General features: G+C 57.1%; 86 protein-coding genes and 5 pseudogenes. 43 read left to right on the top strand and 48 right to left on the bottom strand.

Annotated elements, in window-relative coordinates:
• Positions 1-166: 166 nt before the first annotated feature.
• The 3 genes from ybaK to copA all read right to left on the bottom strand — a co-directional run bounded on the left by ybaK (position 167) and on the right by copA (position 4,261).
• Complete coding sequence (gene ybaK, locus AAE045_RS21240; protein ID WP_455549384.1) at positions 167-646, bottom strand: Cys-tRNA(Pro)/Cys-tRNA(Cys) deacylase YbaK; 480 nt, start codon at positions 644-646, stop codon at positions 167-169.
• Positions 647-855: 209 nt separating this feature from the next.
• Positions 856-1,656 carry a TraB/GumN family protein gene (locus AAE045_RS21235; protein WP_455549383.1) on the bottom strand — a complete coding sequence of 267 codons (801 nt, stop codon included), beginning with the start codon at positions 1,654-1,656 and terminating at the stop codon, positions 856-858.
• A 100-nt stretch (positions 1,657-1,756) separates the two neighbouring features.
• Complete coding sequence (copA, locus tag AAE045_RS21230) at positions 1,757-4,261, bottom strand: copper-exporting P-type ATPase CopA (protein WP_455549392.1); 2,505 nt, start codon at positions 4,259-4,261, stop codon at positions 1,757-1,759.
• Positions 4,262-4,332: 71 nt separating this feature from the next.
• Between copA and cueR the strand changes: the two genes are divergently transcribed.
• On the top strand, positions 4,333-4,743 hold the full coding sequence (gene cueR / locus AAE045_RS21225) for a Cu(I)-responsive transcriptional regulator (protein WP_202302010.1): 411 nt from the start codon (positions 4,333-4,335) through the stop codon (positions 4,741-4,743).
• Here the strand turns inward: cueR and AAE045_RS21220 are convergent.
• On the bottom strand, positions 4,740-5,186 hold the full coding sequence (locus AAE045_RS21220; protein WP_455549382.1) for an NfeD family protein: 447 nt from the start codon (positions 5,184-5,186) through the stop codon (positions 4,740-4,742). The genes cueR and AAE045_RS21220 overlap by 4 nt on opposite strands.
• The gene (locus tag AAE045_RS21215; RefSeq protein ID WP_455549381.1) at positions 5,183-6,097 is read right to left on the bottom strand and encodes an SPFH domain-containing protein; all 915 of its coding nucleotides are present in this window, start codon (positions 6,095-6,097) and stop codon (positions 5,183-5,185) included. The genes AAE045_RS21220 and AAE045_RS21215 overlap by 4 nt, the downstream gene beginning before the upstream one ends.
• 223 nt (positions 6,098-6,320) lie before the next feature.
• Between AAE045_RS21215 and cfa the strand changes: the two genes are divergently transcribed.
• The 5 genes and pseudogenes from cfa to AAE045_RS21190 form a co-directional block, all read left to right on the top strand.
• Complete coding sequence (cfa, locus tag AAE045_RS21210) at positions 6,321-7,472, top strand: cyclopropane fatty acyl phospholipid synthase (RefSeq protein ID WP_455549380.1); 1,152 nt, start codon at positions 6,321-6,323, stop codon at positions 7,470-7,472.
• 534 nt (positions 7,473-8,006) lie between these two features.
• Positions 8,007-8,165 (top strand): hypothetical protein, encoded by a 159-nt coding sequence (locus tag AAE045_RS21205; protein WP_455549379.1) that lies wholly within the window; start codon positions 8,007-8,009, stop codon positions 8,163-8,165.
• A 366-nt stretch (positions 8,166-8,531) separates the two neighbouring features.
• Positions 8,532-9,167, top strand: coding sequence for a CPBP family intramembrane glutamic endopeptidase (locus AAE045_RS21200; RefSeq protein WP_455549378.1), 636 nt, complete (start codon positions 8,532-8,534; stop codon positions 9,165-9,167).
• Positions 9,168-9,171: 4 nt separating this feature from the next.
• On the top strand, positions 9,172-10,425 hold the full coding sequence (locus AAE045_RS21195; RefSeq protein ID WP_455549377.1) for an HlyD family secretion protein: 1,254 nt from the start codon (positions 9,172-9,174) through the stop codon (positions 10,423-10,425).
• A pseudogene (locus AAE045_RS21190) lies at positions 10,425-10,883 on the top strand (cysteine peptidase family C39 domain-containing protein); the annotation flags it as partial. The gene AAE045_RS21195 and the pseudogene AAE045_RS21190, both read left to right, overlap by 1 nt.
• Positions 10,884-11,275: 392 nt before the next feature.
• Here the strand turns inward: AAE045_RS21190 and AAE045_RS21185 are convergent.
• The 3 genes from AAE045_RS21185 to tesA are packed head-to-tail and all read right to left on the bottom strand — an operon-like array spanning position 11,276 to position 13,616.
• Entirely contained in the window at positions 11,276-12,130 is an 855-nt protein-coding gene (locus AAE045_RS21185; protein ID WP_455549376.1) for a co-chaperone YbbN, read from the bottom strand.
• A gap of 57 nt (positions 12,131-12,187) precedes the next feature.
• On the bottom strand, positions 12,188-12,958 hold the full coding sequence (locus AAE045_RS21180) for an SDR family oxidoreductase (RefSeq protein WP_455549375.1): 771 nt from the start codon (positions 12,956-12,958) through the stop codon (positions 12,188-12,190).
• A 28-nt stretch (positions 12,959-12,986) separates the two neighbouring features.
• On the bottom strand, positions 12,987-13,616 hold the full coding sequence (gene tesA / locus AAE045_RS21175; RefSeq protein ID WP_202301998.1) for a multifunctional acyl-CoA thioesterase I/protease I/lysophospholipase L1: 630 nt from the start codon (positions 13,614-13,616) through the stop codon (positions 12,987-12,989).
• Between tesA and ybbA the strand changes: the two genes are divergently transcribed.
• The 4 genes from ybbA to AAE045_RS21155 all read left to right on the top strand — a co-directional run bounded on the left by ybbA (position 13,584) and on the right by AAE045_RS21155 (position 18,861).
• Complete coding sequence (gene ybbA / locus AAE045_RS21170) at positions 13,584-14,270, top strand: putative ABC transporter ATP-binding protein YbbA (protein WP_271131561.1); 687 nt, start codon at positions 13,584-13,586, stop codon at positions 14,268-14,270. The two genes, tesA and ybbA, sit on opposite strands and share 33 nt — an antisense overlap.
• Positions 14,267-16,681 (top strand): putative ABC transporter permease subunit YbbP, encoded by a 2,415-nt coding sequence (ybbP, locus tag AAE045_RS21165; protein WP_455549374.1) that lies wholly within the window; start codon positions 14,267-14,269, stop codon positions 16,679-16,681. The genes ybbA and ybbP overlap by 4 nt, the downstream gene beginning before the upstream one ends.
• 300 nt (positions 16,682-16,981) lie before the next feature.
• The gene (locus AAE045_RS21160) at positions 16,982-18,076 is read left to right on the top strand and encodes a porin (protein ID WP_455549391.1); all 1,095 of its coding nucleotides are present in this window, start codon (positions 16,982-16,984) and stop codon (positions 18,074-18,076) included.
• A gap of 254 nt (positions 18,077-18,330) precedes the next feature.
• Complete coding sequence (locus tag AAE045_RS21155; protein WP_455549373.1) at positions 18,331-18,861, top strand: hypothetical protein; 531 nt, start codon at positions 18,331-18,333, stop codon at positions 18,859-18,861.
• 44 nt (positions 18,862-18,905) lie between these two features.
• Here the strand turns inward: AAE045_RS21155 and AAE045_RS21150 are convergent, their stop codons facing one another.
• The 4 genes from AAE045_RS21150 to AAE045_RS21135 form a co-directional block, all read right to left on the bottom strand.
• On the bottom strand, positions 18,906-19,634 hold the full coding sequence (locus tag AAE045_RS21150; protein WP_455549372.1) for an antibiotic biosynthesis monooxygenase: 729 nt from the start codon (positions 19,632-19,634) through the stop codon (positions 18,906-18,908).
• Positions 19,635-19,738: 104 nt separating this feature from the next.
• Positions 19,739-20,767, bottom strand: a complete 1,029-nt coding sequence (locus AAE045_RS21145; protein WP_455549390.1) for an aldo/keto reductase — start codon at positions 20,765-20,767, stop codon at positions 19,739-19,741.
• A 42-nt stretch (positions 20,768-20,809) separates the two neighbouring features.
• Positions 20,810-21,088, bottom strand: a complete 279-nt coding sequence (locus tag AAE045_RS21140; protein WP_455549371.1) for a YciI family protein — start codon at positions 21,086-21,088, stop codon at positions 20,810-20,812.
• A gap of 27 nt (positions 21,089-21,115) precedes the next feature.
• The gene (locus tag AAE045_RS21135) at positions 21,116-21,676 is read right to left on the bottom strand and encodes an NAD(P)H-dependent oxidoreductase (RefSeq protein WP_455549370.1); all 561 of its coding nucleotides are present in this window, start codon (positions 21,674-21,676) and stop codon (positions 21,116-21,118) included.
• Between the two features lie 140 nt (positions 21,677-21,816).
• Between AAE045_RS21135 and AAE045_RS21130 the strand changes: the two genes are divergently transcribed.
• Positions 21,817-22,716, top strand: coding sequence for a LysR family transcriptional regulator (locus AAE045_RS21130; protein ID WP_455549369.1), 900 nt, complete (start codon positions 21,817-21,819; stop codon positions 22,714-22,716).
• Between the two features lie 78 nt (positions 22,717-22,794).
• Here the strand turns inward: AAE045_RS21130 and mnmH are convergent, their stop codons facing one another.
• The 5 genes from mnmH to ppiB all read right to left on the bottom strand — a co-directional run bounded on the left by mnmH (position 22,795) and on the right by ppiB (position 26,949).
• Positions 22,795-23,892, bottom strand: a complete 1,098-nt coding sequence (mnmH, locus tag AAE045_RS21125; protein WP_455549368.1) for a tRNA 2-selenouridine(34) synthase MnmH — start codon at positions 23,890-23,892, stop codon at positions 22,795-22,797.
• 115 nt (positions 23,893-24,007) lie between these two features.
• Positions 24,008-25,078: a 5-(carboxyamino)imidazole ribonucleotide synthase gene (gene purK, locus AAE045_RS21120; RefSeq protein WP_455549367.1), complete on the bottom strand. Its 1,071-nt coding sequence runs from the start codon at positions 25,076-25,078 to the stop codon at positions 24,008-24,010.
• A complete protein-coding gene (gene purE / locus AAE045_RS21115; RefSeq protein WP_455549366.1) occupies positions 25,075-25,584 on the bottom strand; it encodes a 5-(carboxyamino)imidazole ribonucleotide mutase in 510 nt (169 codons plus the stop codon). The genes purK and purE overlap by 4 nt, the downstream gene beginning before the upstream one ends.
• A 140-nt stretch (positions 25,585-25,724) precedes the next feature.
• Positions 25,725-26,444 carry a UDP-2,3-diacylglucosamine diphosphatase gene (lpxH, locus tag AAE045_RS21110; protein WP_455549365.1) on the bottom strand — a complete coding sequence of 240 codons (720 nt, stop codon included), beginning with the start codon at positions 26,442-26,444 and terminating at the stop codon, positions 25,725-25,727.
• 10 nt (positions 26,445-26,454) lie between these two features.
• Complete coding sequence (ppiB, locus tag AAE045_RS21105) at positions 26,455-26,949, bottom strand: peptidylprolyl isomerase B (RefSeq protein ID WP_455549364.1); 495 nt, start codon at positions 26,947-26,949, stop codon at positions 26,455-26,457.
• A gap of 177 nt (positions 26,950-27,126) precedes the next feature.
• Here ppiB and cysS point away from each other — a divergent pair, with 177 nt between their 5' ends.
• A complete protein-coding gene (cysS, locus tag AAE045_RS21100; RefSeq protein ID WP_455549363.1) occupies positions 27,127-28,515 on the top strand; it encodes a cysteine--tRNA ligase in 1,389 nt (462 codons plus the stop codon).
• Between the two features lie 148 nt (positions 28,516-28,663).
• Here the strand turns inward: cysS and ahpF are convergent, their stop codons facing one another.
• The gene (gene ahpF, locus AAE045_RS21095; protein ID WP_455549389.1) at positions 28,664-30,229 is read right to left on the bottom strand and encodes an alkyl hydroperoxide reductase subunit F; all 1,566 of its coding nucleotides are present in this window, start codon (positions 30,227-30,229) and stop codon (positions 28,664-28,666) included.
• A gap of 113 nt (positions 30,230-30,342) precedes the next feature.
• Positions 30,343-30,906 (bottom strand): alkyl hydroperoxide reductase subunit C, encoded by a 564-nt coding sequence (gene ahpC, locus AAE045_RS21090; protein ID WP_455549362.1) that lies wholly within the window; start codon positions 30,904-30,906, stop codon positions 30,343-30,345.
• A gap of 453 nt (positions 30,907-31,359) precedes the next feature.
• On the opposite strand from ahpC, the gene opgB reads away from it, so the two are divergent.
• The gene (gene opgB, locus AAE045_RS21085) at positions 31,360-33,618 is read left to right on the top strand and encodes a phosphatidylglycerol--membrane-oligosaccharide glycerophosphotransferase (protein ID WP_455549388.1); all 2,259 of its coding nucleotides are present in this window, start codon (positions 31,360-31,362) and stop codon (positions 33,616-33,618) included.
• 80 nt (positions 33,619-33,698) lie between these two features.
• On the opposite strand, the gene AAE045_RS21080 is transcribed toward opgB, so the two are convergent.
• The 5 genes from AAE045_RS21080 to AAE045_RS21060 all read right to left on the bottom strand — a co-directional run bounded on the left by AAE045_RS21080 (position 33,699) and on the right by AAE045_RS21060 (position 40,098).
• Positions 33,699-34,859: a pyridoxal phosphate-dependent aminotransferase gene (locus AAE045_RS21080; RefSeq protein WP_455549361.1), complete on the bottom strand. Its 1,161-nt coding sequence runs from the start codon at positions 34,857-34,859 to the stop codon at positions 33,699-33,701.
• A gap of 135 nt (positions 34,860-34,994) precedes the next feature.
• Positions 34,995-35,357, bottom strand: a complete 363-nt coding sequence (locus tag AAE045_RS21075) for a DUF4156 domain-containing protein (RefSeq protein ID WP_455549360.1) — start codon at positions 35,355-35,357, stop codon at positions 34,995-34,997.
• A 287-nt stretch (positions 35,358-35,644) separates the two neighbouring features.
• Positions 35,645-36,988, bottom strand: a complete 1,344-nt coding sequence (gdhA, locus tag AAE045_RS21070; RefSeq protein ID WP_455549359.1) for an NADP-specific glutamate dehydrogenase — start codon at positions 36,986-36,988, stop codon at positions 35,645-35,647.
• Positions 36,989-37,094: 106 nt separating this feature from the next.
• Entirely contained in the window at positions 37,095-37,769 is a 675-nt protein-coding gene (gene entD, locus AAE045_RS21065; RefSeq protein WP_455549358.1) for an enterobactin synthase subunit EntD, read from the bottom strand.
• A gap of 70 nt (positions 37,770-37,839) precedes the next feature.
• A complete protein-coding gene (locus AAE045_RS21060; RefSeq protein ID WP_455549357.1) occupies positions 37,840-40,098 on the bottom strand; it encodes a TonB-dependent siderophore receptor in 2,259 nt (752 codons plus the stop codon).
• Positions 40,099-40,375: 277 nt separating this feature from the next.
• Here AAE045_RS21060 and fes point away from each other — a divergent pair, with 277 nt between their 5' ends.
• The 4 genes from fes to AAE045_RS21040 all read left to right on the top strand — a co-directional run bounded on the left by fes (position 40,376) and on the right by AAE045_RS21040 (position 46,363).
• Positions 40,376-41,590, top strand: coding sequence for an enterochelin esterase (gene fes / locus AAE045_RS21055; RefSeq protein WP_455549356.1), 1,215 nt, complete (start codon positions 40,376-40,378; stop codon positions 41,588-41,590).
• A 15-nt stretch (positions 41,591-41,605) separates the two neighbouring features.
• Entirely contained in the window at positions 41,606-41,824 is a 219-nt protein-coding gene (locus AAE045_RS21050) for an MbtH family protein (protein ID WP_455549355.1), read from the top strand.
• 11 nt (positions 41,825-41,835) lie between these two features.
• Positions 41,836-45,741: an amino acid adenylation domain-containing protein gene (locus AAE045_RS21045; RefSeq protein WP_455549387.1), complete on the top strand. Its 3,906-nt coding sequence runs from the start codon at positions 41,836-41,838 to the stop codon at positions 45,739-45,741.
• Between the two features lie 256 nt (positions 45,742-45,997).
• Positions 45,998-46,363, top strand: coding sequence for a DUF1870 family protein (locus AAE045_RS21040; RefSeq protein WP_455427277.1), 366 nt, complete (start codon positions 45,998-46,000; stop codon positions 46,361-46,363).
• A gap of 116 nt (positions 46,364-46,479) precedes the next feature.
• On the opposite strand, the gene AAE045_RS21035 is transcribed toward AAE045_RS21040, so the two are convergent.
• Entirely contained in the window at positions 46,480-48,018 is a 1,539-nt protein-coding gene (locus AAE045_RS21035; protein ID WP_455549354.1) for a YadA C-terminal domain-containing protein, read from the bottom strand.
• 105 nt (positions 48,019-48,123) lie between these two features.
• On the bottom strand, positions 48,124-48,336 hold the full coding sequence (locus AAE045_RS21030) for a hypothetical protein (protein WP_202306812.1): 213 nt from the start codon (positions 48,334-48,336) through the stop codon (positions 48,124-48,126).
• Between the two features lie 450 nt (positions 48,337-48,786).
• Here AAE045_RS21030 and AAE045_RS21025 point away from each other — a divergent pair, with 450 nt between their 5' ends.
• Positions 48,787-49,152 carry a hypothetical protein gene (locus AAE045_RS21025; RefSeq protein WP_202306810.1) on the top strand — a complete coding sequence of 122 codons (366 nt, stop codon included), beginning with the start codon at positions 48,787-48,789 and terminating at the stop codon, positions 49,150-49,152.
• Positions 49,153-49,189: 37 nt separating this feature from the next.
• On the opposite strand, the gene fepC is transcribed toward AAE045_RS21025, so the two are convergent.
• From fepC to fepD, 3 genes are read right to left on the bottom strand one after another with little or no spacing between them, the layout of a single operon-like run.
• Positions 49,190-49,990, bottom strand: coding sequence for an iron-enterobactin ABC transporter ATP-binding protein (gene fepC, locus AAE045_RS21020; RefSeq protein WP_202306808.1), 801 nt, complete (start codon positions 49,988-49,990; stop codon positions 49,190-49,192).
• Positions 49,987-50,949 (bottom strand): iron-enterobactin ABC transporter permease, encoded by a 963-nt coding sequence (gene fepG / locus AAE045_RS21015; RefSeq protein WP_237391355.1) that lies wholly within the window; start codon positions 50,947-50,949, stop codon positions 49,987-49,989. Before fepG ends, fepC begins: the two co-directional genes overlap by 4 nt.
• Positions 50,950-50,975: 26 nt before the next feature.
• The gene (gene fepD / locus AAE045_RS21010) at positions 50,976-51,983 is read right to left on the bottom strand and encodes a Fe(3+)-siderophore ABC transporter permease (protein WP_455549353.1); all 1,008 of its coding nucleotides are present in this window, start codon (positions 51,981-51,983) and stop codon (positions 50,976-50,978) included.
• A 126-nt stretch (positions 51,984-52,109) separates the two neighbouring features.
• On the opposite strand from fepD, the gene entS reads away from it, so the two are divergent.
• Positions 52,110-53,351, top strand: coding sequence for an enterobactin transporter EntS (gene entS, locus AAE045_RS21005; RefSeq protein ID WP_455549352.1), 1,242 nt, complete (start codon positions 52,110-52,112; stop codon positions 53,349-53,351).
• A gap of 84 nt (positions 53,352-53,435) precedes the next feature.
• Here entS and fepB read toward each other — a convergent pair whose 3' ends face one another.
• On the bottom strand, positions 53,436-54,380 hold the full coding sequence (gene fepB / locus AAE045_RS21000; RefSeq protein ID WP_455549351.1) for a Fe2+-enterobactin ABC transporter substrate-binding protein: 945 nt from the start codon (positions 54,378-54,380) through the stop codon (positions 53,436-53,438).
• Between the two features lie 213 nt (positions 54,381-54,593).
• Between fepB and entC the strand changes: the two genes are divergently transcribed.
• The 15 genes from entC (at position 54,594) to AAE045_RS20925 (ending at position 66,740) form a co-directional block, all read left to right on the top strand.
• Complete coding sequence (gene entC, locus AAE045_RS20995) at positions 54,594-55,775, top strand: isochorismate synthase EntC (protein ID WP_455549350.1); 1,182 nt, start codon at positions 54,594-54,596, stop codon at positions 55,773-55,775.
• Positions 55,776-57,392 carry a (2,3-dihydroxybenzoyl)adenylate synthase gene (locus AAE045_RS20990; protein WP_455549349.1) on the top strand — a complete coding sequence of 539 codons (1,617 nt, stop codon included), beginning with the start codon at positions 55,776-55,778 and terminating at the stop codon, positions 57,390-57,392.
• A 14-nt stretch (positions 57,393-57,406) separates the two neighbouring features.
• A complete protein-coding gene (locus AAE045_RS20985; RefSeq protein ID WP_455549348.1) occupies positions 57,407-58,267 on the top strand; it encodes an isochorismatase family protein in 861 nt (286 codons plus the stop codon).
• A 2-nt stretch (positions 58,268-58,269) separates the two neighbouring features.
• Positions 58,270-59,016 carry a 2,3-dihydro-2,3-dihydroxybenzoate dehydrogenase gene (gene dhbA / locus AAE045_RS20980; RefSeq protein WP_202306820.1) on the top strand — a complete coding sequence of 249 codons (747 nt, stop codon included), beginning with the start codon at positions 58,270-58,272 and terminating at the stop codon, positions 59,014-59,016.
• 1 nt (position 59,017) lies between these two features.
• Positions 59,018-59,434: a hotdog fold thioesterase gene (locus AAE045_RS20975; protein ID WP_202306786.1), complete on the top strand. Its 417-nt coding sequence runs from the start codon at positions 59,018-59,020 to the stop codon at positions 59,432-59,434.
• Positions 59,435-59,660: 226 nt separating this feature from the next.
• Positions 59,661-61,766, top strand: coding sequence for a pyruvate/proton symporter CstA (gene cstA, locus AAE045_RS20970; RefSeq protein ID WP_455549347.1), 2,106 nt, complete (start codon positions 59,661-59,663; stop codon positions 61,764-61,766).
• 118 nt (positions 61,767-61,884) lie between these two features.
• Positions 61,885-62,082 (top strand): YbdD/YjiX family protein, encoded by a 198-nt coding sequence (locus tag AAE045_RS20965; protein WP_202306761.1) that lies wholly within the window; start codon positions 61,885-61,887, stop codon positions 62,080-62,082.
• A gap of 156 nt (positions 62,083-62,238) precedes the next feature.
• Entirely contained in the window at positions 62,239-62,340 is a 102-nt protein-coding gene (gene ivbL, locus AAE045_RS20960) for an ilvB operon leader peptide IvbL (RefSeq protein ID WP_455549386.1), read from the top strand.
• Between the two features lie 111 nt (positions 62,341-62,451).
• Entirely contained in the window at positions 62,452-64,137 is a 1,686-nt protein-coding gene (ilvB, locus tag AAE045_RS20955) for an acetolactate synthase large subunit (RefSeq protein ID WP_455549346.1), read from the top strand.
• Positions 64,138-64,140: 3 nt separating this feature from the next.
• Entirely contained in the window at positions 64,141-64,422 is a 282-nt protein-coding gene (ilvN, locus tag AAE045_RS20950; RefSeq protein WP_202306755.1) for an acetolactate synthase small subunit, read from the top strand.
• A gap of 252 nt (positions 64,423-64,674) precedes the next feature.
• On the top strand, positions 64,675-64,899 hold the full coding sequence (locus tag AAE045_RS20945; RefSeq protein WP_455549345.1) for an antitoxin: 225 nt from the start codon (positions 64,675-64,677) through the stop codon (positions 64,897-64,899).
• Between the two features lie 38 nt (positions 64,900-64,937).
• Positions 64,938-65,213, top strand: a complete 276-nt coding sequence (locus AAE045_RS20940; RefSeq protein WP_455549344.1) for a PIN domain-containing protein — start codon at positions 64,938-64,940, stop codon at positions 65,211-65,213.
• 210 nt (positions 65,214-65,423) lie between these two features.
• Complete coding sequence (locus AAE045_RS20935; RefSeq protein WP_455427292.1) at positions 65,424-65,852, top strand: OsmC family protein; 429 nt, start codon at positions 65,424-65,426, stop codon at positions 65,850-65,852.
• 257 nt (positions 65,853-66,109) lie between these two features.
• Positions 66,110-66,442, top strand: coding sequence for a type II toxin-antitoxin system RelE/ParE family toxin (locus tag AAE045_RS20930; protein WP_455549343.1), 333 nt, complete (start codon positions 66,110-66,112; stop codon positions 66,440-66,442).
• Entirely contained in the window at positions 66,432-66,740 is a 309-nt protein-coding gene (locus tag AAE045_RS20925) for a helix-turn-helix domain-containing transcriptional regulator (protein ID WP_455549342.1), read from the top strand. Before AAE045_RS20930 ends, AAE045_RS20925 begins: the two co-directional genes overlap by 11 nt.
• 58 nt (positions 66,741-66,798) lie before the next feature.
• On the opposite strand, the gene lldD is transcribed toward AAE045_RS20925, so the two are convergent.
• From lldD to AAE045_RS20890, 7 genes and pseudogenes are all read right to left on the bottom strand, one after another.
• Entirely contained in the window at positions 66,799-67,983 is a 1,185-nt protein-coding gene (gene lldD / locus AAE045_RS20920; protein WP_455549341.1) for an FMN-dependent L-lactate dehydrogenase LldD, read from the bottom strand.
• Complete coding sequence (lldR, locus tag AAE045_RS20915) at positions 67,980-68,765, bottom strand: transcriptional regulator LldR (RefSeq protein WP_455549340.1); 786 nt, start codon at positions 68,763-68,765, stop codon at positions 67,980-67,982. Before lldR ends, lldD begins: the two co-directional genes overlap by 4 nt.
• On the bottom strand, positions 68,762-70,420 hold the full coding sequence (gene lldP, locus AAE045_RS20910) for an L-lactate permease (protein WP_455549339.1): 1,659 nt from the start codon (positions 70,418-70,420) through the stop codon (positions 68,762-68,764). Before lldP ends, lldR begins: the two co-directional genes overlap by 4 nt.
• A gap of 283 nt (positions 70,421-70,703) precedes the next feature.
• Positions 70,704-72,056: pseudogene (locus AAE045_RS20905) on the bottom strand (PepSY-associated TM helix domain-containing protein); the annotation flags it as partial.
• A gap of 42 nt (positions 72,057-72,098) precedes the next feature.
• Complete coding sequence (locus AAE045_RS20900; protein WP_455549338.1) at positions 72,099-72,650, bottom strand: DUF2946 domain-containing protein; 552 nt, start codon at positions 72,648-72,650, stop codon at positions 72,099-72,101.
• Positions 72,592-73,923, bottom strand: coding sequence for a Fic family protein (locus tag AAE045_RS20895; RefSeq protein WP_455549337.1), 1,332 nt, complete (start codon positions 73,921-73,923; stop codon positions 72,592-72,594). Before AAE045_RS20895 ends, AAE045_RS20900 begins: the two co-directional genes overlap by 59 nt.
• Before the next feature lie 102 nt (positions 73,924-74,025).
• Positions 74,026-74,433, bottom strand: a complete 408-nt coding sequence (locus AAE045_RS20890; protein WP_455549336.1) for a (R)-mandelonitrile lyase — start codon at positions 74,431-74,433, stop codon at positions 74,026-74,028.
• A gap of 229 nt (positions 74,434-74,662) precedes the next feature.
• Here AAE045_RS20890 and AAE045_RS20885 point away from each other — a divergent pair, with 229 nt between their 5' ends.
• Positions 74,663-75,556: a LysR family transcriptional regulator gene (locus AAE045_RS20885; protein ID WP_455549335.1), complete on the top strand. Its 894-nt coding sequence runs from the start codon at positions 74,663-74,665 to the stop codon at positions 75,554-75,556.
• Positions 75,557-75,592: 36 nt separating this feature from the next.
• On the opposite strand, the gene AAE045_RS20880 is transcribed toward AAE045_RS20885, so the two are convergent.
• Complete coding sequence (locus AAE045_RS20880; RefSeq protein ID WP_455549334.1) at positions 75,593-76,582, bottom strand: aldo/keto reductase; 990 nt, start codon at positions 76,580-76,582, stop codon at positions 75,593-75,595.
• A gap of 259 nt (positions 76,583-76,841) precedes the next feature.
• Here AAE045_RS20880 and AAE045_RS20875 point away from each other — a divergent pair, with 259 nt between their 5' ends.
• Positions 76,842-77,723 (top strand): Rpn family recombination-promoting nuclease/putative transposase, encoded by an 882-nt coding sequence (locus tag AAE045_RS20875; protein WP_455549333.1) that lies wholly within the window; start codon positions 76,842-76,844, stop codon positions 77,721-77,723.
• Positions 77,724-77,768: 45 nt separating this feature from the next.
• On the opposite strand, the gene fdnI is transcribed toward AAE045_RS20875, so the two are convergent.
• The 5 genes from fdnI to AAE045_RS20850 all read right to left on the bottom strand — a co-directional run bounded on the left by fdnI (position 77,769) and on the right by AAE045_RS20850 (position 84,029).
• Positions 77,769-78,425 carry a formate dehydrogenase-N subunit gamma gene (fdnI, locus tag AAE045_RS20870; protein WP_455549332.1) on the bottom strand — a complete coding sequence of 219 codons (657 nt, stop codon included), beginning with the start codon at positions 78,423-78,425 and terminating at the stop codon, positions 77,769-77,771.
• The gene (fdxH, locus tag AAE045_RS20865) at positions 78,418-79,302 is read right to left on the bottom strand and encodes a formate dehydrogenase subunit beta (protein WP_202306708.1); all 885 of its coding nucleotides are present in this window, start codon (positions 79,300-79,302) and stop codon (positions 78,418-78,420) included. Before fdxH ends, fdnI begins: the two co-directional genes overlap by 8 nt.
• Positions 79,303-79,313: 11 nt before the next feature.
• The gene (gene fdnG, locus AAE045_RS20860) at positions 79,314-82,361 is read right to left on the bottom strand and encodes a formate dehydrogenase-N subunit alpha (protein WP_455549331.1); all 3,048 of its coding nucleotides are present in this window, start codon (positions 82,359-82,361) and stop codon (positions 79,314-79,316) included.
• A 209-nt stretch (positions 82,362-82,570) separates the two neighbouring features.
• Positions 82,571-83,689, bottom strand: coding sequence for a YbdK family carboxylate-amine ligase (locus AAE045_RS20855; protein WP_455549330.1), 1,119 nt, complete (start codon positions 83,687-83,689; stop codon positions 82,571-82,573).
• A gap of 88 nt (positions 83,690-83,777) precedes the next feature.
• Positions 83,778-84,029 carry a DUF1158 domain-containing protein gene (locus AAE045_RS20850; protein ID WP_455427310.1) on the bottom strand — a complete coding sequence of 84 codons (252 nt, stop codon included), beginning with the start codon at positions 84,027-84,029 and terminating at the stop codon, positions 83,778-83,780.
• A gap of 312 nt (positions 84,030-84,341) precedes the next feature.
• Here AAE045_RS20850 and AAE045_RS20845 point away from each other — a divergent pair, with 312 nt between their 5' ends.
• Positions 84,342-93,989 carry an autotransporter-associated beta strand repeat-containing protein gene (locus tag AAE045_RS20845; protein ID WP_455549329.1) on the top strand — a complete coding sequence of 3,216 codons (9,648 nt, stop codon included), beginning with the start codon at positions 84,342-84,344 and terminating at the stop codon, positions 93,987-93,989.
• Between the two features lie 62 nt (positions 93,990-94,051).
• Here AAE045_RS20845 and AAE045_RS20840 read toward each other — a convergent pair.
• Positions 94,052-94,165, bottom strand: a pseudogene (locus AAE045_RS20840) (LysR family transcriptional regulator); the annotation flags it as partial.
• On the opposite strand from AAE045_RS20840, the pseudogene AAE045_RS20835 reads away from it, so the two are divergent.
• Together AAE045_RS20835 and AAE045_RS20830 are read left to right on the top strand one after the other, a co-directional pair.
• Positions 94,139-94,537, top strand: a pseudogene (locus AAE045_RS20835) (amino acid kinase family protein); the annotation flags it as partial. The pseudogenes AAE045_RS20840 and AAE045_RS20835 overlap by 27 nt on opposite strands.
• Positions 94,524-95,912, top strand: a complete 1,389-nt coding sequence (locus tag AAE045_RS20830) for an amidohydrolase family protein (protein ID WP_455549328.1) — start codon at positions 94,524-94,526, stop codon at positions 95,910-95,912. The pseudogene AAE045_RS20835 and the gene AAE045_RS20830, both read left to right, overlap by 14 nt.
• Positions 95,913-95,975: 63 nt before the next feature.
• Here AAE045_RS20830 and AAE045_RS20825 read toward each other — a convergent pair.
• Positions 95,976-96,965: pseudogene (locus tag AAE045_RS20825) on the bottom strand (LacI family DNA-binding transcriptional regulator); the annotation flags it as partial.
• Positions 96,966-97,295: 330 nt separating this feature from the next.
• Between AAE045_RS20825 and AAE045_RS20820 the strand changes: the two are divergent.
• Both AAE045_RS20820 and AAE045_RS20815 read left to right on the top strand, forming a co-directional pair.
• The gene (locus AAE045_RS20820; RefSeq protein WP_455549327.1) at positions 97,296-98,528 is read left to right on the top strand and encodes an oligosaccharide MFS transporter; all 1,233 of its coding nucleotides are present in this window, start codon (positions 97,296-97,298) and stop codon (positions 98,526-98,528) included.
• Positions 98,529-98,538: 10 nt separating this feature from the next.
• Positions 98,539-100,596 carry a beta-galactosidase gene (locus AAE045_RS20815; RefSeq protein WP_455549326.1) on the top strand — a complete coding sequence of 686 codons (2,058 nt, stop codon included), beginning with the start codon at positions 98,539-98,541 and terminating at the stop codon, positions 100,594-100,596.
• Positions 100,597-100,644: 48 nt separating this feature from the next.
• Here AAE045_RS20815 and AAE045_RS20810 read toward each other — a convergent pair whose 3' ends face one another.
• From AAE045_RS20810 to AAE045_RS20800, 3 genes are all read right to left on the bottom strand, one after another.
• On the bottom strand, positions 100,645-100,929 hold the full coding sequence (locus AAE045_RS20810) for a hypothetical protein (protein WP_455549325.1): 285 nt from the start codon (positions 100,927-100,929) through the stop codon (positions 100,645-100,647).
• A gap of 443 nt (positions 100,930-101,372) precedes the next feature.
• Complete coding sequence (gene yahO, locus AAE045_RS20805; RefSeq protein WP_455427324.1) at positions 101,373-101,651, bottom strand: YdgH/BhsA/McbA family protein; 279 nt, start codon at positions 101,649-101,651, stop codon at positions 101,373-101,375.
• A 174-nt stretch (positions 101,652-101,825) separates the two neighbouring features.
• On the bottom strand, positions 101,826-103,130 hold the full coding sequence (locus AAE045_RS20800) for a serine hydrolase domain-containing protein (RefSeq protein WP_455549385.1): 1,305 nt from the start codon (positions 103,128-103,130) through the stop codon (positions 101,826-101,828).
• A gap of 473 nt (positions 103,131-103,603) precedes the next feature.
• On the opposite strand from AAE045_RS20800, the gene AAE045_RS20795 reads away from it, so the two are divergent.
• Positions 103,604-106,207, top strand: a complete 2,604-nt coding sequence (locus AAE045_RS20795; RefSeq protein ID WP_455549324.1) for a bifunctional diguanylate cyclase/phosphodiesterase — start codon at positions 103,604-103,606, stop codon at positions 106,205-106,207.
• The gene (locus tag AAE045_RS20790; RefSeq protein ID WP_455549323.1) at positions 106,207-108,756 is read left to right on the top strand and encodes a bifunctional diguanylate cyclase/phosphodiesterase; all 2,550 of its coding nucleotides are present in this window, start codon (positions 106,207-106,209) and stop codon (positions 108,754-108,756) included. The genes AAE045_RS20795 and AAE045_RS20790 overlap by 1 nt, the downstream gene beginning before the upstream one ends.
• The last annotated feature ends 152 nt before the right edge of the window (positions 108,757-108,908 follow it).

Below are 108,908 nucleotides of genomic sequence, written 5' to 3'. Positions count from 1 at the left end.
TAGGCTGAATGTGTTACCTGTGTGGCCGGTCTGATCTGTAACCTATGTGACCGGTCGTACAGCCAGCGCCATCCACCGTAATTTGTCGGATGACGCTTCGCTTATCCGACCTACGAAACGGATGTTGTAGGGTGGATAAGCGTCAGCGTCATCCACCGCCAGGGTTTTAATCCCGACGGGCGATATCCGCAAAGGTCGCGCCCAGCGTCGTGGCCAGATCGCTGGCGGCGAGTTCGATATCCAGCCCGCGCCTGCCGCCGGAAATATAGATCGTCGCAAACTCCTTCGCGGGTGCGTCGATCACCGTAGGCAGGCGCTTTTTTTGTCCTAAAGGACTGATCCCGCCGACCAGGTAACCGGTCACGCGCTGGGCAACCATCGGGTCGGCCATATCAACCTTCTTCGCGCCCAGCGCTTTGGCAACCTTTTTTAAATCCAGCTGCCCGGAAACGGGCGTCACCGCCACCGCCAGCTGTTTCATATCACCGTTAACGGCCACCAGCAGCGTTTTATAGACCTGCGCGGCATTCAGGCCAAGCTTGCGGACCACCTCGTCGCCAAAATTCGTTTCACTGGGATCGTGATCGTAGCTGTGGAGACGGAAAGGGATTTTATTCTTCTCAAGGAGCTTAACGGCGGGAGTCATGTCATGTTTCCTGCAAAAGTTGTCTCAAAAACGCACAGAGTTGTAATACAGGTGATATCTTTTATTGATAGTCTGTTGCTGCTTAATAGTGATAGCGTTCATCGCCACATTGAGCGACAATTCAGTCTTCGGTCGTTAAATCGGCTGAAATAACAACAATAATAAACTTATTCCTCTTTGACGGGCCAATAGCAATATTGGCCATTTTTTTACTTATTTTTCAACAGCTCAGGTAAGTTTCCTTCCCCGTAAAGATGCAGCGCACCCACCGCCACCACGTAGCGACCGGCGGGCAGCTGGTGCAGAAAATCCAGCCACTGGCGGTTACGCCGATGCATCAGAACATCGTATAGTTCGTCGCCAAATGTATTCGGCAGGTGAATGTTTTCCTGCTGGGGAGGGGATTCCAGCCACCAGCCGATCATCATCTGCAGCAGGCGCGCGTTGGTGTGCCAGTGGGTCAGCGTGTCGCTCAGCAGCGGCATGCCGCCGTCCGGCAGCTGCATGAGGATATCCATCTGGCTTTGTGCGCCTTCCAGCTCTACCACCGGCACCGACATTGCTTTTGCGGCTTCGAGCAGCTGAAAATCGATGCCAAAGTCCGGGCGCAGCCCCAGGCGCTGGGCCTGATGGGCCTGAAGCACCAGCGCAACCTGCCAGGCGGGCTGGGTGTCTATCGCGCTGATAGAAACCCCCATCTCGTTTGCCAGGCTGACAACCTGCTGCCAGTCAGCGGGCGACAGGCGCTCTTCAAGGGGGATTTCTTCGATATCGTGGGAGAAAGGCGAGCCGCCCTCGGTTATGTCGGCTTCGACAATCAGCGCGTCAGCGTCACGGAGCTTTGCGATCAGGCGTTCCGACAGCGGTGCCATATCGCTTGTGCCCATATGAATACTGCCCACAAGGTGAAGATGACGATTGCCCGGCAGAACGATATCAAGTGCGGGCCAGGGATAGCGGGTGGCAGAAAGGCTTGAAAAGAATGCGCTAATTCGCGATAGCAGACCCATAGAGCAGATTCCCTGGCTAAAAAGTCATGCTACCGCTGCGGGGGGAAAGGTGCAAATTTACCCGGCCCGTAGGCCGGATAAGCGAAGCGTCATCCGGCAATTAATCCTTCGGCTTAAACCGCAATAACCGATTCGCGTTGCTCACCACGGTAATGGACGAGAGCGCCATTGCCGCGCCGGCCACCACCGGATTCAGCAGCGTGCCGGTTAGCGGGTAAAGCACCCCTGCGGCAATGGGGATACCCAGCGTGTTATAGACGAAGGCCCCCATCAGGTTCTGCTTCATGTTGCGCAGGGTTGCTTTGGAAATCGCCAGCGCGTCGGCCACCCCGACCAGGCTGTGGCGCATCAGCGTAATGGCTGCGGTTTCGATAGCCACATCGCTGCCGCCGCCCATGGCAATGCCAACTTCGGCCTGGGCCAGGGCTGGCGCGTCGTTAATACCGTCGCCAACCATCGCCACCTGACGACCCTCCTGCTGGAGCTTTTTAATCGCTTCGGCTTTACCATCCGGCAGGACTCCGGCAATGACTTCGTCGATGCCCGCTTCTTTGGCGATGGCGTTGGCCGTGGTCTGGTTATCGCCGGTCAGCATCACCAGGCGGTAGCCGTTGCGGTGCAGGCGCTGAAGGGCGCTCACGCTGTCAGCGCGCAGCGGATCGCGAATGGCAAACAGGGCGGCAAATTTTCCATCGACGGCCAGCAGAACCGGCGTAGCGCCTTTGCTGGCCTGCGCTTCTATTTCTTCCGCCCAGGCTGCGGTATCGATCTTCTGTTCGTCAAGCAGCGCCTTGTTGCCCAGCAGCAGGCTATGGCCTTCCGCTTCGCCGCTGACGCCCAGCCCGCGCAGGGTGCGGAAGCCGTTAACCTGGGGTAACGCTGCCGATTCTGCCTTGTCCAGGATCGCACGGGCCAGCGGGTGGCTAGAACCTTGTTCCAGCGCGGCGGCCAGGCGAACGGCTTCGCTTTCGGGCATTTCGTCACCGGTCAGCACCGCCACAACCTGTGGCTTGCCCTCGGTCAGCGTACCCGTCTTATCAAAGACGATGGTGTCCAGGGTGCTGGCCCGCTGAAGCGCATCGGCATCACGCACCAGCACGCCAAATTCGGCGGCGCGGCCTACGCCGGAAATGATCGACATTGGCGTTGCCAGCCCCAGCGCACAGGGACAGGCGATAATCAGCACGGTAGTGGCGATAACCAGCGTATAAACAATCTGCGGCGCGGGGCCGACGAAGTACCAGACGGCGGCGCTGAGCAGGGCAATCAGCACCACTACGGGCACAAATACGGCGGAGATTTTATCCGCCAGCTGGCCAATTTCCGGCTTGCTGCTTTGCGCCTGGCGCACCATGCGGATAATACGGGACAGCGTGGTATGGCTGCCGGTTGCCGTGGCGCGGAACAGCACGCTGCCGTCCTGCACGACCGTCCCGGCATGAATGCTGTCACCGTCCGCTTTCTGCTGCGGAACCGGCTCGCCGGTCAGCATCGCTTCGTCAAACCAGGCTTCGCCCTGGCTGATTTCGCCGTCCACTGGCACACGGTCGCCGGTGGTCAGGCGCAGCGTCATTCCCGCCGTAACCTCAGCAAGAGGCAGAGATTTCTCGCCTTCTTCCGTCACCACCCGGGCGGTTGGCGGCGTTAAATCCAGCAGACGTTCCAGCGCCTTCGAAGAGCGCTGGCGGGCGCGCTGTTCAAGCATATGGCCGAGGTTTATCAGGCCGATGATCATCGCGCTGGCCTCGTAATAGAGATGGCGCGCCTCCATCGGGAAGTGCTGCGGCCAGATATTGACGGTTATTGAGTAAAGCCATGCGGCCCCGGTGCCCAGCGCCACGAGCGTGTCCATGGTGGCAGCACGGTTCATCAGGCTGCGCCAGGCGCTGCGGTAGAAATGCCCCCCGGCGACAACCATTACCACCAGGGTAATGACGCCAATGGTCATCCAGATGGAGCGGTTATCCTCGGTGAGCATCATGTTGTCGCCGAGCATTCCCCAGATCATCACGGGGATGCCCACCGCCAGCGCAAGAATAGCCTGCCAGCGGAAGCGCTTCGTGGCGGCATTGGCCGTTTCCTGCTGCCGTTCGCGGCGCTCGGCGTCGTCTTCAATCGCTTCGGCACCGTAACCGGCGCTCTCCACGGCCTGAATTAAGGATTCGGCAGAGGCAGTGCCCATAATCAGGGCGCTGCGCTCGGCAAGGTTTACCCGTGCCTGGCTGACCCCCGGAACCTTCTGCAAAGCAGTCTGAACGCGGGAGACGCAGCTGGCGCAGCTCATGCCGTTGATCAACAGCTGCTGGCTGTCATCATCGGCTTCTGCCGGAAGCGTAGGGGAGACCGCTGTCAGTGCTTCCGACGGGGTTGATGACTCATCTGTCAGCGGCTCAGCCTTTGGGTGGCTTGCAACCTCAGCTTCGTATCCCGCCTGCTTCACGGTTTCAACCAGAGCTTCCGGCGTTGCGCTGCCGGTTACGCGGGCGTGGGTTTGCGTAACCTCCGCCTGCTCCACGTCGGGACGCTGCTCGAGGCTCTCCTTCACGCGTTTGACACAGTGGCCGCAGGTCAGGCCATCCAGGGTTAGATCGATAACTTGAGACATCATCAGACTCCTTATTTTTGCGAGTATGGTAAGCTTAAACCTTCCAGTCAGGGGAAGGTCAAGGGGGAATAATGAATATCAGCGACGTGGCGAAAAAGACCGGGCTGACCAGCAAGGCGATTCGTTTTTATGAGGAGAAAGGGCTGGTGACGCCGCCGTTCCGTGCCGAAAATGGCTACCGGACCTACACGCAGAAGCATATTGATGAACTGACGCTGTTACGCCAGTCCCGCCAGGTGGGATTTAATCTTGAGGAGTGCCGCGAGCTGGTGAATCTGTTTAACGATCCTGCGCGGCACAGTTCCGACGTGAAGGCCAGAACGCTGCAAAAGGTGGCGGAGATTGAAAATCATATCGGTGAACTACAGGCGATGCGCCAGCAGCTGCTGACGCTGGCGGAGGCCTGTCCCGGCGATGACGGCGCCGACTGCCCGATTATCGACAACCTGTCCGGCTGCTGCCATCGCCAGAAGGCGGATTAACGCGGCTCTACCTTTAGGGTAATACCCTCGACGGCGACCACCACTACCTCGCTGCCCGCGGGCAAATCGCTGTCTGCCATCACGGGCCAGGAGCTGTCGGCGACGCGGATATGCCCCCGACCGTTGACCAGCGCCGTTTCCAGGCGCAGATGACGGCCAACCAGCTGGTGCCCGCGCTGGTTCAGCACTTCACCCGGCTCCTGCTGCCTGCGCGTAGCGAGCCAGCGCCACCAGAGGAAGGCGGCGACCAGCGTCAGCACGGCAAAGCACACGCCCTGCCACTCCCAGCCTAGCGGCACGACCCATACCAGCAGGCCTGTCACCACCGCCGCCACGCCGCTCCACAGCAGATAACCGCTGGCACCCAGCATTTCGGCTGCCAGCAGCAGGCCGCCGAGCGTCAGCCAGAAGATATGCGCGTGGGCAAACAGCAGGGCGATCATTTTTTACGCTCGTTACCGCTTTGCGCGATAAGTTCGCTGATCCCGGCAATGGAGCCCATCAGGCTGGTGGAATCCAGCGGCATCAGCACCACTTTGCTGTTGTTCGCCGAGCCAATCTGCTGAAGCGCGTCGGTATATTTCTGCGCGACGAAGTAGTTCACCGCCTGGATATCCCCTTTAGCAATGGCCTCTGACACCATCTGCGTGGCGCGGGCCTCCGCTTCGGCGCTACGCTCACGGGCCTCTGCCTGCAAGAAGGCGGACTGGCGCTCGCCTTCGGCCTTCAGGATCTTCGACTGCTTCTCACCCTCCGCCTTGACGATCTGCGCCTGGCGGATCCCTTCCGCCTCCAGAATATAGGCGCGCTTGGTTCGCTCGGCCTTCATCTGCGCGTTCATCGCATCGATAAGCTCAGTCGGCGGACGCACGTCGCGGATCTCAACGCGGGTGATCTTAATCCCCCACGGGTTGGTCGCTTCATCGACGATGTGCAGCAGGCGGGTATTGATGTTGTCGCGCTGGGAGAGCATCTCATCTAACTCCATCGAACCCAGCACGGTACGGATGTTGGTCATGGTCAGGTTAATAATCGCCAGCTCGAGGTTGCTCACCTCGTAGGCCGCGCGCGGCGCGTCAACAACCTGAATAAAGCAGACGGCGTCGATAGCCACGTTGGCGTTATCTTTAGAGATGACTTCCTGGGATGGGATATCTAACACCTGCTCCATCATATTGATTTTGCGGCCCACGCGGTCCATAAACGGCACCACCAGGCTCAGGCCCGGCATCAGCGTTTTCGTATAGCGGCCAAAGCGCTCAACCGTCCACTGGTAGCCCTGAGGCACGATTTTTACCCCGGCACCCACGATAATCAGCGCGACGAGAATAAGTACTGGAATGACGATTAACATTAAAAACCTCCTGGTTGTTTTCACTCTAGTTTACCCGCAGACGGATAAACATTCAGTGACTTCCGCCCCGCCGGACGGAATAGTTTCAGGCGGCAGGCCAGCTGCGGGGGATTATGCCAATCAGGCATAGTAATTATGATTTAAGTTCATTTTATCAATGAGCAAAGCAGGATTAAGCTGTTCTCATTCGGGCGTTCTGCCCATTAATCTTTCTGAGGTTGGAATGAGAAGCGCCACAGTCGATGGGCAACAGGAAAACAAATCCCGCTGGAATACCATCATTGAAGAATTGCTCGACCACGCAGGCATCAAAATTAACGGCGGTAACGCCATTGATATCCAGGTTAATAACCCGCAGTTTTATAAACGTGTTTTACAGGAAGGCTCCCTGGGGCTGGGCGAAAGCTATATGGACGGCTGGTGGGACTGCCAGCGGCTGGATATTTTAATGTGCCGGATCCTGCGCTGCGGCCTCGATAAAAAAGTGCCGAAATCTTTTGCGGATATCCTCCGCGTTGCCAGCGCCCGCCTGTTTAACCTGCAGTCCCGCAAGCGCGCGTGGATTGTCGGCAAAGAGCATTATGACATCGGCAACGACCTGTTTGCGGCGATGCTCGACCCTTATATGCAGTACTCCTGCGCCTACTGGAAGGAAGCGACCGATCTGGTTACCGCCCAGCGCAACAAGCTTAAAATGATCTGCGAAAAGCTCCAGCTGAAGCCGGGAATGAAGCTGCTGGATATCGGCTGCGGATGGGGCGGGCTGGCGCAGTATGCGGCTCAGGAATACGGCGTGTCGGTGGTCGGGGTGACTATTTCTGCCGAACAGCAAAAAATGGCGCTGGACCGCTGCAAAGGGCTGGACGTGGATATTCTTCTGCAGGACTACCGTGATTTAAAAAGCCAGTTCGACCGCATTGTTTCGGTGGGCATGTTTGAACACGTGGGGCCAAAAAACTACGCGACTTATTTTGACGTGGCGGCGCGAAACATTAAGCCGGACGGTTTATTCCTGCTGCATACCATCGGCTCGAACGAAACGGATTTAAACGTCGATCCGTGGATCAATAAATATATCTTCCCGAACGGCTGCCTGCCGTCGGTGCAGCATATTGCCGAAAGCAGCGAGCCGCATTTTATTATGGAAGACTGGCACAACATCGGCGCGGACTACGATAAAACGCTGATGGCCTGGTATGAAAACTTCCAGCAGAGCTGGCCGCAGATTGGGCAGAATTATGACGAGCGCTTTAAACGGATGTTTACCTATTATCTGAACGTCTGCGCCGGAGCGTTCCGGGCACGCAATATTCAGCTGTGGCAGGTGTTGTTAAGCCCGCACGGGGTGGACGGCGGAATACGGGCGTATCGATAATAAATAGTTATGGCATAGGTTGAATTTTTTCTGCCTGTAAAACGTCTGATGAATATCATCAGACGTTTTGTGTTTCAGAGCGTAATGAGTTAATGGACGTGCCCTGGACCATGTTTTTACAAACGCAGTCTTTAGCTGAAATAGCTGCATGGTTAATTCTCAACTAATACTTGTTATATAATTGAATATAGGTTCAACGTGGTAATGAAATCTGGGTTTACTCTTTTTGTATATTACGATGTTGGCAGCAGGGACTTTTGAGTATGCCGACTGATTACGCTCATTATCAATTGATTAAATAAAATTAAACACACGCGTAACAACGCTCCTGATGATGCAACAAGGATGACTCTACCGCATCAGTAAAGTACGGCTAAAATACATCACAAGGCCTGAAATATTGGCTTTTTATGCAAACACTCCCACCGACCTTTGCAAGTATACAATTAGTTACAAATACTCACTTTAACTTAAAGAAATGTAAGGGTAATACTTAAATAGCACTTATTGCACAATTCAATATAGAAGGATTTTATGAATAACATTAAAGAACTTAGTCTTGATGAAATTGCGATGGTCAGCGGCGGCATCACTGCTGCATTGCCATCTACGTCCGGCTCTGCGTCAAATAATAAGGGGGGAGGTTGGCATGATACTAATCCGGGTGGGATGGTAGGTGAGTGCCGCTGGTAATTTAAGTATTAAGTTTCACTAAAGTGCGTGAGAAGCTAAAGGAGTTTTTTAAATGAACGTATTAAGAAATAGACACCTTATCGCTTTTATAGTTTCAATAGTGATCACGCGCTTTATAGTTGATTTTTCATCACTGATAATACTATCTGAAGGCAGGCACATACCAGATGCCTTGGTTGCATTTTTTTGCTTTCTAGGAATTTATAATTCCGCGCTGGTGTTGTTTACTATTTTATTACCTAAGCACAAACCATCTATATAGCTGATTTGTTCCGCCTGGTTACATTATGTTAATTCATGCATATTGCTCTGTGACTGCTTGGTTCCAGTAACCGTAACGTTCAAATGATGATGGCAAGGGATATAATGCGGCGCTTCAACGTCATTTTTTTTGATAAAATAAAACAAAAACACTTCTTTTTTTTGTTTGTGTTCATATTGCATGTGTCTATTTTATTTGCACCAGGGACTTCCATTCCAGTGATTGGGATGAAGAAGACAATACAATCAATTTTTACCATTGAATTTATTGTCGGGATTATCGTGTTTTTTCTCTTCTTTTTCAAAGAAGAGTTGATTTCAATTGAAAAAATAAAAGCGGCTTCTGTAGCTCTTTTTATCTTACTGCTCATTCAATTTGCATATTATTCCCTTGGTACTCATAATGCAGGTTTAATGACAATTACCAAAAATAATATTTCAACCATCCTAATGCTGGTGCTAGTCGCTCCGTTTTATGAAGAGGTATTTTACAGAGGGTGTCTGCTGGATTTTTTGAAGCCATTAACCTCAGGACTTATCTTCCCTATAATGGCAACATCTGTAACCTTTAGTTTAATTCACACGCAGTATAGTTCACTGACAGATCATTTTGTTCTTTTTTTTATTTCTGTCATTTTATGTGCGGTTAGAATAATGACAAAAAGTTTACTTCTGCCTTATGTATTGCATATGTTAATGAATTTATTCGTTTTTTCGATAAGCGTTCAGGGTTTCTATTAGCAAAATGACTTTATTCAGAAAGGAATTTTTAGATCATCAAAATGACACTGAATATGGTGACATTATTATCCCTGCATCCTTTGGTCTGTTAGTCAGCGCAGTTGCTACGATAGCATTACTTACTCTTATTTCTGCCTTCATCTGTTTTGGGCAGTACACTCGAAAAGCCCATCTCTCCGGCCTCGTTATGCCCTCCACGGGGCTGGTTAAAATAATCCCCGAATACCCCGGGTACGTTACAAAATTAACGGTTTCAGAAGGGCAATATGTCACAGCGGGTACTCCACTTTACCATATCAGTGCTGAACGTTATGACGGGCAAGGCACTGGTACAATGGCCGCCATGAGTCTGTCACTCAATACACAGTATTCAATGCTGACATCACAGCAGATTCTTGAACAGCGTGATAATAACCAGCAGCAGCAGGCCACCAGTCAGCGTATTTCCACCCTGCAACCGCAGATAAAAAGTGCAGAAGACCGTCTGGCTCAGGCAGAACAGCAGGTAAAGCTCTCCGTTTCCGTCATGAGCCGCTACCGGAAGCTTCTGGCCACCCATTACGTATCTGATATTGAGTATCAGCAAAAACAAATTGAAGTATCCGCAGCACAGGAGAACGTTGAGAATCAGCGCCAGCTGCTTATGCAAATACACTCCAGTCTGGATACAGCAGAAGACGAACTGAAACACCTCATCACGCAGGGCCAAAGCCGACAGGCAGAGATCGCAAGGCAGCTTCAGGGGATCAGGCAGCAGCAGGTTGAGTTAGCGGGACAGCGAAATTTCACACTGACCTCACCGGTATCAGGTACCGTAGCCGCCATTCTTGTCCGGCATGGACAGTCTGTCAGGGCGGCAGAACCAGTTATGACTCTGGTACCTGATAACGCCCATTTGCAGGTTGAACTTTTTGCAACCAGTCAGAACGCGGGATTTATACAGCCAGGCCAGCGTGTTGCTCTTCGATTTGCCGCCTTTCCTTATCAGAAATTCGGTGTTCAGTACGGCACTATCCGCGAAATCAGTCGCACGACGCTGAGCTCATCCGAGCTACTTTCTGTGTCACCCGTTACCTGGAAAGAAAATGAAGGCCACTACCGCGTGATCGTAGTGCCAGAAAACACCTTTATCCTGGCGTATGGCCGCAAAGAACCTTTGCGCCCCGGCATGACACTCGAAGGGGATGTAAGTCTCGATACCCGACATCTGTGGGAATGGCTGACAGAGCCGCTCTGGAGCCTGAAAGGAAAACTGTAATGGAAGCACTTAAATGGTCAGGAAAAAAGCACTTGCCGATGATAAGACAGACGGAATCTGCAGAGTGTGGCTTAGCTTGCCTTGCAATGATGGCCTGCTGGCATGGTCTGAAGACCGACTTACCTGCACTGCGTGAACGCTTCAGTATCAGCACGCAGGGAATGACTCTCCAGCGATTGATAGAATGCGCATCTGGTATTCATCTCTCTTCTCGTGCGCTTAGACTTGAGCCAGACGATATGAAGCACCTGACACTTCCTTGTATTCTCCACTGGAACATGAACCATTTTGTTGTGCTTCACCAGGTCAGAGGCAATGGGCTGGTAATACACGATCCTGATAAGGGAAGAATCAAGGTTTCCCTGGAGGAAGCTGGTAAACATTTTACCGGCGTCGCCGTAGAAATGACGCCAGCCGGTAATTTTTCCCCGCGTGATGAAAGGAAAAAAATTCGCCTCGCTATCTAACAAGGAACAGTGAATCTGCAAGTCGGTTTGGTTTTGCCATTCTTCTCTGTTATCTAAAAAATATTGGGTCGGGAATGATGAGACCGTACAGTGCCCTGCCATCCTCGTGACTAGTCCTGGCATAGGTTGACAGTTTTCTGCGAGTAAAACGCCTTAAGAACATCATCAGACGTTTTGTATTTCAGGGCCAGATGTGGGCGCTAATAGTTATAGATTGCTAAGGTTTCTTTTACCATTATTCTGACTTGCTCCAGGTCAGCCGGGCGCGCAATATTCAGCTGTGGCAGGTGTTGTTAAGCCCGCACGGGGTGGACGGCGGAATACGGGCGTATCGATAAAAATTAAAAAGGCCGAAGACATTAACGTCGGCCTTTTTTGCGTTATCAGTAGAGCAGGGAGTACATCTGGCGGCGGTACTTAGAGGCCAGCGCGTCGCCGGTGCCGAGCGCAGCCAGAATTTCCATCAGCATTTTGCGCACGTTACCGTCGGCGGCACCCAGGTCTTTCTTCAGGTGGGTGTACAGCAGCTCCAGAGCTTCCTCGTTACGACCGACCTGATGCAGCTGTAGCGCCAGCTGGCTTGCGAGCTGGGCGTTTTCAGGATCTTGATCCACCTGCTGCTGAAGCTGCTGGATCTCCGGGGTATCCGCCGCCTGCTTAAGCAGGTCGATCTGCGCGATCAGCCCCTGGTAACGGGTATCCTGATCCTGCAGCGGAATGGTTTTCAGCACGGCTTCGGCGTCTTCGCTGCGGTTCAGGGCAATCTGCACTTCCGCCAGCAGCAGGCCAATCTCACTGTTCTGATTAGAGATTTGCCACGCATCCTTCAGCAGCGGCAGCGCTTCGGCGTGCTTGCCTTCCTGCACCAGCAGCATGGCCTCCTGGGCCTTTAACTCTTCTTCACGCGGCAGCACTTTTTCCAGCAGGGCGCGAATAGCCTCTTCCGGCTGCGGCCCCTGGAAGCCGTCCACCGGCTGACCGTTCTGGAACAGATAGACCGTTGGAATGCTGCGCAGCCCGAACTGGGAAGCCACCATCTGCTCGGCGTCGCAGTCTACTTTGGCAAGAACGAACTGGCCCTGATACTGGGCGGCCAGCCTGTCCAGCACCGGCGTCAGCTCTTCACAATGCTGGCTGCGGGCGGACCAGAAGTAGAACAGCACTGGCGTGGCGACGGATTGCTCCAGGGTCTGGTGCAGGTTCGCTTCGGTAATGTCGATAATGTATTCGGCTGACATGAATCAATTCCTTATAACGATTTGTTTTTACATGGGGGCGAGGAGCGGCGCTTCAACTCAACCACGTAAAATTTTATCCAGCACGCGGCCCGGCAGCAGGCGGCGTAGCCACGACATCGCGTGGGCGACCAGCGTCACCGGGTAGCGTAATTTCGGTTTATTGCTCTCAAAAGCATGGCGCACTTTCTCCACTACCGCTTCCGGGCCAAGGGTAAAACGCGCGGCGATACCCGGGTTTTCCACGGGTTTATCGGCCAGCGTCTGGTTAACGTTCTCGGTAAATTGTGTGCGAATCGGGCCGGGTTCGATCAAACTGACTTTAATGCCGCTGTGGTGCAGCTCCATGCGCAGCGTGTCGGACCAGGCCTCCAGCGCGTATTTACTGGCGGCGTAGGCACCGCGCCCCGGCGTGGCAATCAGCCCCATCACCGAGCTGGTCATTACGATGCGCCCTTCACGGTGCGGCAGCATGGCGGGCAGCAGCAGCATGGTGAGCTGGTGTGCGCCAAAAAAGTTGGTGGAGAACTGCGCTTCAAGCTGCTCGCGGGAGAGCGTCGGCAGCGGCCCGTAAACGCCGTAGCCGCCGTTGTTAAACAGGCCGTACAGGCGATTGCCCGTCAGCGCGATAACCTCTGCCGCCGCGCGCGTCACGCTTTCCGGGTCGTCCAGGTCGAGCTGCACGCCGGTAAATCCGGCCTGGTTCATCCGCTCCACGTCTTCCGGCTTACGGCAGGCGGCCAGGATGCGGAAACCCTCCGCCTGCAACGCTTTAGCGCAGGCGAGGCCAATCCCGCTGGAACAACCTGTAATTAAAATAGATTTTTGCATAACTTTACCCGAGAGGTGCCCCGTACATTCATGAGTCGTGGTTAACTAAAGGAGCCAGACGGGTCGCCATCCAGTCGGCGATAAACGGCTGGGCATCACGGTTAGGGTGAATGCCGTCATCCTGCATCCACTGCGGTTTCAGATAGACCTCCTCCATAAAAAACGGCAGCAGAGGAATATCAAACTCTTTGGCAAGCTGCGGATAAATCGCGCCGAAGGCTTCATTATACCGGCGGCCGTAGTTGGCGGGCAGGCGAATTTGCATCAGCAGCGGCTGAGCGTCAGCGGCCTTCACGTCGGTGATAATCTGCCGCAGGCTTTTCTCGATGGCCTGAGGCTGAAAACCGCGCAGGCCGTCGTTACCACCAAGTTCAATTAAGACCCAGCGCGGCTGGTGCTGTTTCAGCAGCGCAGGCAGGCGTGCCAGCCCCTGCGGCGCGGTGTCACCGCTGATGCTGGCGTTGACCACTTTTGTATCCTGCTGGTGCCATTTTGAATCCAGCAGCGCAGGCCAGGCGGCGGTTGCCGACATGCGGTACCCGGCGCTCAGGCTGTCACCCAGAATCAACAACGTGTCCGCATAAGCGGCGCGGAAGGTCATCAAAGCCAGAAACAGGAAGGGCAAATGCCAGCGGAAAACATTGTTGAAGTTCATCATCTTAGTAAGTCCGTAGGTCAGGGGGATCACCAGCTTTCCATCCTTACCGGAGTTGAGCTGGTTGTCAAACCGGCGCAGACCATCGCGCTGATTGGCGAATCCGGCTCGGGCAAGTCTACTTTGCTTGCGATTCTGGCAGGTCTTGACGACGGCAGCGAGGGCGAAGTGCATCTCTGCGGCCAGCCGCTGCATAACATGGACGAAGAGGCGAGGGCGGCGCTGCGGGCCAAAAACGTCGGCTTCGTGTTCCAGTCTTTTATGCTGGTTCCGACGCTGAACGCGCTGGAGAACGTTGAGCTGCCTGCTTTGCTGCGCGGGGAAAACGACTCCGCAAGCCGCAGCCAGGCCAAAGCCCTGCTCGAACAGCTCGGCCTGGGCAAGCGTCTGGATCACCTTCCGGCGCAGCTTTCCGGCGGCGAACAGCAGCGTGTGGCGCTGGCCCGCGCGTTTAACGGCAGGCCCGGCGTGCTGTTTGCCGATGAGCCAACCGGCAACCTGGACCGCCAGACCGGCGACCGCATCGCCGATCTTCTTTTCTCCCTGAACCGCGATTTTGCCACCACGCTTATTCTTGTCACCCACGATGAACAGCTGGCGGCCCGCTGCGACCGCCGCCTGCGCCTGCGTGAAGGTCAGCTGTGGGAGGAAGCATGATAGCCCGCTGGTTCTGGCGCGAGTGGCGCTCGCCCTCGCTGCTTATCGTCTGGCTGGCGCTGAGCCTTGCGGTAGCCTGCGTGCTGGCGCTGGGCAACATCAGCGACCGCATGGAGCAGGGGCTTAACCAGCAAAGCCGCGACTTTATGGCGGGGGACCGGGCGCTACGCAGCGCGCGTGAGGTGCCTGAAGAATGGCTGAACCAGGCGAAGCAGGACGGCTTGAAAGTGGGTAAGCAACTCACTTTCGCCACCATGACCTTCGCGGGGGATACGCCGCAGCTGGCAAGCGTGAAAGCGGTGGACGGCGTTTACCCGATGTACGGCGAGCTGGAAACTAAACCGCCCGGCCTGAAACCCGAACCGGGCAGCGTGCTGCTGGCCCCGCGCCTGATGGCCCTGCTGAACCTGAAGGTGGGCGACAATATTGACGTGGGGGATGCCACGCTGCGCATCGCGGGGGAAGTGGTGCAGGAGCCGGATTCTGGTTTTAATCCGTTCCAGATGGCCCCGCGCTTAATGATGAACCTGGCGGACGTAGCAAAAACCGGCGCGGTGCAGCCCGGCAGCCGCATCACCTGGCGCTATAAATTTGGCGGCACGCCGCAGCAAATTGAATCCTTTGAAAACTTCCTGCTGCCGAAGCTGACGCCGGAGCAGCGCTGGTACGGGCTGGAGCAGGATGAGGGGGCGCTGGGTAAATCCCTTGAGCGTTCTCAACAGTTCCTGCTGCTATCCGCTCTGCTGACCCTGCTGTTAGCCGTGGCCGCCGTGGCGGTGGCCATGAGCCACTACTGCCGCAGCCGCTACGATCTGGTTGCCATCCTCAAAACGCTGGGGGCAGGGCGCGCGGCGCTGCGCAAGTTAATCATCGGCCAGTGGCTGATGGTGCTTCTGCTTTCGGCAGTGACCGGCGGCGCGGCGGGCCTGGTGTTTGAGGCGGTGCTGATCAGGCTGTTAAAGCCTGTTCTGCCAGCGGCGCTTCCGCCAGCCAGCCTGTGGCCGTGGGTCTGGGCTGTGGGGTCGATGGTGGTGATTTCACTGCTGGTCGGCCTGCGGCCTTATCGCCTGCTGCTGGCCACCCAGCCCCTGCGCGTGCTGCGTCGTGACGCGGTTGCCAGCGTCTGGCCGCTAAAGGTGTATCTGCCGATCGTTACTGTCGTCGTGGTGCTGCTGTTAGCGCTGCTGATGGGCGGAAGCACCCTGCTATGGGCGGTGCTGGCGGGAACGGTCGTGCTGGCGGCGCTGTGCGGCATCGTCGGCTGGGGCGTGCTGAAAATCCTCAAAAAGCTGACGGTGAAAAACCTCGCGCTGCGCCTGGCGGTGAACCGTCTGCTGCGCCAGCCGTGGGCGACGTTAAGCCAGCTTGCCGCGTTCTCGCTGTCGTTCATGCTGCTGGCCCTGCTGCTGGTCCTGCGCGGCGACCTGCTCGACCGCTGGCAGCAGCAGATGCCGCCGGAAAGCCCGAACTACTTCCTGCTGAACATCGCCACCGATCAGGTGCAGCCGGTGAAAACCTTCCTCGCCGAGCATCAGGTGATCCCGGAAACCTTCTACCCGATTGTGCGGGTGCGCATGTCGGCGATTAACGGCAAATCTACCGAAGGCAACCCGGACGAAGCGCTGAACCGCGAGCTTAACCTGACGTGGCAAAGCCAGAAGCCGGAGCACAATCCGATTCTGGCGGGGCAGTGGCCGCCGAAAGCGGGCGAGGTTTCAATGGACGAGGGCGTGGCGAAACGGCTGAATATCAAACTGGGGGATACGGTCACCTTTATGGGCGACACCCAGGACTTCTCGGCCAGAGTCTCCAGCCTGCGCAAGGTGGACTGGGAAAGCCTGCGGCCTAACTTCTACTTTATCTTCCCGCCGGGCGCGCTGGACAACCAGCCGCAAAGCTGGCTCACCAGCTTCCGCTGGGAGGGGAAGAACACGCTGTTAACGCAGCTCAACCGCGAATTCCCGACGGTCAGCCTGCTGGATATCGGGGCTATTCTGCGCCAGGTCGGGCAGGTGCTGGAGCAGGTGAGCCGCGCGCTGGAGGTGATGGTTGTGCTGGTTACCGCCTGCGGCGTCCTGCTGCTGCTGGCCCAGGTGCAGGTGGGGATGCGCCAGCGTCATCAGGAGCTGGTGGTCTACCGCACGCTGGGCGCCGGCAAGCGCCTGCTGCGAACTACGCTGTGGTGCGAGTTTGCCGTGCTGGGGTTTGTTTCCGGGCTGGTGGCAGCCATTGGTGCCGAAACGGCGCTGGGCATGCTGCAAACGAAGGTGTTCGACTTCCCGTGGGAGCCGGACTGGCGGCTATGGGCGATCCTGCCCGTTACCGGCGCGGTGCTGCTCTCCCTGTGCGGCGGCTGGCTGGGCATTCGCCTGCTCAGGGGTAAAGCCTTGTTCAGGCAGTTTGTAGCCTGATTTATCCAGAAGAGGGGGATATCCCCTCTTTTTTATCGCTCAAATAACCGCTATGCATTTTGTTATATTTCGCCTTTCATTGAGCTGGCGCATATTTAGATGGTTTTCATTTGTTTTTGTAATAGGTATTAAGAAAATCACCTGGTTTAAGCGCACGAAACATTAAAAATTACGGAACCCGGCGGCGTAAATAAGCGGTAATATTTTGACGCTTATAAAAAAACTTGTTACCAGGGTTCACTGATGAAAACTAAATTACACACTCTTCCACGGCTGGTGGGGGCTGGGCTCCTTTTGGGCATGGCTTCGTTCGCCGCTAACGCTGAAATCACCTTAATAAAGCAGGATCCGCAGGCAGGCGATCCGCTAAGCCGCCTGAACTTCACCGTCGGCGGCAGTATTCGTCCGCAGTTCAACATGATGTCCGGCGACGGCGACAAAGGCTCTTATAAACGCAACGGCTTCGACGGCGGGACGCGCTTCCGCTTTGCGGCAGACTATTATCTGTTCGATGATATTAGCTGGATAAGCTATTACGAACTGGGCGTTAATATTCCGGCGTTATTTGACTGGGATAGCCACTATGCGGAAGGCGCCAACGACACCTCCCGCCGCATGCTTTATACCGGCCTGAAAAGCAAAACCTGGGGCCAGCTGACCTTCGGCCAGCAAAACAGTATTTATTACGACGTGGTCGGGGCGAAAACGGATATCTGGGACTACGACATGATAGGCCAGGCGCCGGGCAACGGCATCAACGGCGACTACGACGGCTCCTACCGCTCCCGCAAAATGCTCAAATATAAAAACACCTTCGGCGATGCCGATGTTTACGCCTCTTACCTGTTCGACGACGGCGAATACCTGCCGGGCAACGGCCTGCGCTACAAGCGTAAAGGCGGCGGCTCGCTGGGCGTGGATTATCACCTGAGCAAGGATCTGACCTGGGGTACGGCGTGGAACTACACCCGCGCCGAAATGCGTAACCCCGGCAACAGCGACAGCAAAACCTACGACCAGAACATCCTGGGTACGGCGCTGAGCTGGAAACCAGATGCATGGACGTTCAGCGTGGGCGGCGGCTGGTACCAGAACTTCATGACCACCAAAAAAGTGGACGTGAACGACTACTTCGCGGGCGACGCGTGGGGCGTGGAGTACTTCGCGGGCTACACCATCCCGGTTGGCCAGTACGCGCTGAAAACCGTACAGCCTTACTTCATGGGCGACCGTATCGAATACATCAACGGGCGTAACTACCAGCGTATCGATAACGGCCTGGGCGTCAGCTTCCAGCTGGACTACGGTTTCCGCGTGGATTACGAACACGTGTTCACCTCCAGCACCGACGATCTGGGCGACATGAACCTGGTGCGTCTGCGCTACGACTTCTAATCAAGCCAGGGCGGGTAAAGCAGATTTACCCGCCGAAAACTGCAATTCCAGAGACCTTTTCATCAAGCCTGCGAGCCGCCTCGAAGTTTGCAAATGCCCCCCCTATCAACCCCAGTTTTACTGTTGACTTATCCAGTGCCAATAGAGTATTTATCGGGCAGCCAGGCATTAAATAAGCCTGAAAAAGAAACGCCCCCGAAAGGTGCAGCAACACCAGACGAGGGCTAACCACAAACGTTAAAGAGGTTAACGCTATGGCTAACGCCGATGGTAACACACAGACTCGCCCTGAAATCACCCCCGAGCAGCCAGCATTTGCGGAGAGCATCGCAACCCTGCTAAAAAAACCGCAGGGTGCGGCAATGGATCTCTTCCAGGCGCTGGATATTTGCCTGGACTATGCGGATGGTTTACTCGCGAACGATAATCACACTGAATGTATGGCGCTGTGCGGCCGCCTGTATGCCGGGCTGCAGATACTAAAAAGCGCGCTGAAGGCACCCTTGCCGGATCGCTTAATCGAAAGCCTGACGCTAAAAGAAGGCGATACCAGCGATTGCCGAACCCCGCTGACCACAGATCCCGAAACCCTCTGCGAATACAGCGAGGCGTTAACCATCGTCCTGCTGAATAATCAGGAGCAGCCGGAACAAAGAGAACAGATGATCGGGATCCTCTACGAGATGATCGCGTTTCTCAGCGAAGATTTAAAAGCCCCGCGCTTTATTCGCACCGCGGGCGAGCTTAAAACGATCGAGGGCGAAGCTTTGCCAGGCGTTCACTGAGTTCGGACTGAGATCGCAACCCCTCTTGCCGGGTGGGTCGAAACTCACTCAATTCCATAATCCAGGCCGCCTTTATTCATGAGTAAGCCGGGCTCTATAGCAACGGCTTCTTTATATGTCGTCATTTCTGCCGTCTTCTCAATATATTCTTTAAAATGGGGAGTCAAGCGGTGGGCCTGATAAGCCTCTTCGCTTGCGTATATTTCATAGAAATACCAGCGGCCTGGGTTGGCTTTATCGGTAGCGGCATACATTGCCAGCACACCCACCTCTTTTTTTATCGATTGTGCCATTTCAGGTAAAACAATTTGGCGAAAAGCCTGCCCATACGCTGGTTTAACATCAACAATAACGAAGTTATTTATCGTCTTGTTGCTCTGAACTATTTTTTTATCGACTAAGAGTTGCGGCACGACAACAATTTTACGTTTCAGACTCGTTTGCAGAATATAAGGTGAATTGCGTAAAAATTCTTTATAGCTCATAGATCCGAGATGTTTGTCGTAAGCGCCACCGTCAGCATAAATTTCAAACATATAAACTGCTGACGGGTTCATTTTATTTTTAGCTGAATACATTGCCAGGGTCCCGGATTCCCCCATTACCGAAGTACTAATAGTCTTCTCAGCCAGGCTGTCGTAGGCAATTTTTTTATCGTGCTTAATGGCTAGTTCGAAAATATTGAAGACGGGTGGACCCGAGACTTTCTGCGCCTGCGCAACGGCAGAACAGCTTAAAGCCAATGAAACTGATAAAGATATTCCGGTTTTCACAGACGACCTCTCTTTTCAACAGGATAAGATGTTGAGTGAATAATCCTGAAAAGGCGCGTCAACCGCGCCATCTCCATCCTCTATATTCGTCGCATTCGACTACTCTACTTAACTCGTAGAGGGGAAAGCCCCGGTGGGTTTTCAGGCAGTGGCGGTACGATGCCATCAACAACATGAGGAACGTATGGAGCCTCCAGCGCTGCAATTTCTTCCTTCGATAATGTCAGGCTAAGCGCATCCACTGCGGTGGAGAGATGCTCCGCTTTTGTGGCACCGACTATCGGTGCAGTAATCACAGATTTAGACAGGAGCCATGCAAGCGCTACATGCGCACGTGGAACGCCTCGCCCGGCGGCAAGCTGCGCCACAACCTCAACCACTTTCTGGTCCTGCTGCGCAGCATTTTCGTACATTTTCAGCGCAAAAGCGTCGTTCTGCGTTCGGGTGGTGGTTTCATTCCAGTCTCGCGTCAGCCTACCGCGCGCCATCGGGCTCCAGGGAATTACACCCACGCCCTGATCCTCACATAGCGGCAGCATTTCCCGCTCTTCTTCGCGGTACAATAAATTGTATTGCGGTTGCATAGAGACGAAGCGCGTCCAGCCGTTTCGCTCGGCAACATGCTGCATTTTCGCAAAACGCCAGGCTTCCATTGAGGATGCACCGATATAACGAACTTTACCGGCTTTCACGAGATCGTGAAGTGCTTCCATTGTTTCCTCAACGGGCGTGCCGTGATCGAAACGGTGAATTTGATACAGATCCACATAATCCATACCGAGCCGGATCAGGCTGTCATCGATAGCCTGAAATAATGATTTACGCGATAAAAAACCGGTGTTTGGCGAATTACGCCATGGGAAAAAGGCCTTAGTGGCGACGACGATTTCATCCCGATACGCCATATCACGCAGCGCACGGCCAACAATTTCTTCAGAGCTTCCACCAGAATAAATATTTGCCGTATCAAAAAAATTAATCCCGGCCTCTAATGCCTGACGAATCAGCGGCCGCGAAGCATTTTCATCAAGCGACCACGGCTGAGGAAGGCGTTCCGGTTCGCCGTAACTCATGCATCCCAGACACAGTCGCGAGACTTTCAGGCCGCTTCGCCCCAGGTTTATATATTGCATACTCATCTCCTGACCCCCTTTTGATAAAAATAGCGGTGGCTTTTATTGCCAGTTCCCTACCATTTTCGGGATAAATTCACGAATCTCATATTGAGCAAGACTTGGGTAATACGCATCTTCTCTCAGGATCGCCTCCAGCTCTTCACGGCTTTCAACCTGAGCAATAACCACGCCTGCTCTTTCACGGTCCGTATAGGGACCGATGAGAACAAACTGACCGGTGTTGAAATAGTGCTGAAACCAGCTGGCATGACGCGAGAAAAGCGCTTCATGCTGCTCAGGATCAATATCATCATTTACCGATATATTTATGAGATACATTTTTACCCCTTTTCTATACGGCAATTTTCAAAGCCGCAGCATTTTTTTAATTGCGGTAATCAGGCGCTCAGCATGATCTTTTGCCATGATTTTTTGTTCACGAATTATCGCTTCATCGCGTCCCGCATAGCTGATACCAAAGGTATGAACGGGGGGCAGCAATTCCAGATTGCACAGCGCTGCTGTGGTGGCAAACTGCGCCATGTAATGCTGTATGTCGTGACCGAACAACCCCTCAGGGGTATACAGGCTCTCGGGAGCTCCGGCAGTAAAGGAAATAATCAGCTTTTTGCCCCCTAACTTTGCGGTTGAGCCATGTGCAAAGCCGTGGACTAAGACCTTATCAATCCATAACTTCATTAACCCAGGTACTGAATACCAGGAAAAAGGGAACTGCCAGACGATCACATCGGCGTTGAGTAAGGCTTCCTGCTCCTGCGCCACGTTAATTTGGTAGTTCGGGTACAGCGCATCAAGAAAGCGAATTTCGGCCTCGGGTAGCGCTTTTGCGACTTCGCCCAGGATCGTGGCATTGCCAATGGACTCATTAATATTAGGATGACCTGAAATAATCAGCACATTTTGCATTTTTGGCTTCCTTAACAGTGGCTTGTTCAACTGGATATGAGTATAAACAACCCTGATTCTGTTTTTTAGGGCAGCAATGGATAATGCACTCTTAGCTGAGAGCTAATAATCTGGCGCTGTTTTCCTCCTGGGGTGACGCCATGAACAATGTCATTTACAACCAAATTCGTATTTTCCAGAGCATCGCTCGTGAAGGCAGTATTACCTCGGCGGCGAGGCAGCTAGAGATAACGCCACCTTCCGTGAGCAAAGCATTAAAACTTCTGGAGCAGCACATTGGCCATCCGCTTTTTGTACGCACCACGAGGCGTATTGAATTGACAGATGCCGGGGAACAGCTGTTGCAACAGACGTCTCAGGCCGTTGAGTCGCTGGAAAGTGCGGTAGAAAGCATAAAAGATCTGAATCAGGAACCGTCAGGACTGGTGAGGATTACGCTCTCTCGCTTTGCTTACCTGCTCATACTGAAGCCCTTTATGGCGGAGTTTTGCCAAAGCTATCCCAAAATACAGCTTGAGATATCCGTTTATGACGGCACCGTGAACATGATTGATGAACGTTTTGATTTGGGCATTCGTTTTGGCGATATCCTGGAAAAGAGCGTTGTGGCTCGCCAGCTGATGAAACCGTTTCGTGAAGGTTTGTATGCATCGGCAGGTTATCTTGCAGAACACGGTACGCCCGAACTGCCAACGGACCTGCACCAGCATCAGCTCATCGGTTATCGCTTTATCACCAATAACCGCATCCTCCCGCTGGTGCTGGAAAATCAAGGTGAGCAACTGACCGTTGAAATGCCCGGACAGCTTATCAGTAATGATATTGATGTTATGGCCGATGCCATGCGCAGCGGGCTGGGAATAGGAAGGATGTTCGAGCCAGTGTATAACTTACAGCCCGACAAAGAGCAGTTTATTCCGGTCATGATGCCTTACTGGAAAACCTATCCACCGGTCTATCTCTACTATTTAAAAAGCACCGGCAAGGCAAAGCGAGTTAAAGCGCTGATTGACTTTTTGATTAAGAAAACAGAGCGATAGCCGTCGCCTTTACCTGGCGAGCGAGGCTATTTATCAGAACTTAAGAATGAAGCTTTTATGCCCAGGAGACAAGCCGAATCAGGTTCTCTCCCGCAGCCAGCCCTCAACCTGCTGGTAATCCCCGCGGAAGACGATCTGTCCGGCTTTTTTGCTTAGCTGGTAGCGGTACATCGGGTCGTAATACTCTTCCAGCAGCGGGGACAGCCAGGCCAGATGCCCGTCGCATGAACCTGTTTTCCGCTGCGTTTCCAGCGCGGTGTCAAGGTATCCCGTGAACTGGGAATAGCGCTCAAGCCCCAGACGGCGGCGGATGGCGAACAGCCCGTGGTGCAGGTATTCTCCGTACTCTTTCCACGCGGTTTCTTCATCTTTAACCGATAAAAACGCCTCGCTCATCTGCTGGAAATATTCGTATTTCAGCCTTTCCAGACGGACCTCAAACGGATCTTCTATCACTACAATCTTCGCCTGGGTCATCTGCTCCCTGAAGGCTTCGGGAATGTGGCGGGAGCCAATCATGCGCCCTTCATCCTCAATCACCAGCGGCACAGGCTCGGCGTTGCTTTTCTTGATAAGGGTAACGGCGAGGTTGTTTTCAAAGCAGGTCTGCGAAGGCTGTTCGACAATGGTGCGGCCAAACGACGAGCCGCGGTGGTGCGCCAGCCCTTCAAGATCGACCCCGGCGGGCAAAGAGCGGATCAGTATCGTTTTGCCGCAGCCGGTGTTGCCGCTTACCAGCACCATCGGCCAGCGGGAGCGCTCTTCAATGGCCTGCATGGCAAAGTGGCGCAGCGCCTTGTAGCCGCCTTCGACCAGCGGATAATCAACGCCAGCTTCTTTAAGCCACTGCTGAACCAGATGGGAGCGCATGCCGCCTCTGGCACAGCAAAGATAACCGTCCGGGTTTTGTCGGCACTGCTCCAGCCATTTTTGCAGGCGGGCTTCGCGGATTTCACCTTTCACCAGGCTGTGGCCCAGCTCGACCGCTGCCTGCTGGCCGCGCTGTTTGTAGCAGGTGCCCACGGCAACACGCTCATCATCGGACATCAGCGGTAAATTCAGCGCGGCGGGCATCGCCCCCTGGGCAAATTCAACCGGCGCGCGCACGTCGATAAGCGGAGTATCGCTGCGCAGCAGATGTTCGTAATGTTGGGTATTGGGACGGGCGTTGTGCATGCATTGACCTTAAAGCGAATGGGGGCGAAACGTCGGGGATTGTGCGCCTGTGAGCATAGAAAAGAAAGAGGGGAAAATGCGACAGGGCGGCGGTGCGCCCTGTAAAAGTGTAAATCTACCTGCTCAGCTTGTTCTGCGCCCAGGCAATGCCGCTCGCGTAATCCGCCGGTAGCAGCGGCACAAGCGCTTCCAGCGAGGCGCCGAGCCTGTCGGTATCGCTGTCGTTCAGGTTGAGGTGGCCCACTTTGCGGCCGGGGCGCACGTCTTTGTCGTACCAGTGCAGATGCACCAGCGGCAGCTTCAGCCAGGCGTAGTTCAGATCCGTGCCGATGAGGTTAATCATCACCGACGGCGCGTTGACCACCGGCTGCGGCAGCGGCAGATCGACAATGGCGCGCAGGTGCAGCTCAAACTGGCTGATGGACGCGCCGTTCTGCGTCCAGTGGCCGCTGTTGTGCACGCGCGGGGCCAGCTCGTTGATGAGCAGCCCGGCAGGCGTAATAAAGCACTCCATCGCCATTACGCCGACATACTTCAGCTCGTGCATGATGGCGCTGAGCATGGTTTCGGCCTGGTTCTGCTGCTCCGCATTGGCGTGCGGGAAGGCCACGCTGGTGCGTAAAATGCCGTCCTGATGCAGGTTGTGGGTCAGCGGATAAAACACCGTGCTGCCGTCGTGGCCGCGCGCGCCGACCAGCGAAACCTCACCGGAGAAATTAATGCCCTGCTCAACAATGCATTCGCCGTAGCAGTCGTCCGGCAGCTGATCCGTTTCAAAGTCGCGTAAACGCCACTGGCCGCGTCCGTCGTAGCCGCCCACGCGACGCTTCACAATCGCCAGCTCGCCCAGATCTTTGAATACGCCAGACCACTGGTCGCGGCTGGAGAGAAGCTGCCACGGCGCGGTTGCCAGCTCCAGCTTATCGAACAGCTGCTTTTGCGTGAGGCGGTCGGCGATTACCGGAAACACATCGCGGTTAACAAAAGCGTTATGCCGCGCCAGCTCACGGGTTAGCGCCGTCTCGGGCCAGCGTTCGATCTCTGCGGTGATCACGCTCTGGGCGAAAGGCACCGCTTCCGGCTCGGCGTCCAGACCAACCGGATAGACCGCAATACCCAGCGGCTCGCCCGCCTGGCGCAGCATTCTGCCCAGCTGGCCGTTGCCTAATACGCAGACACGTTTCATGCGTCGCTCCGTGGATCCGGGTTTTCCAGCACTTCGTCAGTCTGCGCGCTGCGCCAGTCGGCCAGGCGCTGATGCAGGGCCTTGTCGTGCAGCGCCAGAATCTGCGCCGCCAGCAGGGCCGCATTAGCCGCGCCCGCTTTGCCAATGGCGAGGGTGCCAACCGGAATGCCGCGAGGCATCTGTACGATGGAGTAGAGACTGTCGACGCCGCTCAACGCCGCGCTTTGCACCGGTACGCCCAGCACCGGCACCAGCGTTTTCGCCGCCAGCATGCCGGGCAGATGTGCAGCCCCGCCCGCGCCCGCAATAATCACCTCAAAGCCGTTGCTTTCAGCCTGCTCGGCAAAGCTGAACAGCTTGTCCGGCGTGCGGTGCGCGGAGACGACTTCAACATGGTGTGGAACATCCAGGGCGGTGAGGATTTCTGCGGCAAACTGCATGGTGGCCCAGTCACTTTTGGAACCCATGACAATGGCGATACGCGCCGGGGTCTGGTTGGAGGACATGCGTCTCAAAACTCCTGTGGGTGTGCAAACATCACCGAACGGCTCGTACGGTCGGTCAGAAGGGTTGAGAGAATATCATGAACACAAGGCCAGGAAAACGGTTGCGTGGTTAACAAATCGGCGAAAAGCGGGGGTTTTGCTTAAAAATCGAAAGGGATCAGTTCGACGTCTTCGGCGGTGACTTTGATCATCGAGCCATGCGTATGCCAGGCACCCAGCACGCAGCGAAACGCGGCTTCGCCGTTTGCCTGAAGCGTGTGGATTTCGGGGCGATGGGTATGGCCGTGGATCATCCACTGCACGCGGTGGCGGGTGAGGGCGTCAACAACGGCATGCTGGTTCACATCCATGATGGCCATGGACTTAGTGCTGTTGGCAGATTTGCTCCCGGCGCGCATCCGGGCGGCAACGCGTTTACGGATAAACAGCGGCAGGGCCAGGAACAGCCATTGCAGCCAGGGCTGATGCACTTTTTTGCGAAACGCCTGATAGCCGTGGTCGTCCGTACACAGCGTGTCGCCGTGCAGGATCAGCATTTTGCGGCCATACAGGTCGAGGACTTTTTCTTCAGGTAACAGCGTCATGCCGCTCTGGCGGGCGAAGCGCCTGCCCAGAAGAAAATCTCGGTTGCCGTGAATGAAGTAGCAGGGCACGCCGGAGTCAACCAATGCTTTGATCGCTAATGCAATTTCCTGATGAAGCGGCTCCGGATCGTCGTCGCCAATCCATGCTTCAAACAGGTCACCGAGGATGTACAGCGCCTGGGCTTCCCGCGCCGTACCGGCCAGAAATCGCAGAAAACCGGCGGTTATCGCCGGTTCTTCTGAGCAGAGATGTAAATCTGCAATAAACAGAATCATCGTGAGCGAATTACTCGCTGACGGTGACGCTGGTTACGATAACGTCTTCTTTAGGAACGTCCTGGTGCATGCCGCTGCGGCCGGTGGAAACGCCTTTGATTTTATCAACCACGTCCATGCCTTCTGCCACTTCTGCAAATACGCAGTAGCCCCAACCCTGCATGCTTTCGCTGCTGAAGTTCAGGAAGTCGTTATCAGCCACGTTGATAAAGAACTGGGAGCTTGCGGAGTGTGGCGCCTGGGTACGGGCCATTGCCAGCGTACCACGGGTGTTTTTCAGGCCGTTGTTCGCTTCGTTCTGAATGGTGTCTTTGGTTTCTTTCTGCTTCATGCCAGGCTCAAAACCGCCGCCCTGGATCATAAAGCCGTTGATCACACGGTGGAAAATGGTGTTGTCGTAGTAGCCTTCGCGACAGTAATCCATGAAGTTTTTAACGGTGATCGGTGCCTTATCGTCGAAGGTTTTGATGACGATATCACCGTGATTAGTGTGAAAAGTAACCATGCTGTGCATCCTATATTTAGTCAGACAGTGTTCCGGCAGACGGTGCCGCCACACAAGGTGGTTGTTATAGCATAACTCAACATGATCATCACCTTGCAAAGCGTACTGCTTACCGGTGGAATTTTGAGGTAACATATAGTCAAATTTCGACTACACACGCAGATATGGAATCCCCTGATGTTAAAAATATTTAATACCCTGAGTCGCCAGAAAGAGGAATTCAAACCCATTCATGCCGGGGAAGTCGGCATGTACGTGTGTGGTATCACCGTTTACGACCTCTGTCATATCGGCCACGGCCGCACCTTTGTAGCGTTCGACGTGGTGGCGCGCTACCTGCGTTTCCTCGGCTATAAGCTGAAGTATGTACGCAATATCACCGATATCGATGACAAAATTATCAAGCGCGCCCATGAAAACGGCGAAGATTTCGTGGCGCTGGTCGACCGCATGGTCACCGAAATGCACGCTGATTTCGACGCGCTGAACATCCTGCGTCCGGACAGCGAGCCGCGCGCCACTAAACACATTCCTGAAATCATCGAAATCGTTGAGCAGCTTATCGCCCGCAATCATGCCTATGTGGCGGCCAACGGCGACGTGATGTTCTCTGTCACCACCGATGCGGATTACGGCAAGCTCTCCCGTCAGGATCTGGACCAGCTCCAGGCGGGCGCACGCGTTGAGGTTGAAGCGAACGTGAAGCGTAACCCGATGGACTTCGTGCTGTGGAAAATGTCCAAGCCGGGTGAGCCGAGCTGGCCGTCCCCGTGGGGCGAAGGCCGTCCGGGCTGGCACATCGAATGTTCGGCGATGAACTGCAAAGAGCTGGGGAATCATTTCGATATTCACGGCGGCGGCTCGGATCTGATGTTCCCGCACCATGAAAACGAAATCGCCCAGTCCACCTGCGCCCACGGCGGCGAGTACGTTAACACCTGGATGCACTCCGGGATGGTGATGGTCGACCGCGAGAAAATGTCCAAATCGCTGGGCAACTTCTTCACCGTGCGCGACGTGCTGAAGTATTACGATGCCGAAACCATCCGCTACTTCCTGATGTCCGGCCACTACCGCAGCCAGCTCAACTACAGCGAAGAGAACCTGAAACAGGCTCGTACTTCACTGGAGCGCCTCTATACTGCCCTGCGCGGAACGGACAGCACGGCGCAGCCAGCCGGTGGCGAAGCGTTTGAAGCCCGTTTCCGTGAAGCAATGGACGACGACTTCAACACGCCTGAAGCCTACTCGGCGCTGTTCGATATGGCGCGTGAAGTGAACCGCCTGAAAACGGAAGATATGGCGGCGGCGAACGGCCTGGCAGCGGCGCTGCGCAAGCTCTCTGCGGTTCTCGGCCTGCTGGAGCAGGAGCCGGAAGCCTTCCTGCAAAGCGGCGCGCAGGCGGACGACGGGGAAGTGGCCGAAATTGAAGCGCTGATCAAACAGCGTAACGATGCCCGTAAATCAAAAGACTGGGCGCTGGCGGACCAGGCGCGCGACCGTCTCAACGAGATGGGGATCGTGCTGGAAGACGGTGCGCAGGGCACGACCTGGCGTAGAAAGTAAGGCAATAAAAAAACCACCTGCGTGGCAGGTGGTTTAGTCATCAATGGTGGATGGCGCTGGCGCTTATCCACCCTACAATCACAAAATCAGAGCGCAGTTCCGTAGTTCCGTAGGTCGGATAAGCGCAGCGTCATCCGACACCGCCATCCTACAAAATCGGCGTACGAATCAAATAATCAAACGCGCTTAACGATGCTTTGGCCCCTTCGCCGGTCGCGATAATAATCTGCTTATACGGCACTGTCGTACAATCGCCCGCTGCAAACACGCCTTTCACGGTGGTTTCGCATTTCGCATCAATGATAATTTCACCCATGCGGTTGCGTTCAACGCTGCCTTCCAGCCAGCTGGTATTTGGCAGCAGGCCGATCTGCACGAAAATGCCGGACAGCGCGATATCGTGAACGGCGTCTGAAACGCGATCCTTATACTGCAAACCGGTCACCTTCAAGCCGTCGCCTTTTACTTCCAGCGTTTGCGCATTAAGGATGATGTCGACGTTGGTCAGGCTGCGGACTTTATTCTGCAACACCTGGTCGGCCTTCATCTCTGGGGCAAACTCCAGCAGCGTCACGTGCTCGACGATGCCAGCCAGATCGATGGCCGCCTCTACGCCGGAGTTACCGCCGCCGATCACCGCAACGCGCTTGCCTTTAAACAGCGGGCCGTCGCAGTGCGGGCAGTAGGTCACGCCTTTGGTGCGGTACTGATCTTCACCCGGCACGTTCATGTTGCGCCATTTGGCACCGGTGGCGATGATGATGCTGCGCGCGCTGAGGGTTGCGCCGGAAGCCGTCTGGATCTGATGTAAACCGCCTTCGACCTGCGCGGGGATCAGCCTGCTGGCGCTTTGGGTGTCGATAACGTCCACATCGTAGTCGTCCACGTGCGCCTTCAGGGCGCCCGCCAGCTTCTGGCCTTCCGTTTTCGGCACGGAAATATAGTTTTCGATGTCGACCGTATCCAGCACCTGGCCGCCGAAGCGCTCGCCCATCAGCCCGGTACGAATGCCTTTACGCGCAGAGTAAACCGCCGCCGCCGCGCCCGCAGGGCCGCTGCCGACAATCAGCACGTCGTAAGCTTCGCGCTTGTTCAGCGCTTCTGCCGCGCGTTTTTCAGCGCCGGTGTCAATTTTGCCGACGATTTCAGCAAGCGTCATGCGGCCCTGGCCGAACTCCTTGCCGTTCAGGTAAACCGCAGGCACGCCCATCACGTTGCGCTCCTGGATTTCATGCTGGTAAACGCCGCCGTCAATCGCCGTATGGATGATGCGCGGGTTAAGCACGCTCATCAGGTTCAGCGCCTGCACCACGTCCGGGCAGTTGTGGCAGGAGAGCGAATAATAGGTTTCAAAATGGAAATCGCCGTCGATGTCGCGGATCTGATCGAGCAGATCCTGAGACTCTTTCGACGGGTGTCCCCCGGTCTGCAGCAGGGCAAGAACCAGAGAGGTAAATTCGTGGCCGAGCGGGGAACCGGCGAAGCGCGGACCCTTGTCGGAGCCTGGGTTGGTAATTAAAAACGACGGTTTACGTACCGGCAGATCGTTATTAATGCTGAAAGTGACTTTGTCAGATAATTCCGCGATCTCTGCCAGCAGTTCCTTTACTTCGGATGATTTTGCGCCGTCATCCAGCGTGGCAATTAACTCAACAGGTTTGGTTAATCTCTCAAGGTAGGCCTTGAGCTGGGTTTTCATATTGTTGTCGAGCATGGGGTAATCTCCCTGGTGGCAAAAAGCGAAACCCGCAGGGTGAATAAGCGAAAGCGCCATCCACCTTCCGGTAAAACGGCGGGAGCTAACCCGCCGGGGAAAATGTGAAGCCGTTAGATTTTACCGACCAGGTCCAGGGATGGAGCCAGCGTCGCTTCGCCTTCTTTCCACTTGGCCGGGCAAACTTCGCCTGGGTGGGAAGCCACGTACTGAGCAGCCTTCACCTTACGCAGCAGGTCAGATGCGTCGCGGCCAATGCCTTCGGCGGTAACTTCGATAGCCTGAATGATGCCCTGCGGGTCAACGATAAAGGTGCCGCGATCCGCCAGGCCTTCATCTTCACGCATGTTTTCGAAGTTGCGGGTCAGCGCGCCGGTCGGGTCGCCGATCATCGCGTATTTGATTTTGGCGATGGTGTCAGAGCTGCCGTGCCAGGCTTTGTGGGTGAAGTGGGTGTCGGTAGAGACGGAGTAGATATCCACGCCCAGCTTCTGGAACTCTTCGTAATGGTCCGCTACGTCGCCCAGTTCGGTTGGGCAGACAAAGGTAAAGTCAGCCGGATAGAAGAAGAAGACGCTCCAGCGGCCTTCTACGTCCTGCTCGGTTACTTCGATGAACTCACCGTTTTTAAAAGCGCTGTTTTTGAATGGTTTGATTTTTGTATTAATTAAAGACATCTGTACTTCCTCCGTTTTGCGATGGGAGAAAGATACCGAAGAGGGACGAATGTCTCTAATGGGTAGGTTTTATCGAATCAATAAGTATTTCCTTACAGCGAAACGCAGCCATGAAAAAAGGCCACCCGGTTGCCAGGGTGGCCTCTTCAAGTTGCGCGTTACAATTCCACTTTAAAAAATCATAACAGCGGCGGGATTACAGCACCGAAGCGCTAACAGGGTCAATCTCACCGGCAATTGTAGTAACGATGGTTGCAATAGATTTTTCCTATTATCGAGCCAGTGCGCACAATTCCGAAATACAGCACAGTTTTGTGACAGACAAATTGCAACGCTCATCGTTCAGGGCTAGATTGAGCGCGCAGAATCCCTCTGCGGCAGGCGGGGCGCCGCGTGCGCAGCTAATTTATCGAGGAACAGGCGTTGTCAGAATTGCTTTCAATTACGTTGTTTGTGGCAGCGATCGCTGTATATGCCGTGAAAGCCGGAAGAAACATCTGGTGGTTTAGCTCTATTCTGCTGATTCTGACTCTTTATATCATTCTGAACGTGACGCTGGTGGCCAGTAACTATTTTACCGGCGACGGCATCAACGACGCGGTGCTTTATACCCTGACCAGCAGCCTGACGGGCGCGGGCATCGGCAAGTATGTTCTTCCCGGCGTGGGCGTTGCGCTCGGGCTGGTGCTTATTTTTGGCATGCTGACCTGGATACTGCGCCGCCGTAAAAATCATCCGCACCATTTTGGCTACAGCCTGCTGGCCATGGTGCTGGCGCTGGCCTCGGTGGATGCCTCATCGGCGTTTCGCCAGGTGGTTGAGCTGGTGAAATCCCAGACCCGCACCGGGGACTCCGACTTTGATGCATACTACAAGGTGCCGCACGGCGTTATTAACAATCCTAAGCTGAACCTGGTCTATATCTACGGCGAAAGCCTAGAGCGCACCTATTTCCAGCCGGAGCTCTATCCCGATCTTGCCCCGGAGTTAACCAGCCTGAAAGATTCGGGGCTGGATTTCAGCCATACCATGCAGCTGCCGGGCACGGACTACACCATCGCCGGGATGGTCGCTTCCCAGTGCGGTATCCCGCTGTTTGCGCCGTTTGAGGGCAACTCATCGGCGTCTATGTCGAGCTTCTTCCCGAAGAACGTCTGCCTGGGTGACATCCTCAAAGCCTCGGGATACGAGAACTACTTCATGCAGGGGGCGGATCTGCGCTTTGCGGGCAAAGACGTCTTCTTACAGTCCCACGGCTTCGACAACATGTACGGCGCCCAGGAGCTGAAAAGCCTGGTGGCGGACCCGAGCTATAAAAATAACTGGGGCTACTATGACGATACCGTTCTGGATGAAGTTTTTGAGAAATACATCGAGCTTTCAAAGTCGAACAAGCGTTTCTCGCTGTTTACGCTGACGGTAGATACCCACCATCCGGACGGCTTTATCTCTAAAACCTGTAAGCGCCGGAGCTATGAGTTCGACGGCAAGGTTAACCAGTCCTTCAGCGCGGTGGCCTGTAGCCAGGAGCATATTGCGGCGCTGATCGAGAAAATTAAGGCCTCGCCGTACTTTAAAAACACGGTGATTGTGGTTTCCTCCGACCACCTGGCGATGAACAATACGGCTTACAAGTATCTCAATAAGCACGAGCGGGATAACCTGTTCTTCGTGATCCGTGGCGATAAGCCGCAGCAGAAGCTGATCCCGGTAAAACGCAGCACCATGGATAACGGCGCGACGGTGCTGGATATTCTGGGCGGCGATAACTATCTCGGCCTCGGGCGCAGCAGCCTCTCCGGCGAATCGCTCTCCTCGGTGTTCCTGAACATCAAAGAGAAAATCATCGCCTGGAAGCCGGACGTCATCGACCTGTGGAACTTCCCGAAAACCATTACCGAATACGCCATCGACCAGAAGAAAAACACCTTCAGCTACTCCGGCGCGCACTTCAAGATGCCGCTGCTGCTGCGCATTACGGACAATAAAATCGAGCCGCTGCCGGAAAGCGAATACTCCGCGCCGCTGCGCTATCAGCTGGCTGACTTCTCGGTGAAAGATAAGTTTATCTGGGTTGACCGCTGCTTCAAGATGGCCCGCCTGTGGGAGCCAAAACTGGCGCTGTCTACCGGGCTTTGTGTGTCGCAAGGGCAGCTGGGCGGCAGGCCGACGGTGCATCTGGTGGAGGGTGAGCAGGACACCCAGCCGGTGAAGTTTGTGGATGAAAAGCTTGATAAAGACCGCTTTAACCAGAGCGTGGCGACGCTGAAAGTGGATGAAAATGCCATCCGCTATCAGGCCGACAGCTTTATCTTCAGCGTGCCGGGCGCGCCGTCAAACGTGAAGCACTTCACTGGGATATCACGTCCGGAGGCCTGGGGGCGCTGGTCGAACGCCAACCTGGCGCCGGAGGTTAAAATTGAATACGCCGGGCCGCTGCCGGAGAAGTTCGATCTGGTGATCACCGCCAAAGCCTTCGGCCCGAACGTGGGCAAGCCGGTGCCGGTAAAAGTGGGTAGCCAGCAGCAAACGCTGACGCTCGGCGCGGAGCTGAGCACTACTACGCTGCACTTTGAAAACCCGGAACGCAGCGCGACGCTGGAAATCGTCCCGCCGGAGCCGCAGCTCTCTAACGAGGGCAATATTCTCGGCCATGAACCGCGTAAGCTGGGGATCGGCATGGAGGATATAAAAGTGGTGCCTGCTGCTTAAACATTACCCCTCACCCCAGCCCTCTCCTTAAAGGGGAGAGGGAGCAAACGGCTCCCGTAGGCGAAGGTGAGGGCGCACAGTCAAAGACGACACAACCGCTCCGCCGCCGCATCCAGCGTCGCTTCCTGCTTCGCAAAACAGAGTCGAATCAATTTATGTGGGAACGGGTCGGCGCAGAACACCGATAGCGGGATTGCCGCCACGCCCACCTCTTTCGTCAGCCACTGACAGAAACTCACGTCGTCCAGATCGGATATCGCGCTGTAGTCCGCCAGCAGGAAGTAGGTACCTTCGCACGGCAGGATCTCAAAGCGGCTGCTTGCCAGCGCCTGAATAAAACGGTCACGCCGCGTGCGGTAAAAATCTGGCAGTTCCCGATAGTGCCCCGGCTGAGCGCGCAGCATATCGGCAATGGCGAGCTGTGCGGGGGTATTCACGGCGAAGGTCAGATACTGATGCACCTTGCGGATTTCCGCGCTCAGCGCCGCCGGGGCTACGCTGTAACCTATCTTCCAGCCCGTCATGTGGAACGTCTTGCCAAAGGATGAGACGGCTACCGCCCGCTCGCGCAGCTGCGGATGGGCAAGCACGCTGGCGTGACCCTCGTCGGCAAAACAGATGTGCTCATAAACTTCATCGCTCAGCACATAGATTTCATGTTGTGCAATGGCCTGCCAGAGCGCGGCAAAATCGCTTTTCTGCCAGACCGTCGCGGAAGGATTGTGGGGCGTATTGAGGATCACCAGGCGGGTACGCGGGCTAAGCAGGGCGGTAAACGCCTGCCAGTCAACGCGAAACTGCGGCGGTTGCAGGGCAATTCGTTTCACCACGCCGCCGGACAGCGCCACCGCCGGGGCATAGCTGTCATAGCTTGGGTCAAAGCAGATAACCTCGTCGCCGGGGCGGACGAGGGCGGTAATGGCTGCATACAGCGCCTCCGTCGCTCCGGCGGTGACGGTAATATCCGTGTTCGCGTCAGGGCGGTAGCCATAAAGCTCGGCGGTTTTATCCACAATAGCCTCCCGCAGCGCTTGTACGCCCGTCATCGGGGCGTACTGGTTGGCACCGTTTGCAACGTGCCAGGCGAGGCGCTCCTGCAACAGCGCTGGGCCATCGAAGTCAGGAAAGCCCTGGGAGAGGTTAATCGCCTGGTGCTGAGCGGCCAGCGCGCTCATTTGCGTGAAAATGGTGGTACCAAGAGCGGGGAGTTTGCTCTCGGGAATCAAAGCCTTCTGAGTCATTTAAGCGACCTTAACGTGATGCAGGTAATGCCTGGGACTATAGCATGACGTTAAGATTTGGCAATCAAGACGCTTAGACGGCTAAACTATAAGGTTATAGCGAGGCTTACCCTCCCAGAGAGAGGGCAGAAACCCTTATGCCTCCGGGCAGCGATAAACGTTGCCGGTCAGCGTCACGTTGGTCTGCTCGCTGCTGCCCGAACCGTCGTACATGCTGCCCGTCTGGCCTGCGCGCTGGGTGATAATGGATACCACGTTGCCGCCCATATTTGCGGCCTGATTTTTCAGGTCGTTGCGCGCGCCCGTTTCCAGGTTGCTGTTCGACGTCCAGCCGCCGGTAAAGAAGTTGCCCTGGCTGCCGGTAATATCGCCGAGGAATTTACATTCTTTGCCCGGCTCATTATTCGTGACGCGGACGCGCTGCGCCTGCGGGTTTAAATTATGGGCACTGCAGCCGGCCAGCAGAATTGCCAGCGTAATCAGGGTGAGCTTTTTCATCGTCTTTCCGGATAATATAATTCAGGTTAAATAAATAATGACCGCGTAAAAGAATAACGAGGTGTGGGATTTACCCTACGAGAGAAGTCTTAAAATAAGATTATTAAGCGGACAAAAAAAGAGTTTCCCGATTGGCGTTGATGCTACGTTTAGAAAGGGCGTTTAATCGTATATTTATCTCGCATATTTAATGAAGGAATTAAAGCCGGGTTGTTATTTATTGGTGAATAAATTCATTCGCAGAATAATTATTATGGCGCGCTGTATTAGCAGCGCGCCATTAAATATTAAAGTACGCCCTGGCCAAGCATTGCATCGGCGACTTTGACGAAACCGGCAATATTGGCTCCGCGCACGTAGTGCGTCTGCCTGCCTTCGCCGCCGTAGTTTACGCAGGCTTCATGAATATCCAGCATGATGTGGTGCAGGCGGATATCCACTTTCTCTGCTTTCCAGCCGTAGCGCGCGGCGTTCTGCGCCATCTCCAGGCCCGACGTCGCCACGCCACCGGCGTTTGCTGCTTTACCCGGCGCGAACAGCACTCCGGCCTCCAGGAACAGGTCCGTCGCTTCGATGGTCGTTGGCATATTGGCCCCTTCCGCCACCGCCTTCACGCCGTTGGCAATCAGCACGCGGGCGGCTTCTGCATCCAGCTCATTCTGGGTGGCGCACGGCAGGGCGATATCTACCGGTACGCTCCACGGCCGCTGGCCTTCCAGATACGTCAGGCCAAATTCGCGCGCATAGTCCGCTACGCGACCGTCGCGGCTGGCTTTGATTTCGCACAGGCGGGCAAGTTTTTCCGGGGTGAAGCCCGCTTCGTCCACTACGGTACCGTTTGAATCCGAAGCGGTAATCACCCGCGCGCCAAGCGACATCGCTTTTTCAATGGCGTACTGCGCGACGTTGCCGGAGCCGGACACCGCCACGCGCATGCCTTCAAAGCCCAGCCCGTGGCGCTGCAGCATCGCATCCGTGAAGTAGATCAGGCCGTAGCCGGTGGCTTCCGGGCGGATCAGGCTGCCGCCAAACGACAGCCCCTTGCCGGTAAACACGCAGGCGGTATTGTTGGAGAGCTTTTTCATCATGCCCGCCATAAAGCCCACTTCGCGGCCGCCCACGCCAATATCCCCTGCCGGAACGTCGGTGTCCGGCCCCAGATGACGATACAGCTCGGTCATCAGCGCCTGGCAGAAGCGCATGATTTCGCCTTCGCTTTTCCCCTTCGGATTAAAGTCGCTGCCGCCTTTGCCGCCGCCCATCGGCAGGGTGGTGAGGGCGTTTTTGAAGGTCTGCTCGAAGCCCAGGAACTTGAGGATGGAGAGGTTAACCGACGGGTGGAAGCGCATGCCGCCCTTAAATGGCCCGATGGCCGAGCTGAACTGCACGCGCCAGGCGCGGTTAACCTGCACCTGATTGCTGTCGTCCACCCAGGCAACGCGAAACTGGATCACGCGCTCCGGTTCGACAAGGCGCTCCAGCAGGGCTGAACGTCGATACTGTGGATTTTGTTCCAGGAAGGGCCACAGCGTCGTCATCACTTCGCGTACGGCCTGGGAGAATTCGGGTTGATGCGGGTCGCGCTGCTGGACGGAAGATAAAAACTGTTCGAGGGAAACCGTGTTCGCCATAGGGGAACTCCTTGTCGTCAGAGGTTGTTATATTGTGTTTGTTGGTTGTTTTTTGACTATAACATTCACTTATGACGTGGCGGCAAGCGATTTATTTTTATTATCTTTAGAGGCGTATTAGCGTGGTTAATTGCTCCCCGTCACTATTCCAGCTCACGCTGAAGGTGTCCCCTTCGCGGAATGGCCCAAGCGGAGAAACAAGCCTCAGGGCAATCTGCGGCTCAGCGATCTTAATAACTTCCGCAGCGGAAAAATCAAAATAGCGGCCGACGTGGCGGTACAGCGCCTTAAATAAACTCTCTTTAGCGGAAAACGATAATGTCAGCGCCGTGGGGAAGGGGAGGCCGCAACCGTGCAGTAATTCCCGCTCGGCGGGGTTAACCACGCCCTCGGCGATATTCTGCGCGTCATAAGCATTCATTATGACCTCGATATCAATGCCCACGCCGCAAAGTTCCCCCTCGCGCTCCTGAATCACCGTTGCCAGCGCAACGTTGCCCGTGTGGGTGATGCTGCCGGTAAAACCCGGCGGCCAGCATGGCGCACGGTGCAGCCCGATGCCGGGCACAAAGTCTTTTATTCCCTGAAAACTCAGCGCTTCGCAGGCGGCCATTCTTCCCGCCAGATGTTCCGCCCGGCGCCTGGTGACGGCCCCGCAAAGCCGCTCGCGGTGCGGTAAGCAAAGCAGATCGTCAGGATGAAAAGTTGAGGCGTCGAAATCCACGCGGTAGACGCGCTGCGAGGTAGTGGGAAAATCGAAATGGGTTAGCTGACAGATCATGTTGGTCGCTTATAACGGTGGAAGACACCGGCGCTTTTCCATCCTGCGGAAAAGCGCCAGCGTTACGCAATCAGAAGTGCGTATTCAGGCTTACATAGTAAGTCCGGCCGGATTCGTTATAGGTTTCGGCACCCGCGCCGTACATATAACCCGTGTTGCCGCCGGTAGTCTGGGCATTACCCGCGCGCCAGTGACGCTTATCGAACAGGTTGTCGATGCCCGTCGTTACGCTGACGTTTTTGGTGGCGTCCCAGGTGCCGCTCAGGCCGACGATGCTGTACGGGCTAACCTCGTTGGTTTCTGAACCGGTCGCCGGCTGGCCCTTGTAGTTGTATTTCTTCGGCTGCTGCTTGCCGTACCAGGTGAAGGTCGACTGCACGGAGATATCCTGACGGATCTGCCAGCTCAGCGTGGAGTTCAGCGTGTACTCAGGAATGACGGACAGGCGCTCGCCGGTCTCCTTGTTTTTACTTTGCAGCATGTAGGTCAGGTTGTTCGACCAGCTGACGGCGTCGCTTACCGGGACGTTCAGCGTGCCCTCCAGCCCTTCAACAACGGCTTTCGGGATGTTGTCCCACTTATAGATATCCGTTTTGGTTGCTCCGGAGGAGGTCTGGCCTACCGGCGAGTAGCCCGCTTCGATCTTGTCTTTGTAGTCGTTGCGGAACCAGGTCACCCCGGCCAGCCAGCCTTCATGCTTGAACTCAAGGCCGATCTCTTTGTTGACGCTGGTCTCCGCCTTCAGGTCTTCGTTACCCATCATGTAGCAGCCGACGCCCGTACCGCTGGCGTAGCAGCCCTGGCCCTTGCTGTAGAGAATGTAGTTTGGGTTGGTCTGGTACAGGCTCGGCGCTTTATAGGCGCGGGCGATGCCCATTTTCAGGGTGAAGTCGTCGCCAAGGCCCTGGGAAAGGTTCAGGGACGGGCTCCAGTTGTCGCCGACGATGCTGTGATGATCGAAGCGCAGGCCCGGCGTCAGCATGGTGCTGTCGGTCAGCTCCATGTTGTCTTCGGCAAACAGAGAGAAGATCTCCGCCTGGGTATACGGGCTGCGGCCGGTGCTGTCGTAACCCGGAATAGCCCCGCCCATAAAGGTCTGGCCGTTGGAGGTCTGATCCTTCATGCGCTGCTGGTTCCACTCGGTGCCCAGCGTCAGGTTCTGGTTCACCACGAAATCTATTGGGATGTTCACTTCGCTGTGCAGCAGCACGTCGCTCAGGTCGATATCCTTAAACTTGTCGCTGGCGAAAATCCCTTCGGTGCCGCCCGCCAGCCCTTCCTGCATGCGCGAGTTGCGGGTGTGCTCGTACTGCACCCAGTTGGTGGTGGTCAGGCCGTTATCCCAGCCGCCGTTCCAGGTCAGGGAGTAGGTCTGGCGGTAGAGGCGGTTGGTCTCGTTACCGTAGTTATCCTGCACGATTTTGTTGGTATTGGTGTTCTGGGTGTCGCCGGAATAGAGGTTGCCCTGGCGGCTGTAGCCCGCCTCCAGCTCGAGGGACTGCATCGGCGCGAAGTCCCAGCGCACCACGCCGTTTATGTCTTTGTTAATCACGCCTTCACGACCGGCGGGCAGCGTATCGGCATAAATCCCCGTGCGCTCGGACTGGTGGCCCTGGTTAATGTCCCAGGCGTCGGCCTGAGTTTTATCCAGGTTACCGTACAGGCGGAAGCTGAAGTCCCCGCCCAGCGGGCCGTTGAGGCTGAAGTTGGTGCGCTTGGTGGAGCCTTCGTCTTTGTGCTCGGGGGCGTTGAGATAGGTGTTCCAGGTGCCGTGCCACTCGTTACCGCCTTTTTTGGTGATGATATTCACCACGCCGCCCGCCGCGCCGTTGCCATAGCGGGCCGCTGCCGGGCCACGGATCACTTCGATGCGCTCGACCATTTCCGGCGGTACCCAGCTCGCATCGCCACGGGTATCACGTTCGCCGCGCCAGCCCAGACGCACGGAGTTACGGCTGGTCACCGGCTTACCGTCGATCAGAATCAGGGTGTTTTCAGGGCCCATGCCGCGAATATCAATCTGGCGACCGTTGCCGCGCTGGCCGCTGGTGGAGTTGCCGGTGAGGTTCACGCCGGGCATGGTGCGGACAAGCTCAGAAATGTCGCGTGCGGGCGGGCGCTTTTTCAGTTCGTCAGCGGTGATGGTCGACACGCCCGGGGCCTGCAGGTTTTGCTGGGCGGCGGTCACCACGACGGTGTCTTCCTGGACGGGCGTTTGGGCAGTTTCTTTATCGTCGGCTGTGTTTTCTTCAGCAAGCGCGGGGAGCGCGGCGCTGTAAATTCCCATGTTGATGAGCATCGCAAGGGAATACTGGATCTTCTTATTCATTTTGGCGGCCTGCTTTTCCGCTGAGCTCCGCGTTTTCCTTGCCCAGAGGGCCGGAGTGCAGCATGGATGTCCGTGAGTGAAACCGATACCGCGTGCTAATGCTGAAACAAAAAAGCAGCATTATCCCTGCAATTCGGCAACTTATTGTTTTAGCTCAGAAGCCGTAGCTCACAGAGCGCGAATACGCTATTGCAAATGCAAATAATTATCAATAGTATTATCAGAATATTTCAGGGTTATGAGTAATATTCCATTGATAACATGGGGTTATGAATTGGTGTCGAGAATAGAGCCGGGAAGTGAAGCGTGGTGGCAGGAAAAATCGCGGGAAGGGGGACCAACCGTGACCAGCGGGGAACCGGGAAGCTGCTCGGTCACCTTCTGGTGGCGCGATCCTGCCGGAGACGAAAATGCCTCTGACATTAAACGCGTGTGGATTTACATCACCGGCGTAACGGACCACCACCAGCGCTCGCAGCCGCAGTCCCTGACGCGCCTGCCCGGCACCGACGTCTGGCAGTGGCAAACGCAGCTCGGCTCGCAGTGGCGCGGCACCTACTGCCTTATACCCTCAGCCAGCGAAGAAGATTTCCCGGCGGCGGCCTTCGAGGGCTTTCGGGCCGACCGTACCGCGCTGCGCGAAGGCTGGCGCAAACTGCTGCCGCAGGCGATTGCCGACCCGCTGAACCCGGACAGCTGGAAGGGCGGGCGTGGGCACCCGGTATCCGCTCTCCATCTGCCGGATTCGCCGGTGCAGGCCGGCTGGGACAACCCGGCGAAGGAGTGGCAAACTCCGCAATGCATCACCTGGCATAGTAAACGGCTGGGCAATCAGCGTCGCGTCTGGGTATTCACAACGGGCGAAAACAAGCCGGATGAGCGCCCGCTGGCCATTCTCCTTGATGGTCAATTCTGGGCGGAAAGCCTGCCGGTCTGGCCCGCGCTACAGGCGCAAACTAACGCGGGTGAGCTGCCCGAAGCGGTGTATGTACTGATTGACGTCATCGACATCCAGCACCGCAGCAAAGAGCTGCCCTGCAACCCTGATTTCTGGCTTGCCGTGCAGGAAGAGCTTCTGCCGCAGCTGCGGGAAAAGACCTGCTGGCGCCAGGATCCGCAAACCACCGTCGTGGCGGGGCAGAGCTTCGGCGGGCTGTCGGCCATGTACGCCGGGCTGCACTGGCCCGAGACCTTTGGCTGCGTCCTCAGCCAGTCCGGCTCTTACTGGTGGCCGAAGCGCGATCCGCAGGCGCAGGACGGGCTGCTCATCAGGCAGCTGGCAGACGGCACGATAAAACCTGAGCCGCTGCGCATTTATCTTGAGGCGGGCTTCCGCGAGCCGCTAATTTATCAGGTCAATCAGAACCTGTATCCCTTACTACAACAAACGCAGCAGGCTGTTTTCTGGCGTCAGGTTGACGGCGGACACGATGCGCTTTGCTGGCGCGGCGGCCTGATTGACGGGCTTAGCTGGCTCTGGCAGAGCGCTTAAAGACAGGAGTAAGGCATGGAGTACAGTAACCCTTTCGACGCCCCGCAGGGGCGGTTTTTTATCCTTCAGAACGCCGCCCGTCAGTACAGCCTCTGGCCGGAAACTTGCGCGCTGCCTGCGGGTTGGCAGATGGTCTGCGAGGCGGCGGGGCAGGAAGAGTGCTCCCGCTGGCTTAAAGAAAACTGGCGTGATCTGCAGCCCGTCTCTTTTGCTGATGCGGGGGGCGGGAAGTGAGTGAACTCCTGATGAACCCAGTAGAACAGCAGGCTGAAATGCTGCCGCTTGTCGCCGCCCAGCCGGGCATCTGGATGGCGGATCAGCTCTCGCCGCAGCCTAACGCCTGGAGCGTGGCGCATTATGTGGAGCTGGAAGGCGATTTAAACGAAGCGCTGCTGTGCAAAGCCGTGGTGGCGGGAATGGCCGAAGCGGATACGCTGCGCATGCGCTTTGCTGAAAAAGACGGCGAGGTCCGCCAGTGGATCGATCCCGAGGCGACCTTTACGCCGCCGCTTTGCCGCGATCTGCGTCAGGAAGCCGATCCGCAGGCAGTCGCGCTGGCTATTATGCGTGACGATCTGGATCGGGATTTACGCCTCGCCAGCGGTAGGCCGTTATATTTCCATGCGCTGCTGCGCCTGAGCGAAACACGCTGGTTCTGGTATCAGCGTTTCCATCACCTGGTGGTCGATGGCTTCAGCTTCACCGCAATTACCCGCCGCATCGCCAACATTTACACCGCTTACTGCCGGGGCGAGCAGCCCGAGCCGAACCCGTTCACCCCGTTCAGCGATGTTGTTGAGGAGTATCAGCGCTACCAGCAATCGGGCACCCGGCAGCGTGACGCGGCGTTCTGGGGCGAAAAAGCCCGCCAGCTGCCGCCTCCTGCCACACTCTCTACCCAGCCGCTGACCGGGCAGGGGTCGACCACGCACCTGATCCGCCAGAAGCTTGAGTTTAACCGGACGGAGTTTCACGGGCTGGTCAACGGCGCCGGTTTAACCCCTGCCGACATGGCGCTCGCGCTGGTCGCGCTCTGGCTGGGCCGCCTGAGCGGGCGCATGGACTACTCCGCAGGCTTTATTTTTATGCGCCGCATTGGTTCCGCCGCCCTGTGCGCCACCGGTCCGGTGCTTAACGTGCTGCCGTTTGGCGTGCGTATTGCCCCGACGGCGACTTTGCCGGAGCTGGCGCAGGAGATTGCCAGAGAGCTGAAAACCCTGCGCCGCCATCAGCGCTACGACGCGGAACAGATCCAGCGCGATCTGGGCCAGATCTCCAGCGGCGAGCCGCTTTACGGCCCGGTGCTGAACCTGAAGATGTTCGACTACCGCCTGGATTTTAACGGCACCGAAGGCGTGACGCACCAGCTGGCCTCCGGCCCGGTGCGCGATCTGGAAATTGCGCTCTACATCGGCGAAAAGGGGGAGTTTACCCTTGAGCTGCTGGCGAACGCCGAGCGCTACGAGGCCCGGACGCTGGAGCAGCATCTGGCGCGCCTGCCGCTGCTTTTGCGCCAGTTTGCGGCTAATCCCGCGCTACGCTGTGCGGACGCAGAGCTGCTGCACGATTCAGAAACGCAGCTGCTGGAAAGCGTTAACGCCACGCAGACGGCGGTTCCGGCCACCACGCTCGGCGCTTTGATTGCGGAGCAGGCGCAGCACACGCCGGACGCCCCGGCGCTGGCCGACGCGCAGCATCAGTTTACCTATCGCGAAATGCGCGGCCAGGTGCTGGCGCTGGCGGGGGAATTAATCGCCCAGGGCGTGAAGCCGGGGGATGTGGTTGCCGTCGCGCTGCCCCGCTCGGTCTTTTTGTCTCTCTCTTTACAGGCGATTGTTGAGGCTGGGGCGGCCTGGCTGCCGCTGGATACCGGCTACCCCGACGATCGTCTGCAAATGATGCTCGAAGACGCCGCGCCGCGCCTGCTTATCACCTCCGCAGATCAGCTGGCCCGGTTTAGCGCTCTCGAAGGGCTGAACACTTACTGCTACGAAAGTTTGCTTCCGGCTGCGGATCGGCCTCTGCCGCTGAACGTATCCCGACCGGAACACACCGCCTACGTGATCTTTACCTCCGGCTCCACCGGCCGCCCGAAAGGCGTCATGATCGGGCAGCAGGCCATCGTCAACCGCCTGCTGTGGATGCAGGACCACTATCCGCTCAGCGGTGAAGACGTGGTGCTGCAAAAAACGCCGTGCAGCTTCGATGTTTCGGTCTGGGAGTTTTTCTGGCCCTATATTGTCGGCGCGCAGCTCGTTATGGCACCGCCGGAAGCGCATCGCGATCCGCAGGCGCTGCAGCAGCTCTTTGCCCGCTATCGGGTGACGACCACGCACTTTGTGCCTTCCATGCTGGCGGCCTTTGTCTCCGCGCTGGACGGCGACGCAGCGATTGCCAGCTGCGCCACGCTGCGGCGCGTGTTCTGCAGCGGTGAAGCGCTGCCTGCGGATCTGTGCCGGGAATGGGAGCAGCTCACCCACGCGCCTTTGCACAACCTCTATGGCCCGACGGAAGCCGCCGTAGACGTGAGCTGGTACCCGGCTTATGGCGAAGATCTTGCCCGCGTGACCGGCAGCAGCGTGCCGATTGGCTGGCCCGTGTGGAATACCGGGCTGCGGATCCTCGATGCGGCAATGCGGCCCGTGCCACCGGGCATCGCCGGCGATCTTTACCTCACCGGGATCCAGCTGGCCCAGGGCTATCTTGGCCGCCCGGATCTCACCGCCAGCCGCTTTATCGCCGATCCTTTCGAGCCCGGCGAGCGTATGTACCGCACGGGTGACGTGGCCCGCTGGCTGGATAACGGCGCGGTGGAGTATCTGGGGCGCAGCGACGATCAGCTCAAAATTCGCGGCCAGCGCATTGAGCTGGGGGATATCGACCGGGCAACGCAGGCGCTTGAAGACGTGGCGCAGGCCGTTACGCACGCCCGCGTTCTCAATCAGGCGGCGGCCAGCGGCGGCGATGCCCGTCAGCTGGTTGGCTATCTGGTTTCCGCTTCCGGAGGGGCGCTGCCGCTTGAGAAGCTGAGAGAACAGCTTTCGGCCACGCTTCCGGCGCATATGGTGCCGGTTGCGCTTGTGCAGCTTGATGATTTCCCGCTCAGCGCCAACGGCAAGCTGGACCGCAGGGCGCTGCCACTGCCTGAGCTGGCAAAACGCGCTGCGGGGCGTGCGCCTGAAACGGCTCTGGAAAAAACTGTCGCCGAAGCCTTCGCCGGGCTGCTTGGCGCTGACGTTCACTCCGTCGACGATGACTTCTTTGCGCTGGGCGGTCATTCCCTGCTGGCGATGCGCCTGGCGGCGGAGCTGCGTCGTACCCTCGGCAGGCCGCTGACGGTGGGGCAAATCATGGTCGCTTCCACGGTGCGCCAGCTCGCCGAAACGCTTGCCGAAGAACATAGCGAAGAGCAGGCGAGCCGCGCCGGGTTTGAGGCCGTGCTGCCGCTGCGCAAATCCAGCGGGCCGACGCTCTACTGCTTCCACCCGGCGTCGGGCTTTGCCTGGCAGTTCAGCGTGCTGCAACGCTATCTGGATCCGCGCTGGTCAGTGACCGGCATTCAGTCTCCGCGCCCGACGGGCCCCATGCAGCAGGCGCAAAACCTGGCAGAGGTTTGTGAAGCCCATCTGCAAACCCTCAGGGAGCTACAGCCCCACGGGCCGTACTATCTGCTGGGCTATTCGCTGGGCGGCACGCTCGCGCAGGGGATTGCCGCAAGGCTTGCGGAGGCGGGGGAGGAAGTGGCATTCCTGGGCCTGCTGGATACCTGGCCGCCGGAAACGCAAAACTGGGCCGAAAAAGGGGCGAATGAACTCGATCCGGCCGTGCTGGACGAGATAAACCGCGAACGGGAAGCTTTTGTCGCCGCCCAGCAGGGGCAGGCGTCAGACGCGCTGTTCGAGGCTATCGAAGGCAACTACGGCGATGCCGTCCGGCTGTTAACCACGGCGCAGAGCGTGCCGTTTAGCGGTAGGGCAACGCTGTTTGTTGCCGAACGAACGTTGCCGGAAGGGATGGATCCGCAGAAAACCTGGTCGCCGTGGATTGCCGAACTGGATATCCACCGCCTGGACTGCGCGCACGTGGATATCATTTCCCCGGCCGCGTTTGTCGAGATAGGGCCGGTATTGCAGCGGGTGCTCTCTTTATAGGGATCTGCGGCGGATGACGCAGGCTTATCCGCCCTACGGGTTGAGCGTAGGGCGGTGGGCCCATGTATGTTCCGCAAAATTATTATGTGCTCCCCGAAAAAGAAGCATCGATCGTGCGACTAGCCGTAAAATTTTATTACTAGTAATGCAATTGGTGTGGGTATAGTCGGTGTTACAATTTCAGGCCTGATAATTCGACTCCACGATTACTTTTGGCCGCATGGTTTAAGTAACCTTTCTGAATCAACGGGAAAACATGAATAACTTTGCCCTTCTGGCCTGCAGAAAACTGCTCTTTCTGGACGTTGTTGAGGCGGCCAGACACATCGGAAACGTTGAGCCCCGCACCTGGCGCTACTATGAGTCAGGGCGCAGCTCCCTGCCCGAACCGATCATGAAAAAAATGCACTCGCTGCTGCACCGCCGTGAAATCCTGTTAAACGACATGCGCGTTCAGGCTCAGGAGCACAGGAAGCTGGGGCAGGGCAGGCAGGTGGTGCCGTTTTACGTCACTTTCGAACAGTTTCGCGAGGAGACGGGGCACGATGACGTGGTGGAGTGGCGGCTGGATATGTCGGTAAAAAGCGCCCTGTATATTGAAGATTTGCTCGTTTTCTACTGACCAGCGTGTTCCTGAACGGAACGATTCGCCAGCGGTAAAAAAGCCCCACGGGAGGGGCTAAAAATACATTTCGGTTTTTTATTATTTTTCAGACCCGCCGGGGCAGACCTGCGTTTTTACCAGCCGTAAGAGACGCCAGCGCCTGCTACGAAGTTGTGCTGTGAGTCGTCAGAGACGGAAGCCTTTACCACTACGTTTTCCGTCGCACGGGCAGAGAAGCCCACCGCCAGCGCAGATTCGCTGTCAGCGGTACCCACGCCTGCACCGACAGAAAAGTCCTGGGTGTTAGTGACCTGAGGAATGTTCGCCATCGCCGCCACGCCTGAAATCCCCGCAGAAGCACGCTTACGGTTGTCATCCACCTGAGACTTCAGCTTCGCAAAGTTGCTGGTGGTCTGGCTTTCGAGGGTGCCAATACGCTGTTCGTGGTTAGCCAGCTCCGCATCGTCCGCCGCTAAGCGATGGTTGGTTGCCGCCAGCGCCTGCTTGTTAGCTTCAGCATGAGCGAAGGCCTTATCCGCGCGGGACTGGGCATATTCGCCTGTGGTTTCGGCTTTCTGCGCTGTGGTAAAAGCTTCATCGGCACGAGTCTGGGCGTGCTCGCCTGTGGCTTCGGCTTGAGTAACACCGGCGCTGAGAGAGGTTATATTTTTGCTGTTTACGGCAATATTTTTCTCGTCAGTTGTGATGTGTTGAGTGTTGCTGGCGATATTTTTTTCGTCAGTTGTGATGTGTTGAGCGTTGCTGGCGATATTTTTTTCGTTGGCAACAATGTTTTTATTATTAGCGCTAATGATTTGCTCATCTGTTGCAATATGTTGGGCATTGGCATTGATATCAGCCGTATTGGCTACAAGAGCAGAGCTGTTTGCAGCAATAGCAGACTTATTGGTGGCTATGTTATTTTCTTCGGCCACAAAACGCTGGTTATGCTGAGAAACGTCTGTATTCAGCGTAGCAATGGAGTTGTCATGTGCTTGCAGGGTTTGTGCATCTTTACGCTGCTGAATATCAATGTTCTGAACATGGCTGTCGACTGCATCAGTGTGATTTTCAACGTTTGTCAGGCGATTGTCCTGAGTGGCATTCTGGGCTGTGTTAGTTGCGATATTTGCTTGATTGGAAGCAATCGCGTTGTGATTAGCGGTGATAGAAGATGTATTTCCGGCGATGCTGGCTTCATCCACAACAAAACGCTGGTTATGCTGAGAAACGTCTGTATTCAGCGTAGCAATGGAGTTGTCATGTGCTTGCAGGGTTTGTGCATCTTTACGCTGCTGAATATCAATGTTCTGAACATGGCTGTCGACTGCATCAGTGTGATTTTCAACGTTTGTCAGGCGATTGTCCTGAGTGGCATTCTGGGCTGTGTTAGTTGCGATATTTGCTTGATTGGACGCAATCTCGGTTGTATTTGCAGTAATTGCGTCATCCTGGATTTTAGCAGCCTGCTTTAGATCGTAAATATCGCTAAAATTTGTTTTGGTATCCGAATCAAAAGCTTCAAAATCATACCGCCCCCCATTTTCGAACAATACTGTAGCACTATTGACCCCATCGGTGATTATGGTCTCAGGGGTCGCTGCAGAGGCATTCAATAAAGAACTTCCAGCCACACAGGCAAAGATAGCCAATGCAATTTTATTGCGTTTCATATATTTTAAGTCTCGATGGTCAGTGTTAGTCGTTTTTTATCCGTGACGCTCCTGGCAGAGCATATGTCGCGGGTTTGGTCATCATCGTGTGCTCTGACCTGGCAGTCAGGGCGCACAATTCAAATCTTCTACATCGAATCCTTTCAGCTTCATCCAGCTCTTAACAGCGTCGGCTACGATCTCCTGCTGTTTGATCCCTGTTTGCGCAGCCACAATCTTGAGCTGCTTTTTCATCTGGGCCGGGAGCTTCCCGGTAAACACCACCCACTGCGTTGGGGCGCCTGCCGTCTCGGTCGCCAGCTTTTTTTGTGCTGACATAATTTGAAACCTTATTTCAAATGATTCTCATTTGTTCCTCACTGGGAACGAGCAAATATTACTCGTAAGGTAATATTTGCAGCAAGACATTTTTTTGCATTTCTTTGCGTTCCGAATTAAGTCATTGAGCGTGCATATAAAATAGGTCACACAAAAGCAGCACTAATACACAAGAAAGTACGTAAGTTGGCGTATATCAACATATTTAACATTTGGCGTTTTCTATTTCATACGAAAGATGAACATGAAATATTCAGATTATTTATGGTTTATTGATGCTGGTCAATATTCGAAATGTGATAATACCCATTGTAAACTATTTGCTACAATGCATCTTTTTTGCTGCATCACTAATGCGACATATAATGCGGCGACGATAAGAGATTGTGGGATGATGCCGATGCTGCAAATATGGTGAAATAACCGGGGGACAGTGCGGAGAGCAGAACGATGGAAAACACATTTGCAGAAGAGTTTTATCGCCGGGTAGAAGCGATTAAAGCGCGGGCGAAGAAGGCGGATACGAATATTACCCACCTTTGCCGCGTGGCGGGCGTGAGCAGGACGACGCCTGAACGCTGGGAAAAGCGCGTGCCGAAATCAATCGCGATTATCGACCAGATGATGGAGGCCCTTGCGGAAATTGAACGCGCTAATGCAGCCGAGGAAAAAGCCTTTCAGGAGCTGCCGTCCCGCGAGCGGCAGCGGCTGCTGGCTGAAGAAGAGGAGCGGAAGCTGGAAGAGGAGCGTCAGCGCAGGGAACGGCGTAACGAGCAGCGGCGCTTAAGCCGGCAGAAGAGTAAAAACGCTCAGTAGCTGTTACCCGCCAGCCATTGCCCGGCGGGAAGTCAGCTCACTTCTTTCCCAGCGGCACCACCAGCGGCGTGTGCGCCACCGGATCTTCAATAATCATGCAGCGCAGGCCGTATATCGCTTCGATTAATTCTGGCGTGACGATCTCTTTCGGCGCGCCTTCGGCGACAATCTTCCCGTCGCGCAGCGCAATTAAATGCGTGGCGTAGCGGCAGGCCTGATTCAAATCGTGCAGCACCGCCGCCAGCGTATACCCCTTCTCACGATTCAGATCGCTCAGCAGCTCGAGCAAATCAATCTGGTGGCTGATATCCAGCCAGGTTGTTGGCTCGTCCAGCAGCATGATCGACGTTTCCTGCGCCAGCACCATGGCTATCCACGCCCGCTGGCGCTGCCCGCCGGAAAGCGTGTCCACGGGCTGATCGGCCAGATCCTGAATATTGGTGGCCCGCATGGCGCTGGTCACCGCAAGCTGGTCCTCTTCGCGCCAGCGGGTGAACATGGGCTGATGCGGGTAACGTCCACGGGCAACAAGCTCTGCCACGCTGATATCCCCCGGCGCGCTGGCGTTCTGCGCCAGCAGGCCGATGCGTCTGGCCACTTCTTTGGTGGCGAAGCGGTGGATCTCCTGACCGTCCAGCCAGACGTTGCCCGCAGTGGGTTTCATCAGGCGGCTTAGCGTGCGCAGCAGCGTCGACTTACCGCAGCCGTTGGGGCCGATAATGGCGGTGAACTTCCCGTCCGGGATGGCGACGGTCAGCCCTTCGGCCACCACGTGCGTACCGTATCCGAGAGTAAGCTCGTCGCCGTGCAGGCGCGGCGGAAGTGACAACTGGCTCATTTCTTACGGGACTCCTGAATCAACAGCGCGATAAGGTAGATGCCGCCCAGGCTTACCGTCACCACGCCCACCGGCAGCTGATACGGCATAAACAGCCGCTGGGCGCAGAGGTCGGCGGCAAGCAGCAGCGCGCCGCCGCACAGCGCCGACTGGAGTAATCCCCAGCGGGTGGTGCCGCTCAGACGACGGGCAATGTGCGGGGCAATCAGCGCGATAAACGAAATCGGCCCGGCAAGGGCGGTTGCGGCGGCGGTGAGGATCACGGCGGCCAGCATCAGCATCAGGCGGGAGCGCTCAACGGAGACGCCCAGCGCGCAGGCGCTGTCGTCACCCATCTCCAGCAGACGCATGCGCCTGACCAGCAGCGCGCCCGCGAGCAGCGCCAGCAAAATGATCGGCACGGCGGGGAAGAGCTTCGCCCAGGTCAGCCCGTTGAGCGACCCGGCGTTCCAGAGACCGGCGGAAAGCGCGGTTTCCAGAGAGGCGTGGAGCAGAAGCCAGGTGTTAAAGGCCATCAGCATGGCGCGCACGCCAATGCCGATGATAATCAGCCGGAAGGTTTCAATGCCGTTACGCCAGGCAAACAGCCAGACCACCAGCGCGGTAATAATGCCGCCCGCCATCGCCGCGGCGGCAATGGCCGCCTGATGCTGGCCGAACAGCACCATCGCAATCAGCACGCCGCTCCACGCCCCGGCGTTAAAGCCCATGACGTCCGGGCTGCCGAGCGGGTTGCGCATCAGCGACTGGAAAACAGCCCCGCTCACGCCAAGCGCGCCGCCGATAAGCAGCGCCATCAGCACGCGGGGCAGACGCCACTCTACAACCACCAGCGAAATATTACGCGGAGCAGAACCCAGCAGCGCCTCGACGACCTGCTGCGCAGAGAGTGGCAGCACGCCGCTGCCCAGGCTCCAGATGCCCAGGCCCGCGCTCAGCGCAGCCAGCAGCAGGCACATTGCTATCAGGCGAGGAGATGAACGGTTCACAGGCCCGCCCCCTTACGCTGGCGTCGCACCAGGTAAATCAGCATCGGCGCGCCGATAAACGCGCTGACCACCGAAACGCGCAGTTCACCCGGCACCAGCAGGCGGCCAACAATATCGGCCAGCAGCAGCAGGGCAGGGGTGGCAAGCAGCGTAACGGGAAGCGACCAGCGGTGATCGGCGCCCACCAGCCAGCGCGCCAGATGCGGCATCATCAGGCCGATAAAAGCGATGGGGCCAACCGCAGCGGTGGCGCTGCCGCACAGGAGGGTAATGGCGAGCAAACCCAGAAGCTGGGTACGCGCAACCTTGCTGCCCAGCGCCGTAGCGGTGTCGTGCCCCATGCTCAGGCTGTTCAGCGAGCGGCTTATCAGCAGGGCGACGGCACAGCCCACCAGCAGCGGGCCAGAGATAATTTTCAGCGTTTCTAAAGTGCGGATGTCGAGCGAGCCAGCCTGCCAGTAGCGCAGCTGGTCAAACACTTCGGGGTTAAGCAGGGCGATGCCGCTGCTCAGGCCTTCCAGCACCGCCGCAAGCGCCACGCCCGCAAGCGTCAGGCGAACCGGGCTGAGCTGCCCGCCGCCCGCGCTGCCGGTAAACGCGACTACCAGCGCGGCTGAAAGCGCGCCAAAAAATGCCAGCCCCAGTAGGGATACGGGAGACGACAGCCCCCAGACCGCCGCGCCCAGCACGATAGCAAAGCTGGCTCCGGCGTTGACGCCAAGCAGGCCGGGGTCGGCAAGGGGGTTGCGGGTGAGGGTTTGCATCAGCGCCCCGGCAAGGCCAAGCGCGCCGCCAGCCAGAATGCCCGCCAGCGTGCGGGGGAGGCGTGCGTCGAGCACGATCGTGCAGTCCGCGCTTCGACACTGGCCGCCCAGGGCGTCCAGCACAACCCCAACCGGCAACGATTTTGCGCCCAGCAGCAGGCTGAGCGTCGCCATCAACAACAGTAAAAATGTGATAATCAGCAGGACGGAGATCCGCGCTGATAACCTTGAAACCGACATAAGCCCGCCTGGCAAATCACCTTATGTGAAATTAAATGATAGTTATTATCATTATCACTCTTATTTCTTTATGGTAGCATGAGCCGCCTCGCCCCCGAAAATAAAAAATCGCTTTAAGGCCATGTAATGAACCGCAATTCTCTGTTGTTAAACCTCAGTCTGCTGAAGACCCACCCGGCGTTTCGCGCGGTGTTCCTCGCCCGCTTTATCTCTATTGTCTCTTTAGGCCTGCTCGGCGTTGCCGTACCGGTACAAATCCAGACGCTGACCCACTCCTCGCTGCAGGTCGGCCTTGCCGTGACGCTGACCGGCAGCGCGATGTTTATTGGTTTAATGATGGGGGGCGTGCTGGCCGACAGGCACGAGCGCCGCCGCCTGATCCTGCTGGCCCGCTCTACCTGCGGGATAGGTTTTATCGGCCTGACCCTCAACGCCTCGCTGCCGGAGCCGTCGCTTGCGGCAATTTATCTGCTCGGCGTGTGGGACGGGTTCTTCGGCGCGATTGGCGTTACCGCGCTGCTGGCCGCCACCCCTGCGCTGGTGGGGCGTGAAAACCTGATGCAGGCGGGGGCGATTACCATGCTGACCGTGCGCCTGGGATCGGTGATTTCACCGATGATCGGCGGGCTGCTGCTTGCTTCCGGCGGCGTGGTGTGGAACTACGGGCTGGCCTCCATCGGCACGTTCGTCACGCTAATTCCGCTTCTTAGCCTGCCGCAGCTGCCGCCGCCTCCGCAGGCGCGGGAGAATCCTTTTTTGTCTCTGCTCAACGGGCTGCGCTTTCTGATTAGCCATCCGATTATCGGCGGCATCGCGCTGGTCGGGGCGCTGCTGACGATGGCGAGCGCGGTGCGCGTGCTCTATCCGGCGCTGGCCGGGCACTGGCAGATGAGCGCCGGACAGATTGGCCTGATGTATGCCGCCGTGCCGCTGGGGGCGGCGATTGGTGCGCTGACCAGCGGGCGGATTGCCCACCACGCCCGACCAGGCGCAATCATGCTGGCGAGCGGCATCGTGTCGTTTATCGCCGTGGGCGTGTTCAGCCTGATGCCGGTCTGGGGGCTGGGTCTGGCCTGCCTGGCCCTGTTTGGCTACCTGAGCGCCATCAGCTCCCTGCTGCAGTACACCCTGATCCAGACGCTGACGCCGGACGGCATGCTGGGGCGCATCAACGGTCTATGGACGGCCCAGAACGTAACGGGCGATGCGATAGGCGCGGCGATCCTGGGTGGTATGACGGTAGCGATGACGCCCGTTGCGGCAGCCAGCTCCGGTGGCCTGGTGCTGGCTCTGACTGGCGTGGTGCTGGCGCTGGTGCTTGTTCAGCTGCGCCGTTACCGGCAGGCCACGCCGGTGGAAGCGGTGTAGATTTTGTCGGATGACGCTGCGCTTATCCGACCTACGGACTGACCTACGGACCGGTAGGGTGGATAAGCGCAGCGTCATCCACCGTTAATTTTTTGAAAATAGCGCGGTCATGTGCTCCAGCACCTGGGTTGCGCTGTAGTAATCCAGGCGGAAGGTTTCGGTGCCAAGCGGGTAAACATGTTTGTTCTGCACCGCGGGCAGGTGCGACAGCAGCGGGTTAGCTTCCAGAGCGGCGGCGTCTTTCTCGTTACCGGCAAACAGGAACAGGCTCTCGCCGTTCAGCCCCGCGGCAAGGTTTTCACCGCCAAGCTGAACGATATCGTGGCGCTTGCCCATGCTCTGGCTGGTGTGCAGCGCCGCGGGCAGCGTGGCGAGCGTAAAGCCGAGCTGCTCCAGAAGCTTGCCCTGAGCGGATTCCGGCGTCCACAGGTTCGCGGAGCGTGAGGCTGGGGTGTAAACCAGCGCGCTGACCGGCTGCGGCGGCAGATTAATTTTCGTTTTGGCCTCGCTGAGCTGCTTATCAAAGCTCGCGATGCGCGCGGCGGCCTGCTTTTCGTGACCGGTTATTTTGCCCAGGTCGGTGAGCACCTGCTGCCAGCTCTTGTCGTCGTAGTTGATAAGCAGCGTCGGGGCGATGGCAGAAAGCTGATCGTAAAGCGCGACCGCGGAATCACCTCCGGTGGCGCTGATAAGAATCAGGTCGGGCATCTGCGCGGCGACGGCTTCGGCGCTCGGTTCGCCGATATAGAGGCGCTGCACGTTGCGCTGCTTCGCTATTTTGCCCCACTGGCGCATGTAGCCCTGATCATCCGCCACGCGGTTTCCTGGCGTTGTCGCGCCGCTGGCAATCACGGGCGCATCAATCGCCAGCAGCGAACCTGTCAGCGTTACGCTTGTGGAGACGATGCGCTGTGGCGCCTGCTCCAGGGTGTGCGTTCCCCGGCTGTCGGCGATCTGGCGCGGCCAGTCGGCGGCGTGAACGAAATGGCTGAGGGAAAGAAGTAGCAGTGCGGTAAATCTGATTTTCACTCGGGGACATCCTGTTGAAATTAAAGGCTGGCGGTGGATGGCGCTGCGCTTACCCACCCTACAGGCAAAGAGCTCCAGGTCGGATAAGCACAGCGACATCAGACAAAAATGCTCAACTGTTGACAGTACGATCGATTCTCTTTAGGTTACCAGCCCGAAATACAAATGATAATTATTATTAATGACATTTATCATTTTTCTAACGGAGGACGCATGGATACGTTACTGGCCGAGGAGCCACAGAACAAGCAGCTAACCCCTTGTGCGGATAGCTTTTTCTTTATGTCTCCTTATCGAAGTTTTCAAACGCAGGGCTGTTTTATGCGTCTGGAATGTCCCGCCGAAGAGGGCGCGGATCTGCACGGTGTTCTGCAAACGCAGCTGCGCGAGGCCTTTGCGAAGGCCAAAGAGCTGGGTATCGATAAGCCGATAGCGGTTGGCGCGATCCCGTTTGACCCGCGCCAGCCCTCCGCGCTGTTCATTCCACGGAGCTGGCAGACCTTCTCCCGCGCCCAGCGGCAGCAGTCTGTGGCACAGAGCAAGCCCGCAGGACAACCCGGCGTGACCGCACGTAAGGCTATCCCTGAACAGGACAAATTTATGGCGATGGTGGCGCACGCCGCTGCCGCTACCAGCCAGCCCCATATCGACAAAGTGGTGCTTTCCCGCCTGATCGATATTGAAACCGACGCGCCAGTTGATATCGATGCGCTATTAGAACGGCTGATCGCCCAGAATCCCGCCAGCTTCAACTTCCACGTTCCCCTGCCGGACGGCGGTTCGCTGATTGGCGCAAGCCCGGAGCTGCTGCTGCGTAAAAGCGGTAAAAACTTCAGCACGCTGCCGCTGGCTGGCTCCGCACGCCGCAATACGGAAAACCTGGAACGGGACCGCGAGACTGGCGAAACGCTGATGAAATCCAGCAAAGACCGCCACGAGCACGGCCTGGTGACGGACGCCATGCGAACCGTGCTGCAGCCGCGCAGCCTCTCTTTGTCGGTGCCGGAAACGCCGGAGCTGATCACCACCCCAACGCTGTGGCACCTTGCCTCACCGATTTATGGCCAGGTGAAAGACGAGCGGGAAAATGCGCTGTCGCTGGCCTGCCTGCTGCACCCAACTCCGGCCCTGAGCGGCTTCCCGCACGACGTGGCGCAGAAGCTGATTGCCGAACTGGAGCCGTTCGACCGCGAGCTGTTTGGCGGCATCGTTGGCTGGTGCGACGCCGAAGGCAACGGCGAGTGGGTAGTGACAATCCGCTGCGCGCGGGTGGCGAAGAAGCAAATTCGCCTGTTTGCCGGTGCGGGCATCGTGCCTGCCTCTTCCCCTGAATCGGAATGGCGCGAAACCGGCGTCAAACTTTCCACCATGCTCAACGTATTTGGACTTAATTAAATGGCGATTGAATTTACCCGCTGGCCAGCGGATCTGGCCGCACGCTATCGCGAAAAAGGCTACTGGGCCGATCTGCCGCTTACCGACATCCTGAGCCGCCACGCAAAGAACGACGCGACTGCGCTTATCGACGGCGAACGTCGTTACAGCTACCGCGAACTGGAGCAGGCGGCAACCCGCCTGGCCTGCGCGCTGCAAAGGCGGGGCCTGCAAACGGGCGAAACGGCGCTGGTGCAGCTGGGCAACGTGGCGGAGCTGTACATCACGCTGTTTGCGCTGCTGAAAATCGGCGTTGCGCCAGTTAACGCGCTTTTCAGCCATCAGCGAACCGAGCTTGAGGCCTACGCAAAGCAAATCGAACCGGCGCTGCTGATTGCCGACCGCAAGCATAGCCTGTTTGCCCACGATGATTTCCTCGAAGGATTGTGCAGCCAGAACCCTTCGCTGCGTATGGCGGTGCTGCTCAACGAAAATGATCGCGACCGTTCCCTGACGGCGTTTATCAGCGAGCCGGAGGATAATTTTGTTGTCACCTCAAGCGCCGCCGATGAAGTGGCCTTCTTTCAGCTTTCGGGCGGCAGCACCGGCACGCCGAAGCTGATTCCTCGCACGCATAACGATTACTACTACAGCATTCGCCGCAGCGTAGAAATCTGCCGGTTCGATGCAGATACCCGCTTTTTATGCGCCATTCCCGCCGCACATAACTACGCGCTGAGTTCGCCCGGCTCGCTGGGCGTGTTCTACGGCGGCGGACGCGTGGTGCTGGCAAACGATCCGAGCGCCACGCTTTGCTTCCCGCTCATTGAACGCCATCAGATCAACGTCACCGCGCTGGTGCCGCCTGCGGTCAGCCTGTGGCTACAGGCCATTGGCGAGTGGGGCAGTAACCGGGCGCTGGCATCGCTGAAGCTGCTGCAGGTCGGCGGGGCACGGCTCAGCGAAGCGCTGGCGGCGCGTATTCCTGCGGAAATCGGCTGCCAGCTTCAGCAGGTGTTTGGCATGGCGGAGGGGCTGGTGAACTACACCCGTCTGGACGACGACAGCGAACATATCTTCACCACCCAGGGCAAACCGATGTGCCCGGACGATGAGGTCTGGGTAGCCGACGAAAACGGCAACCCGCTGCCGCACGGTGAAGTGGGCCGCCTGATGACGCGCGGGCCGTACACCTTCCGCGGCTATTACCGCAGCCCGGAGCACAACGCCAGCGCCTTTGACGCCAGCGGCTTCTACTGTTCCGGCGATCTGATCTCCATTGCCGAAGATGGCTACATCACCGTGCAGGGCCGGGAAAAAGATCAGATCAACCGCGGAGGAGAGAAGATCGCCGCCGAAGAGATTGAAAATCTGCTGCTGCGCCATGAAGACATTATTCACGCCGCGCTGGTGTCGATGGAAGACAGCCTGCTGGGCGAGAAGAGCTGCGCGTTTATCGTCGGCAGCCGCCCGTTCCGCGCCGTGGAGATCCGCCGCTACCTGCGCGAGCTGGGCATTGCGGACTTCAAGCTGCCGGACCGCATCGAAATTGTTGAGGCTTTGCCCCTGACCCCGGTCGGCAAAGTGGATAAAAAACGTTTACGCCAGCTGATTGCCCAAAAGGCGCTGGCTTCCTGATTGACGGAGACATTATGGCTATTCCAAAACTGAACGCATACGCCTTACCGACCGCAGCCGAGATCCCGGAAAGCAAAGTACAGTGGGCCTTCGAGCCTGGCCGCGCCGCGCTGTTGATCCACGATATGCAGGACTACTTTATCGATTTCTGGGGCGACAGCTGCCCGATGATCCAGCAGGTTATCGACAACATCGCCGCGCTGCGCGATTACTGCAAAAAGAACGGTATTCCGGTCTATTACACCGCGCAGCCGAATAATCAGAGCGACGAAGACCGCGCGTTGCTCAACGATATGTGGGGGCCGGGCCTGAACAAGCATCCGGAGCGCCAGCAGGTCGTTGCCGCTCTTGCCCCGGACGAGCAGGACACGGTGCTGACCAAGTGGCGCTACAGCGCGTTTATCCGCTCGCCGCTGGAGCAGTCCCTGAAAGAGACGGGGCACAACCAGCTGATTATCTGCGGCGTGTACGCTCATATCGGCTGTATGACCACCGCCACCGACGCCTTCATGCGTGATATCAAGCCGTTTATGGTGGCCGACGCGCTGGCGGATTTCAGCCGCGAAGAGCACATGATGGCGCTGAAATACACGGCGGGCCGTTCAGGCCGCGTGGTGATGACCCGCGATCTGCTGCCGGAAGCTGCCCCGCAAAATAAAGAGCAGCTTCGCGCCCTGATCCTGCCGCTGCTCGACGAGTCCGACATCCCGGAAGATGACGAAAACCTGATTGATTACGGCCTGGATTCCGTGCGCATGATGGCGCTGGCGGCGAGCTGGCGCAAAATTCACGGCGACATCGACTTCGTGATGCTGGCGAAGAACCCGAGCGTCGACGCCTGGTGGGCGCTGCTGTCCAGGGAGCCGCAGGCGTGAACATCGACTTTAGCGGCAAACGCGTCTGGGTAACCGGCGCGGGCAAAGGCATTGGCTACCATACGGCGCTGGCCTTCAGCGAGGCCGGGGCGACGGTGGTTGGTTTCGATCTGGCTTTCCCGCTGGACGTTTACCCGTTCGCCACTGAAACCCTGAACGTTGCTGATGCAGACCAGGTTAGCGTGCTGACCCGGCGCTTGCTTAGCGATGAACCCCGGCTGGACGTGCTGGTCAACGCGGCGGGGATTTTGCGCATGGGCGCAACGGATGAGCTGGCGCTTCAGGACTGGCAGGATACCTTCGCGGTCAACGTTGGCGGCGCGTTTAATCTGTTCCGCGCCGTCATGCCCCTGCTGCGCGAACAGCGGAGCGGGGCAGTGGTCACCGTTGCTTCGGACGCGGCCCATACGCCACGAACCGGCATGTCCGCCTATGGTGCATCGAAGGCCGCGCTGAAAAGCCTGGCGCAGACCGTCGGGCTGGAGCTTGCCCCCTTCGGCGTGCGCTGTAACCTTGTTTCGCCTGGCTCTACAGATACCGACATGCAGCGCCTGCTTTGGAAAACGCCGGACGCGGAGCAGCAGCGTATTAGGGGTTTTGCGGAGCAGTTCAAAATGGGGATCCCGCTGGGCAAAATCGCCCGTCCGCAGGAGATTGCCAGCACGATCCTGTTCCTCGCCTCCGACTACGCCAGCCATATCACGATGCAGGATATCGTGATTGACGGCGGCTCGACGCTGGGAGCCTGAGATGAGCATCTGGAAACGCCAGCTGAGCCTGACTGAGCTGAACGCGATGGGTGAAAAGTCGATGGTGGCGCTGCTCGGCATTACCTTCACGCGCATCGACGAAGCGTGTCTGGAAGCGGAGATGCCCGTAGACGAACGCACGCATCAGCCGTTTGGCCTGCTGCACGGCGGCGCATCGGTAGCGCTGGCGGAGACGCTGGGGTCGATGGCAGGGTATTTGACCACCGCGGAAGGGCAGTGCGTGGTGGGAACGGAAATCAGCGCCAGCCATCACCGAGCGGTGGCCTCCGGCAAAGTTCGGGGCGTCTGCAAGCCGCTACATCTGGGCAAAACTTCCCAGGTCTGGGAGATCGCCATTTTTGATGCGCGCGGCAAACGCTGCTGCACCAGCCGGTTAACCACGGCGACTCTGGGTTAAGTATTTTCGGTGGATGGCGCTGGCGCTTATCCACCCTACTCTTTGGGATGTCGGATAAGCGCCAGCGTCATCCGACATCCCCAGAAAGTGATCGCCCTAGCAAGCTGATGTAAAGACCTGGTCAAACCACGCGATTCCCATGTTTCAATATTGTTAAATTCCGAACTGTGTTCTAGAAACAAAATGTAACACCTCCACGTTTCTGGGCTGACAACGGAAAACCAACATGAATACTCCAGGGAAACACCTGATATGGGCAGTGCTGGCGATTATCGGGGCCTTCGCGCTCGGCTATATCGCGCTTAACCGGGGCGAACAGATTAACGCGCTGTGGATAGTGGTCGCCTCAGTCTGCGTTTATCTCATTGCCTATCGTTATTACGGTCTGTTTATCGCCAAACGGGTGCTGACGGTTGATGCGACCCGCATGACGCCAGCCGTGCGCCATAACGACGGGCTGGACTACGTGCCGACGGACAAGAAAGTGCTGTTCGGTCACCATTTTGCCGCTATTGCCGGGGCCGGGCCGCTGGTGGGGCCGGTGCTTGCCGCGCAGATGGGCTACCTGCCTGGCATGCTGTGGCTGCTGGCGGGCGTGGTGCTGGCCGGTGCGGTGCAGGACTTTATGGTGCTGTTTGTCTCCACCCGCCGCGACGGGCGTTCGCTGGGCGAGCTGGTAAAAGAGGAGATGGGCAACACCGCCGGCGTGATTGCGCTGGTGGCCTGCTTTATGATCATGGTGATCATTCTGGCGGTGCTGGCAATGATCGTGGTGAAAGCCCTGACCCACAGCCCGTGGGGCACCTACACCGTGGCGTTTACCATTCCTCTGGCGCTGTTTATGGGCGTCTATATTCGCTATTTACGCCCCGGGCGCATCGGTGAAGTTTCCGTTATCGGCCTGGTATGCCTGATCTTCGCGATTATTTCCGGCGGCTGGGTGGCCGAAAGCCCGACCTGGGCGCCGTACTTCGACTATACCGGCGTGCAGCTGACGTGGATGCTGGTGGGCTACGGCTTCGTGGCGGCGGTGCTGCCGGTGTGGCTGCTGCTGGCCCCGCGTGACTACCTCTCCACCTTCCTGAAAATCGGCACTATTATCGGGCTGGCCATCGGGATTCTGATTATGCGGCCGACGCTGCAAATGCCTTCCCTGACCAAATTCATCGATGGCACCGGCCCGGTGTGGACCGGCGACCTGTTCCCGTTCCTGTTTATTACCATCGCCTGCGGCGCCGTTTCCGGCTTCCACGCGCTGATTGCCTCCGGCACCACGCCGAAGATGCTGGCGAATGAAAACCAGGCCTGCTTCATCGGCTACGGTGGCATGCTGATGGAGTCGTTCGTGGCGATCATGGCGCTGGTGGCGGCCTGCGTTATCGACCCGGGCGTCTACTTTGCGATGAACAGCCCGATGGCGGTGCTGGCTCCGGCAGGTACGGCGGACGTTGTGGCCTCTGCGGCCAGCGTCGTCAGCGGCTGGGGCTTCCACATCACGCCGGAGACACTGACTAACATTGCCAACGAAGTGGGCGAGCAGAGCATTATCTCCCGCGCCGGTGGCGCGCCAACGCTTGCCGTGGGGATGGCCTACATTCTCCACGGGGCGCTGGGTGGCCTGATGGACGTCTCGTTCTGGTACCACTTTGCCATCCTGTTTGAAGCGCTGTTTATTCTGACGGCGGTGGATGCGGGCACCCGTGCGGCTCGCTTTATGCTCCAGGACCTGCTGGGGGTGATCTCTCCGGGCCTGAAAAGAACGGATTCGCTACCGGCGAACCTGCTGGCGACGGCGCTGTGCGTGCTGGCGTGGGGCTATTTCCTGCACCAGGGCGTGGTCGATCCGCTCGGCGGCATCAACACCCTGTGGCCGCTGTTTGGTATCGCCAACCAGATGCTGGCCGGGATGGCGCTGATGCTCTGCGCGGTGGTGCTGTTCAAAATGAAACGGCAGAAATACGCCTGGGTGGCGCTGGTGCCCACGGCGTGGCTGCTGATATGTACCCTGACGGCGGGCTGGCAGAAAGCGTTCAGCCCGGATGCGAAGGTGGGCTTCCTGGCGATCGCCAACAAGTTCCAGGCGATGATCGACAGCGGCAATATCCCGCCGCAGTACACCCAGTCGCAGCTTTCTCAGCTGGTCTTCAACAATCGCCTGGACGCCGGGCTGACCATTTTCTTTATGGTCGTGGTCGTCGTTATCGCCCTGTTCTCGATTAAAACCGCTCTCAGAGCGCTGAAGTCAGACAGACCGACCGCCAGCGAAACGCCGTACGAAAAGATGCCTGAGGATCTGGATGCGATCGTGGCCGAGGCTAAGAGCGCACACTAACTGACGATTTCCCCTCACCCTAACCCTCTCCCCAAAGGGGCGAGGGAACTGGATCGGTTTTCTCCCTCGCCCCCTGGGGAGAGGGCCGGGGTGAGGGGACAATTATCCGGAGAAAGATATGTTCGATAACCTGGCAAAAGCAGGAAAATACCTCGGGCAGGCCGCCAAAATGATGGTCGGCGTGCCGGACTACGACAACTATGTCCAGCATATGCGCCTGACCCACCCGGAGCAGACGCCGATGACCTACGAAGAGTTTTTCCGCGAGCGCCAGGACGCGCGCTACGGCGGCAAAGGCGGCGCTCGCTGCTGCTGATCCAGCGAGAGTCCGAATTTATTGTAACGACAATCTTGCTTATGTGATTTCACGCACGGTTTTTCGCCATCACGCATAAACCTGTTGTGTGAAACGAAGCTGTGTGTTTGTATGAAATTCGACGTTATCAATACACAACAACTATTCAGGACCCAAATGACTCCATTCACCCGTAACTCAGCCCTACTACTAACCGCGCTACCAGCCGCGGTGGTCGTCGTGCGTGTGGTGGTGGTCGTCGTCGGCAATGCGCCGTAGGGTCTGAATCAACGCATCGATTCCAAAACCCCGCCGGCGCAAACCGGGCGGGGTTTCTTGTTTTAGTCCCCCGGCCAGCAAGCGAAACGGCATAAAAAGAAGGACTGGAGCATGGCAATTTCGGAAAACCCACCGCAAGGTCGTATCACTGGCGCACAGCTGATTGTGCAAATGCTGGAGCACCACGGTATCACTACCGTCAGCGGCATCCCCGGCGGCACCGTCCTGCCGCTCTACAATGCCTTAAGCCAGAGCACGAAAATCCGCCATATTCTTGCTCGGCACGAGCAGGGCGCGGGCTTTATGGCACAGGGCATGGCGCGCACGCAGGGCAAAGCGGCGGTCTGCATCGCCTGTAGCGGCCCCGGCGCAACCAACCTGGTCACCGCGATTGCCGATGCGCGACTTGATTCCATCCCGCTGGTTTGCATTACCGGCCAGGTGCCTAAATCCATGATCGGCACCGACGCCTTCCAGGAAGTCGACACCTACGGCATCTCCATCCCGATTACTAAACATAACTATCTGGTTCGCGATATCAACGAGCTGCCTCAGGTCATCTGCGACGCGTTTCGCATTGCCGAGTCAGGCCGTCCTGGCCCGGTGTGGATCGACATCCCGAAAGACGTTCAAACCGCGGAAATTGATATCAGCGCTCTGCCTGCGGTTTCCGAACCGACCCCCTCTCCGGGCTTTGAAATTCAGCAAATCGTTGATGCCGCAGCGATGATCAACCAGGCGCAGCGCCCGGTGCTGTATCTCGGCGGCGGTATCATCAACGCCCATGCGCAGGCTCGCGCGCTGGCTGAAAAAGCCAGTCTGCCAACGACAATGACGCTGATGGCGCTGGGGACGATCCCGGCAAAACATCCGTTATCGCTGGGGATGCTGGGCATGCACGGCGCGCGCAGCACTAACTACATCCTGCAGGAAGCTGATTTGCTGATTGTCATGGGTGCACGCTTCGACGACCGCGCCATTGGGAAAACAGAGCAGTTCTGCCCGAATGCAAAAATCATCCACGTGGATATCGACCGCGCCGAGCTGGGCAAAATTAAACATGCCCATATCGCGATTCGCGCGGACGTGGGCGACGTGCTGGAGCAACTGCTGCCAAAAATCGACGCGCTGCCCCGCCAACAGTGGCTGCAGCAGGTTGCTGGCCTGCAGCAGGAGTTCCCGTTCAGCCAGCCTGGCGCCGATAACCCGTTAATGCCGTATGGCCTGATTAACGCGGCCGCCGCCTGCGTTGACGACGAAGCGATTATCACCACCGACGTAGGCCAGCATCAGATGTGGGTGGCCCAGGTTTATCCGCTGAACCGGCCGCGCCAGTGGCTGACCTCCGGCGGGCTGGGCACTATGGGCTTTGGCCTGCCTGCTGCCGTAGGGGCCGCGCTTGCCGAACCCAACCGCAAAGTGCTGTGCTTTACCGGCGACGGCAGCATCATGATGAATATTCAGGAAATGGCCACCGCCGCAGAACATAACCTGGACGTGAAAATCATCCTTATGAACAACCAGGCGCTGGGGCTGGTGCATCAGCAGCAAACGCTGTTCTATCAGCAGAATGTCTATGCCTCCACCTATCCGGGCCAGACGAACTTCCTGAAAATTGCCGAGGGCTTTGGCCTGGCGACCTGCGATCTGAACGCGGCCGCCGATCCACAGGCAGCCTTACAGGAAGCAATCTCTCGCCCTGGGCCGTGCCTGATCCACGTGCGCACCGACGCCGATGAGAAAGTATTCCCGATGGTGCCGCCAGGCGCTGCCAACATTGAGATGATTGGAGAGTAAGCCATGCAACAACAAACCGTTATTCTGGAACTTACGGTGCGCAACCATCCGGGCGTGATGTCCCACATCTGTGGCCTGTTTGCCCGCCGCGCCTTCAACGTCGAAGGCATACTCTGTCTGCCGCTACCCGACGGCGACCAGAGCCGCATCTGGCTTGAAGTAGCCGACGACCAGCGCCTTGAGCAGATGATAAGCCAGGTTGATAAGCTGGAAGACGTGGTGCAGATCAGGCGTGACGCTGATGGCCAGCAGGTGTTCAGCAAGCTGACGGCGCTGGTGCAGTAACACTCTGACGGCGGAGGCGTAGTCCTCCGCCAGCACGAAATCTGCGAGCGATCTCCGGTTTATTTTGCTGCCAGTTGTACGCCGTTCATTTTCTTCAGAAAGCCTTCTCAGAATTTAATCTCTCCTTATAAAACATCGTGAAAGGGATGCATGATTGCGCTAATTTCAGTGTGTCCCTTGCTGGCGTCAGTTGGTTTTAGCCAGTGTTTGGCCTTTGCTTTGGCATAGGTCAGTATCTGGTCAGGAGGGGACATGGCGCGCATTGCAAAGCTTTTTAAAAACGGTAGAAATCAGGCAGTGAGGTTACCGGTGGAATTCGAATTTGATACGGATCGGGTGTATATCCGACGGGACAAGGAGGGCAACGTGATTCTTTCAAAAAGACCTGCAAAACCAGACAACTGGGAAAATGTGATCTCGCTTATCAAAAAAGCCCGGGTACCTGATAACTTCCTCGACGCGCAGGAGCGTAATTAGCCGCCTGCCGACAGAGATCCTTTTGCCGGAATCAAATGATGATCTACATGCTGGATACCAATACGGTTAGCTACTTTTTGCGTCAGCATCCGCAGGCGATCGCCAGAATTTCTGCTGTTCCACCATCGCGTATTGCGATCTCTGGTATTACGGAAGCAGAGCTGCTGTACGGTGTAGAAAAAAGGCAGAATAAGAAGCTGAAAGCCGCTGTGATGGGGTTTCTGGATGCGATATCAGTCTATTCCAGGGAGAGCGTTACGGCTGAAGCATACGGTAAACTACGGGCGAATCTGGAAAAAAAGGTGTTGTTTTAGGCTCGCTGGGTATGCTCATAGCCGCCCATACTCTCAGTGAAAAAACGACGTTAGTCACCAGCGTCCGCGCGTTTTTTAGCATTGCAGGATTACGCGTTGAGGACTGGGCCGTCTGACACACGTCTGCACAAGGAATGCTCCGAGTTCCCGGGCAAGCCCGCGCTTAGCTCCTATACTTGATGTCTATGTCAATCAAACAGGAGCGAAAGCATGACCATTCATAAGAAAGGGCAGGCCCACTGGGAAGGTGATATTAAGCGCGGTAAAGGCACGGTATCTACCGAAAGCGGCGCGCTAAAACAGCAGCCGTACGGTTTTAATACCCGCTTTGAAGGTGCCGCCGGGACTAACCCGGAAGAGCTTATCGGCGCGGCCCACGCGGCCTGTTTCTCAATGGCTCTGTCGTTGATGCTGGGTGAGGAAGGTCATACGGCGGAAAGCATTGATACGACAGCCGACGTCTCGCTGGACAAAACGGACGGCGGATTTGCCATCACTAAAATCGCCCTGACCAGCAACGTCAAAGTGCCCGGCGTGGACAGCGCGGCATTTGATAAAATCATCCAGAAAGCGAAAGCCGGCTGCCCGGTATCCCAGCTGATCAAAGCTGAAATTACGCTGGATTATAAGCTTAACTAACTCTCTCCCCATTGCCTCCTGAGTTTTCAGGGGGCTATACGTCTTGATTTTCTCTCTTCCCAATCTCGTTGTTTAATATGGTTTTTTTGCTGCTATTTCTCTGTTATGGAAAGCACGCCGCAAAACGTCAACTTCCTTTTAGATTGTCTTTCCTGACCCCCCGTTAGCTGAATTAGCATATTGGCGGAATAACCGTTCTGGTTGCAAAATAGGTATTGACACCTGTTGCTTAAAAGCTACAATTTGAGGGTTCAGGGATGAAAAGACTTCGCTATTTCAAAACGCTCCGTGGCAAAGAGCCGTTTAAAGAGTGGCTAAGGGTACTGAAAGATCCGGTTGCAAAGACGAAAATTGTTATGCGTCTTGACCGCCTCAGTTTTGGTAACCCTGGCGATCATGCGCCCTGTGGCAGTGGGGTATGGGAATTAAGAGTCGATCAGGGGCCGGGCTACCGTATCTACTATGCCTTAGAAGGCCAGGAAATCGTTCTGATCTTACTCGGCGGCGATAAAAGAAAGCAGCAGGCGGATATCAATCAGGCGGTAGCCTGGTGGGAACAGCATCAGAAAGGAAGAGAGTATGACCTTTAGCGATCATGACCAGTTTGTCATCGAAATGCTTCGTGACGACCACAGTTTTGCCGTTGAGTATCTGAAAGAGGCGCTGGCGGAGCTTGATAAAGAAGATGGCGAAGCGCTGTTTCTGCTGGCACTTCGTCGTTTAGTCGAAGCGCGCGGTGGGATTTCAAAAATTGCCCGGGCAGCCAATCTGAACCGGGAAACGCTCTATCGCACGCTATCTGAACGCGGCAATCCGACCATCAGCACCACCAAAAAAATTTTTCACGCCGCAGGCATCCACTTCTCTGAACTGACGGGGCATGTTTAATCCTTTGTGTTGTCAGTAACCCGCCTTGCGGCGGGCCAGGAGTAAGTATTCAGCAACCCTAAAACCCAACCGCCATAGAGGACTGCGGGGAAAGAATCTCCTTCAGGCCTTCGCGCACCAGCAGCTCGGGGCTGATATCCGCGATGGTTTTTGCGCCCGTCAGCGTCATCGCCACCCTCATCTCTTTCTCAATCAGGTTCAGCAGATTGGCGACGCCCGCCTGGCCATGGGTTGCCAGCGCATACAGATAAGCGCGGCCCAGCAGCACCGTATCCGCGCCCAGCGCAATCATGCGCACCACGTCCAGCCCGTTGCGGATGCCGCTGTCGGCCAGAATAGCAATGTCACCTTTCACCGCGTCGGCAATGGCGGGCAGGGCGCGGCAGGATGAAAGCACGCCATCAAGCTGGCGGCCGCCGTGGTTCGACACCACGATGCCATCGGCACCAAAGCGCACCGCGTCTTTTGCATCCTCCGGATCGAGAATACCCTTGATGATCATCGGGCCGTCCCAGAACTCGCGGATCCACTCCAGATCGCTCCACGAAATAGACGGATCAAAGTTATTTGCCAGCCAGCCGATGTAGTCTTCCAGCCCGGTGGGTTTCCCCAGATAGGTGGAAATATTCCCCAGGTCGTGCGGACGGCCATTCACCCCCACGTCCCACGCCCACTGTGGATGCGTGACCGCCTGCCAGTAGCGGCGCAGCGCCGCATGCTGTCCGCTCATGCCCGAGTGCGCATCCCGGTAACGCGCGCCGGGCGTTGGCATATCGACGGTAAAGACCAGCGTTGAGCAACCGGCCGCTTTGGCCCGTTCCAGCGCGTTGCGCATAAACCCACGGTCTTTCAGAACGTAAAGCTGGAACCACATTGGACGGTCAATCGCCGGGGCCACCTCTTCTATCGGGCAGACGGAAACGGTGGAAAGCGTAAAGGGAATGCCTTTAGCCGCAGCGGCCTTTGCTGCCTGAACCTCTCCGCGTCGGGCGTACATGCCGCACAGCCCAACCGGTGCCAGCGCCACCGGCATAGAAAGCGTTTCGTTAAACAGCTTTGTCTCCAGACTCAGCGCCGACATGTTCTTCAGCACCCGCTGCTTAAGCGCCACCTCTGCAAGATCTTCTACGTTGCGGCGAAGGGTATGTTCGGCATAGGCGCCCCCGTCGATGTAGTGGAACAGGAACGGCGGCAGGATGCGCTGCGCGGCGGCACGGTAGTCGGATGAGGCTGAAATAATCATGAGTTCTTTTCCCTTGTAGCGTCGGTATCTTCATCCGGCAGGCGGGTGATGCGCGCCTGCCGGGCTTCGTCTTCGTGCAGGGTTTTGATCGTGCGGTGCACAAAACCAAGGTGCGTCCTGGCGGCCAGGCGCGCGCGCTCGGGATCGCCTGCCAGAATGGCCTGCAATAGTTCGTTATGTTGTTCAGTCAGCCCGGCAAAAATAGCCGGAACGGTATACATGCGCTGGCGGCTGTGCATCACGGAGGATTGCAGCAGGTCGAAGAAACCACGCATGGTCTGGAGCAGCACAATGTTGTGTGAGGCTTCGGCAATGGCGAGATGAAACCGCACGTCGGCCTGGGCGGCCAGGTCCGGATCGTCGCTTTCTTTAAACGCTATCGTCGCGTCGAAGCAGGCAACCAGCTTTTCTTTGTCGGCTGGCGTGGCGCGAATGGCTGCATACCACGCGGTGCTGGCCTCAATCGAATGGCGCGCTTCTAAAATGTCGTAGCGGTAGTTGGGGTCGTCTTCGACCAGCGTTTTCAGCGGCTGCACGATGCGCTGTTCGGACCACGCCTGCACTTCATATCGCACAAAGGTGCCGCCGCCCCGGCGGCTGATCAACACGCCTTCGCTGATGAGCTTCTGGATTGCCTCCCGCACGGATGACCGTGAAGCCCCCATCTCTGCGGCCAGCTGCCGCTCGGCGGGCAACCTCATGCCCGCTTCGAGATTACGCTCGCTAATCAGCGACTTCAGGCGTTCTGCAAGCCGGTCCGCCAGGCGAGGCTGAACCGTCATGATGGGATCATCCAGGTCAGCACGTAGGCCTGTAGCGTGGTGATCACCCCGACCATGCAGGTGAAGATCAGGCTGTGCTTAACGGTAAAGCGGAACAGGTCGGACTCTTTCCCCACCAGGCCCACCGCGGCGCAGGCAATGGCGATGGACTGCGGAGAAATCATCTTGCCGGTAACCCCGCCCGTGGTGTTCGCCGCGACCAGCAGCAGATCGGAAACCCCAATCTGCTGGGCCGTGGTGGCCTGAAGGGCGGCAAACAGGGCGTTGGAGGAGGTATCCGAGCCGGTGAGAAACACGCCAAGCCAGCCGAGGAACGGTGAGAAGAAGGTAAAGGCATGGCCGGTATGGGCCAGCGCCAGCGCAAGCGTTGCGGACAGGCCTGAGTAGTTGGAGATAAAGGCGAAGGCCAGCACCATCCCGATAGAGTAAATGGGCAGCGCCAGCTCTTTCAGCGTCTCGCCAAAGGTTTCGACCGCGGCTTTTGGCTTCATGCGCAGATAGATAATGGAAATCAGTGCCGCCACCAGAATCGCCGTGCCGGTTGCCGAGAACCAGTCGAATTTATAAACCGCCGCATAGGCCACGCTTTCGGCCACTACCGGCGGCATTTTGGCGACCAGCTTATCAAGCAGCGGAACAGATACGTTGATCACCCAGTCGGCCAGCGCGCCGCCAGGTGCGAAGAGGGCCTTGAACGGCGGCACGCTCCAGATTGTGACGGTGGCGGTCAGGAAGATAAACGGCATCCAGGCGCGTACAACCTGGCCCAGAGTGTAATTTTTGCGGGCCAGCGTCTGGTCGGTCACCGACGCGCCGACGTCGCCGAAGCGGAAAATGCGCACGGGCTTCCAGACCCGCAGGAAAGCGGTCAGGCACACCAGCGATACCAGCGAGGAAATAATGTCCGGAAGCTCGGGGCCGAGGAAGTTAGAGCTGAGGTACTGGGCAACGGCAAACGAGCCGCCGGCCACCATCACCGCAGGCCACGTCTCTTTTATCCCGCGCCAGCCGTCCATGATCGCCATGATCCAGAACAGCACGATAATCGTCAGGAAGGGCAGCTGGCGACCTACCATCTGGCCGATCTGAAAGCTGTCCAGCCCGGTGACCTGGCCCGCGACGATAATCGGGATGCCCATGGCGCCGAACGCCACGGGGGCAGTATTCACAATCAGGCATAAACCGGCCGCGTAGAGGGGGTTGAAGCCCAGGCCAACCAGCAGCGCGGCGGTAATGGCGACGGGCGCGCCAAACCCTGCGGCACCCTCAAGGAATGCGCCAAACGAGAAGCCGACAATCAGCATCTGCAGCCGCTGGTCCGACGTTATGGACAGAATCGACGAGCGGATGATGTCGAACTGCCCGGTTTTCACCGAGATTTTATAGACGAACACCGCGGCGATAATAATCCACGCAATCGGCCACAGGCCGTAGAAGAAGCCATAAACCACCGACGCCAGCGCCCGTTCTGCGGGCATCCGGTAGAAGAACAGCGCCACCAGCAGCGCCAGGCCAACGGTGAACGTTGCTGCCAGGTAGCCTTTCATGCGCAGCTTAATCAGTGCAAAAAAGAAGAACAGGATGGGCAGGGCGGCGACCAGGCTGGACAGCCAGATATTGCCAGCCGGATCGTAAACTTGTTGCCAGACTTGCATGCAGGTATCTCCGGAACGTGACGTGCTTATAATTATTTGCCAGATTGGTAGGACCAAACGGCTTATGTAGGGTAATTGATGGCTTATGGTTAACTTTATGTTAATCGCGGGCAACATTGTTGTTGGTATTTTTGCCGTAATCCACAAAGTGGTCACGTTTTGAAGAGGATTGGTAGGACCAATAGGACGGGCACAGGGGGAGGCGAAGCGTCATTCACCGGACTGCTCTGGCAGATGACGCAGATGAGTTTTCGGCCTAAGCGGTTTGCGTTCTCAGGAACTGCCGCCGCCAGCGTCCGATATCCACGGCCATAAACAGCAGCAGGCTAACGCCCATCACCGGCAGTGCGTAGCCCAGCAGTATGGCGATGAGCAGCACGGCGATGCGCAAGGCTGTCGGCAGCGCGAGCCACGCCTGGCTAACCGTTTGAGCGGGGTTACTTGCCGGGGCGACCGGGCGGCGCAGCCACCACATTCGGTAGCCCAGAATAATCATGGCGCACAGCCCGAGGCCGAAGGCGGCCAGCAGGAGCTGGTTCGGCAGCCCGAACAGCACGCCCATATGGGCATCGATGCCCCAGCGGGTCAGTTTGGCAACGAGCGGGAAATCAGCAAAATGCACGGTGTCGATGACGCTGTAGTCCAGCGGATTGACCGCCACGCTATCCACGTGAGTCGGCCAGGATCTGTCTATTTCCGTTACCGTCCAGGCTTTATCAGCCGCGCGCGGCGGGCGGATCTCCAGTTTGTCGGAGGTAAGGCCTGCCATTCGCCCCGCATGCAACACGCGGTCCCAGCTTTCATCCGGTGCCGTCGGCATCGCCATGCCGTGCATCATGCCATGGTGTTCCGCGTGGGGATCGTTGTGCTGCATACCTGCATGAAGCTTAAGCGAGGTATTCACCTGCGGCGTCAGCCAGCCCAGCTCGCTGCGCAGCCTGTCGATATTGCCGCCCGCCCACTGGGACCAGGTCAGCCCGGTCGCGGAGAAAAACAGCAGCCCGAGCAATAGCGCCGCGCCCAAAGCAATGTGCCAGCGCCGGGCTTTAACCTTCGGGGTATCCCGCACTTTTACCTTTCTTTTCGGGCGGGAGGTCAGCCAGAGCGCTATTCCGCCAAGCGCCGCCAGCCACAGCCAGGATGCGGCCAGCTCGCTGTACAGCCTGCCCGCATCGCCCAGAAGCAGGCCACGATGAAACCGATCGATCCAGGTCCGCAGCGGCAGCACGCCGCTGGTGCCGTAGACCGTCATATCGCCCGTAACGGCTAACGTGGAAGGGGAGATAAAAACGGCGCGGGATTCCGACTCGCCCAGCGCCGGGTCGCTAAACTGAACGCGGGTAGTCTCGCCAGGTCCCGGAGCAGGACGTACCGCATAAAGCTGAGCATCTTCGCCGATATATTGCCGCGCAGCGTTAATTTGTCGGGAAAGAGGCTGCTTCTGGCCGCTATCGTGGGTGCGTAAAGCGTCATGATAAAGCGCGTTTTCAATCTGCGGCGTCAGCACATACAGCGTGCCGGTAAGCGCCGCGACGAAGATAAACGGGCCGACAAACAGGCCGATATAGAAGTGCAGGCGACGCAAAAGCGTCAGCAGCGCGCCGCGCGCGGCGAGCTGAGGTTGGGAAACAGACATAGTTATCCTGTGGCATAGCCATAACGTTAAAGGAAAGGTGTTTTAACGATGCGGTGCCGCAGGAGGGGCGCGGGGAAGGGCTTCGGCGTCATCATGCTGAGGCAGAAGCGGGGCGATAACGGGAAGGGGGGGCGCTCGGGTCACCCGCGAGGCCTGCCAGAGCAGAGGGATAAACAGCCAGACAATCAGCGGCACGTGCAGCAGGAGCTGACAGTAGCCGCAGGCGATATCATCCATCAGCGATGCGCCCACGCCGGGAAGCAGATGGGACGTTGCTGGCATCTCCATCAGCGGCATCTCCATCATCATATGATGTTCCATGCCCTGATGTTTCGTTCCCGCACGCTGATGCTCCAGTGATTTTGAAATCACCGGGGCGATAAACAGCATCAGCATCGCCAGCAGGGCGAGGGCCGAGGGCCATTTACAGCGAGAGAAAGAGAACAGAGAAGGCAAACGGGTTTCCCGCACGATGATGGAATGTTGCAGGATTGTACCCGTGGGCGGGTGTTTTGTTAAAACTTTCTGAGCAGGCTTATAGCCGCCGCTTAAGTAGCGCTGCTTCCAGTTCAGAAAGCCTGGCGGGCGCAGCATATCCCGTTAGCTGGCGGTTTGTTTTGCTGGCATTAACGATACCCACTCGTTCAAGCTGGCGCAGATCTGCCCGGGCAGTATTATCAGATACGCCAAGCGCTGCGCTTATCTCGGCGGCGGTAAATATTTTGCCAGGGCTAATCAACACTATGCCCGCCAGCGCCCATTGCCGCGAGGTCAGTTCACGAATGACGCCTGACGCTAAAAGCACGCGCTCTACGGCGTTTCTTCTGTCAGTGACCTCGGCGATATAACCGCAGTAACGTTCAATGGCGCGGCTGACTATTTGCGCCTGATAGTCGAGAAAATAGATCATATCCATACCGTCACTTTCTGTGAACTGACAGGAATGCGCATACTTAACGGGAGCTGCGTGGAGCAGACTACTGATCGAGATAAACCTGAATGCGTCATAACCGTAGCGCAACATTGACCAGTAAAATAACGCACGGGCCGTCCTTCCGTTGCCGTCGTTGAAGGGATGTTCATGTGCCAGCATGAAATGAAGCATGCAGCTACGGATAAGGGGATGAATATAGGGACCCTCGACGCGGTTATACCAGTCGCAGACGGCTTCAAGGCGCTCTTCAAGATCCTCCGCTGCGGGAGGCTGGTGGGGGATGTTGCCATCGTAATCGGCAATGACCACGTCATCCTTTACGCGCAGCTTTCCCGGCTGGTATTTTTGGTCATTAATATTCTGCATACCCGTTGCATGGAACTGGCGAATTAACCCAACGGAGAGCGGCTCGTCGAAATGATGAGGGATTTCGGCCATCAGGCGGGCATTCCCCAAAATCATCTGCTCATCTTCGGTGCGTGCGGTTCTGCCTGATTCGAGCATTTTTCTCGCCACGAGCGTGGTCGTGGCGGCGCCCTCCAGCAGGCTTGATGAAATTGGCTCTTCCAGATCCAGCGGCTCGAGGAAATGACGGGCCGCCCGCAGCGGTTCGTGCTGGGCCTGAAGCGCAAGCCGCGTCGTGTGGGTATCGACCATGGCGCAGGCTTGTGACATAGCAGGCGTAATATTAAAGCCTGCCTGCTGCTGGCGCTCGCTAAACCATGGGATTGTCATCATCGCCGCATCCCTTGCGCTTCTGGTTAATGACCAGGCAACAACCGGGATATCCGCGCGCTTCAGGCGATGCTGGAATTCGTCAAAGGGGAGATAGCGACCTTTGCCATCGATAACCTGATGATAGTGGTAATGAGCGGCGAGCTGCTCAGACGCTATCGCTGACAAAGGAATGACCTTTGGCGGAGGCTTTATCATCTAACTATCTCAAAATAACGGAAAGTTGAGGTGGTTTAACGCTGTCTATAAAAAGAGCAAGGCTTAACCCGCCGCAGCGGGTCGCAAAACTGCCGCAGGCCATTATTTTGTGTAATGGTCGTCGGTAACCTGCTCCATCCACTCCACCGGGCTACCGTCGAGCGATTCGGCGATGGCGATGTGGGTCATGGCGGTGTCCGGCGTTGCGCCGTGCCAGTGCTTGACGCCCTCCGGGATCCAGACGATATCGCCCTGGTTAATTTCGCGGGTCGGGCAACCCCACTCTTTCAGCCATCCTCTTCCCTGGGTCACAATTAAGGTTTGCCCCAGCGGATGAGAGTGCCAGGCCGTGCGTGCGCCGGGTTCAAAGGTAACGGTAGCACCGCCGGTGCGGGCAGGGGGAGTGGTGTGGAAAGGAGCATCGATGCGGACTTTACCGGTGAAATAGTTTTCCGGGCCGGTCTGAGAAGGCTGCGAGCCAGCGTGGATAATTTTGAGTTTCTCGTCCATTTTTTCCTCCATTTCGGCATTTACTGCCGGGTTTAACAGGGGTAACACAGCGGCAGAAGCGACGTGCGTTAAGTTTGAAGTATAGGAAACAAGTTCCGGCGTTGAATGAACAAAGACTTTACCGACATTTCGCCGCCGCGATTAGACCGTTAAAAACGCAAGGAGCTATGAGTTGAGCTCATAAATGGCGGTATACTTATCCAGGCCGCTAACTCCACAGAGAACCCGCATGTTAAAAGAGAACTTCAACGATCTGATTTCCTTTCTGGTCGTCGCGCGCGAGCGTAGCTTCACCAAGGCGGCTGCCAAGCTTGGCGTCTCGCAGTCGGCGTTAAGCCACGCCATACGCGGCCTGGAGGAGCGGCTTGAGCTGCGTCTGTTGACCCGCACAACGCGCAGCGTCGCGCCAACCGAAGCCGGTGAAAAGCTGGTAGAAAGCCTCGGTCCCCGTTTTGCGGAGATTGAAAGCGAGCTGGTCGCTCTGAGCGAAATGCGTGAACGCCCGGCGGGGAACATCCGCATCACGGCGGGTGAGCACGCGGTGGATTCCGTGCTCTGGCCGGTGCTGAAATCTTTTTTAACTGACTACGACGATATCAAAGTGGAGATCACCGTTGATAACACGCTGACGGATATCGTCAGCGAGCGGTTTGACGCCGGGATCCGCCTCGGGGAGCAGGTAGCCAAAGATATGGTAGCGGTGCGCATCGGCCCGGACTTCAGCATGGCCGTCGTCGGCGCACCGGACTATTTCGAAAAATATGGCATACCGCAAACGCCGCAGGATCTGCAAAACCATAGCTGTATCAATATGCGCCTGCCGACCATGGGCGGCCTGTACGCGTGGGAGTTTGAACGAGATGGGCGTGAACTGAGAGTGCGGGTTGACGGGCAGCTTACGTTTAACAGCCTGCGCCAGCGAGTGGATGCCGCCGTAACGGGATTTGGCCTGGCCTATGTCCCGGATGATTCAGTCAGCGAAGAGCTGGCGGACGGCCGCCTGATCCGGGTCCTCACCGAATGGTGCGAACCGTTCCCGGGCTACTACCTGTATTACCCAAGCCGGAAGCAGCACACTACCGCGTTTGCGCTGTTCGTTGAGGCGCTGAGGTTTAAACGTTAAAAATCCCGGTCGCAAGAGGCGTACCGGGATGTTTGATCATTTACCCACGCGGCTCTGTAGCTCAGCAGGATAACGAGCACCCTGAACTTCAATGTTTGCCAGCGCCGCCTCGATGTTTTTCAGCTCCGTCGCGGTTAACAGCACCGCTGCGCCGCCCAGGTTTTCTTCCAGACGATGCAGTTTGGTTGTGCCCGGAATAGGCACGATCCACGGTTTCTGGGCCAGCAGCCAGGCCAGGGCGATTTGGGCCGGGGTGTTGCCTTTCTCTTTCGCGATATTGCCCAGCACGTCGACCAGCGTCTGGTTTGCCCGGCGGGCTTCCGGGCTAAAGCGCGGGACTTTATTGCGGAAATCCGAGCTGTCGAACGTTGTGCTTTCGTTGATGGCGCCGGTCAGGAAGCCTTTGCCTAACGGGCTGAAGGGCACAAAGCCGATACCCAGCTCTTCCAGCGTCGGTATGATTTCTGCTTCCGGCTCGCGCCACCATAATGAATACTCGCTTTGCAGGGCGGTAACCGGCTGTACCGCATGAGCGCGGCGGATGGTCTGCGCGCCAGCTTCTGACAGGCCGAAATGTTTTACCTTCCCTTCCGCAATCAGCTGTTTGACCGTTCCGGCAACGTCTTCAATCGGCACGTTCGGGTCAACGCGGTGCTGGTAAAGCAGGTCGATGGTTTCAACCTTAAGGCGACTGAGCGAGCCTTCCACCGCTTTGCGGATATGCTCCGGGCGGCTGCTGAGGATTTGTGCGCTGTCCGGCTGCGGTAGATCAAAACCAAACTTGGTGGCGATGACTACTTTGTCACGCACCGAAGCCAGCGCCTCGCCAAGCAGGGATTCATTGGTGAACGGGCCATAAACTTCTGCGGTATCGAAGAAGGTTACGCCCTGGTCTACCGCCGCATGAATCAGGTTAATCGCCTGTTTTTTGTCGGTCGCCGGGCCGTAGCCAAAGCTCAGCCCCATGCAGCCAAGACCCAGCGCGGACACCTCTAAACCACTTTTACCTAACTGACGTTTTTGCATTGTTCTCTCCGGGAAGTACTCAGGTTGGCGGTAACTCTAGCCGCCGTGGGGCCGGGTGACTATGCGTTGAATCCGCTTGAGCTTATGAGAATGATTCATAAATGGAAGATGCTACGCAGTGGCTCATCGCAAAATGTAATAACTTGCCCGGATGCGTTATGCCGCTTCCAGAACAAAAACATTCTTTAAAATAAGGAATTAACAAGATCGTTTCGCGTGATAGTTTTCGCCCATTAAAGGACATTGAGGCACGGATGCCATGCAGGATAAAACCACGACGATGCCGCATGACGCGATATTCAAGCAGTTTTTAACGCACCCGGAAACGGCCAGGGATTTTCTTGAAATTCATTTGCCTGAGCACCTGCTTGAGGTATGCGATCTGAATAGCCTGCAGCTGGCTTCAGGGAGTTTTATCGAGGAAAAGCTGCGCGCTTATTACAGCGATGTCCTTTATTCCCTGAAAACAGAAACGGGTGACGGCTATGTTTATGCGCTGATTGAACATCAAAGCTCGCCGGACAGGCATATGGCCTTTCGCCTGATGCGCTACGCCATTGCCGCAATGCAGCGCCATCTGGATTTGGGTAATGAGTCCCTACCGCTGGTTATTCCCATCCTCTTCTACCATGGAAGAACATCGCCCTATCCCTGGTCTATGAAGTGGCTGGAAAATTTTGACGCCCCAAAGCTTGCCTGGCGGCTGTACGGCGGCGAATTTCCACTAGTGGATGTAACGGCGATCCCCGATGACGAAATCATGAAGCATCGCCGGGTTGCCATGCTCGAACTGCTGCAAAAACATATTCGCCAGCGTGATCTCGCCAGCTTGCAGGAGAAACTTATTGCGTTATTATTGAGCGGGTTTACAACCGGGCGTCAGTTGGATGCTGCTATTCACTATATTTTTCGCAGTGGGAATATCAGCGAGCCAGTAATATTCTTCCGGAATCTCACAGCTGGCATACCAGAACATAAGGAGGCGTTAATGACTATTGCGGAATGGCTGGAGCAGAAGGGCAAGCAAAAAGGTATTTTAGATATCGCCACCCGCCTAATAAAAATGGGGATGCCTGTGGCGTTCATCCTCGAAGCCACAGGCTTATCAGAAGAAGAGCTGAAACAGCTCCAGCAGCCATAAAAAAAGAGCCGGTGCAAACCGGCTCTCGTAATTACCACCCGGGATTTAAAGCCCTTCGGTACTCTCTTTTTTCGCTTCGCGCGCTTCAACTTCACGATACCAGCGAGGATGGTGCTTCTGCGCCCAGCGGCGGCTGACCTTGCCGACGATCATGCCTTTAATCGATCCCTTCACCCAGAACGCCATATACATATGGATCAGGATGGCGTGGATCAGAATAATGGCGACCGTGGCGTGGATCAGCAGGCTGTAGCGCACGACTTTCATCGGGAAGAAGTCGGCGAAATAAGGGCGCCAGATAATCACCCCGGTCACCAGCAGCACAAAAATCAGGCTCATGATGGACCAGAACATCATCTTCTGCCCGGCGTTATATTTGCCGACCTTCGCGACTTTATGCTCGTTGCCCTTCAGCACTTCAACAATGCCTTTTACCCACGGAATATCGTGCTTATCAGGAATGTTGTGCTTCACGAAGCGGGTGAACATAAACATCAGCGCCAGGAAAATCAGCACCCCAAAGAACGGGTGCAGGATGCGGCCCATCTGCGGCGTGCCGAAGGTTTCCGTCAGCCACTGCAGCGTCGGGAAGAACAGCGCGATGCCGGAGAGCGACACGAGGAAGAAACAGATCACCACCGTCCAGTGACAGGCCCGGTCGACAAATTTCGTCCTGACAATCATCTTGCTCTTCTTAGTCATGATGCTCTTCCTCGTCTTCATCCACCTCTTCGTTTGGCCCAATCCCCACGTAGTGGAAAATCAGCCCGGCAAAGGTCGCAATAAAGCCTGCCGCCGCCAGCGGTTTGAGCAACCCTTTCCACAGATTGATTGGCGTATCAATTTGCGGATCTTTTGGCAGGTTGTGGTACAGCTCCGGCTGGTCCGCATGGTGCAGCACATACATGACGTGCGTGCCGCCCACGCCCTGCGGGTTATAGACGCCCGCGTGCTCGTAGCCACGTTTTTGCAGCTTCGCGACGCGCTCGTCCGCCACTTCCAGCATCTCTTTCTTGCTGCCGAAGTGGATAGCCCCCGTCGGGCAGGTTTTTACGCAGGCAGGCTCCTGGCCGACGCTGACGCGATCGACGCAGAGCGTGCATTTGTAGACGCGGTTATCGTCTTTATTCAGGCGCGGAATATTGAACGGGCAGCCGGCAATACAGTAGCCGCAGCCAATACAGTGTTCCGACTGAAAATCGACGATGCCGTTGGCGTACTGGATGATCGCCCCGGCGGACGGGCAGGCCTTCAGGCAGCCCGGATCCGCGCAGTGCATGCAGCCGTCCTTGCGGATGAGCCACTCCAGCCTGCCGTTCTGCGTCGTTTCGCTAAAGCGCATCAGCGTCCAGGATTTGGCGCTCAGGTCCGCGGGGTTGTCGTACACCCCGACGCAGTGACCCACTTCGTCGCGGATATCGTTCCACTCCGAGCAGGCGACCTGGCAGGCCTTACAGCCGATACAGCTGGAGACGTCGATCAGCTTGGCGACTTCTTCCTTGTAGTCACGCGCCTGCGGCGGTGGCGTCATGGCGTTAGTGGCCGAACGCTTGAGAATATCCTGAGATTGCATGGACATGAGTTCGCTCCTTACGCCTTCTCAATGTTGACCAGAAACGCCTTGTACTCCGGCGTCTGCGAGTTGGCGTCGCCAACGGATGGCGTCAGGGTGTTCGCGAGGTAGCCCTTGCGCGCCACGCCCTCAAAGCCCCAGTGCAGCGGAATACCCACGGTTTCCACTTCCTGCCCGCCCGCCAGCAAAGTTCGCACGCGCTGGGTGACCACCGCTTTGGCGCGGATAAAGCCACGCTTGCTGCTGACTTTCACCATATCGCCGTTGGCAATGCCTTTGGCGTCTGCCAGCTTCTCGCTTATCTCCACAAACTGCTCCGGCTGCATGATGGCGTTAAGCCGTGCGTGCTTGGTCCAGGTGTGGAAATGCTCGGTCAGGCGATAGGTTGTGCCCACGTACGGGAACTCCTCGCGCTTGCCCATGCGCTTCGCGTCGGCTTCATACAGGCGCGCTGCCGGGTTCGAGATAACGTTCGGGTGCAGCGGGTTGGTGCCCAGCGGCGTTTCAAACGGCTCGTAGTGCTCCGGGAACGGCCCTTCCGCCATTTTGTCGATGGCAAACAGGCGGCCCACCCCTTCCGGCTGCATGATAAACGGCCCGACGCCGCTGCCCGGTGGGGCAGTGTTGTAGTCCGGGATATCGTTGCCGACCCACTTCGTGCCGTTCCACTCGATAAGCATGCGTTTTGCATCCCACGGCTTACCCTGTGGATCTGCCGAGGCGCGGTTGTAGATGATGCGGCGGTTGAGCGGCCACGCCCAGGCCCAGCCCAGCGTATTGCCGAGGCCGGACGGATCGCTGTTGTCGCGGTTCGCCATCTGGTTGCCGTTACGCGTCCAGCTTCCGGTCCAGATCCAGCAGCCTGAAGAGGTGGTGCCGTCGTCGCGCAGCTGGGCGAAGGAGTCGAGCAGCTCGCCTTTTTTCACCAGCAGCTTGCCCTCGGCGTCAAAGAGATCGGCAAGGGCATAGCCGTTGCTCTCTTTGGCCACTTCTTCAGACTCCGGCCCGTCCGGCAGCTTGTAGTTCCAGGTCATGTTAAGCACCGGATCCTGAGCAACGCCGCCCTGCTGACGGTAAAGCGTGCGCAGGCTGTGGAACAGGCCGGCCAGGATCTCGCCGTCGTTGCGGGCTTCACCCGGCGCGTCGGCCCCTTTCCAGTGCCACTGCATCCAGCGCCCGGAGTTGACGATGGAGCCATCCTCTTCCGCAAAGCAGGTGGAAGGCAGGCGGAACACTTCGGTCTGGATCTGCGTTGGATCCACGTCGTTTGACTCGCCGTGGTTCTGCCAGAAGTTAGACGTTTCGGTCACCAGCGGATCGATAATCACCAGATACTTCAGCTTGCTGAGGCTGGCGACCACCTTGTTTTTATCCGGGAACGAGGCGACCGGGTTGAAGCCCTGGCAGATGTAGCCGTTGACCTCACCTTTGTCCATCATATTGAAATAGTTCAGGACGTCGTAGGCCTGGTCCCACTTCGGCAGCCAATCGTAACCCCACTGGTTTTCCGCGGTGGCGGCATCGCCCCAGAAGGTCTTCATCAGGCTGACGAAGAATTTCGGATAGTTGCCCCAGTAGTTAACCTGACCCGGCTGCGTGGCTTTTGGCGTGTTGGCGGCCAGATAAGCCTCGAGGGAGTCATGCTTCTCTTTCGGCAGGGTCAGATAGCCCGGCAGGCTGGTGGACAGCAGGCCCAGATCCGTCAGCCCCTGGATATTGGAGTGGCCGCGCAGGGCGTTCACGCCGCCGCCCGCCATGCCCATATTGCCCAGCAGCAGCTGGATCATCGCCATGGTGCGGATGTTCTGCGATCCAACGGAGTGCTGCGTCCAGCCCAGCGCGTAGAGGAAGGTGGTCGTACGGTCGGCGGCGCTGGTGGAGGCCAGCACTTCGCACACCTTGAGGAAATCCTCCTTCGGCGTGCCGCAGATATGCTCAACCACGTCCGGCGTGTAGCGGGAAACGTGCGCTTTGAGCAGGTTCCACACGCAGCGCGGATCGGTCAGCGTATCGTCGCGTTTCGCAAAGCCGCTCTCGTCGAACTGGTAGTTCCAGCTGGTTTTGTCGTACTGGCGTTTTTCGGCGTCGTAGCCGCTGAACAGGCCGTCATCAAAGCTGAAATCTTCACGCACCAGCAGCGCGGCGTTGGTATAGTTTTTGACGTATTCGGCGTTGATCTTGCCGTTTTCGATCAGGTAGAGGATCACGCCCGACAGGAAGGTAATGTCGGTGCCGGAGCGGATCGGCGCATAGATATCCGCCACCGAAGCGGTGCGGGTAAAGCGCGGATCGACCACGATAAGCGTGGCGTCGTTGTTGTTTTTGGCTTCCATCGCCCAGCGGAAGCCGACCGGGTGGGCTTCAGCGGCGTTGCCGCCCATCACCATCACCACGTTGGCGTTTTTGATATCAACCCAGTGGTTGGTCATCGCACCGCGACCAAATGTTGGAGCAAGACTTGCTACCGTTGGTCCGTGTCAGACGCGCGCCTGGTTATCTACCGCTAACATGCCCAGCGAGCGGGCAAACTTCTGCGTTAACATGCCGCTTTCGTTGCTGGAGGCCGAGGCGCACAGCATGCCGGTGGAGAGCCAGCGGTTCACCGTGACGTTCTGCTCGTTCTTCTCGATGAAGTTGGCGTCGCGGTCTTCTTTCATCAGGCGGGCAATGCGCGCGAAGGCGTCTTCCCAGCTGATGCGCTGCCACTTGTCGGAACCCGGCGCGCGGTATTCAGGGTAGCGCAGGCGATTTTCGCTGTGGACGTAGTCCAGCAGGCCCGCGCCTTTCGGGCAAAGCGCCCCGCGGCTCACCGGATGGTCCGGGTCCCCTTCGATATGGAAAATGCTGGATTTGGCGTTCTTCGCGCCGTCACCCAGGCTGTACATCAACAATCCACAGCCTACGGAACAGTAGGTACAGGTATTGCGGGTCTCTTTTGCGCGCAGCAGCTTGTAGTTGCGCACTTCCGCAAGTGCCGCCGTTGGAACGAGTCCCAACATCGCGGCCGTTGTGCCTGCCATTCCGCCGGCGCAGATTTTAAAGAATCTTCTGCGACTGACGTCCATCTTAACCTCATTGGTATGACGAATTAACGACGGTGAAAATAGCAGCCAGGCGGGGGGGGATATTGAGTGAAATCAAATCGCTAACGAATGGGTAAAGAAATACTCCTTAAGTGGTGCTTCAGCATCAGGCCCGGTAACCATTTTGGGCGTGTGGGTATAAAAAGGCTGGGTAGGGCGGACAGGCGAAAGCACTATCCGCCCCGGTGGGGTTAATCGGTGTTCCAGATGGCGCAGTGCTCGCGCACCAGCTCCGTCAGCAGGCCGCCTTCGGCGATAAACTGGCGGATTCGGCCGGTATCGCTGTCATTCTGGCGCACATACCTGGCAATCTCTTCCAGCGTCTGCGCCCCATTCAGCTCTGCGGCGTAGGGGGCAAGGGTGTCGAGCAGGGAAAGCAGATCTTCGGCAATAGTGCGCTGTTCCCCGCTGCGGACATCGGTCAGCGTGCCGTCCAGCCCAAAGCGGCAGGCCTGAAAACGGTTAAAGCGGTACAGCAGATAATCCTCTGAGCGCGGCACGAACGGGCGTTCCGCCAGCAGCCAGTGGGCGATGGCCTGAATAAACCCGGCGATGTTCACCGCCCGGCTGAGGGTCAGCGGCGTGTCCATGACCCGCACCTCCACCGTGCCAAATTTGGGGCTGGGGCGGATATCCCAGTGCAGGTCTTTAATGGACTGCACGATGCTGCTGGTTTCCAGCTTTTGATACATCCACAGGAACTCCTGCCAGCTGCTGACGAAGGGCGCGTGGCCGTTATCCGGGAAGGCAGAGAAAATATTCAGGCGGGACGAGGCGTAGGTGGTGTCGTGGCCCTGAATGTAGGGAGAGGAGGCGGAGAGGGCGATAAAATGCGGCACGAATCTGGACAGCCCGTGCAGCAGGTAAATGGCATCCTCTTCATTATCGCAGCCGACGTGAACGTGCTGGCCGAACACCGTCGCCTGCTTCATCAGGTAGCCGAACAGCTCCAGGTTATGGTTGTAGCGTTCGTTCTGGCAAACCTCCTGCCGCTGCCATTTCTGCCAGGGGTGCGTGCCGCCGCCGCAGATTGCCAGATGGTGAGCGTCTGCCGCCTGCATTACCCGGTGGCGTAAATCCCTGAGCTGGGTATGCGCGTCCTCCACGTCTTTGCAAACGCCGGTGGCAATCTCCAACATGCTCTCGGTGATATCGTGCTTCACCTCGCCGACGCTGACCCGATCCTTCACCTCTTTGATAAGCCGCGACGAGTCCTGGCTAAGGTCAAAGGTCGGCGGGCTGACTATCTGCATCTCCAGCTCGATGCCCAGCGTGAAAGGATCGGAATGCGCAAAAGAGGTAAGAGGCATAGGGCTATCCCATTAAACGTGTTGGATTTATGGGGTAAGTATAGTTGTACAGCAACGCTATGAGAGCCCGGAAATGTTCCGTTTACCTTTATTCCCGCTCTACCGAAAACCACCGCTTCCACACGAAGCGAATCACGAAATACTCCACCGCGCCCAGCGCCAGAAACCAGATGCAGAAAATAATGGTGTAGAGCTGGTTCAAATCCAGCAGATGGAAGGTGGCCATCAGGCGATGCGCCAGCGTCAGGGTGAGCATCGGGGCGGGCAGCAGCAGGCAGGAGAAAAAGGCCAGCAGCAGGATGCCGCCCGCGCTCATCAGCGTTTCAAGGGGATGCTTCATCTTGTTAATTTCACGTTAAAAACCGTATTGTCGGCGAAATCTTTCGCCAGCGCAAACCGCGTAGCCTTGTTGCTGAAAAATGCCAGTTTCAGAGGGTGATAATAAATAAAAATTTATTAATTGCCCCGCGCAGTTCATCCGTTTGTCAGCCTCCAGAGTGTGCACTACAGTGTATTAATCAGCAATTCAATAAGCTAATTATCCTGGTTTTTCATTCATTTTTCGAAACAGAAAGTCTTCTTCGATAAACATTTTTAATGTTGCCGCATTCCTGTTGATCCCTGAAAACCATGATTAAAATGGAAACGAACGATGAATAAAATTTACCGTCTGGTCTGGAGCGAGACAAAACAAGGCTACGTTGCAGCGGCTGAAATCACCAAAAGCCAAAAGAAAAAATCCCGCAGCACGCTGCAGGCCGCAACGGCCATCGCGCTGACCCTGGCGAGCGTCCCGGCGTTTGCCGACGATGTTCAGTGGGCAAGCGCTTACCCCACTTATCTCTTCCCGACCGGCGTAAACTATGACGCGGTCGTAAATACCGGCACTGCCTTTACTATCGATAACGACACCGGCACGGCAAACCACTTTGCCTCGGGCACCACGCTGAATATCCTTGGGCCACTTCCTTCTTTTGCCGCAGGCTCCAGCGGGGCGGCAAGACCAGTGCTGGTACGCAATGCCCTTTCTGACAGCACCGGCGCCGATCGGGGGCGTATCACTACAATAACGTCCACCAGCTCCGGCAGCGCAAGCGTGCCAATCACCTCAGCTAATATCGACCAGTTCAGCTACTCAACCAACCCCGTTACGCCGCTGCAAAATCAGGAGCTGAACGTCGAGGTTCCGGGGCTTGAGGGCAGCTACTCCGTGATCAGCGTCTATGACTCCACCACGTTCTCAGCGCCCGGAGCTTCGCAGGTCGGCAACCTGACGCTGCCGGTTTACGATCCAAATTCATTCCAGATTTACAACAACTTCAGCATTGCCAGCATTGAATCCGTTGGCGGCACGGCGAACATTAACGTCGGCTCGGATACCGCTTCAGCCACGCCCATTTTAGCGCCGACAAACAGTATTGAGCTGCTGGCAAAAAATAGCATTCTTGCCCGCGCCACCGCGACGGACGTCCCGACCAGCACTGTGAACTGGCAGTCTGATAACTACATTCATTTTGCCCCCGCGCCGGTTATCAACAGCGACGAGCAAAGCTATCAGGCGGTAAGCTCACAGTATAACGACACCATTACGCTGCCCAATTACGTCAAGGTGGGGAACCGGATAGGGCTCAGCCCGATTAACCCTTCCCTCACTTTCCCCATCCTGACGAAGGCGGATATCGCTACGGTGAACGACTTTCTCCTTGGACAGGGAGTGTACCGCGGCAACAGCCAGATACAGCTGTGGCTGAGCGGTGGGGTAACGCTGCCCGCGCAGTTTGGCAGCAATACGATTGATTCGGTGACCGTGGCGCAGAACACCTACGACAGCATCATCTCCAGCCTGCTGCAAAAGGAGCAGCAGAACCGGGTGAATCTCTCCTGGCACGTCTGGGAGGACAGCCTGGCGCATAACAATAACGCGACGCTTGCCACCGGCGATCTGAATATCATTTATGCCACCGGGTTTAGCGCCGCTGGCAACGTGACCCAGACCGGCAGCCTGGCCGTTGACGGGGCGAGCGCGGTAATGCGCGCCGACAGCAACGCGACGCTGACCAACAGCGGCAATATCAACCTCTGGCGCAGCAGCGCACTCAGCCCTGCGGGCATTGGCATGCAGGCCACCAACGCAACGGCAACCAACAGCGGCACGCTTAACGCCGGCCTGCTGATTGAAAAAGATGGTTCTGTCGTCGCCCAGCACAACCAGGGAACCAGTGCGATGCAGGGCAGCGGCACCAGCACGCTGAACAACACGGGCTACATCAACGTCGCGCTTCCGGACACCACCTCTGCGGGCGTTGCCGGGATGCGGGCGCAGGACTCAACCACCGCGACAAACAGCGGCTCCATAGCGATTGTCGGGAACCCGTACAATGCAGAAGGGCGCTCGGCGGGCATCGGTGCGGATATCTCCGGGGCTTCGACCTTTACTAACACCGGTACCGGGCGCATTGCCGTGGGCACCACGCCGATAACCAGTACGCTAACCGGCACGCCTTCTCCGATGGTGGGCAGCAACGAGCGCTCAGCGGGCATCCGCACCAGCAGCAGCGGGGCGGTGACCAACGACGGGACAATCAACCTCGGGCTGAACACGCGTAATGCCGTAGGCCTGCTGGTGGACGGCGCTGCGGGTGCGGCGATCAATAACGGCGTCATTAACGTTCTGGGGAACCTCGTAAACGGTGCGGCCGCGCCGAACTACGGCCTGTCTGTTATCGATACCGGCAACGTGACCAACAACGGGCAGATTAACGTCCTCGGCGACAACAATGTGGCCATCAACGTGCTGGCGGAGCAGGCTACGGCCAGCGTGGACTCCTCAGCCAGCGGTATCATCACCGTTGGCGGCGCGGGAGACACCGGCAACAGCGACGGCAATCCGTACACCTACCGCAACTACGCGGTCTATGCCGAAGGGGTGAACGCGGCGGCAACGGCCAATATCTCTTCGACCATCCGCCTGCTCGCGGCGGGGGCCATTGGCGTTCACGCCCGCGGCACCGCAACCGTCAACGTTACCCCGGCGGCCACGCTGACCTTCAACAACACGAATCAGATTGGCTACTACGCCTACGGCCAGGACGCAAAGATCAACCTGAGCAGCGCGACGCTGAACGACAATCTACAGAGCGGCTCGATACTCTTTGTGGTCGATCACGGTGCGATCTTCGACGGGACTACCGGCGCGTCGGCGCTGCCGTTTGATCTGACCGTGGCGGGCGTGGGCTCTACGGGCGTCTTTGCCAACGGGCGGGACGATGGCCCGGACGGCACCATTGGTACCGGTGATGACGTGGCCACCAGGCTGAATACCGGTCCGGCAACTATCCGCGTGAACGGTGAAAACGGCGTTGGCGTGAAGGTTACCGGGGGGGCAGTCGGCACTATCAACAACGGCGGCATAATTCTCGGTGCGAACAACACTACCGCCGTGGTGGTGGACGGGCGCAACTATTCCATCAACGGCGATATCGGGCAGGCGGATCAGGCGCTGCCAACCACCGTGACCTCCTTTGCCGATACGGAAACCACGGCGAGCCAGAGCGGCATCAAAGGCTACGATGTTTCCCACGACGGCCAGGTGACGATTAACGGCGACGGCATGCGGCTTGCGGGCAACAATAATATCGGCCTGTACCTGCATGACTCCGGGGTGGGCGTTAACAACGCGCCGATAGAGGTCACGGGCACCAATAATATCGGCGTCTATATTCAGGATCGCGGCACGCTGACCAACAGCCGGGACATCACCGTCAGCGGCGCGGCCAACAGCGGCAACGTGGGGGTGAAAGTTCAGGGCGCAGGGGCGCAGGTGACTCAGCTTGGCTCTGTGACGGCCAACGGCGGTCTGGCGGCCGTGCAGCTGATTAATAATGGCGCAACGCTGACGCTGGGCGGGACGAATAACCTGATTACCGCCAGCGGCGGGGCGGACGGCATCCGTCTGGATACCGGGGCAAGCTCCCTGACCGCCAGCGACACGACCATCAACATTTCCGGCAGCGGCGCGGGCATCAACAACAACGCCGACAGCAGCAACATTTCACTCAACGGCGTGACCATCAACGCGGGTGACGGCCCGGCGATCCGTACGGCGGTTACCTTTGACGCGGAAGGCGCGGGTAACATCCTGAACGTGGCGGGCAGCGGCTCCGGCTTTGCTTTCGAACGCCCCGGCGGCCTGAACACGACGGGCGATCTGACAATCGGGACGGGCTACACCATTAATGGCAGCGGCGCGGACAGCGTGGGGATTCTGGCCCGCACCAGCGGCAGCGTGAACTCCGGGGCCAATATCACCATGGGCGGCACGGCGGGGGCAGCGATTTCCGCAGCCGATGCCGGTGCTGTCACCAACAGCGGCACCATTCAGACCAGCAGCAACGTCAACAGCACCGTTCTGGCCAATAACGCCTCGTCCTTTACCAACAGCGGTTCGGTAACCTCAACGGGCATACTCAACGGCTCGGCGCTGGTGCAGATCAACGGCGCGGCGGCAAACCGCACTATTCTCAACGTCGGCACCCTGTCCAGCAGCAGCCCGACGCAAACGGTGATCGACGCCAGCGGCGCGGGTAATAACACGATAACCAACCAGGGCACGCTGACGGCGGGAGATGCAGGGGCGACGGCAATCCTGTCAGGCAGCGGCAACGATGCGATTACCCTCGCGGGCGGGTCGACGCAGGGCGAGATTATCGGCGGCAGCGGCAGCGACAGATTTACCTGGAACAGCGGCACGCTTGCGGGCGGCGTCACCTTTACCGGCGCGGACGGCAACGACAGTGCCACGCTTGGCAACGTCAACACCGACAGCACGCTGCATCTGCTTAACGAAGGCGGCAGTAACAATACGCTGACGTTCAACAATACCAGCGCGGTGATTGGATCGCTTGGTGCCGACAATATCTCCATCGGCACCAACATCGGCAGCGGCTGGAGCCAGCTGACGCTGAACGGCGCGGATGCGGACGTTCGCGTGGCCAGCGACCTGGCGTTAAGCGGCGCTCAGGGCATCAGTATCAATGGCGGAGCCACATTACGCAGCGGCAACAACGCGGTTAATAGCGGCAAAAGCTCGATCAACGACTTCAGCGTAGTGACCAGCGATCCGGCCAGCCTGCTGGTGTTCGACGGTTTGCAGTCGCAGACCTATAGCGGCGTTATCAGCGGCAGCGGCGGCCTTGAACGCTCCGGGGGCAGCACCATTCTGCTTGGCAATAACACCTACACCGGCAGCACGCTGATTGATTCGGGGGCCGCGCTTCAGCTCGGCAGCGGCGGCACGACGGGCGGCCTGTCGACGCAAACCGCGATAACCGACAACGGCATTCTGACGGTTAACCGTTCCGATGCGGTGGCGCTCAACGGCGCTATCACCGGCAGCGGCCAGTTCCACCAGGACGGCGCGGGCGTCACGCGGCTTGGCGGCACAAACAGCTATGGCGGCGTTACGCAGGTTAATCAAGGTACGCTGCTGGTCAACGGCAACCAGCAGGGAGCGACTGGCGACACGACCGTGGCGAACGGCGCAACGCTTGGCGGAACGGGCACAATTGGTGGCAACGCCACCTTCGGCGCAAATACCGTCCTGACGCCGGGTGACGGCGGTGCGGGCGGGCTGACTGTGAATGGCAGCCTTAATCTCTCTTCAACCACCAGCAGCCAGTTCGATCTGGGCCAGGTCTTTACCCCCGGCGGCGCGCTGAACGATCTGGTGACCGTCGGCCAGAACCTGCTGCTGGACGGCGTGGTCAACGTTTCGCTGACGCCGGGCGGCCTCTTTGCGCCTGGGATCTACCGCCTGTTCAACTATGGTGGGGCGCTGAACAATCAGGGGCTGGATATCGGCACCCTGCCGGTCGGCAATACCTCCGTCTACAGCGTGCAGACGGCGTTACCCGGTCAGGTTAACCTGGTGGTCGGCTTTGCCAATGACGGAGCCAACCTCGAATTCTGGGATGGCTCTCGGGTGAGCAACAGCCAGGGGCCAACCGGCATCGAGGGGGACGGCACTATCCAGGGCGGCGACGGCGTCTGGTACGCGGGATCGCTGGAGGCGACCAACAACTGGACAACCGAAAACGGCCAGGGCAACGCGCCCTGGCAGCAGCGCCAGTACGCCGTATTCTCCGGCACCGGCGGCAACGTGGTGCTGAGCGACATCGACGGCTCGATTTACAATGCCGGAATGCAGTTCACCGTGGATGGCTACAACCTGAGCGGCGGCGCGGGCGGCACGGTGCCGCTGAATATGGTTCGTTCCCAGGGGCTGGTGCCGTCAAACAATTATGCCGCCGAGGGCGAAACGGCGGCCGACGCTTATTACATTGTCCGGGTGGGCGCGGGCGGTGCGGGTGAGACAACTACCGCGACCGTAGCCGCAAACCTGGTCGAGGACAGCGGCTCGACGGACGTGCTTAAATTCCTCAAGTACGATCCGGGCAGGCTCATTCTGACCGGCAGCAACGGCTGGCGCGGCGGCACGGAAATCTACGGCGGCACGCTTCAGGTTTCCGCCGATGAAAACCTTGGCCTGGCGGGTACGTCGATACTGATCAACAACAATTCAACGCTGCAAATCGGCGCTGACTTTACTACTCCACGCCCCATCTTCCTGAGCGAAGCGGGGGGCGGGCAGTTCGATCTCTACGGCAACACCTTTACCCCAACCGGCTTGATCGGCGGCGCGGGACAGCTGACGGTAAAAGATACGTCTGCCGGTTCGGACGGCAGCGTGCTTAACCTCGACCGCGCCAATACTTACCAGGGCGATACCACCATTACCGGCAAAAACGGCAGCGCGGCGGTGACGGTTAACGCCAGCGCGACGGGGGCGCTGGGCAAAGCCGACAGCGCCGTCACCGTAAATCAGCAGGGGACGCTGGCCTTTAACAATGCGGCGCAGGCCGAAAGTCACGCCTTCACGCTGGATAACGGCACGCTGAACTTTAACGATACGGCGAGCGCGGCGAACAGTACGGTCACCGCGCAAAACGGTGGCGTGGTGAACGTTGCCGATAACGCAACCGGCGGCCAGGGGCTGTTTACGATTCTGGCAAACAGCACCCTGAACCTGCTCGGCGAGGCCAGCGCGGGGCTTGCCCGCATCACCAGTACCGGTACGGTAAACATTGCCGATGCGGCCCAGGCCGATACCGCAACAGTTGCCAATAACGCAGGCGGCGTGGTTAACGCCTCTGGCGTCAGCGGCGCTACCACTGTGGGCTCGCTTAGCGGGGCGGGTAACGTTGAACTGGGCGCGGCGACGCTGAACGAAGGCAGCCTGAACCTGAATGACACCATCAGCGGGGTTATCAGCGGCAGCGGCGGCAGCCTCGGAAAAGTCGGCAGCGGTACGCTGACCCTGACCGGGGATAATACCTGGACCGGGGCGACCTCCGTGCAGCAGGGCGCGCTGCTGGTTAACGGCAACCAGCAGGCCGCGACGGGGAACGTAACGGTGAACGACGGCGCCACGCTTGGCGGTGCCGGGGTGATTGGCGGCGCGGTAAACGTGGCGGATAACGCCCATCTTGCCGCCGGGGCGGACTTAACCAGCGTCGGAGAGCTGACCACCGGGGCCATGACCCTTAACCAGAATTCGCAGCTGGACTTCCAGTTTGGCCGGGCGTTTACCGCCGGTGGGGCGCTCAACGATCTGATTAACGTCAACGGCGATCTGAACCTCGACGGCAAGCTGAACATCACCCAGACGCCGGGCGGCTCGTTCGACGTCGGCGTCTACCGGGTCTTCAACTACACGGGCAGCCTGACCGATAACACGCTTGATATCGGCTCCGCGCCTCCGGCGGCGGACGACCTGTATGTGCAGACCTCGGTGGCGGGCCAGGTCAACCTGATCAACCGCACCGGCGTGGTCCTGAACTTCTGGGACGGCAACGGCCCGGCGGACGGCTCGACGAAAAACAACCGTGAAATTGAGGGCGGCGACGGCGTGTGGCAGAACAGCGCCGGGAACGACAACTGGTCGACGGATGCGGTTAAACCCGCGGGCCGCATCAACGCGCCGTTCAGCGACGGTTCGTTTGCCATCTTTGGCGGCGAGGCGGGCAACGTCACGGTGGATAACAGCCTGGGCGAAGTGCGCATCAGCGGCGCGCAGTTCACCACCGACGGCTACGTGATTAACGACGGGACGATCACCACCAACACGGCCGACACAAAGCTGCGCGTTGGGGACGGGACTCTGCGGGGCGCGAGATACACCACCACCATCAACTCGGCGATTGCGGGCAGCGGCGGCATCGATAAAACCGATCTCGGTACGCTGCTGCTGAACGGCGAAAACAGCTATGCGGGCGGCACTACCGTCAGCGGCGGGGTGCTGCAGGTCGCGCGTGACGCCAGCCTCGGGCAGGCCGGAACGAACGTTGCGCTGAACGGCGGGACGCTGCGCTACGGCGCGGCCTTCGACACGGCACGCGCCGTCATCCTTGGCCTTACCGGCGGCACGATAGATACCAACGGCAACAGCGTGTCCCTGCTCTCAGCGGTCAGCGGCCTGGGCGCGCTCACCAAAGTCGGCGCGGGTACGTTAACCCTGACCCAGGACAGTACCTATCTCCGCAGCACCACGATCAGCGAGGGCAACCTTCAGCTGGGGACGGGCGGGGAAACCGGCGGCGTGACGGGGGATATCCTCAACAACGGCGTGCTGCAGGTAAACCGCAGCAATACGCTGCTGCTGAACGGCGATATCACCGGCAGCGGCCAGCTCTGGCAGCAGGGTAGCGGCAGCACGATACTCAGCGGTAATAACAGCTACAGCGGCACCACGCTTGTGCAGAGCGGAACGCTGCGGGCGCTGGGCGCGAACAAGTTCAGCGCGGACTCTGCCCACGTTGTCAGCCGGGGGGCGCTGCTGGATACCGGCGGCCAGAATCAGGTAGTTGGCGCGCTCGTCAACCAGGGCACGGTTAGCCTGCGCGGCAGGAATGTCGGCTCGACGCTGACGGTCAACGGCGATTACGTTGGCCTGGACGGCACGGTGCAAATCGCCGCCCAGCAGCACAGCCCGGGCGTGGCGGACAGGCTGGTGATCAACGGCGGCACGGCGAGCGGCAGAACCCTGCTGGATATCGACGTCAGCCAGCTCGGCGAGCAGACGGACGGCGACGGTATTGCCGTGGTGCAGGCCACCAACGGCGCGACCACCACCGCGCAGACCACTAAAGATGCGTTCACCATAGGCGCAGACCATCTGGAAGCGGGCGCGTGGGAGTATCGCCTGTTTGCCGGTAACGCACAGGGGCAGGGCGAGGACTGGTTCCTGCGCACGGCTTACCGCCCTGAAGTACCGGTCTTTACCAGCGTGGCCTCAACCATTCGCCAGGCGGACCTGGCCGTGCTCGGCACGCTGCATCTGCGCGTGGGGGACGAGGAGCCGTATAACGTTAACGTACCGGAGGATAACGAGCCGCGCTTCTGGGCGCGCTATATCGCCCAGTCGAGCAATCAAAAGCTTAACGACCAGACCCGCAGCGAGTCTGATACCAGCATCAACGGGATGCAGATGGGCTTCGACCTGTACTACGACCAGAACTGGCGGGCCGGGCTGTACACCACCGTGCTGGACGTCGACAGCAGCGTTAAGGGCGAAAACAGCGGCGGCTACGGCGTAGCGGGCTATAACTCCACGCTGTCGGTTTATCTCGGCGGCTACGCGACCTGGACGCATGAAAACGGCTTCTACGTCGACAACGTTCTGCAGTACGGCAACCACAGCGTCGATCTGAAAAATCAGCAGCAGAACGACACCTACAGCCCGGACGGCAACAGCTATCTCGCGTCGGTCGAAGTGGGCAAACCGTGGGCGCTGTGGGACAGCAACTGGTCCATCGAACCGCAGGCGCAGCTCATCTGGCAGCACAGCGATTTTGACAGCGTCACTTTAAAAGGCGACGCTAAAACCCGTGCCTCCATCGACGCTGACGACGCGATTATTGGCCGCCTGGGCCTGAGGCTTTCAGCGGACTACGACACCAGCCAGGGCAAGGTGAAGCCCTACGTGCGGGTCAACCTGTGGCAGGAGCTTTCCGACGGCAGCGACACGGCGAGCTTTGAGAATACCGCCAGCAACGCGGGCGCAACGACCATCACGGCGGACCAGCAGTACAGCACAACGGAAGTGGCGGTGGGGACAACCTGGGCGGTCACCAAAGACGTGCAGGCCTACACCGAGGTGGGCAGGAGCTTCCAGAACGGCGGCTCGAACAGCAAAATCGAGAACGACTTTAACGGATCGCTGGGGATGAAGATCCGCTTCTAGAAAAAGGAGGATGACGCTGCGATCCCCGGTCGGGTAAGCGCAGCGTCATCCGACAAAATTAATCATTCCCGGTACAGCAAAACCGCATAAATCTCCGCTAACAATCCTCCTGCGCCAAACTGCTTTTTAATCCACCTCGTCACCTGCCCGGTGGCGGCATCCCGGTGATCCGCAGCGCGCAGGGCGACTACCGGAGCGTTGACGCGGTTATCGACAAAGATCTCTCCACCGCGCTGCTGGCCCGTGAAGTCAGCGCGGACATTCTGATTATCACCACCGGCGTGGAGAAAGTGTGCGTCCACTTCGGCAGGCCGGAGCAGCGCGAACTGAATGAGGTCACGGTAGCGGAAATGGCGCGCTACAGCGCCGAAGGCCACTTCCCGCCGGGCAGCATGCTGCCGAAAATTACCGCCAGCCTCGCCTTTCTGCGCCACGGCAGCAGGCGTGTGATTATCACCACGCCAGAGAAGTTGCCGGAAGCCCTGCGCGGCGAAACCGGCACGCATATTGTTAATGATCGAGAGGGAGAACCCGATGAGCACAACTGACAAAAGCCGCCGTAACTTTTTAAGCGGCGGCGGCAAGATGGCGGCGGCCTGCGCGATTCTGGGCGCAACGGGGTCGATGGCGTATGCTGCTAAACCTGCATCAGCGACCTGTGAGCCAGCCAACGCCAGGAGCGCCATTAAAGAAAAGCATTACTATCTGGACAACGTGCTGCTGGAGGCCGGCTTTGCGCGCGACGGGCAAACCGTGGTGGCAACCAAAACCGAGCTGACAACGCTGGAAATTAAAGACGGCAAAATTGCGGCCCTGCTCGCAAACAGGCAGCACCCGGACGCCGCGCTTGCCCACTACGATGCCGGGAGCAGACTGCTGCTGCCCGCCATGCGCGACATGCACATCCATCTGGACAAAACCTTCTACGGCGGCCCGTGGCGCGTTCACAACCGCCCGCAGGGGACAACCATCATGGACATGATTGCCCTGGAGCAAAAGCTGCTGCCGGAGCTGCAGCCCTATACCCGGGAGCGCGCCGGGAAGCTCATCGACCTGATTCAGTCGAAGGGCTCGACCATCGCCCGCAGCCACTGCAACGTGGAGCCGGTGTCGGGGCTTAAGAATCTGGAAAACCTGCAGGCGGTGCTGGAGCAGCGTAAATCCGGCTTCAGCTGTGAAATCGTCGCCTTCCCGCAGCACGGTCTGCTGCACTCCAACTCCGTAGCGCTGATGCGCGACGCGATGCAGGCCGGGGCGCACTACGTGGGCGGCCTTGATCCAACAAACGTTGACGGCGCGATGGAAAAATCCCTCGACGCCATGTTCCAGATCGCGCTGGATTACAATAAAGGCGTGGACATTCACCTGCATGAAACCAGCCCGGCGGGCATCGCTGCGGTGAAGTATATGGTTGAAACGGTGGAGAAAACCCCGCAGCTCAAGGGCAAGCTGACCATCAGCCACGGCTTTGCGCTGGCGATGATGAACGAGCAGGAGGTGGACGCCATCGGCGCGCGCATGGCGGCCCAGCGGATAACCCTCGCCTCAACCGTTCCCATCGGCACGATGCATATGCCGCTAAAGCAGCTTCAGGAGAAGGGCGTGTTTGTGATGACGGGCACCGACAGCGTGATCGACCACTGGTCGCCGTACGGCCTGGGGGACATGCTGGAGAAGGCGAACCTCTACGCCCAGCTCTACGTCCGCCCGAGCGAGCTGTCGCTGTCGCGATCGCTGGCGATTGCCACCGGGAATATCCTGCCGCTTAACGACAGCGGCGAGCGGGTGTGGCCTAAGGCTGAGGACGACGCAAGCTTCGTGCTGGTGGACGCATCCTGCTCTGCGGAAGCGGTCGCGCGCATTTCACCGCGTACCGCCACTTTCCATAAGGGTGAGATGGTCTGGGGAAGCGTGGGCGTTTAACTGTTATGTCGGATGACTACGTGGTTATCCGACCTGCGTTCGCTGCTATTTAATTTTCTGAATCGATTTACGCAACACAAACTCCGCCTGAAGAATGCAGCTGTCTGCTACTTTGCCCGGCGCTGCCGCCAGCGCTCTGGCGACCGCCTCTTTTCCCTGGGCGTCCAGATCCAGCCGGACGGTCGTGAGGGCGGGGATGAAAAAGGCGCTTTCGTAGCTGTCATCATAGCCAATGACCGAAACCTGCCGTGGCACCGCAATCTGCGCCTCCTGTAAGGCGCTTAAAACGCCCAGGGCCATCTGGTCGTTGCCTACCAGCAGTGCGGTAAATTCCGCTTTATCCTCGAGCAGCCTCTGCGTACGTTCATAGCCGCTTTGCGCATCCCATGAACCAAACACCGTGGCGGATGGGGTTAAGCCATAGCCCTTCAGGCAGGCCTGCCAGCCAGCTAAACGCAGCTGCGCTGAAATAGCATGCTGCGGGCCGGGCATCAGCGCCATCTGCCGGTGTCCTGACTCATACAGCCGTTTAACGCTTTCACGGGTACCGTTGTCCGGGTTGAAAATAACGTGAAATACGCCGCTGTCTGGCGCAACGTCGAGGAAAAGGCAGATAACGTCCTGATTCTCTTCTGCGATAGCGGTGGCGGTAGCGGTTTCCAGCGGGACGTTAATGATAATTCTGTCGACAAACTGGGACTTAAAGTCGTTGATGGACTGCTGAATAGCGGCGGCATTGTGCTCGTCAATCATTGAGATAAGTAGCTGGTAGCCGTCCTGGCTGGCATATTTCTTAACGGATGCGGCAATCTGCGAAGGGGCGTGAAGGGCAAGGGAAGTGGTAATCAGTCCCAGGGTTAGCGCGCGTTTGCCTACGAGCTGCTGCGCCAGGCGATTAGGTACGTAGCGCAGTTCCTCAATTGCCTGCTCGACGCGAACACGCGTCTTTTCCGCTACGTTCACAGATTTATTAAGCACTCTGGAGACGGTCTGGTAAGAAACCCCCGCGCGGCGGGCAACGTCTTCCAGCGTCGCATTTTTACTTTTGCTCATCCGATCCTTTTCGTTTTGTCGGCTTTCATCCATTTTGTTGTGCTCTACTATACCAAAATGTCGTACGTTCACATGCGGCGTTTTTGCGATCGTCTTCACCTTTTTTAGCTTTTAAAATGACGATATGTGAGGTGTCTTACAGTTTGCGTCAGCGGGTGTTGTTTGAACGATATGCCAGGTATTGTATGTAACCCACTGATGTGAACGTCGTACATTTTGACTTAAGCAAAAGGCCGCGACACAGCAGAGCAACCCTGACACAACAAAAACGCGATTCGCCCCCCAAAAACCGGCGAAGCACCGACTCTGTTCCCTCATAAGGAAAAAAAGATGGTTACCGGCAAAAGGAACTACATCCTTTTAAGTCTTTTCGATTTCCTCTATCTCTTTGCCTGGTCCTCAACAATGGCCTTTTTTGTTATCTGGACCACGCAGCATTTGGGGATTAGCGCCACCAAAACCGGCTGGCTGTACGCGATCAATGCTTTTATCGCGCTGACCATGCAGCCGTTCTTTGGCTATATTTCCGATAAGTTCGGCACGAAAAAATCACTGATATTCCTGATCGTTGCGCTGCTGCTGCCGATAGGGCCGTTCTTTATTTATGTCTATGCGCCACTGCTGGTGAACTCATTCTGGATTGGCGCCGTGCTGGGCGGTATCTATCTGGGGATTATTTTTAACTCCGGCTGCGGCGTTATCGACTCTTATATCGACAAAATCTCCCGGCGCTATTCTTTTGAATACGGTCGGGTAAGAATGTGGGGCTCATTAGGCTGGGCGGCCGCGGCTTATATTGTGGGCCGTAATATTAACGAAAACCCTAATCTTTCATTCTGGCTGGCCAGTATCGCCATCGTTATGGCCGCGGTCTGTTTTATGCTGACCAAAATTGAAGTCACCCTCGAAGAGGAAAAAATGACGTCATCGCTAAAAGCGGCGCACGTCTTTGAACTGGCGAAAAATAAGCAGTTCTGGATGCTGATTATTTTTACCCTGTTTGTCACCCAGATTTACGACACCTACGACCAGCAGTTTGCCCAGTATTTCTCAATGCAGTTCTCAAGCGTTGACGTGGGTAACAAATGGTACGGCACGCTGGCCTCCGTGCAGGTCTGCTTCGAGACGCTTTTCCTGGGCCTGATGCCATGGTTTGTCAACCGCGTGGGGGCGAAATGGGCGCTGGTCATCGCCGGGACGATTATGTCCGTGCGCATACTTGGCTCTGCCGTGCCGCTGGGGCCGGTGTGGATTGCGGCGGTAAAAATGATGCACGCGATTGAAAAACCGCTGATCCTTATTTCAGTATTTAAATTTATCGCCCAGAACTTCGACCACAAATTATCTTCCACCATCTATTTACTGGTGCTGTTTGCGGCATCCATTGCCACTACGGTTTATTCACCGATAGTTGGGTATTTATACGACACCATCGGTTTTGCTAACGCATACATTATCCTGGGAATTATTTCAGGGATCTTCACGCTTTTCTCAGTGTTCTCGCTGAGAAACAGCAAAGATAAAGTCATTAATCTTTCTCAGGAGAGAGAGTCCTTAGCTTAACGGAGGCGGTATGAGCAAATTATTTCCGGCGCTGAATTTCCTGCACGGCGCAGATTACAATCCCGATCAGTGGCTGGACCGCCCGGATATTCTTGAAAAAGACATTGCGATGATGAAAGAGACAAAGTGCAACGTGATGTCGGTGGGCATATTCAGCTGGTCAAAGCTAGAGCCGCAGGAAGGAAATTACCAGTTTGCCTGGCTGGACGAGATTATCGATAAACTTTACGCCAGCGGTATCTCTGTGTTTCTGGCTACGCCGAGCGGCGCAAAGCCAGCCTGGGTATCGAAAAACTATCCGGAAACGCTGAGAACCACGAAAGAGTTAAATAAGAATCTGCACGGCGAGCGGCACAACCACTGCTACTCCTCCCCGGCCTATAAAAGGCTGACGGGGAAGATTAACGAACAGCTGGCGAAACGCTATGCCAGCCATCCCGCGGTGCTTGCCTGGCATATTTCTAACGAGTACGGCGGGGAGTGCCACTGCGAACTCTGCCAGCAGAATTTTCGCGGCTGGCTGAAAGAGAAATACCAGACGCTCGACAACCTCAACCGCCGCTGGTGGAGCACTTTCTGGAGCCATGAATATTCATCCTGGAGCCAGATCCACTCGCCGGGACCGCTGGGGGAGCAGTCCGTCCACGCGCTGAATATCGACTGGCGCCGCTTCGTCAGCGAGCAGGTGGCGCTGTTTTGTCGCCATGAGGTGCAGTCGGTGAAGGCGTTCAATCCATCGCTGCCTGCTACCACGAACTTCCACGGCGTATTTTACGACTACGATTACTGGCGTCTCGCCCGTGAGGTTGATTTCATCTCCTGGGACAGCTATCCGGAATGGCATCAGACGCGCGATCAGCAGGCTCTGGCTTCGTACACGGCGTTCACCTTCGACCTGATGCGCAGCCTGAAGCCGGGGTTACCCTTTTTGCTGATGGAGTCCACGCCGGGTACGACCAGCTGGCAGCCGGTAAGCAAACTTAAAAAGCCCGGCATGCATCAGCTTTCTGCGCTGCAGGCCATCGCCCACGGTTCGGATTCCGTGCAATATTTTCAGTGGCGTAAAAGCCGCGGCTCAATCGAAAAATTCCATGGTGCGGTAGTGGATCACGTAGGGCACATCAATACGCGCGTTGGGCAGGATGTGAAGCAGGTCGGCGTCGCGCTTGAGAAGCTGGCGAGCGCCGCTGGGACGGACTACTGCGCGGAGGTCGCCATTGTTTACGACTGGGATAACCGCTGGGCGGTGAACGACTCGGCGGGCCCGCGCAACTGCGGTATAAAATTCGAGGAGACGGTGCAGCAGCATTACCAGGCTTTGTGGCAGCTGAATATTCCTCTGGATATTGTTTCACAGCGCTCTGACCTCAGCCGGTATCAGGTCATCGTCGCGCCGATGCTTTACATGGTGAACGAAGAGTTTGCCGCACGAGTGAACGAGTTTGTTGCCGCGGGCGGCGTCTTTATTACTACCTACTGGTCGGGGATCGTGAACGAAGATGACCTCTGTTACACCGGCGGCTTTCCCGGCCCGCTGCGTGAAGTGCTGGGCATCTGGTCCGAAGAGATCGACAGCCTGTACGATGGTGAAACAAATCAGATCGCCCTTACGGGGGAAGGCTGGGAGGAGTCGGGCCGTGAATATGCCTGCCTTGAGCTTTGCGATCTGATTCATGCTGAAACTGCACGGGTGCTTGGCGTCTATCAGCAGGATTTCTACAAGGGCAGACCCGCGCTGACGCGCAACCCGTTTGGGAAAGGGCAGGCATATTACCTGGCCGCCAGAACGGGGGGGGATTTCCTGAAGGATTTCTACCGACAGATTGCGGATAAGCATGGAATTGCTGGCTGTACCTCAATGAGGATCCCGCAAGGCGCGGTCGCTACGGCAAGACAGAATGACGGAAATACATTTATTTTCGTGCAGAACTATAGCGATAGCGCGATGACGCTCGAGCTGGCAGAAGAGAACCGTGCTCTTGAACCGCTGCTGAACGTCGGCGGGTTGAAGGGGCATCAGTATTCGCTTGCGGCATTTGGGGTGGAAGTGTTTTTAGCGAAAGGATAACCCGTAGTCTGCCCTCTCCCCGTGGGAAGAGGGCAGACTACACGGGAATTATCCCTGATGAGGCATCAGGCCCGGAGTGCCGACAACCTCAGGTTTGTGACTCAATAAAGACTGTTCGTCGGCTTTGATCGATCCGCTGTTATCCGCCCAGACGCCTTCGTGGGTTTTGGTGATGGCCTGGTGCTGATAGTTGAGGTTTTCACCCATAGCGGCAATGTGCTGCGTTTCAGTCCTGCCGCTGTTGTCCGCCCATGGAACGGAGGCGTCGGCTGCGGTAGCGAATAAAGGCGTGCAAATTGCACCGGCTAACAGAACTACGGTTAATGTTTTCATTTTGTTAACCTGCATTGCATAACAAGTTTCAGGATCAATAAGGGATTGATCTCGCTGTGGCTTATTAAGGTTAACGTAATGAAAACGGCGCAGGTCCTTCAAACGGTAAAGGAACGTGACTTTGTGACATCTTTGCCGGATAAAATGCTTTTATTTTAATGGCCTGCGTTTCATGTTTGATGAAATGGAAATGATTTTCAGGCTAATAATGATGTTTGAATGCTTTTGCAATGAATTGCCGGAGAGTGAAATCAGTTTCTGTGAATCAACTTCCGGCGGGTGACGCTAAGCGCTTACCCGCCCTGTAAAAATTGAGCGTAGGGTGGATAAGCCTGCGCCATCCACCACTTAATCAGCACGACAGATGGTGCGAATTTACAGCAAAACCCATAAAAAAACGGGCAGCTTGCAGGCTGCCCGTTGCTATCTGGATGGATGAGGTCTTACTTTTTCTTGTAAACGTCAGCGGTGGCGTGAATTTTACGGTCGGTGTCGGCAGAGGTCACAACGAAGAAGTCGCCGCCTTTCTCATCTGCTTTTTTCGCTAATTCTTCTTTAGCATCGCTTGGCGCCATTTCACCGTCGGTCACGATGGTGCCCACTTTGGTGTACATCTCAGGATGCTCTTTCAGCGCTTCCTTGGTCAGCAGTTCGGCGGAAATTGCGCCGAAAGAAACGGTGGTTAATGCCAGGGCTGTAATAATCATTTTTGCTATCTTCATAATGAACCTCAGGTTTTTAGTTATAAGTAACAGAATCTTTCCCACCTAAACAATATGGTACAGGAACGTGATTATTGCCACAGAGCTAACGGGCGAAGATATATTTAGTTGAAGTATAAAATGCTCAAATACCAGCTTGCGGATGAGCAAACTGGTATTTATCACTGTTGCTCGTTATTTAGCCAGCGCGTTGGCGATGGCGTTGAACATCAGCGACGCCTCCAGCGGCTGCGCGCTGAACGACGGCTCGGCCTTCGGCCAGGCGGACCACTGCACGATCACCAGTTTCTGCTGCGGGTTGACCACGATAATCTGGCCGAAAATTCCCAGCGCCCACAGGGTGTTATGGCTGTCCAGGCCCTGCTTCGGGCTCACGTCTCCGGCATTGGCTGCGACGCTGTTATTCCACCACTGGTAGCCGTAAATCCCTTCAGGATGGGCATCGCTGACCGAATTTTTCGCCGTGTTCCAGGTGCGGGCGTCTTTAACCCAGTTATCCGGCAGCGTTTTTGTACCGTCCGGCAGCACGCCGTTGTTCATCACGTACAGGCCAAACTTGCCCCAGTCTTCGAGAGTGGCGTTGAAGCCGTGTGCGCCGACATCGTGTTTGCCCGGCTGATAGCTGTGCCAGACGCCGTCGTGCACCATGCCGTACGGCTGCCAGATCTTCTCCTGCAGGTTTTGCGCCAGCGATTTGCCGGTGGCTTTTTCCAGCGTGTCACCCAGCAGCCATGCGCCGCCGGAAGAGTATGACCAGCCTTCGCCCGGTTTGGCCCAGGTTTGACGCTGCGGATCGTTGACCAGATTATTGACGCAGCTATAGGTGTCGTCGCCTGCTTCGCACTGGGTCAGCTTCGCGAAATCTGACTGCGGATTGGTGTAGTCCTCATCCCAGTTCACGCCGGAGGTGTGCTGCATCAGCTGGCGAATCGTGACGTGCTCCCAGGCGGTACCTTTGGTGTCCGGGTTGTATTTCACAATTTCGTCATCCAGCGAGGCAATTTTCCCTTCTTTTACCGCCGCGCCTACCAGCGTTGAGACCACGGCTTTGCCCACGGAGCGGGAAGTCCACAGCGTGGTTTTTGTATTGCCGTGGCCGTAGTAATCCCAGGCAATTTTGCCATCTTTGATGACCATCATGCCGGTGACGTTATTGCGTTGCAGATAGTCCTGGAGGGTGAAGGTTTTGCCGTCGTACTGATAGGTCGCGGCGGAGAGATCGCGCTTCGCGACGGGGATCGGCGACGGCGCTGCGGCTGTAAACACGTCTCCTTTATAGGAGCGGTAATCGTTACGGAAGCCAATCACGCGCTGCTGCTGATCCCAGGTCAGCATATCTTTCACGTCGGGCAGGTTTTTATCGAGCGGGGCAGGACAGGTCGCCAGTTTCAGGGTGGCGCAGTCGCTGGCGGTGCGCGCCGCGGTGGCCTGCACTGTGACGCCCATAGCTAATGCCGTAAGGCAGATTTTGGTTTTCATATTCAGCACGGGTTAATCCTTTACGGTTAATGGTCTGCCTACTGTAAAAGGCTTTTGCCGATTCGCAGGGTCGGTTAGCGGGGGGAAATCCCTCGTTCAGAGCGACAACATTCCTAAAGTTCACGTGGCGGGAAAGCGTGGCCTTAATTTTTCTTATTTATATTTCCGATATCATCTACCGGCTAAATAAATAAGCCAGAGTGACAGGTTGATATTTATTGCGAAATTAATCTGTTGAGATAATCTTTAAAATAATAAGCCCGTGCGGTTTAAAAATAAATAAAACAAACCCCGAACGAGGGGGCTGGCGTGATACATTATATGATTATTACGCCATGTAACTATTATCACGCTATGTCAGCAGCCCTCCTGCAGATCGTATCCAGCCGCCGATAGCGCCGCGGCTGTGGCCAGGCCTGTTGCCGCGTAACGGGCGTCCGATCTCCGCGTCTCAGGAATTTTTTTAACCTATTATGATCGCAACCTTTTTTAAGACCTCCTCGTTAACACTGACCGGGACAATCAAAACCCTGTTCATTGCATTCTTTTGCATTGTGTTTATGGTTGTTTCCGCCATCGTTCTGCTGGACAGACAGAACCTGCTGAATACCATGAGCCACAGCCTGTTTGTCTCTAAGTCGAGCATGCTTAAAAATGCGGTCGAAGAGTATATTAATATCCCCCGCCAGGCGGATGCGGTACTCGGCAATGCGCTGCAACATTATCGTGCTGATAACGTGCCGGTCAGTGATATTTACGCCGATTTAATGAGCGTGGTTAACCGCGTCTATCAGGGCAATGACGATCTTAATCTTATTCAGTTCGGCAGCAAATATGGCGACTATATCGGTATCAGCCGTAAATTAAGCAACCGCAAAGAAGAGTACCTGACGTTAAAAAATGCCGCCACGGGGGATGTGCTGACCTCCTACACGGGGCTGACCGACCATTCGACGGTGGCGATGAAAAATGCCGACTATGCGATGGAGCATCGGCCATGGTTTCAGGCGGTTTTTGAGAGCCAGAAGCCGCACTGGACGCCCGTCTATCGGGATCTGAATGCCGCCAGAGAGTTCGGTATTGCCTACAGCGTTCCCGCTTTTAACCAACAGGGCGATTTTATCGGCGTTATTGCCAGCGAGCTGCATCTTCAGGCGCTGAACAAAAAGCTGCAAAATTTGATCCCCTACGAAAACAGCACGCTGCTGGTGCTCGATGAGCATAACAACATTATTGCCTCCTCGGAGCCCGGCCTGACGGCCAAAGAAAAATCCGCGGCCGTTTTACCTTCCCTGCGGAATAACTCCTCCCCGGAGATAGAGGCGATCGGAAACGAGGTGCTGAAATCGAAACCTTCAGAAGTAGCGAAAGTCTCCTTTAAGCATAATAACTACTTTGCGAGTCGTTTTCCGGTTTCCGACCTTTCCGGCAGTCTGAACTGGCAGGCCGTGGTGATCGTTCCTGCCTCGGCGATTATCGAGTCGACCAATCTGCATGACTACATGATGATTGCGGCCCTGATGCTGACCTTCCTGCTGATGGCCGTGCTGATGCACTTTGTGCTGTCGAGAATTACCCTGCCGCTTCGCCAGATTGCACATAAAACCAAAGAGCTGGAAAACGGGCAGTGGCCGGAGAGCCGACAGCAGTATCAGTTCAGGGAGATAGCCGAACTGGAATCCGGCTTCAGCAACCTTTCGCACCGCCTCTCTGACAGTTTCGATCAGCTGCGCAAAAAAATTGAGTACGACGTGGCTTCCGGGATGTATACCCGCAGCGGCCTGCTGAACGATCCGCGCATCTACGTTCGCCACAATCTGGTGGCGCTGGTCCACGTCACCAACATGAAATCAATTATGAACACCCTCGGCCACAAATATGCCGATGAGTTTATTAATGAATTTCTGCTGCAGGCCGGAAAAGTGCTGCCGACCAACATTATTGTTGCCCGCGACAACATCGATAAATTTATTATTGTCTTCCCCGGCATCAACCAGGAGAGCGACTACCTGAAATATCAGGAGCTGATGAATTCTCTTTTCTCTTCGGTGACCACGGAGCATACCCCGGGTAAAAGTAATTTCCTGTTCACCGGTAATACGGGCATGGTGCTTCAGGATATTAAACCGGAAACGGTCACCGATATTCTGATGCACGCCTGGATAGCCCTGCGCCACGCGGAAAAAGCCGGGAACGCGACAACCCGGCTTTACAGCGACGACATGCTGGAGAAGGAATTAACCAATATCCACATGCATGAATCGCTGAGCGGTGCCATTGCCAGCAATGAGCTTTACCTCGTGCTGCAGCCTATCGTCGGCAAAAACGAGCGCCAGTCCTGTATGGCCGGTGAGTGTCTGGTGCGCTGGAACTCCGCCCATCTTGGTGAGATTTCACCGGAAAACTTTATTCCGGTTGCCGAAGAGAGCGGCTTAATCATTCCCCTGGGCCGCTGGATTATTGAAGAAGCCTGCCGGGAGCTGGCGGCGATGATCGGGCGCGGGGCGCCGGTAGACTTCAGGCTGCACATCAACATTTCCTCCATTCAGCTGCTGCACCAGGGCTTCGCCTGGCACCTGATGGACACCATCAAATTGAACGGCCTGAAGAACGAAAATATCTGCGTGGAGATCACCGAAAGCGTGCTGCTGCGCGATATGCAGCAGGCCTGCCAGGTGCTGGACTACCTTCGCCGCCACGGCATCTCTATTTCGCTGGATGATTTTGGCGCGGGCTTCTCAAGCCTCTCTTATCTGCACGCGCTGCCTTTCGACAGCATTAAAATCGATCGCCAGTTTGTCTCCAGCCAGCTTAAAGACGAGAAGAGCATCAGCGTCATCAACTCCGTACTGGTGCTGGCCAAAGGCTTCAACGTGCCGCTGATTGCCGAGGGTGTGGAAGAGGCGGACATAGAAGACCGCCTGATAGCGCTGGGCTGCGACCAGGTGCAGGGCTATCACCTTGCCCGTCCTGCGGTGTTTGCCAACTGGCGCTGTGAAAACGACAGATTTTATTATAAAGGAACGACGGGCATGACGAAGGATGACGATGCGACAGGTCTTCCGGAGGTGCCGTAATGCAAGGTAGTCAAAAAAGATATCCCATCACTTTCGCTAATATGCTCATTTTTGGGGTGTCGCTGTGCGCGGTCGTGCTGATTGGCGTGGTGTTTGTGCTTCAGCAGCAGGGGATGCACTCCTGGTTTACGCAAACCACGCAAAAAACGCTCTCGGAAAAGAGCCAGTACATCAGCCACCGTATTGAAATGTACCTCGATAAGCCTCGCCTGGCGGGGATCCTGCTCTCCCACCTGGATAGCGTAGCGGACAATATTTCTTCTCCGACCATGGAGAAAGAGCTTCAGCACGTGCTGGAAGAGGACTTTGCCGGGCAGGAGTCTATCTCCCGCATCGGCATCGCCTCGCCGAACGGACAGTATATTGCCTTTCAGCGGCATCCCGTGTCGGGCAAGGTGTTCCTGATAAAAAACACCCCGGCGGATACGCAGCGTGTGACGGTCTACCGTGGCGCAAATGAACACTCTGGCGTAGCGAACAGCGTCGATAGTTTCAACGTCTATTCCCGCCCCTGGTACATCCGGGCGCAGTCAAGCAGCAGCCCTTTCTGGACCAAAAGTTACTATCATATGGTCGCCAACGACGGCCAGGTTATTGGTTACCGCATGCCCGTGCGCCAGAAAAATAACGCCTTCTCCGGGGTTATTTTTGCTGATATCTATACTTCCGTGCTCAATGATTATCTGGTGAAACTGGCGCCTACCAGCGACAGTACTTTATTGCTGGTGGATGAAAAGCAGCAGATTATCGCCTCATCGAAAAGCAGCTGGCGTGCAAAACGAAATGACATTGTGCAGGGCGAAAATGCAAAGCTATCGACTGTCTCCGTGTTCCCTCGTCTGAATGCCCTGCTTCAGGACGCCAGCTGGGGGACGAACTCCTCCCGCAAGGTTAGCCAGCAGGGGAAAAATTATTACGTGCTGACCCACCCGGTCAGGGACGAGTCGAAACTGCTCGGCTGGACGCTGGTGATTATTACGCCGGAGTCTCTGCCCTCCGGCATGCTTAAGCACACGGATGCGCGAATTTTTCTCTCGCTGGCCGCGTTAATCGTGCTGTTTGTGCTGGCGTTTATCATCATGGTGCGTCAGTTCTCGCGCCCGCTGAACAGGCTGGTTGAGAAGACAAGATTGCTGGGTCAGCAGCCGTGGGAACCCGCGGGTAACCAGCGCCTGTATCCTGAGATCGCCGTGCTGGAAGAAGAGCTGTCCAGCACCTCCAGCTTTATCTCCGGCATGATAGGCGAGCAAAAAAAGCGGATTGAAAACGACAACGCGACGGGGCTGTTAACCCGCGCGGGCCTGTTTAACGAGCCGACGCTTTATAGCAACCGCAACCTGATGCTGATGATACGCGTGACCAACTTCCGGGACGTGCGCAGCACGCTGGGGCACACGCACTCCCAGAGGTTTATTAAGTTCTTCGCCGATCAAATCGTGCAGCTCTCCCCCGACGGCAGCATCTTCTGCCGCTACTCGGAAGACTTGTTTATCGTTGTCTTCCCGGAGCATAACGAACGTAAGGATCTTGATACTTACTGGGACCAGCTCTCCTCGCTCTTCCAGGGAACGCCGGACAGCCGCGAGCGCACGGATGCCGAGGGCCGCACCTATATCTACACCGGCCAGGCCGGGGCGGCATTGGCGACGCTAAGCGAAGAGACGATCACCGACTGCATGATGAACGCAGGCCTGGCGCTGCAGCAGGGGCGTTTAGGGGCCAACGGCGAGTGCGTGCTGTTCACCCCGGAGATGCGCGAAACCGAGCTTAACAACATTAAGTTGCACCAGGCGCTGCGCGAAGATCTGCAAAACGACGGTTTCCATCTGGTGATGCAGCCCATCGTCAGCCTCGACAACGCGCGCACCTTCAGCGAAGGGGAGTGTCTTATCCGCTGGAACTCGCCCACGCTGGGCTTTGTACCGCCGGACAAATTTATCGGCCTTGCCGAGCGGACGGGGATGATAACCGACCTTGGGCGCTGGATTATTGAGGAAGCCTGCCGCCAGCTCGCAGCTTTTATTGCGCGCGGCGCGCCGGAAGATTTCAAGCTGCATATTAATATTTCCGCAGTGCAGTTCCAGCAGTCTGACTTCTCCGATCACCTGCTTAACTGCATGCTGCAAAACGGGCTGATGAACAAAAATATCTGCCTGGAGATCACCGAAAGCGTCCTGCTTCAGAACAGCAACCGGGTCATCGAGACGCTTAGCTACCTGCGCCGCCTGGGCCTGTCGGTGGCCATCGATGATTTCGGCTCCGGGTATTCCAGCCTCTCTTATCTGCACCAGCTGCCTTTCGACTGTCTGAAAATCGACCGCGGCTTCGTTAACGGCCTGATGGACGATAAGAAAAGCGAGGCGGTGATTTCGTCGGTGATCATGCTGTCGCAACGCTTCGGCGTTCCGCTGGTGGCTGAGGGCATAGAGACGCTGGAAATGGGGTTGAAGCTGCGTGAAATGGGCTGTGAAAAAGCTCAGGGCTACTACTACGGCAGGCCGCAGCCGTTCGAAAACTGGATCCCGCTGGACGGCGTGGTGGGGTTATAAAATATTGGCTGGAGTCAGCGGATGACCCTGCGCTATCCGACCTACGATAATCAGGTTTTAAGGTGGATAAGCATAAGGGTACAAACCGGGCACATGGGTAACACTTTAGACCGGCCACATGGGTAACAGTTATAAACGGTATAGCAGAGGAG

The sequence above is a fragment of the Dryocola clanedunensis genome (assembly GCF_038405435.1).
GTDB classification, from domain to species: domain Bacteria; phylum Pseudomonadota; class Gammaproteobacteria; order Enterobacterales; family Enterobacteriaceae; genus Dryocola; species Dryocola clanedunensis_A.
This window is presented reverse-complemented; position numbering and strand designations above follow the sequence as displayed.

What these genes read in the sequence shown, in the direction of transcription:
- cysS (WP_455549363.1), top strand. Translation starts at nt 27,127, where the DNA reads ATGTTAAAAATATTTAATACCCTGAGTCGCCAGAAAGAGGAATTCAAA.
- AAE045_RS21235 (WP_455549383.1), bottom strand. Translation starts at nt 1,656, where the DNA reads ATGGGTCTGCTATCGCGAATTAGCGCATTCTTTTCAAGCCTTTCTGCC.
- fepG (WP_237391355.1), bottom strand. Translation starts at nt 50,949, where the DNA reads ATGTGCCTGCTGCTGGCTGCGCTGAGCGCGGGCCTGGGCATCTGGAGC.
- fdnI (WP_455549332.1), bottom strand. Translation starts at nt 78,425, where the DNA reads ATGACTAAGAAGAGCAAGATGATTGTCAGGACGAAATTTGTCGACCGG.
- AAE045_RS20810 (WP_455549325.1), bottom strand. Translation starts at nt 100,929, where the DNA reads ATGAAAACATTAACCGTAGTTCTGTTAGCCGGTGCAATTTGCACGCCT.
- AAE045_RS20990 (WP_455549349.1), top strand. Translation starts at nt 55,776, where the DNA reads ATGGCGATTGAATTTACCCGCTGGCCAGCGGATCTGGCCGCACGCTAT.
- AAE045_RS20880 (WP_455549334.1), bottom strand. Translation starts at nt 76,582, where the DNA reads ATGCAAAAACGTCAGTTAGGTAAAAGTGGTTTAGAGGTGTCCGCGCTG.
- AAE045_RS20800 (WP_455549385.1), bottom strand. Translation starts at nt 103,130, where the DNA reads ATGAAAACCAAAATCTGCCTTACGGCATTAGCTATGGGCGTCACAGTG.
- AAE045_RS20830 (WP_455549328.1), top strand. Translation starts at nt 94,524, where the DNA reads ATGAGCACAACTGACAAAAGCCGCCGTAACTTTTTAAGCGGCGGCGGC.
- AAE045_RS20945 (WP_455549345.1), top strand. Translation starts at nt 64,675, where the DNA reads ATGGCGCGCATTGCAAAGCTTTTTAAAAACGGTAGAAATCAGGCAGTG.
- tesA (WP_202301998.1), bottom strand. Translation starts at nt 13,616, where the DNA reads ATGATGAACTTCAACAATGTTTTCCGCTGGCATTTGCCCTTCCTGTTT.
- AAE045_RS20795 (WP_455549324.1), top strand. Translation starts at nt 103,604, where the DNA reads ATGATCGCAACCTTTTTTAAGACCTCCTCGTTAACACTGACCGGGACA.
- AAE045_RS20875 (WP_455549333.1), top strand. Translation starts at nt 76,842, where the DNA reads ATGCAGGATAAAACCACGACGATGCCGCATGACGCGATATTCAAGCAG.
- AAE045_RS20930 (WP_455549343.1), top strand. Translation starts at nt 66,110, where the DNA reads ATGAAAAGACTTCGCTATTTCAAAACGCTCCGTGGCAAAGAGCCGTTT.
- fepC (WP_202306808.1), bottom strand. Translation starts at nt 49,990, where the DNA reads ATGAGCCAGTTGTCACTTCCGCCGCGCCTGCACGGCGACGAGCTTACT.
- lldD (WP_455549341.1), bottom strand. Translation starts at nt 67,983, where the DNA reads ATGATTATTTCAGCCTCATCCGACTACCGTGCCGCCGCGCAGCGCATC.
- copA (WP_455549392.1), bottom strand. Translation starts at nt 4,261, where the DNA reads ATGTCTCAAGTTATCGATCTAACCCTGGATGGCCTGACCTGCGGCCAC.
- AAE045_RS20890 (WP_455549336.1), bottom strand. Translation starts at nt 74,433, where the DNA reads ATGGACGAGAAACTCAAAATTATCCACGCTGGCTCGCAGCCTTCTCAG.
- AAE045_RS20845 (WP_455549329.1), top strand. Translation starts at nt 84,342, where the DNA reads ATGAATAAAATTTACCGTCTGGTCTGGAGCGAGACAAAACAAGGCTAC.
- entC (WP_455549350.1), top strand. Translation starts at nt 54,594, where the DNA reads ATGGATACGTTACTGGCCGAGGAGCCACAGAACAAGCAGCTAACCCCT.
- AAE045_RS21200 (WP_455549378.1), top strand. Translation starts at nt 8,532, where the DNA reads ATGCGGCGCTTCAACGTCATTTTTTTTGATAAAATAAAACAAAAACAC.
- AAE045_RS20935 (WP_455427292.1), top strand. Translation starts at nt 65,424, where the DNA reads ATGACCATTCATAAGAAAGGGCAGGCCCACTGGGAAGGTGATATTAAG.
- gdhA (WP_455549359.1), bottom strand. Translation starts at nt 36,988, where the DNA reads ATGGCGAACACGGTTTCCCTCGAACAGTTTTTATCTTCCGTCCAGCAG.
- purK (WP_455549367.1), bottom strand. Translation starts at nt 25,078, where the DNA reads ATGAAACGTGTCTGCGTATTAGGCAACGGCCAGCTGGGCAGAATGCTG.
- AAE045_RS20820 (WP_455549327.1), top strand. Translation starts at nt 97,296, where the DNA reads ATGGTTACCGGCAAAAGGAACTACATCCTTTTAAGTCTTTTCGATTTC.
- ilvB (WP_455549346.1), top strand. Translation starts at nt 62,452, where the DNA reads ATGGCAATTTCGGAAAACCCACCGCAAGGTCGTATCACTGGCGCACAG.
- AAE045_RS20855 (WP_455549330.1), bottom strand. Translation starts at nt 83,689, where the DNA reads ATGCCTCTTACCTCTTTTGCGCATTCCGATCCTTTCACGCTGGGCATC.
- entS (WP_455549352.1), top strand. Translation starts at nt 52,110, where the DNA reads ATGAACCGCAATTCTCTGTTGTTAAACCTCAGTCTGCTGAAGACCCAC.
- AAE045_RS21050 (WP_455549355.1), top strand. Translation starts at nt 41,606, where the DNA reads ATGGAGTACAGTAACCCTTTCGACGCCCCGCAGGGGCGGTTTTTTATC.
- lpxH (WP_455549365.1), bottom strand. Translation starts at nt 26,444, where the DNA reads ATGATTCTGTTTATTGCAGATTTACATCTCTGCTCAGAAGAACCGGCG.
- AAE045_RS21155 (WP_455549373.1), top strand. Translation starts at nt 18,331, where the DNA reads ATGGCTAACGCCGATGGTAACACACAGACTCGCCCTGAAATCACCCCC.
- cstA (WP_455549347.1), top strand. Translation starts at nt 59,661, where the DNA reads ATGAATACTCCAGGGAAACACCTGATATGGGCAGTGCTGGCGATTATC.
- AAE045_RS21220 (WP_455549382.1), bottom strand. Translation starts at nt 5,186, where the DNA reads ATGATCGCCCTGCTGTTTGCCCACGCGCATATCTTCTGGCTGACGCTC.
- AAE045_RS20900 (WP_455549338.1), bottom strand. Translation starts at nt 72,650, where the DNA reads ATGCTGCGCCCGCCAGGCTTTCTGAACTGGAAGCAGCGCTACTTAAGC.
- lldR (WP_455549340.1), bottom strand. Translation starts at nt 68,765, where the DNA reads ATGACGGTTCAGCCTCGCCTGGCGGACCGGCTTGCAGAACGCCTGAAG.
- cfa (WP_455549380.1), top strand. Translation starts at nt 6,321, where the DNA reads ATGAGAAGCGCCACAGTCGATGGGCAACAGGAAAACAAATCCCGCTGG.
- lldP (WP_455549339.1), bottom strand. Translation starts at nt 70,420, where the DNA reads ATGCAAGTCTGGCAACAAGTTTACGATCCGGCTGGCAATATCTGGCTG.
- AAE045_RS21195 (WP_455549377.1), top strand. Translation starts at nt 9,172, where the DNA reads ATGACTTTATTCAGAAAGGAATTTTTAGATCATCAAAATGACACTGAA.
- ivbL (WP_455549386.1), top strand. Translation starts at nt 62,239, where the DNA reads ATGACTCCATTCACCCGTAACTCAGCCCTACTACTAACCGCGCTACCA.
- AAE045_RS21130 (WP_455549369.1), top strand. Translation starts at nt 21,817, where the DNA reads ATGAACAATGTCATTTACAACCAAATTCGTATTTTCCAGAGCATCGCT.
- AAE045_RS21040 (WP_455427277.1), top strand. Translation starts at nt 45,998, where the DNA reads ATGAATAACTTTGCCCTTCTGGCCTGCAGAAAACTGCTCTTTCTGGAC.
- AAE045_RS20850 (WP_455427310.1), bottom strand. Translation starts at nt 84,029, where the DNA reads ATGAAGCATCCCCTTGAAACGCTGATGAGCGCGGGCGGCATCCTGCTG.
- fdxH (WP_202306708.1), bottom strand. Translation starts at nt 79,302, where the DNA reads ATGTCCATGCAATCTCAGGATATTCTCAAGCGTTCGGCCACTAACGCC.
- ybaK (WP_455549384.1), bottom strand. Translation starts at nt 646, where the DNA reads ATGACTCCCGCCGTTAAGCTCCTTGAGAAGAATAAAATCCCTTTCCGT.
- AAE045_RS20925 (WP_455549342.1), top strand. Translation starts at nt 66,432, where the DNA reads ATGACCTTTAGCGATCATGACCAGTTTGTCATCGAAATGCTTCGTGAC.
- AAE045_RS21045 (WP_455549387.1), top strand. Translation starts at nt 41,836, where the DNA reads ATGAACCCAGTAGAACAGCAGGCTGAAATGCTGCCGCTTGTCGCCGCC.
- ahpF (WP_455549389.1), bottom strand. Translation starts at nt 30,229, where the DNA reads ATGCTCGACAACAATATGAAAACCCAGCTCAAGGCCTACCTTGAGAGA.
- AAE045_RS20815 (WP_455549326.1), top strand. Translation starts at nt 98,539, where the DNA reads ATGAGCAAATTATTTCCGGCGCTGAATTTCCTGCACGGCGCAGATTAC.
- fepD (WP_455549353.1), bottom strand. Translation starts at nt 51,983, where the DNA reads ATGTCGGTTTCAAGGTTATCAGCGCGGATCTCCGTCCTGCTGATTATC.
- ybbP (WP_455549374.1), top strand. Translation starts at nt 14,267, where the DNA reads ATGATAGCCCGCTGGTTCTGGCGCGAGTGGCGCTCGCCCTCGCTGCTT.
- AAE045_RS20790 (WP_455549323.1), top strand. Translation starts at nt 106,207, where the DNA reads ATGCAAGGTAGTCAAAAAAGATATCCCATCACTTTCGCTAATATGCTC.
- AAE045_RS20885 (WP_455549335.1), top strand. Translation starts at nt 74,663, where the DNA reads ATGTTAAAAGAGAACTTCAACGATCTGATTTCCTTTCTGGTCGTCGCG.
- AAE045_RS21030 (WP_202306812.1), bottom strand. Translation starts at nt 48,336, where the DNA reads ATGTCAGCACAAAAAAAGCTGGCGACCGAGACGGCAGGCGCCCCAACG.
- ppiB (WP_455549364.1), bottom strand. Translation starts at nt 26,949, where the DNA reads ATGGTTACTTTTCACACTAATCACGGTGATATCGTCATCAAAACCTTC.
- AAE045_RS20965 (WP_202306761.1), top strand. Translation starts at nt 61,885, where the DNA reads ATGTTCGATAACCTGGCAAAAGCAGGAAAATACCTCGGGCAGGCCGCC.
- AAE045_RS21185 (WP_455549376.1), bottom strand. Translation starts at nt 12,130, where the DNA reads ATGTCAGCCGAATACATTATCGACATTACCGAAGCGAACCTGCACCAG.
- AAE045_RS21140 (WP_455549371.1), bottom strand. Translation starts at nt 21,088, where the DNA reads ATGTATCTCATAAATATATCGGTAAATGATGATATTGATCCTGAGCAG.
- AAE045_RS21215 (WP_455549381.1), bottom strand. Translation starts at nt 6,097, where the DNA reads ATGTTAATCGTCATTCCAGTACTTATTCTCGTCGCGCTGATTATCGTG.
- ilvN (WP_202306755.1), top strand. Translation starts at nt 64,141, where the DNA reads ATGCAACAACAAACCGTTATTCTGGAACTTACGGTGCGCAACCATCCG.
- AAE045_RS21180 (WP_455549375.1), bottom strand. Translation starts at nt 12,958, where the DNA reads ATGCAAAAATCTATTTTAATTACAGGTTGTTCCAGCGGGATTGGCCTC.
- ahpC (WP_455549362.1), bottom strand. Translation starts at nt 30,906, where the DNA reads ATGTCTTTAATTAATACAAAAATCAAACCATTCAAAAACAGCGCTTTT.
- mnmH (WP_455549368.1), bottom strand. Translation starts at nt 23,892, where the DNA reads ATGCACAACGCCCGTCCCAATACCCAACATTACGAACATCTGCTGCGC.
- cueR (WP_202302010.1), top strand. Translation starts at nt 4,333, where the DNA reads ATGAATATCAGCGACGTGGCGAAAAAGACCGGGCTGACCAGCAAGGCG.
- AAE045_RS21035 (WP_455549354.1), bottom strand. Translation starts at nt 48,018, where the DNA reads ATGAAACGCAATAAAATTGCATTGGCTATCTTTGCCTGTGTGGCTGGA.
- AAE045_RS21075 (WP_455549360.1), bottom strand. Translation starts at nt 35,357, where the DNA reads ATGAAAAAGCTCACCCTGATTACGCTGGCAATTCTGCTGGCCGGCTGC.
- AAE045_RS21145 (WP_455549390.1), bottom strand. Translation starts at nt 20,767, where the DNA reads ATGCAATATATAAACCTGGGGCGAAGCGGCCTGAAAGTCTCGCGACTG.
- AAE045_RS21135 (WP_455549370.1), bottom strand. Translation starts at nt 21,676, where the DNA reads ATGCAAAATGTGCTGATTATTTCAGGTCATCCTAATATTAATGAGTCC.
- AAE045_RS20895 (WP_455549337.1), bottom strand. Translation starts at nt 73,923, where the DNA reads ATGATAAAGCCTCCGCCAAAGGTCATTCCTTTGTCAGCGATAGCGTCT.
- AAE045_RS21160 (WP_455549391.1), top strand. Translation starts at nt 16,982, where the DNA reads ATGGCTTCGTTCGCCGCTAACGCTGAAATCACCTTAATAAAGCAGGAT.
- AAE045_RS20940 (WP_455549344.1), top strand. Translation starts at nt 64,938, where the DNA reads ATGATCTACATGCTGGATACCAATACGGTTAGCTACTTTTTGCGTCAG.
- AAE045_RS20975 (WP_202306786.1), top strand. Translation starts at nt 59,018, where the DNA reads ATGAGCATCTGGAAACGCCAGCTGAGCCTGACTGAGCTGAACGCGATG.
- AAE045_RS21025 (WP_202306810.1), top strand. Translation starts at nt 48,787, where the DNA reads ATGGAAAACACATTTGCAGAAGAGTTTTATCGCCGGGTAGAAGCGATT.
- purE (WP_455549366.1), bottom strand. Translation starts at nt 25,584, where the DNA reads ATGTCCTCCAACCAGACCCCGGCGCGTATCGCCATTGTCATGGGTTCC.
- AAE045_RS21060 (WP_455549357.1), bottom strand. Translation starts at nt 40,098, where the DNA reads ATGAATAAGAAGATCCAGTATTCCCTTGCGATGCTCATCAACATGGGA.
- AAE045_RS21080 (WP_455549361.1), bottom strand. Translation starts at nt 34,859, where the DNA reads ATGACTCAGAAGGCTTTGATTCCCGAGAGCAAACTCCCCGCTCTTGGT.
- AAE045_RS20985 (WP_455549348.1), top strand. Translation starts at nt 57,407, where the DNA reads ATGGCTATTCCAAAACTGAACGCATACGCCTTACCGACCGCAGCCGAG.
- AAE045_RS21205 (WP_455549379.1), top strand. Translation starts at nt 8,007, where the DNA reads ATGAATAACATTAAAGAACTTAGTCTTGATGAAATTGCGATGGTCAGC.
- ybbA (WP_271131561.1), top strand. Translation starts at nt 13,584, where the DNA reads ATGCCAGCGGAAAACATTGTTGAAGTTCATCATCTTAGTAAGTCCGTA.
- entD (WP_455549358.1), bottom strand. Translation starts at nt 37,769, where the DNA reads ATGATCTGTCAGCTAACCCATTTCGATTTTCCCACTACCTCGCAGCGC.
- yahO (WP_455427324.1), bottom strand. Translation starts at nt 101,651, where the DNA reads ATGAAGATAGCAAAAATGATTATTACAGCCCTGGCATTAACCACCGTT.